The following is a 113891-nucleotide window of genomic DNA, read 5'->3' as shown; positions in this document are numbered from 1 at the left end:
GCAGACGACGGCTTGCATCACTTGCCACACCGACGGTGCGACGAGGGGTCATGCGTTCCAGAACAGCTGGGTCCCGCAGGTATTCCCTGAGGGTCGCCAGACGATCATCGACGCAGCGCAGTAACAATCGGACCAAGGGGTGGGCCTTCGGGCCCACCCCGACGACCGAAAAGAAGAAAGACATTAAGGCCGGGAGAGTGATCTCCCGGCCTTTTTCTTTGTCCCCTGCATGCAGTCGCTCGCCTTGCCACGGCGCGTGGGACTATGATGCGGCCCGACTGAGGATCGCTCGAGCCCGCTATGAGCCACGCCCGCTCCACCACCGTCGTCGGCGCCAACACCCTCGCTTCGCGCGTGCTGGGTTTCGCCCGGGACGTGGTGTTCGCGCGCCTGTTCGGGGCGGGGGCGGGCATGGACGTGTTCGTCGTCGCCTTCCAGATCCCCAATTTCTTGCGCCGCCTGTTCGCCGAGGGCGCCTTCTCGCAGGCCTTCGTGCCGGTGCTCAGCGAGTACAAGGCGCAACGCAGCCATGCGGAGGTCAAGGAACTGGCCGACCGGGTCACGGGCACGCTAGGCGTCGCGCTGTTTTTCATCACCCTGGTCGGCGTCATCGCCAGCCCGCTGTTCATTATGCTTTTCGCGCCCGGCTACCTGCAGGAGCCGGAAAAGCTGGCGCTCGGCAGCGAGATGCTGCGGCTGACCTTTCCCTACCTGTTCTTCATTTCGCTGACGGCGCTGGCGGGGGGCATCCTGAATACTTACGGCCGCTTCGGCGTGCCGGCTTTCACCCCCGTGTTCCTCAACCTGGTGCTGATCGCGGCGGCGCTCTGGCTGGCGCCGATGTTCGAGCGGCCCATCGTCGGCGTGGCGGTGGGCGTGCTGATTGCGGGCGTGGTGCAGCTGGCGTTCCAGCTGCCTTTCCTGCGGGCCCTGAAACTGCTGCCCCGGCCCCGGTGGGGCTGGAAGCATCCCGGCGTGCGCCAGATCGGCCGGCTCATGCTGCCTGCGATCCTCGGTTCCTCGGTGGCGCAGATCAACCTCATCGTCGATCGCGTCATTGCCTCGTTCCTGGTGACCGGGAGCATCAGCTGGCTGTATTACTCGGACCGCCTGTTGGAGTTTCCCCTCGGCATTTTCGCCATCGCGCTGGCGACCGTGATCCTGCCGGGCCTGTCGCGCCGACATGCCGAGAAGTCCATGGCCGAGTTCTCGGCCACCCTCGACTGGGCGCTCAAGCTCGTCGTGGTCATCGCCCTGCCGGCCGCGGTGGGATTGTTCATGCTGGCCGGGCCGATGCTGGCGACGCTGTTCCAGTACGGCGAGTTCACCCCCTTCGACGTGCGCATGGCCAGCCTGAGCCTGATGGCCTACGCGCTGGCGCTGATCGGCTTCACCCTGGTGAAGGTGCTTTCGCCGGGTTATTTCAGCCGCCAGGACATCAAGACCCCGGTGCGCATCAGCATCCGCGCCATGCTGCTCAACATCGTCCTCAACATGCTCATCGTGGTGCCGATGTACGTGTACCAGGTGCCCGGCGCCCACGCTGGCCTCGCCGCCGCCACCGGACTGTCGGCCGTTTACAACGCCACCGCCCTGTACCGCGGGCTGCGCCGGGCGGAGGTCTATGCCCCCGGTTCGGGGTGGGCGCCGCTGTTGGCGCGGGTGCTGTTCGCCAACCTGGTCATGGGCCTGGGGTTGTGGGTCCTGGCCGGCCCGCTGGACGCCTGGCTGGACGCGGCCTGGCACGAGCGTGGCCTGCGCCTGGCGGGCGTCATTTTCCTCGGGCTGGGGGCCTACCTGGCGGCCCTGCTGCTGGCCGGTCTGCGCCCGCGCCACCTGCGCAGCGCGACGGGCGCGCCTTCGCCGCCGCATTCCGTATAATCCGGTGTCTTTGGGCCCGCCTCGCGTGCCGACACCGGAAACCGCCTTGGAACTGATACGCGGCAAACACAACCTGCGTCCGGAGCACCGGGGCTCGGCCGTCACCATCGGCAACTTCGACGGCCTGCACCTGGGGCACCGGGCGGTGCTCGGCGGCCTCATCGAGGCCGCGCGCGCGCGCGCGCTACCCACGGTGGTGATGAGCTTCGAGCCGACGCCGCGGGAATACTTCATGGGCGCCGCGGCGCCGCCGCGCCTGGCGCGCTTCCGCGAGAAGTACCTGGCGCTCACGGCGCAGGGCGTGGACCGGCTGTTCTGCGCGCGCTTCGACGCCGCCATGGCTGCGCTGTCCCCCGAGGACTTCATCCGCGAGTACCTTGTGGCAGGCCTCGGTACGCGCTACCTGGTGATCGGCGACGATTTCCGTTTCGGTCGCAATCGCGCCGGCGACTTCGGCACCCTGCGGGCCGCGGGCGAGCGTTACGGTTTCGAGGTCGCGGACACGCCCACGCGCACGGTCGACGGCATGCGTGTCAGCAGCACCGCGGTGCGCCAAGCCCTCGCCGCGGGCGATCTCGGGCTCGCGACGCGGCTGCTCGGACGGCATTATGGGATGAGCGGGCGGGTGATCGAGGGCCGCAAGCAGGGTCGCCACCTGGGCTTTCCCACCGCGAACCTGCGTCCGGGGCGGCGCGTGTTGCCGGTGACCGGGGTGTTTGCGGTGCTGGTGCGTGGCCTGGGGCAGCACCCCTGGCCGGCGGTGGCCAACCTGGGTATCCGCCCGACGGTGGACGGCACCGAGCCCCTGCTCGAGGTGCACCTGTTCGATTTCAGCGGCGACCTGTACGGGCGCCGCATCACGGTGGATTTCGTGGCGCGGCTGCGGGACGAGCAGCGCTTCGAGGACCTGGACGCACTGGCGGCACAGATGCGGCGCGACGCAGACCAGGCGCGACGCATCCTGGCGGACTCGGGGCATGAGCCCGGTTCATCAGCGCGCGGGCCATTAACAGAGGAACGACACGGTGGCTGATTACAAGGACACGCTGAACCTGCCGCAGACGGACTTCCCGATGCGCGCGGGGCTGGCGCAGCGCGAGCCCGGCATGCTGGCGGACTGGGAGGCGCGCGACCTCTACGGCAAGATCCGCGCCGCGGCGCAGGGGCGCCCGGCCTTCCTGCTGCCGGACGGCCCGCCCTACGCCAACGGCGACATTCATCTCGGCCATTGCGTCAACAAGGTGCTGAAGGACATCGTCATCCGCTCCCGCACCCTGGACGGCTACGACGCGCCCTACATCCCGGGCTGGGACTGCCACGGCCTGCCCATCGAGCTGGTGGTGGAACGCGAGCACGGCCCGGTGGGCAAGACACTGCAGCCGCGCGAGTTTCGCGACGCCTGCCGCAAGTTCGCCCGCGCGCAGGTGGACGGCCAGCGCAAGGACTTCCGCCGCCTCGGCATCCTCGGCGACTGGGAGCGGCCGTATCTCACCATGGACCCCGGCTACGAGGCGGAGCAGCTGCGCGCCTTCGCGCGCATCTTCGCCAACGGGCACGTGTACAAGGGCTTCAAGCCCGTGCACTGGTGCCTGGATTGCGGCTCGGCCCTGGCCGAGGCCGAAGTCGAGTACGCCGACAAGAAGTCGCCCGCCATCGACGCGCGCTTCCGGGTGCTGGACGAGGCGGCGCTGCTGGCGGCCTTCGGCGGCGATGCCGCGAGCAACACAGAGGGGCCGGTGTCGATCCCCATCTGGACCACGACACCCTGGACCCTGCCGGCGAACCAGGCCGTGGCGCTGCATCCGGAGCTCGAGTACGCGCTGGTCAGCTTCACGGGCGCGGCCGGCCCCGAGCGCATCGTGGTGGCACGCGACCTGCTGGCCCAGGCGACGCGTCGCTGGGGCGTGGAGCATTTCGAGGAGCTTGCGGTGTGCCGCGGCGCCGCGCTGGAGGGCTTGCTGCTGCAGCATCCCTTCCTCGAGCGCGAGGTGCCGGTGATCCTCGGCGAGCATGTCACCATCGAGGCCGGCACCGGCGCGGTGCACACGGCGCCCGGGCACGGCCACGAGGACTTCGTTGTCGGCCAGCGCTACGAACTGGCGGTGGAGAACCCGGTCGGCGACGATGGCCGCTTCAAGCCGGGCACGGAATTTGTCGCCGGCAAGAACGTGTTCGAAGCCAACCCGTTGATCGTGGCGCTGCTCGAAGAACGCGGCGCGCTGCTGCACCACGAGTCCATGCAGCACAGCTATCCGCACTGCTGGCGCCACAAGACGCCGCTCATCTTCCGTGCCACGCCGCAGTGGTTCGTGAGCATGGATCGCGAGGGCCTGCGCAGGAATGCGCTCGAAGCCATCGGCGGCGTGCAGTGGATGCCGGGCTGGGGCGAGAACCGCATCCGTGCCATGGTCGAGGGGCGCCCGGACTGGTGCATCTCGCGCCAGCGCAGCTGGGGCGTGCCCATCGCGCTGTTCGTCGATCGCGAGACCGGCGAGCCGCATCCGGAGTCGGTGCGGTTGCTGGGCGAGGTGGCGGACCGGGTCGAGCGCGAGGGCATCGATGCCTGGTGGGAGCTCGATCCGGCCGAGCTGCTCGGCGATGAGGCGGCGCGCTACCAGAAGGTGCGCGACATCATGGACGTGTGGGTCGACTCGGGCCTGATGCACCACTGCCTCAGCGCCACGCGCGAGGAGGTGGGCTTCCCCGCCGAGCTCTACCTCGAGGGCTCCGACCAGCACCGCGGCTGGTTCCAGAGCTCGCTGCTGACCTCGGTGGCGATGCACGGCGTCGCGCCCTACCGCGCGGTCCTGACCCACGGCTTCACCGTGGACGAGAAGGGCCGCAAGATGTCCAAGAGCCTGGGCAACGTGGTGGCGCCGCAGAAGGTGCTGAACAGCCTGGGCGCCGACATCCTGCGGCTGTGGGTGGCGGCGACGGACTACCGCGGCGAGATCAGCGTCTCCGAAGAAATTCTCAAGCGCATGTCGGATTCTTATCGCCGCATGCGCAACACCGCGCGCTTCCTGCTCGGCAACCTGGCCGGCTTCGACCCGGCGACGCAGCAGGTGGCCGCGGACGAAATGATCGCGCTGGACCGCTGGGCCGTCGCGCGCGCAGCGGCCCTGCAGCAGGAGGTGCTGAAGGCCTACCGCGACTACGAGTTCCACCACATCTACCAGAAGGTGCACAACTTCTGCGTGCTCGACATGGGCGGTTTCTATCTCGACGTGCTCAAGGACCGCCTCTACACCACGCCGCGCGACAGCCATGCGCGGCGCTCGGCGCAGACGGCGATGTACCACGTCATCGAGGCGATGGTGCGCTGGCTGGCCCCGGTGCTGGCGTTCACCTCGGAGGAGATCTGGGCCAGCCTGCCCGGCGCGCGGCCCGAGTCGGTGCTGCTCGCCACCTGGCACGAGCTGCCGTCGGTGCCGATGCGTGACGACGACCCGGACTGGGAGCTGGTGCACGAGGTGCGCGACGCCGTCGCGCGCGAACTGGAGGTGTTGCGCAACGCCGCCAAGATCGGCGGCTCGCTGGACGCCGAGCTGGTGCTGTATGCGGAGGCGGAGCTCGCCGAGACACTGCGGCGTCCGGGCGATGAATTGCGCTTCCTGTTCCTGACCTCGGAGGCACGGGTGGAGGCGCTGGAATCCCGCCCCGCCGAAGCGGTGGCGCTGGAGGGCTTCGACGGCCGGCTGTACGCGCTCGCGGCGCCGACCGCGCATGCCAAGTGCGCGCGTTGCTGGCATCGGCGCGAGGACGTCGGCGTGGAGCCGGCGCACCCTGAGATCTGTGGGCGCTGCGCCACCAACGTGGCGGGCGCGGGCGAGCAGAGGCGCTGGGCATGAACGAGGCGCAGCTCAAGGCAGGGCAGGGCGCTGGTGCGCTGCGGTGGCTGTGGCTTTCGGTCGTGATCGTCGCGGCGGACCAGGTCACGAAGTGGCTGGTGACACAGAACCTCGCGCTCTACGAGCGCATTGAGCTGCTGCCGGTCCTCGGTCTCACCCACCTGCACAACACCGGCGCCGCGTTCAGCTTCCTCGCCGACGCGGGCGGGTGGCAACGCTGGTTCTTCATCGCCATCGCCGTGCTGGTGACGGTGCTGGTCTGCTTCTGGCTGAGCCGCATGCCGGCGCGCGGCCAGGGCTGGCTCGCCGCTGCCCTGGCGCTGGTGGTCGGTGGCGCGGTCGGCAACGTCATTGATCGCGTCGCGCACGGCTACGTCATCGATTTCATCAGCGTGCACTGGGAGCGGTCGTTTTTTCCTGCATTCAACGTCGCCGATTCCGCCATCACGGTCGGTGCCGCGATTCTCATCATCGACAGCTTTTACGAGAGCCGCCGGAAACAAAAAGTGATCTAGGCGGTCAACATTTTCTTTCACCGGAGATCCGGCATGAGATTCCTGATACCTCTCGTCCTCGCTTTCACCATCGCAGCGCCCGCACAGGCTGCCGAGGACACGCGCCTGCTGCGCTTCCCCGACGTCTGGGGCGGGCAGGTGGCTTTCGTCTACGGCGGCGACATCTACACCGTGTCCACGGCCGGTGGGGTGGCGCAGCGCCTGACCTCGGACGAGGGACAAGAGCTGTATCCCAAGTTCTCGCCGGACGGCGAGTGGATCGCGTTCTCCGCCGAGTACACCGGCACCCGTCAGGTGTGGGTGATGCCGGCGGCCGGCGGCACGCCCCGCCAGCTCACCTTTTACACCGACGTCGGCCCGATGCCGCCGCGCGGCGGCACGGATTACCGCATCCTCGACTGGACGCCGGACGGGCAGCACGTGCTGGTGCGCGCCAACCGTACGCCCCATGGCGAGCGCGACGGCGTGCCCATTCTGGTGCCCTTCGCCGGCGGCATGGAACAGCCGCTGGGCCCGCCGGAGACGGGCGGCGGCATGCTCTCCGCCGACGGCAACACCTATGTCTACACGCCCATCGACCGCGAGTTCCGCACCTGGAAGCGGCATCGCGGCGGGCGCGCGCAGGACGTCTGGACCTACGACCTGGTGAACGATACCTCGCGCCGGCTCACCGACTTCGTCGGCACCGACCACCAGCCGCTGTGGGTCGACGGCCGCATCTACTTCGTCTCCGACCGCGACTTCACCCTCAACCTGTTTGCCATGGACATGGACGGCGGTAACGTCACCAAGGTCACGACCTTCGACGAGTTCGACGTGCTGTGGCCGAGCTCCGACCGCAGTCGCATCGTGTTCGAGAACGGCGGCTACATCTGGCTGCACGACCCGGCCACGGCGCAGACCACCCGCATCCCCATCCAGGTCACCGGCGACCGGCCCCATGCGCTGCCGGCCTTCAAGAACGTCAGCGACAACATCGAGAGCTTCGACATCGCCCCGCAGGGCGAGCGCGCCGTGTTCGGTGCGCGCGGCGAGATCTTCACCGTGCCGGCCCAGCATGGCGAGATCCGTAACATTTCCCGCACGCCCGCGGCGCGCGAGATCAGCGTGGCCTGGTCCCCGGACGGCCGCTGGATCTCCTACCTGTCCGACGCCACCGGGGAGTACGAACTGTACGTGCGACCGCAGGATGGCGGCGGCGAGCCGAAGCAGGTCACGAAGGACGGCCAGGTGTGGCGCTTCCCGCCCGTGTGGGCGCCGGATTCCAAGAAGCTGGCCTTTGCCGACAGCGACAACCGCCTCAGCATCGTCGAGGTGGAGAGCGGCCGGGTGCGCGTGGTCGACACGACCCGTTTCACCAACAACGCCTTCCGCAACCTGACCCAGTACACCTGGTCGCCGGACAGCGCCTGGCTGGCCTATACGAAGGTGAACGAGAGCTTCAACAGCTCCATCTGGGTCTATTCGCTGGCCTCGGGCGAGGCCACGCAGCTCACCACGGATGCCACCAACGAGCAGAGCCCGGCCTTCGATCCCAAGGGCCGCTACCTGTACTTCACTTCGACGCGCGACTGGAACCTGGTGTTCTCCAGCTACGAGTTCAACTATCTCTACAACAACGCCACGCGCCTCTATGCCGCCACGCTGGCGGCCGACGGCCCGGCGCTGAACCGGCCGCGCAGCGACGAGGTCACCCCGGTCGCGGCGGACAAGGAAGAGAGCAAGGACGAGGACAAGGACAAGAAGGGCAAGCCGGAGCCGGTTCGGTTCGACCTCGCCGGGTTCAACGAGCGCGTCACGGTGCTCGACGCGCCGGCCGCGAATTACGTCGGCCTCACTGCCAACGAGGGCGGCCTGTTCTTTATTTCCGCCCAGCAGGGCAATGGCAACGAGCTGCGTTACTACGACCTGGAGAAGCGCGAAGCGCAGAAGGTCCTCGACGGCGTCACCGGCTACGCGCTCTCGGCCGACGGCAAGAAGCTGCTCTGGCGGCAGCGCGACAAGTTCGGCATTGCGGACGCCAAGCCCGAGGTGGACGCGGGCAAGACGGCCCTGAAGCTGGAGGGCATGGAGATGCTCGTCGACCCGCGGGTCGAGTGGCAGCAGATGTACGTCGACGGCTGGCGCATCCTGCGCGACTGGTTCTGGGATCCCGGCCATCACGGCCAGGACTGGGAGGCCATCCGCGACCGTTACGCGCCGCTCGTCGACCACGTGGCGCACCGCGCCGATCTCGACTACATCTTCGGCGAGCTGGGCGGCGAGCTGAACGCCGGGCACATCTACGTCAACAGCAGCCCCGGCACGCCGGGCGCCGAGCGCAAGCCCGGCGGCCTGCTGGGGGCGCACATCGAGCCGCACGAGTCGGGCTATTTCCGCATCGCTCGGATCTTCCCCGGCGAGAACTGGCACGACTACTACCGTTCGCCGCTCACCGAGGCCGGCGTCAACGCCAGCGCAGGCGATTTCATCCTCGCCGTCGACGGCGTCAGCACGCAGGGCGTGGACAACTTCTACCGCCTGTTGCAGAACAAGGGTGACCGCGTGGTCGAGCTCACGCTCAACGACCGGGCGAGCGAGCGCGGCGCGCGCGTGGAGAAGGTGAAGACCGTGACCAGCGAGACGCCGCTGCGTTACCTCGAGTGGGTGACGCGCAATCGCGAGCGCGTGCACGAGCTGTCGGGCGGGCGCGTCGGCTACATCCACGTGCCCAACACGGCCGTGGAGGGCAACCGGGAGCTGTTCAAGGGCATGCTCGCCGAGGCCCGGCGCGATGCGCTGATCATCGACGACCGCTACAACGGCGGCGGCTTCATCCCGGACCGTATGATCGAGATGCTGGCGCGCACGCCGCTGAACTACTGGGTGTGGCGCGGCTTCGAACCGCAGCCGCGGCCGCTCTTGAGCCACGACGGGCCCAAGGCCATGCTCATCAACGGCCTCGCCAGCTCCGGCGGCGACGCCCTGCCGTATTACTTCCGCAAGCTGGAACTCGGGCCGCTGATCGGTACCCGCACCTGGGGCGGTCTGATCGGCATCAGCGGCAATCCGGGCCTGGCGGACGGCGGCAGCATCATCCCGGCGACCTTCCGCTTCCTCGACACCGAGGGCAACTGGGCGGTGGAGGACGAAGGCGTGGCGCCCGACATCGAGGTCATCGACCGCCCGGAGGCGATCGCCGCCGGGCGCGACCCGAGCCTGGAGAAGGCGGTCGAGGTGATGCTCGAGGCGCTGGAGGCGAACCCGCCGCGGCGCATCGAGACGCCCCCGGCGCCGACCGATTTCAGGTTCCGCTGATGAAGATCCTGCTTGCCAACCCCCGCGGCTTTTGCGCCGGCGTCGATCGCGCCATCGACATCGTCGAGCGCGCCCTGAAACTGTTCGGCGCGCCCATCTACGTGCGCCATGAAGTGGTGCACAACCGCTACGTGGTGGACCGGCTGCGCAACCTCGGCGCCGTGTTCGTGGACGAGCTGGACGAGGTGCCGGACGGCGCCACGGTCATCTTCAGCGCCCACGGCGTATCCAAGGCCGTGCAGGCCGAGGCGGCGCGGCGCGGGCTCGAGGTGTTCGACGCCACCTGCCCGCTGGTCACCAAGGTGCACATGGAGGTGTCGCGCTACGGCCGCGAGGGCCGCGAGGTGATCCTCATCGGCCACGCCGGCCACCCCGAGGTGGAAGGCACCATGGGCCAGTACGACCGCAGCCGCGGCGGGGACATCTACCTGGTGGAGAATCCGGAGGATGTAGACCGGCTCGAGGTGCGCGAGCCCGAAAAGCTCGCCTTCGTCACCCAGACCACGCTGTCCGTGGACGACACCGCGCGCGTGATCGAGGCGCTGAAGCGCCGCTTCCCGACCCTCACCAGCCCGCGCAAGGAAGACATCTGCTACGCCACGCAGAACCGGCAGGACGCGGTGAAGGACCTGGTGCAACACTGCGACGCCATCGTGGTGGTCGGGTCGCAGACCAGTTCGAACTCCAGCCGCCTGAAGGAGATCGCGCTCAAGTCAGGTATTCCGGGCTACATGGTCGACGGCGCGGACGACCTGCGCCAGGCCTGGTTCGAGGGCTGCGCCGCCGTCGGCGTCACGGCCGGCGCGTCGGCGCCGGAGATCCTGGTGCAGCAAGTGGTGGCACGCCTCAAGGAATGGGGCGGGGAAGTGCCCGAGGAGATCAAGGGCCGCGAGGAGCACGTGGTGTTCTCGTTGCCGAAGGTGCTCCGTTCCGCCTGAGACCGCGCCGCCGATCGCCTTTGCAGCGAGGTTCAGGGCCAGCAGGTCTCCGGCGCGGCCGGGGCCGAACCGCGCACGCCCAGCGCGTCGATGGTGAACAGGCGGCACGCCGCGTCCCCGGCCTGCGGTGATCCCGCGGCCGGCCGGGCGCTGGCGACGAAGGCGCTCTCGTCCGCGCGTTCGATGCGCAGCCGATACCAGCCCCGCTCGCTGGCGGCGAGGCCGAGTCCCACCGGCGGCGCCGGCCCGGCCTGGTCCGCATAACGCCCGTACACCATGCGATAGCGCTCCTGCGCGGCGGCGACCGCGTACAGCGCCTGGACCGCGTCGCTGCGCTGGGCGCGCAGCATCACGCCGCGCCAGGAAGGAATCGCCACTGCGGCCAGCAACGCGGCGATGGCGATGCAGGCGAGCAGCTCGACCAGCGTGAAGCCTTTGCTCACGGCGCCGGCTCCAGCTGCCGCCACCAGGTGGGTGCCGGCGTGCCGGGCAGTGCGCCCGTGACGGAGAAGCCTTGCGACAGCACCACCCGTGCCGCCGAGGCCCGGCCGATGCTGCGCGCCTCGAACACCCACTCGGTCGCGCCGCCGGTCGGGTCGACGCGGGCGCCGACGAGCTCGACCTGCGCCGTCCAGGATGCGCCCCCTGCCAGCGCCCCGTGTCCTTCCCACGTGGCCGTGGCCGACCAGCCCTGCGCGCGCAGGGCGGCGGCGAGCCCTGCCTCCGCAGCCGTACGCGCGCGTAACCCGGACAGCGCATGTTGCGCCATGGCCATCTCCAGCGCGGCCGAGCGCGCCAGCCCGCCGGCGAGCAGCACGCCGGCCGCGAGGAAGGCGAGCATGGCCACCAGGGCGCTGCCGCCGGCGCGAAGGAGGCGCCGGCGGTCAGTGCGGCGGCTCCTGCTGCGGGTCACGGCAGCGGCCCGTTGCGCAGGGGAACGGTGCGCGTCAGCACCAGCCCCGGCGCGTCGTGGCTGCGCAGGGTGAGGCGCACGGCCACTACCGGCGCGGTTGCCGTCTCGGGCGCCACGAAGGCGTCGGCCTGGCCGTGGCCGGGGTCGCCCGGCAGGTCGGCGTCCACGCCGAGCTCGATCTCCAGCGCCGCGATGCCGGGCATGATCTCCTCGTCGACCAGCCGTGGTCCGCGCTGCAGCGTCTTGCGGCGCAGCGCCGGACGGGACACATCGCCGATGGCGCGCGGGCTGACGTAATAGGCGCGCGCCACCAGGTCGCGTCCTTCGTACCCCGGTGGCAGCGCATCCGCGTCCGCGACCAGCCGCCCGCCCCAGAAGTCGGCCTGGACCTGCAGGCGTCCCGCTTCCGGCGCTGCAGTCCCTGTCTCGACGCGGCGCAGAACCAGCATGCCGCCGCGCGGGGGCGCGCCGGCATAAGGCGCGCACTCGAGCGGCCACCCCGAGGACCAGGCCTGCAGGGGCCGGTCGAGGTCGATGCTCCAGTCGGGTCCGCAGTCGCCGCTCACGGTCACCTCCAGCGGTATGGCGTCGCCGCGGCGCCCCTCGATCGTGGCCGCGTCCGGGACCAGCCCCCAGTAACCGGCATGCGCCAGCTCGTATTCGAGCAGGGCCAGCGCGATGCGCAGCGCATCCTGGGCATCGGCTGCGGCCGCGGAATCGAGCGAGAGTCGCAGCACCCGGGCGTGCAGGGTGGTCATGGACAGCGTGAGCAGCAGCGCCAGCGTCATGGCCACCAGCACCTCGACCAGGCTGAACCCCCGTGCGCAACGGCCTTTCATGGCACGATCTCCAGCTCGAGCTCGCGTGCCGCGCCGCCCGTCTCGATCCACTCCAGCCGCAACAGCAAGGATCCGGTGCTACCGGGTGCCAGTGTTGCGCCCGCCGCCGGCAGCGTCTCGCCCAGCACCTGGCGCCACCGCGCGAGCTCCAGGGCCGCGAGTTGTGCCGGGCTGCAACCGGGCTCGCATAGCGCGACGGCCGGCAGGCTGGTCCAGTCGACGCCCGGCAGCACCGCGATGCGCCCGGCGAGATCCGCGGCCAGCACCGCCGCCTGCTGCGCCCGCCTGGCCTCCAATGTCGTCGCGAAGCCCTCCAGCGCCAGGCCGAGGCTGCCCGTCACGGCCACCCCGAACACCGCGAGCGCGACCAGCGCCTCCGTCATGGCGAAACCGCGCGCCTTCATGGCGGGCACTCCAGCGAGCCGGACCCGTGTTCCAGCCGCGGGCGCCCGGTGGGCGAGATCACGATCGCTCGCGACGCGCTCGCGCCGCGCGGGTCGCACCATGCCAGCGTGCCGTTGGTGCTGCGCCGGTCCCGGGTCTCGAAGGTGAACGCATCGCGGTTGGCCAGCAGCGCGACCCGCGCATGGCGTACCCCGGGGCCGGTCCTCAGCGGCATGTCCGGCGCCGCGGCACCCGCCACCGTCCAGCCACGGCCCCATGCCTCGCGCCGCGGCAGGCAGGCGCCGCCGGCCCCGGCGGGGCAGAGCACGACCGCGCTGCCGCGACGCACGGCCTCGCTGCGTGCGTACCAGGCGGCACGCAACAGGCCCTCCATCGTCGCCGCCCGGGTGGCGTTGAGCCTCAGGCTCTCCAGGGCCGGCGTCGCCAGCGCGGCGAGCACGGCCAGCAGCGCGAGCGCCACCAGCAGTTCCATCAGCGTCAGTCCTTGCGCCTTTCTCACGGTCTCCCTCCGTGTCTCAAGGCTGCCGCTTTCGGCGCCCCCGGGGGAGGGGCGGAAACTGCGGCTTTCGCGCCGATATCCGCCCCGCTAAAGTGAGCGCAGCCACGGGAGAAGAAATTGAACAAGCGCAGCGACATCATCGTCATCGGCGCCGGCGCGGTCGGCATGCTGAGCGCGCGCAGGCTGGCACAGGCGGGGCACAAGGTCGTGCTGCTGGAGCGCGACCGAGCCGGCCGCGGCACGTCCCGCGCCGGCGGCGGCATCATGTCCCCGCTGGTGCCCTGGGAGGCGCCGGCGGCGGTGATGGACCTCGCCGCGCGCTCCTTGCCGATGCTGCCCCGGCTCGCCGAGCAGCTCATCCACTGGACCGGCATCGATCCCGAGTACCGCGCCACCGGGATGATCTACCTCGACTGCCCCGATCCCGAGGCGGCGCTGGCCTTCGCCCGCCGCACCGGACAACGCGCCGAAGTGCTGGATGCGGACCGGCTGGCGCGCGTGGCGCCCGCAGCCGCGCGGGGCGAGGGCCCCGCCGCCTGGCTGCCGGACATCGGCCAGATCCGTAATCCGCGCTTTCTTGATGCGCTGGTCGCCGACCTCGAGCGTGTCGGCGTCGAGCTCCTCGACCGCGCCGGCGAAGTGAAGCTGCAACCGGCCGGCAATGGCGTGACGGTCGAGGCCGGCCGCCACGGTCGCCTCGAGGCGGCCGAGGTGGTCATCGCGGCCGGTGCCTGGAGCGGGTCGCTGGTGGCGCCGCTGGGCCTGGAGTTGCCGCTGCGGCCGGTGCGCGGTCAGATCCTCTGGTACATGCTGCCGCGCCCGGTGCTCGGCCAGATGCTGATGCGGGCAGGCCGCTACGTGATCCCGCGCCAGGACGGCGTGGTACTCGTCGGCAGCACGCTGGAGGACGCCGGCTTCGACAACGCCACCACCGCGGAGGCGGCGCGCGAGCTGCAGGAGGCGGCGGCGGGGATGATGCCGCTGCTGGGCACGCTCGCGGTGCAGGGGCAGTGGGCCGGGCTGCGGCCCGGGTCGCCGGAGGGGGTGCCGATGATCGGGCGGGTGCCGGGTGTCGACGGGCTTTGGCTCAACACCGGGCACTTCCGCAACGGCGTCAACCTGGCGCCGGGGTCGGCCGAGCTGCTCGAAGCGTTGCTGGGCGGGGCGGAGCCGCCGCTGGACCCCGGTCCCTACGACCCGGCGCGGCATGTGGCACGCAAGGGCTGAGCTGAATATAATGCGGCTCATGCACGAGGTTCGGATGCCTATGAACACGCAGGAAAAAATCGCGTCCCGGCTGGCCCGGCACGGCGCCAAGCCCACCACGCAGCGACTCAAGCTGGCCGAGCTGGTGCTGTCGCGGCCGCAGCACGTGTCCGCGGAGCAGCTCCTGAAACGCGCGCGCTCGAGCGGCATTCGCGTCTCCAAGGCGACCGTGTACAACACCCTGAACCTGTTCGTGGAGTGCGGCCTGTTGCGCGAGCTGGTGGTCGACCGCGATCGCGTCTACTACGACTCCACGGTCCACGAGCACCATCACTTCTACAACGTCGACACGGGCGAGATGATCGATATCCCCGTGGAGTCCGTGTCTTTTGCCGGCGTGCCCAACGCGCCCGAGGGCATGGAGCGCGAGGGCGTGGACGTCATCATCCGGGTGCGCAGCCGCGCCTGAGCCGGCCCTGCGGCATTGCCGCTACGGCGGCCATCTCCTATACTTCGCCGCCTCGCGAAGGTCCCAGTGCCGGGGTAGCTCAGTCGGCAGAGCAGCTGATTCGTAATCAGCAGGTCGGTGGTTCGAATCCACTCTCCGGCACCATTCCATGGTCTTCCGTCCGGGCGCTACTTGCCCTTCTTGGCACGCTTCTCGGCGCGCTTTTCCTCCGGTGTCTTGGCCGGTTTCTTCTTCGTTTCCTTCTTCCGATCCATACCCTTGCTCATGGCCCTGCTCCTGTCGCGGAATCGAGCGCCGACTGGGTGACACCGGCCGTGCGCCCAAGCGGCCGGTACCCGATTCTAGAACCGCTTCACGGCAGCCACCAGTACCTCGGGGGTCGATGCCGTCGCTTTGTGGTACCTTCCGGCGTTCGTTTGGCTGCCGTCCCGGAACCCATGCTTCGTGTCGCTTTCTTATACGCGCTGGCCTGCCTTTCGCTCCTGCTCTCGGGCTGCTCTGACCCGGGGTCGGCGGGTCGTGAAGCGGCCGGGCAGACGAAGATCGGCGGCGAGTCCGGTCGCGAGCTGGCGGCACGCCAGGTGCTGCGCCGGGGCAACGGCGCCGAGCCGCAGTCGCTCGACCCGCACAAGAGCGAGGGCGTGCCCGAGTCCAACCTGCAGCGGGACCTGTTCGAAGGCCTGACCAACGACGACCCGGAGCTTGGCATCGTGCCGGGCGCGGCCCGCGCCTGGGAGATCAGCGCGGACGGCACGGTGTACGTTTTTCACATGCGGGAGAACGGCCGCTGGTCCAACGGCGACCCGGTCACGGCGCAGGATTTCGCGTACGGCCTGCGGCGCTCGGTGGATCCGGCGACGCTGTCGAACTACAGCATCATGCTGCGGCCGATCCTCAACGCCGAGAAGGTGATCGCCGGCGAGCTGCCGCCCGAGGCGCTGGGGGTGCGCGCCATCGACGACCTCACGCTGGAGATCCGCCTCGAGGCGCCGACGCCGTATTTCCTCGGCGTGCTGAATCATTCCTCCGCATACCCGGTGCACCGTCCGACCGTGGAGCGCTACGGCGGCCGCTGGGCGCGCCCCGGGCGGCTGGTCTCGAACGGCGCGTATCGTCTCAAGGACTGGGTGATGCAGTCGCACATCGTCATGGAGCGCAATCCTTACTACTGGGACAACGACAACACGACCATCGACGAAGTCTGGTTCTACCCCATCGAGAACCAGTCCACCGAGCTGCAACGCTATCGCGCCGACGCCCTCGACATGACCTACGACCTGCCTTTCCGGCAGCTCGGCTGGATCCGCGAGAACCTGCCCGACGAGCTGGTGATCAGCGAGTATCTCGGCGTGTACTACTACGGCCTCAATGTCACCCAGCCCCCTTTCAAGGACAACGTCGAGCTGCGCCGCGCGCTGAATCTCGCCGTGGATCGCGAGATCCTGACGCGGCAGGTGACCACGGCGGGCGAGATCCCGGCCTACGGTTATGTTCCACGGGCGGCGAACTACGAGCAGGTGGTGCCGGAATGGGCGGCCTGGACACAGGAGGAACGCGTGGCCGAGGCGCGGCGCCTGTACGAGGCGGCCGGCTACTCGCGCGACAACCCGCTCAAGGTGCAGATCCTCTACAACACCCATGAAAATCATCGCACCATCGCCGTGGCCATCGCCTCGATGTGGAAAGAGGCGCTGGGCATCGAAGTGGAGCTGGTGAACGAGGAGTGGAAGGTCTACCTGGAGACGCGGCGCACCAAGCAGACGACGCAGGTGTTCCGCGCCGGCTGGATTGCCGATTACAACGATGCCTACAACTTCCTCGAGATCCTGCATTCCCAGAGCGGGCTCAACGACCCGGGCTGGAACAACCCGCAATACGACGCGCTGCTCGAGGAAGCCGCGCGCGAGAACGACCTGGAGCGGCGCGCCGAGCTCATGCACCAGGCGGAGCAGCTGGTGATGGAGGACGTGCCGGTGATCCCGGTATATTTCTACGTCACCAAGCGGCTGGTGAAGCCGTGGGTCGGCAACTACCGGCCGCACGTGCAGGACTTCATCCAGACCAAGGACCTGGAGATCCTGAAGCACTGATGCAGAAGCGAAGCTACCGCAACATGCAGGCACTGCACGGAGGCCGCACCGCGTGATCCGCTACGCGCTGACGCGCTTTCTCGGCGCCATCCCCACGCTGCTGATCCTCGTGACGCTGGCCTTCTTCATGATCCGCGCGGCGCCGGGCGGGCCCTTCGATGCGGAGAAGGCGCTGCCGCCGGAGATCGAGGCCAACCTGCGCGCGGCCTACCACCTCGACGAGCCGCTGGTACAGCAGTTCGGCCGTTATGTGCTCAACCTCGCGCAGGGCGATTTCGGGCCTTCGTTCCAGTACAAGGACTACAGTGTCACCGAGCTCATCGCTGCCGGGTTCCCGGTGTCGCTCCGGCTCGGCGGCTCGGCCATGATCCTGGCGCTGCTGGTCGGCGTGACGGCAGGCACCATCGCGGCCCTGCGCCAGAACTCGCGCACCGACCATGCCGTCATGGCGGTCTCGATGACCGGCATCTCCATCCCCAACTTCGTCATGGCGCCTTTGCTGATCCTGCTGTTCGCCGTCACGCTCGGCTGGCTGCCCGCCGGCGGCATCGGCGACGGCAGCCTGCGCTATCTGGTGCTGCCGGTGATTTCTCTGGCCCTGCCGCAGATCGCCTATATCGCGCGCCTGACCCGCGGCAGCATGATCGAGGTGCTGCGCAGCAACTTCATCCGCACCGCGCGCGCCCAGGGACTGCCCGAGCGCACCGTCATCCTGCGCCACGCGCTCAAGCCGGTGCTGTTGCCGGTGGTGTCCTACCTCGGGCCGGCCACCGCGGCGGTGATCACCGGGTCGGTGGTGATCGAGCAGATCTTCGGCGTGCCCGGGCTGGGACGGTATTTCGTGCAGGGCGCGCTGAATCGAGACTACACGCTGGTGATGGGCGTGGTGGTGTTCTACGGCGCGCTGATCATCCTGTTCAACCTGCTGGTCGACCTGGTCTACGCCTGGCTCGACCCGAAGGTGAAGTACGCATGAGCGCCGTGCCGCCGCCCGCCGCCACGGCCGCCGCGCCGGTCCCGATCAAGGGCCGCAGCCTGTGGGTGGACGCGTGGAACGTGCTGCGCCGGAACCGCGCCGCGGTGGTGGCCGGCGCGCTGGTCCTGGCCATGGCGCTGCTGGTGATCGTCGGCCCCTGGCTCTCGCCCTGGGACTACGCCCAGACCGACTGGGACAACGTCTCCATCGGCCCCGACTGGGAGAGCCGGCATTTCTTCGGCACCGACGCGCTGGGGCGCGACCTGTTCGTGCGCACGCTCTACGGCGGCCGGATCTCGCTGCTGATCGGCGTGGTGGCGACACTGGTGAGCCTGCTCATCGGCATCAGCTGGGGCGCCACCGCGGGCTATCTCGGCGGCCGCGTCGACCACGTCATGATGCGCATCGTCGACATCCTCTACGCCATGCCCTTCATGTTCTTCGTCATCCTGCTGATGGTGTTCTTCGGCCGCAACATCCTGCTCATCTTCGTCGCCATCGGCGCCATCAACTGGCTCGACATGGCGCGCATCGTGCGCGGCCAGACGCTGTCGCTGAAGCACAAGGAGTTCATCGAGGCGGCCGAGGCGCAGGGCGTCTCCACCTTCAACATCATCCGCCGCCACATCGTGCCCAACCTGCTCGGCGTGGTGGTGGTGTACGTCACGCTCACCATCCCGCAGGTGATCCTGGTGGAAAGCTTCCTCAGCTTCCTCGGTCTCGGCGTGCAGGAACCGATGACGTCCTGGGGCGCGCTGGTCAACGAGGGCGCGCAGGAGATGGGCACGGCGCCGTGGATGCTGGTGTTCCCCGCGACCTTCCTCGCCCTCACCCTGTTCTGCTTCAATTTCGTCGGCGACGGCCTGCGCGACGCCCTCGACCCCAAGGACCGCTGATGGCGCTGCTCGAGGTCGAAAAGCTCAACGTCCGCTTCCACACGCCCGACGGCGAGGTGCACGCGGTGCGCGACCTCGGCTTCAGCCTGGACCCGGGCGAGACGCTGGGCATCGTCGGCGAGTCCGGTTCCGGCAAGAGCCAGTCCATGATGAGCCTGATCGGCCTGCTGGCCTCCAACGGCCGCGCCGAGGGCTCGGCGCGCTTCGACGGCACCGAGCTTATCGGCATGCCGCTGGCGGCGCTGCGCCGTATCCGCGGCCGGCGCATCGGCATGATCTTCCAGGACCCGATGACCTCGCTGAACCCCTACATGACGGTGTTCCAGCAGATGGCGCAGGTGTTGCAGCACCACGAGGGCATCGGCCACAAGGCGGCGCGCGCGCGCTGTATCGAGCTGCTCGACGCCGTGCACATCCCGGAAGCGAACAAGCGCGTGGACATGTACCCGCACGAGTTCTCCGGCGGCATGCGCCAGCGCGTGATGATCGCCTCGGCGATGCTGTGCCGGCCCGACCTGCTCATCGCCGACGAGCCCACCACGGCGCTCGACGTCACGGTGCAGGCGCAGATCCTGGAGCTGATGCGCGAGGTGCGGCGCGACTTCGGCACCGCCATCATCCTCATCACGCACGACCTCGGCGTGGTGGCAGGATTGTGCGACCGGGTGCTGGTGATGCACCAGGGCGAGGAGAAGGAGTCCGGCCACGTGGACGACATCTTCTACCGGCCGCAGCATCCGTATACGCGCGCGCTGCTGGCCGCGGTGCCGCGGCTCGACCGCGCCGAGATCCAGCGTCTTGCCGCGGTGGCGCCGGAGCAGGGCGAGGAACAGCCCGCCGCCGCCCCGGACGCCGAGCGCCTGCGTCGCGAGCCCGACCGCGCGGCGCAGCCGCTGCTGCAGGCCGATGAACTCAAGGTGCACTTCAAGCTGGCGCCGGAGACGCTGCTGGGCCGCACGCGCACCCTCAAGGCGGTGGACGGCGTCAGCCTGGCGCTGCATCCGGGCGAGACGCTCGGCGTGGTGGGCGAGTCGGGCTGCGGCAAGTCGACCCTGGCGCGCGCGGTGCTACGACTGGTACAGCCGACCGCGGGTCGGGTGACGTTGCTGGGCGAGGACATCACGCCGCTGGACAAGAAGGCCATGCGGCCACACCGGCGCGACATGCAGGTGATCTTCCAGGACCCGCTGGCCTCGCTGAACCCGCGCATGACCGTGGGCGACATCGTTGCCGAGCCGCTGCAGACGCATTTCCCGCGCATGGGCCGCGCGGAAGTGCGGCGCAAGGTGGACGCGATGCTGGAGCGGGTGGGGCTCGGGCCGGAGCACGTCAACCGCTACCCGCACGAGTTCTCGGGCGGGCAGTGCCAGCGCATCGGCATCGCGCGCGCCCTGGTGCTGGAGCCGAAGCTGGTCGTCTGCGATGAGCCGGTGAGCGCACTCGACGTCTCCATCCAGGCGCAGATCGTGAACCTGCTCATGGACCTGCAGGCCGAGATGAACCTGTCGCTGGTCTTCATCGCGCACGACCTCGCCGTGGTGCGCCACATCAGCCACCGCATCATGGTCATGTACCTCGGCCGCGTGGCGGAGATCGCCGACCGCGTCGCCCTCTACGAGCGGCCGCTGCACCCCTACACGCGCGCTCTCATCGCCGCCGTGCCGATCCCGGACCCGGAAAAGGAGCGCAACAAGGCGTTCGCGCCCCTCGAGGGCGACCTGCCGTCGCCGGTGAACCCGCCCTCGGGCTGCGCCTTCCGCACGCGCTGTCCCATCGCCGTGCCGCGCTGTGCTGCCGAGGTGCCGCCGCTGCGCCAGGTCGGCGACCACCTCGTGGCCTGCCACGAGGCGGAGCGGGCCATGGCCGACGCGAACCGCCAGGCGGGATGATGCGTCTGCCCCGCCTGCGTCGCGCGGTCGTCCTGTTTTTTCTTCTCTATGCCGCGGCCGCCACCTGGCCGGTCGCGCTGCTGGTGGCCGAGGGCGGCCCGCTGGTGCTCGGCCTGCCGCGTCCCATGGCCTGGGCCATCCTGTGGATCCTGCTCGGCTTTGCGGCGCTGCTGCTGCTCGATCATCTCGAGAGCCGCGGGGAAGGGGACTGATGGAGCGCTGGCACGGGGTCTCCCTGGTGGTGCTGGCTTACCTTGCCCTGACGCTGTTCATCGGCCTGCGTGCCGGGCGCAAGACGACGCACACGGTAACCGGCTTCGTCGCCGGCGACCGGGACTTCGGGCTGCTGGTGATGTATTTCGTCACCGGCGCGACCGTGTTCTCCGCTTTCGCCTTCCTCGGCGGACCGGGCTGGGCCTACTCCCGCGGCGCGGCGGCGTTCTACATCCTGTCCTACGGCGTGCTGGGCATCGCGCCCTGGTACTTCATCGGCCCGCGCGTGGCGCGCATCGGGCGCAGACTGGGCTACGTGACGCAGGCGCAATTCCTGGCCGGGCGCTTTCCTTCGCGCTTCCTCTCGCTGCTCATCGCCGTGCTCAGCGTGGTGGCGCTGGTGCCCTACGTCACGTTGCAGATCCGCGGCGCCGGCATCGTCATCGAGGTGGTCACGGACGGCCACGTGCCGCTGTGGGCCGGCGCCGCCGTGGCCTACGGCATCGTGCTGCTGTACGTGCTGGTCAGCGGCGTGCGCGGGGTCGGCTGGACCAACACCTTCCAGGGCATCTTCATGGTGGTGATGGCCTGGACCCTGGGCCTGTACCTGCCTTACGCGCTGTATGGCGGCGTCGGGCCGATGTTCGAGCAAATTCTCAGCGAGCGCCCGGAACTTCTTGAATTACCAGGCCTCATGAGCAGTGGCGCACCCTGGAGCTGGGGCGGCTACAGCAGCGCCATACTGGTCAGCGCCATCGGCCTCACGCTGTGGCCGCACCTGTTCATGAAAGCCTTCACGGCGCGCGACGAGCGCACCCTCAAGCGCACCATCGTGCTGTTCCCGACCTTCCAGCTATTCCTGGTGCCGGTGCTCCTGATCGGCTTCGCCGGGGTGCTGTACATGCCCGGCCTGGAGCGTCCCGATTTCATCCTGCCGCAGCTGGTGCTCGAGGTGCAGCTGCCGCTGCTGGTGGTGGGGCTGTTCTGCGCCGGCGCGCTCTCGGCCTCGATGTCGACCGGGGACGCGGTGCTGCACGCCACGGCGTCGGTGGCCGTAGAGGACGGCGTGCGGCCTTTCGTGGCGCTCAGCGACGCCACGCAGCGCCTGCTCATCCGCATCGGGGTGCTGCTGGCCGGCGCCGTGGCCTATTTCTTCGCCGTCACCGAGGGCACTTCGCTGGTCGTGCTGCTGCTGACGTCCTACGGCGTCATCGCCCAGCTGGCGCCGCCGGTGCTCGCGGCGCTGTACTGGCGCCGCGCGACCACGGCCGGCGTGCTCGCGGGCCTGGTCGCGGGCAGCCTGGCGACGCTGGTGTTCTTCTTCAACCCGGGCTTGCGTCCCTGGGACCTGCACGAGGGCATCCTCGGGCTGGTGGTGCACCTGCCGGTGCTGCTGGCGGTCTCGCTGCTGACCCGGCCGCAGCCGCGCAGCCACGTCGACGCCTTCGTCTTCCCCTGAGCCTCAGGGTCGCGGGCCGTCGCCGTCTCCACGCTCGCCCGGCTCGAAGCCGCGGCGATCCATGCGGCCCCAGCCGCGCCGGCGCAACAGGATGTCCAGCAGCGCCTTGACCTTGACGAAGGTGAGGAACTGGCGGAAGCCGAAGTTCTCCAGGAAGCCGTAAGCCAGCAGCCGCAGCAGGTCGCGAAAGCGCGGGTAGCGCCGGAAGGCGATTTCCTCGAGCAGCAGGGCGCCGACCGAGAGCAGGGCGCCGACCGCGAAGGCCACAATGAGGAACAGGATGACGAAACTGCGATCGAGGATGCCCAGCCACCAGGCGAGCGAGATCGAGATGTAGCCCAGCACCTCGACCACCGGGCCGAGCAGCTCGAAGACCACGAACCAGGGCATGGCCACCGTGCCGAGCGTGCCGTAGCGGCGCCGCATGAACATGCCGCGGTACATCCACAGCGTCTGCATCAGCCCGCGGTGCCAGCGCGAGCGCTGGCGGATCAGCACGCTCCAGGTCTCGGGCACCTCGGTCCAGCACACCGGGTCGGGGATGAAAATGATGCGGTAGCGCCGCCCGGCTTCGGCCATGGCCTTGTGCAGGCGCACCACCAGCTCGGCGTCCTCGGTGTCGGTCTCCTTGGAATAGCCGCCGATCTCGAGGATCTCCTGCTTGCGGTACAGGCCGAAGGCGCCGGAGATGATCATCAGCGCCTGGATGGCGCTCCAGCCGGCGCGCCCGGCCAGGAAGGCGCGCAGGTACTCCACCACCTGCATCACGGCGATGCGGCTCTGCGGCAACCCGACCTGGACCACGCGCCCGTCCACCACCTTGCAGCCGTTGGCCACGCGCACGATGCCGCCCGCAGCGACGGTTTCCTGCGGCGACTCGATGAACGGTTTCACCAGCCGCAGCAGCGCGTTCTCCTCGATGAGCGAGTCCGCGTCGATGGAACAGAACAGCGGGTAGCGGCTGATGTTCAGCCCGGCGTTGAGGGCGTCGGACTTGCCGCCCTGGGCCTTGTCCACCACGACCAGGTTGGCGTGGCTGAGGGAGCGGTACACGCCGCGGATCTCTTCCGTGGGCAGCACCACGCGCACCGGCTCGGTCGAGCGGCGCAGGTCGAAGCGTTGCACCAGCACGTCCAGCGTCTCGTCCGTCGAGCCGTCGTTGATGACCACGATCTCGTAGCCGCCGTAGTTCAGCCGCAGCAGGGAATGGATGCTTTCGACGATGTTGCGCGCCTCGTTGTGCGCCGGCACCAGCAACGAGATGGGCGGGGTCAGGTCGGAGGCCCGGATCTTCTCGTAGTCGGGGAAGAAGCTGCGCTTCACGAAGCGCCACAACGCCCGCAGCGAGAGCAGGAAGATTGCCAGGTAGCCGGCGTTGATGAGGACGAAGTAGACCAGGATGAAGTGGTTGTACCCGGTGACCACTTCGGCCAGGAAGGCGGACATGCCGGGACTCATGACACCGCCTCCATTTCGTGCAGCGTGGCGCGCGCCTGGTCGCGCGCGAAGCGGTCGGGGTCGTCCTGCATGCGGCGCAGCGCCTCGGCCCCGGCCGGGCCCAGGGCGCGCAGGGCCGCCGCACTGTTGGCCCGCACCCACCATTCACGGTCGCGCAGCGCGTCGCACAGCAACGGCACCGCGGCCTCGACCTGCAGGCTGCCGAGCGACTTGGCGGCCATGGCGCGGACCGGCCAGGCCGGATCCTCCAGCGCCTGCAGCAGCTGCCCGGCGGCGGCACGGTGACCGATGCGGCCGAGCGCCGCCACGGCGCGTGCGCGGATGTCGATGTCCTCGTCCTGCAGCAGTGCAGTGAAGAACTCGCCGGAGTCGGCGCGGCCGACGCGCGCGATGAGATCGATGGCAGCCAGCCGCGCCCCGCGCCCCATGCCGGGGAAGGCCTGGCGCAGCTCGGCGCCCACTTCCGGCCCCATGCCCGAGAGCAGGTCGGTGATGCGGATGGTCGACCAGCGGTTCTGGTCGGTGAGCGCGCCGATCAGCGCTTCACGCGCGCGCCGGCCGCCGAGCTGTCCCAGCGCCGCCGCGGCGCGCATGCGCACGTCGAGCGCCTCGTCCTGCAGCGCCCCGAGCAGCGGGTCGATGGCGCGCTCGGACCGCACGATGCCGAGGAGCTCGGCGGCATTTTCCCGTTTCCACGCACTGCGGTGCTGCAATTCGCGCAGCCACTGCTCGACGTAACCATGTGCTTCCAGCCACTCGATCATGCGCGCGCGCGTGACAGCGTCGGCCCGCGGCAGCTCCTGCAGGCACAGGTCGACGAAGATGCCCCGGTCCGGCCACCGGCGGAGTCGCTGCAGCAGCGCCGGCGGCGTTTCCGTTGCGCCGCGCAGCCAGGGCTGCAGCGCGTGCTCCAGCCTGGCGCGGCGCCGGCGCTCGATCCCCTGCACCCAGGCCACCACCAGGCGCCGCGCGAGAATGTACAGCATCAGCGCAGCGAGCACGCCGACGAGAACCATGATCGCGATGGCGACCGCGGTGCGCATCAGGGCGTGCCACTCCCGAAGCGGCGGCGCAGCTGGATGCCGATGCGGAAGTAACTCCACTCGGCGCCGCCCTGCGAGGCGTAAGAGCCGCCGTCGGCGAAGCCCTCGACGCGGAGATACGGCGTAGCTTGCCAGCCGAGCCGGGCGGTGAGCAGGTAATAGCGGTCGTTGGAGGTGCTCAGTCCCTGGCTGTCGAAAGACTGCAGGCCGAATTCCGCGCTGACGTCGTAGTCGAGCCCGGCCGGACCGGCCACCGGACCGAAGGCGCGCGCCACCACGCCCCAGGCACGAAAGTCGGAGGGGTCGAAGTAGCCGTTGTCGAGGTCCTTGTCCCAGTCCTGCAGGCGCAGGTTCAGGCCGGCCTCGAGGGTATGCGCCCCGCGGGCCAGGCGTTGCCGCAGGCCGAGATCCGCGCTCAGGCGCTGGTTGTCATCCGACAGGCGCCATGACGACAAGGTCCCCGACAGGCGCCAGCGCGGCCCCAGCGGCCCGTTGGCGGCGAAGGTCAGCGACTCGATGACGATGCGGTTGTCGATCAGCGGCACGGAGTAGCGGAACGGCTCGCGGCGGGCGTCCAGCGTGCCGCGCCAGGTCTCGGGCAGGGCGAAGTTCCAGCGCAACCCCCAGTCGGTGACGTTGGCGCTGTCGAAGCCCTGGCTCTCGAGCCGGTCGACGCCGAGCATGGCCTGCAGCGAGTGGCCGCGCGCCGGGCTGTAGCCGACCGTGCCCTGCAGCGAGCGCAGGCTGCCGTTGCGGTCCAGGGTCTCCACGTCATAGTCGGTGTAGGACAGCTGCACGGTGGGGCCGCTGCGCAGGGTCGTGCCGGCCTCGATGCGCGCGGTGGTGAACAGGTTGTCGTCGCTGTCGTCGAGCCGGTCCCAGCTCGCGGCCATCCACGGCGCCGTGGCATCGCGCGTCGCGCGCAGCAGTTGCTGCACCTCGGGCGAATCCGGGTGGCGCTCCGCCAGTGCCTCCGCGGTACGTCGCGCTTCGGCTGCCGCGCCCTGCCAGAGGTCCAGGTAGGCCAGCCCGGTTCGTGCCGCAGTGGGGTCGGTTGCGGCGCCGGCAGCGCGGCGGTAGGCGTGGCGCGCACGCTCCAGGTCGCCGCTCCAGGCCAGCGTCTGGGCGATGCCGAGCAGGGCCTCCGGGTGGTCGGGTGCACGCTCCAGCACGCGTTCGTATTCCCGCCGTGCCGCCGCGTATTCGCCGGACCATGACAACACCTTGCCCAGCCCGACGCGCGCCTCCAGGTCATCCGGCCGCTCCGCCAGCAGCGCGCGGAAAGCCGCCGCCGATTCCTCGTAGCGCTTTGCCCAGGACAGCACCTTGGCGCGCTCACGCCGCGCGAGTTCATGTTGGGGGTCGGCGGCGAGTACCTCTGCGTACATGGCCAGCGCTTCGTCGAAGCGCTGTTCCCAGGACAGGCGTTGTGCCTCGCGCGCGAGTTCGTCGAGGCGTGCCGCGTTCTCGCTCGCGTGCAGCGGCTGGAATGCGGCCGCCAGGCTCAACACCAGGGCGGCCGCCAGGCAGGGCGCGGCCCGGGGGCTCTTGCGTCTCATGGCGTCTCCTCGGGGTCGGGGCGCGCGGGTCGCGGGCCACCCGGCAGCTGTCGCAATGCTTCCGCCACCTGCGGCAAGCCGTGCTTCGGTTCGAGCACGTAACCAGGCTCGGTCCAGCCTGGCGGCGGCAGCAACGGGGCGACCTCGGCGGCCGCCGGCAGGCGGCTGTGCAGCCCGGGCGCCGTGGGGTCCCAGGCGCAGGCATACAGGCGCAGCCCCTCGGTTTCCTGCGTCGCGAGAGCGCCACCGACCACCGGCTGGTGCAGGACCTTGCCCGTGGCAGGGTCGGCGAAGTTGAGCAACGCCCAGGGCAGGCGCAGCTCGATGCTGCCCGAGTCCGGGTCGACCACTACGTCGCTGCGGGTGTCGAACAGCGGCGAGGCCGGGTCGAGCGAGCCGAAACGCAACCGGCCCAGGGCCACCTGTCGCGCCGGGACCTTCTTGCCGTCGCGGGTATAGCGTTCGCGGTTGGTGGTGAGTTTCGGGGTCTCGAAGCGTCCTGTCCCTGCCAGCGGCGAAAGCATGGTGGCGGCGGCGCCGCTCTCGGCCGGGTGGCGGGGGAGGTACGGCGGCGTCACCTGCAGCACGCTGTCATCGGGGCCCTGCAGCCGGACCAGGAACTCCACGCCGGTCGCGGTGCTGCAGTCCATGGGCGCGGGCAGCGTACGCTCGCCGCGCTGCGGGTCATAAGTGTCGATGCCCAGCGCCAGCTCGAGCCGGGACCAGTCGGGCGCGCCAGTGCCGTCCGTTTCCAGCAGCACGTAGAGGTAGCCGGCGTCCAGCGTCGCCTTCAGCCCGCGCAGCTGGTGCCAGCCGCCATCCTGCGGGTCCGGCGTGCGCTGCTGCAGTGGCGCGATGTCGCGCCAGTCGGCGGCGCGACCGGTCATGGTGACCGGCGCCGCCGGGCGTGCCGCCCACAGGCCGTAGGACTGCTCCGGGCTTTGGGCGTTGAACCAGAACGCGCGCTGGTCTTCGGGCAGCTCGAAGGGGCTGGTCGACCACGTGCCCTTGAACCATTCGTCCATGAACGCGAACACCAGGCCGCCGGCCATGTCGGCGTCGTGAATGCTGCGGGCGAGGCGCGCCACCTGGCGCATGGCCTCGGGCTCGTGCTGGCCGCCGTGATGGAGGCCCTCGGGCTGCAGGTGCGCGATGCCGCGGCTGGTGGACATGCCGAACTCCGCCACCAGCACCGGCTGGTCGCCGTGGTAGTCCTTGAGCGCGCGCAGGTAGCCAAGGTAGCGGTTCACGCCCGCGGCGTCGGTCGCTGCGGCGAAGGCCGGCTCCAGGTTCATGAAGTAGGGAAAGTTCGGATAGACGTGGTAGGAGGCGAAGACGCCCGGGCCGAAGTCTCGCGTGCCGGACAGCAGTGTGGCGTCGACGCTGATGGCGTCGTCGTCCCACGCCGGCGCCGAGCGCTGCGGCAGCGGCACGCCTTCCAGCTCCAGCCGCCACTGGTCTTCCTCCGCCCGGTTCGCCTCGCTGCGGTGGTGCAGGGGATCGAGCGTGGGCCAGTTGGCGAAGGTCAGCGGCCGCCCCACGCCGTGGCGCCGCGCCTCGTAGGCTGCGGCGAAATCCAGGCTGCGCCCGATCCAGCATTCCATGGCGCGTCCGCCCGCGACCGCGACGAAGCGTCCGGCGTGATCGCAGGGCCCCGGGTTCATGGCGTCGTAGGCCACGACCGCGAAGGGCTCCCATTCGCGCCCGATGATCCACGCCAGCGTATAAGCCGACACGTCCGCGTCGTAGACGCCTTGGGCGTGCCCGCGGGCGCGCGACAGCACCAGGTCGCCGTGCACGGCGTCGATCACGCGCGAAATCTCGGCATGGAAGCCCTCCAGGTAAGCCGGGTCGTCGAAGTCGTCACCCGGCGGCAGCTCGGTCCAGACGCCCTGGAGCAGCCACAAGCGGCCTTCCTCGTCGCCGGCGTTGTGACGCGCCAAGGCCCGATAGAACGCGGGCGGCTGCAGGGTGTAGACGCGCACCGCGTTGGCGCCGAGCGCCGCGATCTCCTGCAGCCACGACTGCCAGGTGGCCTCGTCCTGCGGCGCTTCGGAAGGATAGCGCCCGGGCGACGCGGGCCCGATGTTGACGCCCTTGACGTACAGGGGGCGCCATTGCCCGTCCGCGCCGCGCACCTCGAGGTAGTCGGCGCCGGCGCGGGCGAAGTAGTGCGGCCGTTCGCTGCCCCGGTCCGGTTGCAGGCGCAGTTCCCCGCCGCGTCCCGCCTTGCGCAGTGCGGTGGCGCGAATGAACAACCAGTCGGCGTCACCGGGGCGCTGTGCCAGGATGCGTTCCGCGGTGAGCGCCAGCGTCCCGGCTGCCGGGTCGCCCGGCGGCAGGCGCTCGGCCGCGAGCGCGAGGCCCTCGGCCGGCTCCGCCGCCCCCGGGTCCCGCGCCAGCGCGGCGCTGAACCAGCCCACGGCCGCTCCCGGGGCGTCCCGGCGCAGCGCGATGAAGCCTAGACCCAGCGCTGCGTCCGCGGAGTGCCGTACGCGCCGGGTCGCCTCGGTGAAGGCAGCCTCGGCGGCGTCGAACTGCTCCGCGCGGTACTCGCACCAGCCCAGCCCGACCCACTCGTCGTGGGCGACCAGCTGGCGCTCGATGGCGAGCCGGATCGCGCGCAAGGCGACGAACAGGCCCGCGCTCGAAGGCACGTCGGACCACTCCGCACCGACCAGCGGGCGCAGGTCCGCGGTGATCGCCGTGCAGTCCTGGCCCGGCTCCGCGGCGCAGCCCTGCAGCAGCCAAGCCGCGGCGATCACGGCGGCCACGGCACGGCCTGCGGACGGGCGCGTCCGGGTCACTCCGGGGCGCGCCGAGGCGTCCGAATGGGGGCTGGATGGCAAATCTGAATCCCGCGATAACTCAATTGGTTGCGCATTATGTATAACGCACTGCGTGAATTGAATGGCCCGTGTCACATTTCTGCGGGGAAGTTTGTACACGGCGCCCTGTGCAGGAGTGACTCGCGCGCCGCGCAAGTGGGCTATCCTTGCCGCCCGGCCGGCGCCGGCGAGGAGGGAAGTGATGCAGCTGCTGGAATTGCGGGTTCCGCCCGTGGCGCTGTTCCTGGTCGCGGCCGCGGTCATGGGCGGCCTGGCTGTGTTCACGGGCACCGACCGGATCACTTTTCCGGGCCAGTTGCTTGCTGCCAGCGTGCTGCTGCTGGCGGCGGGACTGGTCGGCCTCGCCAGCGTGCGCGTCTTCGCGCGTCACGAGACTACGGTGAACCCCTTGCGGCCGGAGCGCGCCAGCCGGCTGGTGGCCGCCGGCATCTACCGCTACAGCCGCAACCCCATGTACCTGTCGTTGCTGCTGGCCCTGGCGGCCTGGGCGACCTGGCTGGGTTCCATCGCGGCGGCAGTCGTGCTGCCGGTCTTCGCCGGGGCCATGACCCGCTGGCAGATCCGGCCGGAGGAGCGCGCGCTGGCGGCCCTGTTCGGCGACGAGTTCGAGGCCTACCGCCGCCGCGTGCGCCGCTGGCTCTGAGCTCGGGTCAGCTCAGCTGAGCACGGCGCCCTTCGAGGCGCAGCTGACGAGGCGGGCGTACTTCTCCAGCACCGTGCCGCGTTTCTCTCCCTGGCGCGGGCGCCAGTCCTCGAGCCGCCGCGCGAGCCCGGCCGGCCCGACGCGCAGGGTGATGGTGTGCCGGGAGGCGTCGATCTCGATCTCGTCGCCGTCCTCCACCGCCGCCAACGGGCCCCCGGCCGCCGCCTCCGGCGCCACGTGCCCGACCACGAAGCCGTGACTGCCGCCCGAGAAGCGGCCGTCGGTGATGAGCGCGACGGAGTCGCCGAGGCCGCGGCCCATGATGGCCGAGGTCGGCGACAGCATCTCCGGCATCCCCGGCGCGCCCTTCGGCCCCAGGTAGCGGATCACCACCACGTCCCCGGCCGCTATGCGGCCGGCAAGGATGGCGTCGAGCGCCTGCTGTTCGCCGTCGAACACGCGTGCCGCGCCGACGAAGCGCTCGCCTTCCTTGCCGGTGATCTTGGCCACGGCGCCGTCCGGGGCCAGGTTGCCGCGCAGGATGACCAGGTGGCTGTCGGCCTTGATGGGGGCGTCCAGGCCGCGCACGACCTCCTGCCCGGCGGGGTAGGGGGCGACGTCCGCCAGGTCCGCCGCCAGCGTGCGGCCGCTGACCGTGAGACAGTCGCCGTGCAGCAACCCGGCGTCCAGCAGCATCTTCATCAGCGGGCGGATGCCGCCGATGGCGATCAGCTCGGACATGAGGTACTTGCCGCTGGGCTTGAGGTCCGCCAGCACCGGCACGCGCGCGCCGATGCGGGTGAAGTCCTCGAGCTCCAACGGCACGCCGATCGCGTCCGCGATGGCCAGCAGGTGCAGCACCGCGTTGGTCGAGCCGCCGAGCGCGATGGTCACGGCGATGGCGTTCTCGAAGGCCTCCCGGGTGAGGATGTCCGAGGGCTTGATGTCGCGCGCCAGCAGCTCCAGGACGGCGGCGCCCGCACGCCGGCAGTCCTCGGCCTTGGCGGCGCCGACGGCTTCCTGGGCCGAGCTGTTCGGCAGGCTCAGCCCCAGCGCCTCGATGGCCGAGGCCATGGTGTTGGCGGTGTACATGCCGCCGCAGGAGCCGGGGCCGGGGATGGCGGTGCGCTCGACCTGCTTCAGTTCCGCCGCGGAGACGGTGCCGCGCGCGTGCCCGCCGACGGCCTCGAACACCGAGACGATGTCGGTGTGGTTGGCGCCGGGGCGGATGGTGCCGCCGTAGACGAAGACCGAGGGGCGGTCCAGGCGCGCCATCGCCATGACGCAGCCCGGCATGTTCTTGTCGCAGCCGCCGATGGCCACGAAGCCGTCGAAGCCTTCGCCCGCGACCACGGTCTCGATGGAGTCGGCGATGACTTCGCGCGACACCAGCGAGTAGCGCATGCCCGGCGAGCCCATGGAGATGCCGTCGGAGACGGTGATGGTGTTGAAGATCACGGCCTTGCCGCCGGCGGCGTCGGCCCCGGAGGCAGCCTCCCGCGCCAGCTGGTCGATGTGCATGTTGCACGGCGTGAGCTGCGCCCAGGTGGAGGCGATGCCGACCTGGGGCTTGCTGAAGTCCGCGTCGCTGAAGCCGACCGCGCGCAACATGGCGCGGCTGGGGGCGCGAGTGACACCGTCGACGACGGGGCTGGAGTACTTGCGGGAGCGCTGGTCAGTCATGTCGAAAATCGCCTTGGCTGATGGAAGGTTTCACCCGGCCGCTGAAAAAAAGTGTTGACACGGCGGAAAGCATCGTGCTTAGAATCCGCTCAACCTGATTGCAGCGCAACAAGCGTTACCCAAACAATGAGCCACGGCAAGTCACAGCGCAGGAACCACACGAGGCAGCGGCCCATCGCCGTCGCCCGCGTGCCCGAGCGCCTGCCGATGCACGCAGTCAGCGCCCTCCTTGGCCTCCTTATCGTGATTCTCGTACTTGGGAAGAGCGGGGTCGTGGTGTAGGTAGGCGAAAAAGCAGCGAGCAACCAAACCATAGAACCCCGCAACCGGAAACGGCTGCGGGGTTCTCGCATTCTGGGCCTGAAAAATCTTGGACTTGAGGAAAGGTGTTGAGCATGAAGATCTACGTCGAATCGGATGTTGACCAGGGCAAGGCCGGCGTGAGCCGTATCGCCGTCATCGGCTACGGCAGCCAGGGCCGGGCGCATGCGCTCAACCTGCGCGACAGCGGCTTCGACGTCACGGTCGGGTTGCGCCCGGGCGGGCCGAGCTGGAAGCAGGCGGAGCGGGACGGCATGAAGGTTGCGCCGCCGGCAGAGGCGGCTGCGGGGGCCGACATCGTCGCCATCCTGGTGCCGGACATGGCCGCGCCGGGCGTGTGGCGCGCCATCGAGTCCGCCATCAAGCCCGGCGCGGCGATCCTGTTCGCGCACGGCTTCAACATCCACTACGGCTCCATCCAGGCCCCGGAATCCATCGACGTGGTCCTGGTGGCCCCCAAGGGCCCCGGCGCGCTGGTGCGGCGGCAGTACGAGGAGGGACGCGGCGTGCCCTGCCTGATGGCCGTGGCGCAGGACGCGACGGGCCGGGCCAGGGCGCGCGCCCTGGCCTACGCCCACGGCATCGGCGGCACGCGCGGCGGCGTGCTGGAGACGACCTTCGCCGAGGAGACCGAGACCGACCTGTTCGGCGAGCAGGCCGTGCTGTGCGGCGGCGTCACCGAGCTGGTCACGCAGGGCTTCGAGACGCTGGTGGAAGCCGGCTACCAGCCCGAAGTGGCCTACTTCGAGTGCATGCACGAGCTGAAACTCATCGTCGACCTGCTGCACGAGGGCGGGCTGGCGAAGATGCACCAGTTCGTCAGCGACACCGCCAAGTACGGCGACCTGACGCGCGGGCCGCGTGTCGTCGATGCGAGCACGCGTGAGCGCATGCGCGAGGTGCTGAAGGAAATCCAGGACGGCACCTTCGCACGCGAGTGGCAGGCCGAGTCCGAGGCGGGCATGCCGCGCTACAAGGCGATGATGGCGGCCGACATGGCCCACCCCATCGAGAAGGTGGGGCGCGAGCTGCGCGCCCGCATGTCGTGGCTGCGCTCAGACAAGCAGGACGCGGCATGAGCGCCAAGGGAGCCGAGCTGGTGGTCCGCGCCCTGGAACAGCAGGGCGTCGAGATCATCTTCGGCTACCCGGGCGGCGCCATCATGCCCGTCTACGACGCATTGCTGAACTCGTCCATCAAGCACATCCTGGCGCGCCACGAGCAGGGCGCGGCGCTGGCCGCCGACGCCTACGCGCGGGTCACCGGCCGCCCGGCGGTGTGCATGGCGACCTCCGGCCCGGGCGCGACCAACCTGGTGACCGGCATTGCCAACGCCTTCATGGATTCCGTGCCATTGGTGATCATCACCGGCCAGGTGCCCACCACCGTGATGGGCACCGACGCATTCCAGGAGGTCGACGTCTTCGGCATCACCATGCCGATCGTGAAGCACAGCTTCATCGTGCGGCGCGCCGAGGATATCCCCAAGACTATTGCGCTGGCCTTCCAGATCGCGAGCGAAGGACGGCCGGGGCCGGTGCTGGTCGACCTGCCCAAGGACGTGACGAATGCAGTGCCCGCCATCACGCCGATCTACGAGACGCGGCGCCAGAAGCGGCAGTCGCCCGACCCCGAGCAGGTCGAGATGGCGCGTGAACTGATCCTGGCTGCGCAGCGGCCGGTGCTGTACGGCGGCGGCGGCATCCCCATCGCCGGCGCCGTGGACGCCTTCCGCGCCTACGCGCAGGCCAGCGGCATCCCGGTGGTGACCACGCTGAAGGGCATCGGCTCGGTCTCGACGCGGGACGAGAATTTCCTCGGCATGCTGGGCATGCACGGCAACCGTGCCGCGAATCGCGCCATCCAGGAGTCCGACCTGCTGATCTGTGTCGGTGCGCGTTTCGACGACCGCGCCACGGGCAAGCTGGACGGTTTTGCGCCCAAGGCCAGCGTGATCCACATGGACGCCGATCCGAGCGAGATCGGCAAGCTGCGCTTCGCCGACGCCGGGCTGCTTGGCGACCTGGCGGAGTCCCTGGGCGCCATGCCGACCGGGCTGTCGATCGAGCCGTGGCGCCAGTGGTGCGCCGAGCGCAAGGTCGAGCACGCCTGGCGCTACGACGCCCCCGGCGACTACATCTACGTGCCGCACATGCTGCGCCGGCTGACCGAAGAAGCGCCCGACGTGACCATCGCCTGCGACGTCGGCCAGCACCAGATGTGGGTCGCGCAGCATTGCCATTTCGACCGCCCGGAACAGCACCTGACCAGCGCCGGGCTGGGCACGATGGGCTACGGCATCCCGGCCGGCATCGGCGCCTGCCTGGCGCGGCCGGGCGCGCGCGTGGTCACGGTCTCCGGCGACGGCTCGATCATGATGAACATCCAGGAGCTGGCGACCATCAGGCGCTACGGGCTGGACCTGAAGATCCTGCTGGTCGACAACTCCTCGCTGGGCATGGTGCGCCAGTGGCAGCAGCTGTTCCACCAGGAGCGCTACAGCGAGGTCGACCTGTCCGACAACCCGGATTTCGTCGAGGTGGCGCGGTCGTTCGGCATCCCGGGCTTCCGCATCACGCGGCGCGACGAGGTCGAGGGCGCGATCCGGAGGCTGCTGGAGACCGAGGGCCCGCTGCTGGCCCACGTGTGTATCGATCCGAAGAGCAATGTCTGGCCGCTGGTGCCGCCGGGCCAGAGTAATGACGTGATGATGGAGGAGTTGAGCGCATGAACCACACGCTGCGGATGAACATATACAAGGTCGAGGGCGCCCTGATCCGCCTGCTCGGCCTCATCGAGCGGCGCGGATTCGCCGTGACCTCCATGAACGCCCATGCGGACGAGAGCGCGCAGCACGTGGAAGTGACGGTGAACGTCCACTCCAGCGGCCGCTCCGTCGAGACGCTGACGCGACAGATCCAGAAGCTGTACGACGTGCGCAGCGTGGCCTGCCTGACCGCCGCGGAGACGCCGGCCGTAGTAGGGGAGAGCGTGGCATGTTGAGCGACGGTTCCCTGGCCCTGGATCCGCGGGTGCCAAAAACCCCGCGCGGCGCAGCGCCCCCTGCGGCCGCGGCCACTCCGCTGGTCACGCTGGCGCAGGTGGAAGCCGCGATGGCGGTGGTGGGCGCGCAACTGCCGCCGACACCGCTGTTGCATCACCCGATGCTGGATGCCGACGTCGGCTGCGAGGTGCACGTCAAGCTGGAGAACGCCCAGGACGTGGGCTCGTTCAAGATCCGCGGCGCGCTCAACCTTTTGCACGGCATGTCCGCGGAGGACCGCGCGCGCGGCCTGGTGACAGCCACCCGCGGCAACCACGGCCATGCGGTGGCCTATGCGGCGCGCATGCACGGCGTCTGCTGCACCGTGTTCGTGCCGCGCGACAACAGTCGCGAAAAGAACGACGCCATGACGGCGCTGGGCGCCCGCGTGATCGAGATCGGCCACGACTTCGACGCCGCCATGATCGCAGCCGAGGAGCACGCGGAACGTACCGGTGCGCGCCTGGTGCACACCGCCCGCGATCCCGACATGGTGGCGGGCGCCGGGACCATCGCCATGGAGATGCTGGCGCAGGCGCGGCAGCCTTTCGACGCGGTGTTCGTCCCGGTCGGCGCGGGCGGCATTGCCGCCGGGATGGCGACGGTGATCAAGGCGCGCAGCCCGGCGACCCGGGTGATCGGCGTGTGCGCCGAGAATGCGCCGGCCATGCATCACGCCTGGCATACCGGCGAGCGCCATCCCTTCGCTGCCGTCGATACCCTGGCGGACGGACTGGCCGTGCGCGTGCCGGTGCAGGCCACGCTGGAAGTGATGCGGCGCCATCTCGACGACGTGCTGCTGGTGTCGGAGCGCGAGATCCAGGCTGCCATCGCGACTTACGCGCGCAACGTGCACCAGATGGCCGAGGGCGCCGGCGCCGCGGCGCTGGCCGGCGCGCAGCGCTATGCGCGCGAGCACGGTTGTGCGCGCATCGGCGTCGTGCTGACCGGCGGGAACATCGACACGGCCACGCTGTTGCGGGCCCTGCAGGACGAACGGCCGATGCACCAGCCCAAGGCCATGCCTTACTTCCCGATCGGGGAGCTGTCCTATGGCTATTGAGCCCGATCGCCTGGTCATTTTCGACACCACGCTGCGCGACGGCGAGCAGGCGCCGGGCTGCAGCATGACCGACCGCGAGAAAATCCGCGTCGCGCACGCCCTCGCCGAGCTGGGTGTCGACGTCATCGAGGCGGGATTCCCCGCCGCCTCGGACGGCGATTTCGAGTCCGTGCGCCTGATTGCACGCGAGATCCGGGGGCCGGTCATCTGTGGCCTGGCGCGCTGTGGCGGCAACGACATCGAGCGTGCGTGGCAGGCCTTGTGCGAGGCGGAGCGGCCGCGCCTGCACGTGTTCATCGCCACCAGCCCGATCCACCGCGAGCACAAGCTGAACATGAGCCGCGACGAGGTCATCCGGCGCGCAGTGGAGGGCGTGCGGGTAGCGCGCGCGCTGTGTGCGGATGTGGAGTTTTCCGCCGAGGACGCGGCGCGCACCGAGCTGGACTACCTGGCGGAAGTGGTGCAGGCGGTGATCGAGGCCGGCGCCACCACGGTCAACATCCCGGACACCGTCGGCTATGCGGTGCCGGCCGAGTTTGCGGAGCGCATCGCCTACCTGCGCCAGCACGTGCCCGGCATCGAGCGTGCCGTGCTCAGCGTGCATTGCCACGACGACCTCGGCATGGCGGTGGCCAACAGCCTGGCCGCGGTGCAGGCGGGCGCACGGCAGGTGGAGTGCACCATCAACGGCATCGGCGAGCGCGCCGGCAACTGCGCGCTGGAAGAAGTGGTGATGGCGGTACGCACGCGCGCGGACCGCATGCAGGTGCACACCGGCGTGGACACGCGGCGCCTTGCGCCCACCAGCCGCCTGGTGGCTGCAGTCACCGGCGTCGCCGTGCCGCGCAACAAGGCGGTGGTGGGCGAGAACGCCTTTGCCCACGAGGCCGGCATCCACCAGCACGGCATGCTGCGCAACCAGCAGACCTACGAGATCATGCGGCCCGAGGATGTCGGCCTGGGCGGCAGTCGCCTGGTGCTGGGCAAGCACAGCGGCCGGCACGCCTTCCGCAGCCGGGTCGAAGAGCTGGGTCTGGCACTGGACGAGGCCGAGCTGGACCGCGCCTTCATCGCCTTCAAGACGCTGGCCGACCGCAAGAAAGAGATCTTCGACGCCGACATCGAGGCGCTGGTGTTGCGCTCCGACGAGGTCGGCGCCGGGCCCTGGCAGCTGGTCAAGCTGCGCATCGCCTCAGGCGACGGCCCGCGGGCCACGGCCGAGGCCGAGCTGGCGCATGCCGACGGCACTCGCCGCCGTGAATGCGCCGAGGGCGACGGCCCGGTCGAGGCCGCGTTCAGCGCCATCGAGCGTGCCACCGGTGTGACGGTGGAGCTGAAGAGCTTCGACGTGCGCAACGTCACGGTGGGCGAGGACGCCCAGGGCGAGGCCGTGGTCTCGGTCGCCCACGGCGGCCGCAGCTGGCAGGGCAAGGGTTTCGACACCGACATCATCCAGGCGAGCGCGCTCGCGTTCCTGCAGGCAGTCAACCGCATCTCGGCCCGGCGGGACGCGGAGCAGGCTGCCTGAGCAGGCACACGACAGAGTTTTTTTACCAGGCACGAGTCAACGGAGTATTCAAGTGGCGCCCCAGTTTCCACGCTATATCTGGCAGAACGGCAGGATCGTCCCCGGCGAGAGCGCCACGGTGCACGTGCTTTCGCACGCCCTGCACTACGGCTCTTCGGTGTTCGAGGGCATTCGTGTCTATCGCACGCCGGAAGGCTCCCGCTCATTCCGCCTGCGCGAGCACGTGCAGCGCCTGTTCAACTCGGCGAAGATCTATCACCTGCGCATGCCGTTCACGCCGCAGGAGATCGAGGCCGCGTGTAACCAGGCGGTACTGGCCAACGAGCTCAACGCCGGCGCCTACGTGCGCCCGGTGGTGTTCCGCGGCTATGCCGGCCTCGGCCTGACCGCGCCGGCCGACTCGCCGGTGGAGGTGGCCATCGCCGCCATCCAGTGGGGCGCCTACCTCGGCGATGAAGGCATGAAGAACGGCGTCGACGTCTGCGTCTCGTCCTGGAACCGGGTGGCGCCGAACACCATTCCGTCCGGCGCCAAGGCCGCGGGCGGCTACCTGTCGAGCCAGCTCATCAGCATGGAGGCGAAGCGCCACGGCTATGCCGAGGGCATCGGCCTCACCACCGACGGCATGATCGGCGAGGGCGCGGGCGAGAACATCTTCATCGTCAAGGACGGCAAGATCTACACGCCGCCGGCTGCCTGCTCGATCCTCGCCGGCATCACCCGCGACACCGTCATCACCCTGGCGCACGCCGCGGGCCTGGAGGTGCATGAACAGCCGATGCCGCGCGAGATGCTGTATTTCGCCGACGAGATCTTCTTCACCGGCACCGCGGCCGAGGTGACCCCGGTGCGCTCCGTGGATCGCATCGCCATCGGCAGCGGCACACGGGGGCCGGTCACCGAGCTCATGCAGCAGCGCTTCTTCGGGCTGTTCAACGGGGAGACGCGTGACGAGTGGGGCTGGCTGCAGCCGCTGGAGTCGCCGGAGTCGGCCTTCACGCCGGTCGCCTCGGTGGCGGTATGAGTGCGCCGCGCACCTTGTTCCGCAAGGTCTGGGACCGGCATGTCGTCGTCCCCGAGACCGCGGAGACGCCTGCGGTGCTGTACATCGACCTGCACCTGGTGCACGAGGTGACCTCGCCGCAGGCCTTCGCGGCCCTGCGCGAGCGCGGCCTCAAGGTGCGCCGTCCCGAGCGCACGCTGGCCACGGTGGACCACTCCATTCCGACCGATGACGGCAGCTGGGCCGAGGGCCTGGGCGACATGGATGCCGCGGCGCGCTACCAGGTGCGCATGCTGGGCGATAACTGCGGCCGCGCCGGCGTGCGGCTGTTCGGCGTCAACAGCACGCGCCGCGGTATCGTGCACGTCATCGGCCCGGAGCAGGGCGCCACCCAGCCGGGCATGACCATCGTCTGCGGCGACAGCCACACCACGACGCACGGCGCTTTCGGCGCGCTGGCCTTCGGCATCGGCACTACCGAGGTCGGCCACGTGCTGGCGACGCAGTGCCTGCTGCAACGCATGCCGAAGACACTGCTGGTGGAGTTGCAGGGGCGTCTGGGCCCGGGGGTCACTGCGAAGGACGTGATCCTGGCCGTGATCGGCCGCATCGGCGTCGACGGGGGCACCGGCCACGTGATCGAGTTCCGCGGCGCGGCGGTGGACGCGATGTCGATGGACGAGCGCATGACCCTGTGCAACATGGCCATCGAGGCCGGCGCCCGCGCCGGCATGGTGGCGCCGGACGAGACCACCTTCGCGTATCTCGAGGGCCGGCCCATGGCGCCCCGCGGCGCCGACTGGGACCGCGCCGTGGCGGACTGGCGGCAGCTGCGCTCGGATCCGGGCGCCGAGTACGACCGCAGCGTCATCGTCGACGTCTCGGCGCTGGAGCCGCAGGTCACCTGGGGCACCGACCCGGGCATGGTCATGCCGGTCAGCGGCCGCATCCCGGAGCGGGTCAGCAGCGGGCAGCGCAAGGCGCTGGACTACATGGGCTTGAAGCCGGGCGCAGCCATCGCGGGCCAGCCGATCCAGCTCGTATTCATTGGCAGCTGCACCAACTCGCGCCTCAGCGACTTGCGTGCGGCCGCGGCGCTGCTGCGCGGCCGGCGGGTGGCGCCCGGCGTGCGCGCGCTGGTCGTGCCGGGCAGCCAGCAGACGCGCCGTGACGCCGAGGCCGAGGGGCTCGACCGCGTGTTTCGTGATGCCGGTGCCGAGTGGCACCAGTCCGGCTGCTCGCTATGCATCGCCATGAACGGCGACCGCGCCGCCGCCGGCCAGTACGTGGTCAGCACCAGCAACCGCAACTTCGAGGGCCGGCAGGGACAGGGCGCGCGCACGCTGCTGGCCAGCCCGCTCACGGCGGCCGCATCCGCCATCACCGGCAAGGTGGCCGACCCGCGGCCGTTGCTGGAGGAAGGGAGGCGCATCGCATGACCGAGCCCTTCTCCGTGCTCACCGCGCGCACCGCTGTCCTGCCCGTGGATAACGTCGATACCGACCAGATCATCCCGGCACGTTTTCTCACCACCACCCAGCGCACCGGCCTCGGCCGGCACCTGTTCGCGGACTGGCGGCGCGATGCAGCCAATCGGCCGCGCGAGGACTTCGTGCTCAACCGCCCAGAGTCGGAGGGCGCGCGGGTCCTGGTGGCGGGGCGCAACTTCGGCTGCGGCTCTTCGCGCGAGCATGCGCCCTGGGCGCTGCTCGACTACGGCTTTCGCGCGGTGATCAGTACCGAGATCGCCGACATCTTCCGCAGCAACGCCCTGCGCAACGGACTGCTGCCGGTGGTGCTGGATGCGGAATCGCATGCCTGGCTGCTGGCGCACCCCGGCGCCGAAATCACCATCGACCTGCGCAACTGCACGGTGCGGCTGGAGGCAGGGCGCGAGGCCGGCTTCGAGGTCGAGGCTTTCGCGCGCCACTGCATGCTCAACGGCGTCGATCCGCTGGGCTGGTTGCTGAGCCAGGAACCGGCGATACAGGCCTACGAGGGCCGCCGCGCATGTCCCGCCTGATCGCGCTGCTGCCCGGCGACGGTATCGGTCCGGAAGTCGTCGCTGCGGCGCGGGTGGTGCTGGACGCCGTGGCAGAAACCTTCGGCCACGATTTCGAGTTCCGCGACGGCCTCGTCGGCGGCTGTGCCATCGAGGCCACCGGTGAGGCGCTGCCGGCGGCGACGCTTGAACTGTGCCTGGCGAGCGAGGGTGTGTTGCTCGGCGCGGTCGGCGGGCCGCAGTGGTCCGATCCCGCGGCCCCGGTGCGGCCGGAGCAAGGGCTGCTGGCGTTGCGTCGCGCGCTCGGCGTCTACGCCAACCTGCGCCCCGTCGCCACCCATCCGGCGCTGTACGGCGCCTCGCCGTTGAAGGAACACCTGCTCGAGGGCGTCGACATACTGTTCGTGCGCGAACTCACGGGGGGCATTTATTTCGGTGCCAAGCAGCGCGACGCCGACGGTGCCTCGGACGTGTGCAGCTACAGCCGCGAGGAAATCGAGCGCGTGCTGCGGCTGGGCTTCGAGCTGGCCCGGAAACGCAACGGCCGCCTGACTTCAGTGGACAAGGCCAACGTGCTGGAGACTTCCCGGCTGTGGCGCGAAATCGCCACGCGCATGGGGCGCGACGAGTTTCCCGACGTGCGCCTGGAGCATGCCCTGGTCGACGCCGCGGCGATGCAGCTGATCCAGGATCCGCGGCGCTTCGACGTGGTGGTGACCGAGAACATGTTCGGCGACATCCTCACCGACGAGGCGTCCGTGATCACCGGCTCGATCGGCATGCTGCCGTCCGCCTCGCTGGCGCAGTCCGGGCCGGGACTTTACGAGCCTATCCACGGCTCTGCCCCCGACATCGCCGGACAGGGCATTGCCAATCCCTGCGGCACGATTCTCAGCGCGGCCATGCTGCTGCGCCACTCGCTCGGGCTGGAGGACGAGGCAAGCGCAGTGGAGCAGGCGGTGCAGGACACCGTGGTGCGTGGCATCGGCACCCCCGACGTCGCCGGGCGCGAACGCGCCGTCACCACACAGCAGGTCGCGGCGGCCGTCGCCGCTGCGCTCGGGACGAGATCACCGGCGCGGGCTATTGCCTGAGCGCCACGAACGGTTACAGTAGAGACGCATACTCATCCAGACCGGCGGAGGGACAGGCCCTTTGATGCCGGGGCAACCTGCGGGACTCACCATCCCGCAACGGTGCCAACTCCTGCGGGGAGCGAAGCGGCCGATGCCGTGCGCTTGCCGGGAGATGAGTTGCCGGGCAGCCCCGCCTTTGCCGGCGGACTCGTGGGCCCGGTGACCCCGCCCGACGCCTCCGCAGGGTTCGCGATGAGCCGAACCCGCTCCCACGGGAGCCTAGACGGAGGAGAGTCATGAGCAACAGAGCCCCGGCCACCCGTGCCGCCCGGTCCGGACTCGGCAGCGACACCCAGCACGGCGCCGTCGTGCCGCCACTGCACCTGAGTTCGAACTTCACTTTTGCCGGCTACGGCGACAAGCGTCGTTACGATTACACGCGTTCCGGCAACCCGACGCGCGACGCCCTCGGCGAGGCGCTGGCCGAGCTCGAGGGCGGTGCCGGCACCGTCGTGACCTGCTCGGGCATGGCGGCGATCACGCTGGTGTGCCAGCTGCTCGAGCCCGCCGACCTGCTGCTGGCGCCGCACGACTGTTACGGCGGCACACACCGGCTGCTGTCCTCGCTGGCCGCGCGCGGCCAGTTCCGCCTGTCGTTCATTGACCAGTCCGACGCGCGGGCGCTGGCGGCCGCCTTCGCCGCGCGGCCGCGCATGATCCTGGTCGAGACGCCGAGCAATCCCTTGCTCCGGATCACCGACCTGGATGCGGTGGGGCGCTTGTGCCGCACGACCGGCACGCTGTTCGTCGCTGACAACACCTTCCTTTCGCCCGGCTGGCAGCGGCCCATGGCGCACGGCGCAGATATCGTGTTGCACTCGACCACCAAGTACCTCAACGGCCACAGCGACGTGGTGGGCGGCGCGGTAGTGGCCGGCAGCACGGAGTTGCACGAGCGTCTCGACTGGTGGGCCAATTGCCTCGGCCTCACCGGCGCGCCGTTCGACAGCTACATGACCCTGCGCGGCATCCGTACGCTGCACGCCCGGCTGCGCAGCCACGGTGAGAACGCGGCCGCGCTGGCCGAGCTGCTGTGCCGCCATCCAGCCGTGAGCCGGGTGCATTATCCCGGCCTGCCAGGACACCCGGGTCATGACATCGCCTGCCGCCAGCAGTCCGGTTTCGGCGGCATGCTCAGCTTCGAGCTCGCGGGCGGCGAGCCGGCGGTGCGGGCGTTCCTGGATGGTCTCGAGTTGTTCTTTCTCGCCGAGTCGCTGGGTGGCGTGGAGAGCCTGGTAGCCCACCCGGCGTCCATGACCCATGCCGCCATGGACCCGGAGGCGCGTCGCGTCGCCGGGATCAGCGACGCCCTGCTGCGCCTTTCCGTTGGCATCGAGGACACCGCGGACCTCGTGGCCGACCTCGAGGCTGCACTGGAGCGTGCCCAGGCGGCGGCGAGGCCGCTCGCGGCGGTGGCCGCGGGGTAGCGGGGGCCATATCAAAGTGATATCATCCTGACATCATTTATTCACCGAGGTAGAGAGCCGTGGTCGAGGAAAGAGACTATCGCCCCTTGTCGGGCTGGCTGCCGCTGGCCGTCGTCATCGTCCTGCTGGTCGGCGGCCCCTGGTATTTCTTCTATTCCATCCAGGCCGGCGCCTCCGGCTGGCCCATCGCGGGCAGTATCGTGGCGCTGGCGGTGGGCCTGGTCATGATCTTCGGTTTCATGGCGATCGCGCCCAACGATTCCCGCGTGTTGCTGCTGTTCGGCGAGTACAAGGGCTCGGTGCGCGCGTCGGGTTTCTTCTGGGTCAACCCGTTCTTCAGCAAGAAGAAACTGTCGCTGCGCGTGCGCAACTTCGAGACCGGCTCGCTTTCCACCCCGGAGAAAAAAGATGCGGCGGGCAAGGTCGTGCAGGAGCGCACCCGCACCCACGGCCGGCCGTCGAAGGTGAACGATCGCGACGGCAACCCGATCGACATTTCCGCCGTCGTGGTCTGGCGCGTGGTTAACACCGTCGAAGCGCTGTTCGAGGTCGACGACTACGAGGACTTCGTCGCCGTGCAGAGCGAAGCGGCGCTGCGCAGCATGGCGAGTCGCTATCCCTACGACAGCGAGGATCACGAGATCTCGTTGCGTGGCGACACCAGCAAGATCTCGGGGCAGTTGCGCGACGACATCCAGGAGCGGCTCGACAAGGCGGGCGTCGAGGTCATAGAGGCGCGCATCAGCCACCTGGCGTACGCATCGGAGATCGCGGCGGCCATGCTGCAGCGCCAGCAGGCGCAGGCCGTGGTTGCGGCGCGCACGAAGATCGTCGAGGGCGCGGTTGGCATGGTGCAGATGGCGCTCGACCATCTCGCGCGCGACCAGGTGGTCGAACTCGATGACGAGCGGCGCGCGGCCATGGTCTCGAACCTGCTGGTGGTGCTTTGCAGCGACCGGCACACCCAGCCGGTCGTGAACACCGGCACGCTCTACAGCTAGCCCGCGTACCCGGGAGCCTGGCCTTTGGCCAAACGCGACGCCTTCCTGCTGCGCATCGATCCGGAAATTCTTGCCGCCCTGAGACGCTGGGCGGACGATGACCTGCGCAGCCTGAATGCCCAGATCGACTACCTGCTGCGGCAGCGCCTGCGCGAGGCCGGCCGGATGCCCGCGCGGGGCACCGGCGGGCGGCGCCGCGAGGAGGCGAGGGGTGGCAATGCTCCGGGCGAGGATTCCGGCCCGGACTGAGCATGCGGCCAGGGCTTCACATGATGCGCTGCAGCGGTCATGCTGTCCGGCAAGATGACGCGGGATCCAGCGGACATTGCGCCCAGCCGCATCGCGGCAGCCAGGCGGGTCGTGATCAAGATCGGCTCGGCCCTGCTCGTGGACCGTGCGAGCAATCGTCTCGACGCACCCTGGTTCGAGAGCCTTGTCGAAGACATCGCCCGCCTGCGGCGGCGGGGCCAGGAAGTGCTGGTGGTGTCCTCCGGCGCCATCGCGCTGGGACGGCGTCACCTCGGCCTGCGCAGCGGCGCCCTGCGCCTGGAGGAGAGCCAGGCGGCCGCCGCCGCCGGCCAGGTGCAACTCGCCCATGCCTGGCAGGAGGCCCTCGGCCGCGAGCAGATTCCCGCGGCACAGGTCCTGTTGACGCTGGGTGACACCGAGCAGCGCCGCCGCTACCTGAATGCCCGCGGCACGCTCGAGACCCTGCTGGCGCTGGGCGCCGTGCCCGTCATCAACGAGAACGACACCGTGGCGACGGAGGAAATCCGTTACGGCGACAACGATCGCCTGGCGGCGCGGGTGGCGCAGATGATCAGTGCGGATTGCCTGGTGCTGCTCTCGGACACCACCGGGCTGCACACCGCCGACCCGGCGTGCGACCCCACCGCCCGGCTGGTTCCCGAGGTGCATGCGGTGACGCCGGAGATCGAGGCCATGGCCGGCGCCTCGGCCACGGATGTCGGTTCTGGCGGGATGATCACCAAGGTCATGGCGGGGCGCATCGCGCTCGCCGCCGGCTGCCACATGGTGATCGCCTCGGGCCGCGTCAGGCATCCGCTCGCCGCTCTCGAGGCGGGCGCGGAGTGCACCTGGTTCGTCGCCTCGTCCAGCCCGGCGCGGGTGCGCAAGCAATGGATCGCCGGGGCGCTCCAGCCCAGCGGCGAGCTGGTGGTCGACGCCGGCGCGGCTGCCGCCCTCACCCAGGGCAAGAGCCTGTTGCCGGCCGGCGTGGTGGCAGTGAAGGGGCGCTTCGAACGCGGCGACCTCGTGCTGGTGCGCGATACCGGCGGCCGGGTCCTGGCGCGCGGGCTTTCGGCCTACGATTCGGCGGAGGCGGCGCGCATCATCGGGTTGCGCAGCAGCATGATCGAGCAGGTGCTGGGCTATCGTGGGCGGGAGGAGCTGATTCACCGCAACGACCTGGCAATGGTGGAGACCCATGGTTGACTTGATGGGGCAGGAAGGACCCGAGGCCGTGCAGCGCCTCATGGCAGAGCTGGGCCACCAGGCTCGCAAGGCGGCGGCTGCGCTGGCCCGGGCCACGCCCGCGGCGCGCGATACGGCGCTGGAGGCGGCGGCAGCCCTGCTGCGGGAGCGCGCCGGCCTGATCCTCCAGGCGAATGCGGACGACGTCGCCGCGGCAGAGGAGAGGGGCCTGTCCGCGGCCATGCTGGACCGGCTGCGGCTCGACCAGGGCCGGATCGAGGCCATGGCGACAGGCATTGAGGCCATCCGTGCGCTGCCCGACCCGCTCGGCCGCGTGCTCGCCGAGTGGTCGCGCCCGAACGGGCTGCTGATCCGGCGCGTGAGCGTGCCGCTCGGCGTGATCGGCATCATCTACGAGAGCCGTCCCAACGTGACCGCAGACGCCGGCGCCCTGTGCCTGAAGTCGGGCAACGCCGTGATCCTGCGCGGAGGTTCGGAGAGCTTCGCTACCAGCATGCAGATTCACGCCTGCCTGGCCGAGGCGCTGCGCATGGCGGGGTTGCCCGCAGAGGCCGTGCAGATGGTGCCGACGCGCGACCGGGCCGCGGTCGGCGAACTGCTCGGCGGCCTCGGCGGCTGCGTCGACGTGGTCGTGCCGCGTGGCGGCCGCAGCCTGATCGAGCGCGTGCAGCGCGACGCCCGCGTGCCGGTCATCGGCCACCTCGAGGGCATCTGCCACGTCTACGTGGACGGCGCCGCGGACCTCGCGATGGCGCGTGAGGTGGTGCTCAACTCCAAGATGCGCCGCACCGGGATCTGCGGTGCGGCCGAGACGCTGCTGGTCGATCGCGCCTGTGCCGACAGCCACCTGCAGCCGCTGGTACGCGCGCTGCTGGACGCCGGGTGCGAGGTGCGCGGCGACGCGGCCGCCTGTGCCGTCGACCGGCGCGTGCGCGAGGCCGTCGCCACGGACTGGGGCAGGGAATTCCTCGACGCCATCATCGCGGTGCGCGTCGTCGACGGCGCGGCTGCAGCCATCACCCACATTGCGCGCTTCGGCTCGGGGCACACCGAGTCCATCGTCACGGCGGACGAGGCCGTCGCAAGGCGCTTCCTCGACGAGGTCGACAGCGCCATCGTGCTGCACAACGCTTCGACCCAGTTCGCGGATGGCGGCGAGTTCGGCATGGGGGCCGAGATCGGCATTTCCACCGGGCGGATACATGCCCGCGGCCCGGTCGGCGTGGAGCAGCTCACCAGCTACAAGTACCAGGTCCTGGGAAGCGGGCAGACCCGGCCCTGAGCATGGAGTCCCGTCCCTGTGTTAGGGTGGTCGCTTGCATTGCACAAACTACCGGAGGCACGCTTTGCGCAACATGCACGCAGCCGCTGTCGCGGCTTTGAGTTTTCTTTTCATTGGAGCGTCGCTTGAGGCGCAGGAGGAAGTGCCCGTGATCAAGGACGGGAGCACCGTAAGCATCGAATACACCCTCAAGCTGGATGACGGCTCCACTGCGGACACCAACGTCGGGGGCGAGCCCCTGACTTACGTCCAAGGCGAGCAGCAGATCCTGCCCGCCCTGGAGGCGCAGCTCGCCGGCATGAAGGCCGACGAGACGCGCGAGGTCACCCTCAGTGCCGAGGAAGGTTACGGCCCGGTGCGCGAGGAAGGCTTCCAGGAAGTGCCGCTGGAAATGATCCCCGAGGATGCCCGCGAGCCGGGCTCCCGGCTGGTGGGCCAGAACCAGCAGGGCCAGCCGATCCATGCGCAGGTCAAGGAAGTGCGCGAGGAAACCGCCGTGCTCGACCTGAACCATCCCCTGGCGGGCCAGAAACTGCACTTCGACGTCAAGGTACTCGAAATCAAGTAAGCGCCTGCGGGCTTGCGGGCGCCGTCCCGGCGGGGCGGCGCCCGTATTTATTTGCGGCGGCGGCGCGCCAAGCGGCGGCGCGGGCCGTACAATTGTGCGCACGCGGCTGTGAGCCAGGGGAGATAGAGTGATGACACGCTGGAAAGAGGTCGCCGAGGCGATCCGCGAGTTGCAGGAGGAAGGCCAGCTCGATGTCTTCATCGGCGACCACTCGGTCAGCTTCGAGGTGAATGTCGATGACCAGGGCGTGTACCTCACGGTCTGCCCGCACTGCGTCGGCGAAGCGGTCAACCTGGCGCTGGGTGGCGAGGAGCAGAGCGCGCCCCCCGACTGCGAACTGCACTGAGCGCCGCCCGGCCCTCAGATCCGGTACGGCAGCGCTTCCCGGATCGTCGCCGGGTCGGCGTCCGTGAGGTTCTTTTGCAATTCCGTCGTCAGGCGACCGCGGGTGGCCGGCGTCAGTCCCTGGCGCAGGTGTCCGAGGAAACGCGGGTCGGCGACCAGCACCAGCCGGTCGAAAGCATCCTCCTTGCGGGCCGCATCGAGCCGCGAGGCGACCGTCTTGGCGAAACGGATGTTCTCCTGTTCGGTGGGGCTGACCGGCTGGCCCATGCCGTGCCGGCCGGAGCCGAAGCTGTCGAAACTGCGCCCGGGCCGGTCCGTGGCGAGGTCCCGGTCATGCAGCCGTCCCTCCGGATGTACGAGGTCCTCGAGCTCCTCGAGCGGCGCGCTGTGCTTGTGCTGAGTGAAGATCCTGCACCGGGTGCTGGATGCCACGACTACCCAGACATCGCTCATCTTGCTCTCTCCCTCAGATGTCATCACGCTGCGGCCAGGCGGGGGATGTCCAACCAGGCCGCTCCTGACTTGAGCGTAGTTCCGGCGCAGTGCTATTTCCACCGCGACGCCCGCTGCACCAGGTAATGCAAAACGGTAGCGCAACTGTGACGTCGTTCCTGCCGCAGGGGGCGCGCGTCTTGTATTTTCTACCTGTACTGTCCAGAATGCCGCGTAGTAAAGAAATCGGACGGAACAAAGACTTAGCGATAGTTATTAAGGCCTTTTATTTGGATCCTGCATGAGCGAAGCCCCATCGCCCGAGTCGGTGTCCCGGATCAGCGCTGATCTGGGCGGCACCCTTCGCAGGAACCGGGCCACGCCATCCCGAGTCGGCTTGAATCCCGCCATCACCAAGGTGGCGGTCGACCTCCTCAACATCGAGCCTGAGTCCGCGGAACAGACCCTGAGCGAGTCGCTCGAGGTCATCCGCGACGCCATCGGGGCGGACTCCGTCTGCTTCGCCCTGTTGACCGAGGACGGCACTGCCTTCGAACAGGTCAGCCATGCTTCCACCGTCATGTCCGGCTGCTGCCCCGAACGCCTCTCCGGCGCGCAGCTGGCCGACGTCGAGTGGCTGCGCGGCAAGCTCGGTCATATGCGCCTAGTGGAGATTCGCGACGCCGGACGGCTGTCACCCAAGCTCGAGGGCGAGGCGGCGCTGATGCGCCAGGTGGCGGCCGGCGCGGCGCTGTTTGCCGGCCTGGACATCCAGGGACGCCTCGGCGGCGTGCTGGGGGTACTGTCGGCGCGCCCCGTCGAGAAATGGCACGTCGACGTCTACCTGCTGCTGAAGCTGCTGGGCGCCAGCCTGTCCGCAGCCCTGACCCGGCTCAAGCTCGGACGGGAGCTGGACGACATCCAGGAACGCGAGGAGCTGACGCGCCACGCGGCCAACGACGGCGTGTGGGATTTCGACGTCGAGAGCAACACCATCCGCTTCTCGCCGCGCTGGAAAGTGATGATGGGCTACGGCGAGGACGAGCCCGACGAAGACATGCCCGACTGGCGCCAGCTGGTGCATCCCGAGGACATGGTGCGGGTGCAGGGCAAGATCCGCGACCACCTCGAGGGCAAGTCGGAACTGTTCGAGAGCGTGCACCGCATGCGGCATCGTTCCGGCGACTGGCGCTGGGTGATGAGCCGGGCCAAGGCGATGGTGGACGAGGAGGGCCGCATGCTGCGCCTGGTGGGCGTGGAGCTCGACATCACCGACCAGAAGCTCTACGAGGAAGCGCTGTTCCGCGAGAAACAGAACGCCCAGATCACGCTGCAGTCCATCGGCGACGGCGTGATCACCACCGACTCCGACTGCCGCATCGAGTATCTCAACCCGGTGGCGCAAGAGCTCACAGGCTGGACCCTGGACGACGCCGCCGGCCGCGCGGTGGACGAGATCTTCCGCAGTTTCCACGAGGAGACCTGCGAGCCGATGGAGAACCCGCTCTCCGTCGCCATCCGCCGCGACCGGCTGTACAAGTCCATGCGCCCGATGCTGCTCATCCGGCGCGACGGCAACGAGCTCTACGTCGAGAGTTCCGCCGCGCCGATCCGCAACGATGTCAGCCAGGTGATCGGCGGCGTGCTGGTGTTCCACGACGTCAGCGAGGCGCGCGAGCTGAATCGGCGTCTCTCGTACCACGCCAGCCACGACATGCTCACGGGCCTGGTGAACCGCCGCGAGTTCGAGGCGCGGCTGGAGCGGGCGCTGAAGATGGGCCGGGCGCGCGAAGCCCAGTACGCGCTGTGCTACATGGACCTCGACCAGTTCAAGATCATCAACGACTCCTGCGGCCACATGGCGGGCGACGCCCTGCTCGGCCAGCTCGGCGCGCTGTTGAAGTCCAAGATCCGCTGGCGCGACACGCTGGCCCGCCTCGGCGGCGACGAGTTCGGCATCCTGCTGGAGAACTGCACGCTGGAGGAGGCCATCGAGACCGCCGAGGCCTTGCTGAAGGCGGTGCAGGAGTTCCGCTTCGTCTGGGAAGACCGCAGCTTCCGCCTCGGCGCCAGCATCGGCGTAGTGCCGATTGCGCCGGAGACGGCCAGCGTCGCCGAGCTGCTGACCGCTGCGGACAGCGCCTGCGCCGCCGCCAAGGAAGCCGGGCGCAACCGCGTGCAGACCTGGCAGGAAAACGACATCGACCTGATGCGCCGGCGGCGCGAGATGCAGTGGGCGGCGCGCATCAACAACGCGCTGGAAGAGTCGCGCTTCGAGCTGTTCCGCCAGCCCATCATGCCGCTGCAGAACGACGACCAGGGCGCGCATTACGAGCTGCTGCTGCGCATGCGTGACGAGCAGGGCCAGATCATTGCGCCGGACGTGTTCATCAACGCCGCCGAGCGCTACGGCCTCACCCCGAACATCGACCGCTGGGTCATCAGCAACGCCCTGCGCTGGCTGGTCTCCGAGGCCGACGAGCGCGAGCGCCTCGCGATGTGCTCCATCAACCTGTCCGGCCAGAGCCTGTGCGACGACAAGTTCCTGCCGTTCGTCATCGAGCAGTTCGAGCACAGCGGCCTCGACGCCACCAAGATCTGCTTCGAGATCACCGAGACGGCGGCCATCGCCAGCTATTCGCAGGCCAATCGCGTCATCAACTCGCTCAAGGAGCTGGGCTGCAAGTTCGCACTCGACGACTTCGGCACCGGCTTGTCTTCCTTCGGCTACCTGAAGCATTTCCCGGTCGATTTCCTCAAGATCGACGGCAGCTTCGTGAAAGAGATCCTGCACGACCCGATCGATCGCGAGATGGTGCGTTCCATCAACGAGATCGGTCACCTCACCGGCAAGAAGACCATCGCCGAGTTCGTCGAGAACAAGGAACTCATCACCATGCTGCGCGGCATGGGCGTGGACTATGCGCAGGGCTACGGCGTGGGCGAGCCGCGCCGCATCATGGATCCGGAGTTCGCCGTGCGCAACGCCCGCTAGCGCGTCCACGCTGCTAGACTCGCGCCATCTTTTCCAGCGGAGTCGTCATCATGACGCTGCTCGTCGTCGGCCTGTTGTTGTTCCTCGGCGGCCACATGTTCCGGCTCGTCGCGCCCGGAATGCGCGAGACCATGATCACCCGGCTCGGGCCATGGGGTTGGAAGGCGCTCTACTCGATACCCGCGCTGGCCGGTTTCGTGCTCATGGTGATCGGCTACGACGCCGCACGCTGGAACAGCCCCGTGCTGTGGAACTCGCCGCCCTGGACCCGCATGGTGGCGACGCTGGCCATGGCGCCGGTGCTGGTGATCTTCGTCTCGGCCTACCTGCCGGGAAAGATCCGGGACGGCCTGCGGCATCCCATGCTGCTGGCGACTATCACCTGGGCGGTCGTGCACCTGATGTCGAACGGGCGCGTCGCTGACCTGGTGCTGTTCGGCAGCATCCTCGCCTGGGCGGTGGTGGTGACGATCGCGGCCTGGCGGCGGCCCTGGAAGCCGTCAGCCGGCCCCAACGGGCCGGTGTTCGACCTCGTGGCCGTGCTGGTCGGCGTGGCCGCCTGGATGATCCTCATCCGCGGCGGCCACGTCTGGCTGGTGGGCATGCCGGTCGGCTAGACCGGCTTGCCCGTGGCGGCGGCCGTCAGGCCGCCTGCTGCCCGGCCTTGCGCGAACGGCCCGGGAAGTCGTCCACGGCGATGGCCTCGGTGGTGATGGCCATGGCCTCGCGTACCGTTTCGGCCTCGAGTTCGTTGATCACGCCGTCGGCCAGCCCCTTCGCCAGCACCTTCTCCATGTTGCTGGTGTTGACCACCGTGCCGAGCTTGCGCTCGATGGGCTCGAAGGCGATGACCTTTTCCAGCGCCAGTTCCATCAGGCCCAGCGGATCGTCCTCGCTGCGCTCGAAGTACATGCCGGCGGTGAGGCGGTCGCGCGTCTCGGAGGGGCTGAGCATCAGCTTCGCCACCTCGTGGCCGAGGTGGTCGGAGGCCGGGCGGCAACGGCGGCCCAGCGGCAGGACGAAGGGCCGCAGGAAGCCCCCGACGCCCGGCACCGGGAAGTTGCGCAAGATCCCGTCGAGACGCTCCTCGATGATGGCGAGGGAGTCGTCCAGCGCCCAGCGCACGATGGGCAGGTCGGCGGCCGGGCGGCCGTCGTCCTCGAAGCGCTTGAGCACGGCCGAGGCCATGTAGAGGTGGCTGAGGATGTCGGCGAAGCGGCCGGACAGCTTCTCGCGGCGCTTCAGGTCGCCGCCCAGGGTGAGCATGGCGACGTCCGCCAGCAGCGCGAACGAGGCGCTCATGCGCGTGAGCTTGCGGGCGTAGACCGCGGTGGGACCGAGGTCCGGCGCCTTGACGAAGCGCGCGCCCGTGAGCGCGAGCACGAAGGAGCGCACCAGGTTGCTGATGGTGAAACCGGCGTGGCCGAAGAACGCCTCGTCGAAGGCCTTCAGCCCGGCGCTCTCGTCCGTGTCTGCTGCGGCGAGCATCTCCTTCAGCACGTAGGGATGGCAGCGGATGGCGCCCTGGCCGAAGATGATCATGCTGCGCGTGAGAATGTTGGCGCCTTCCACCGTGATCGCCACCGGCACGGTCTGGTAGGTCTGGGCGAGGTAGTTCTTCGGGCCCAGGCAGACCGCGCGGCCGGCGTGCACGTCCATGGCGTCGTTGATGGCCTGGCGCATGCCCTCGGTATTGTTGTACTTGAGGATGGCCGACAGCACGGAAGGCTTGCCGCCGAGCGCGAGGGCAGTGGCGGTCAGGATGCGCGCGGCGTCCATGCGGTAGGTGACGCCGGCGATGCGCGCCAACGGCTCTTCGATGCCTTCGAAGCGGCCGATGGGAATCTTGAACTGGCGCCGCACGCGCGCATAGGCGCCGGTCATGCGTGCAGCCATCTTGCTGCCCGCGGTGCCGAGCGCCGGGAGGGAAATGGCGCGGCCCACGGACAGGCAGTCCATGAGCATCTTCCAGCCGTTGCCGACCTGGGCCTGGCCGCCGATGACCCACTCCATGGGCACGAACACGTCGGTGCCGTAGTTGGGTCCGTTCTGGAATGCGCCGGCCGGGTTGTGGCGCCGTCCGATCTCCACGCCCGGCGTGTCGGTCGGGATGAGGGCGCAGGTGATGCCCAGCTCCTTCTTGCCGCCCAGCAGGCCGTCCGGGTCGCGCGCCTTGAAGGCCAGGCCGAGAATGGTGGCGATGGGGCCGAGCGTGATGTAGCGCTTGGACCAGTTGACGCGGAAGCCCAGGACTTCCTTGCCCTTGTACTCGCCCTTGCACACGATGCCGTCGTCCGGCATCGAGCCCGCGTCGGAGCCGGCCCACGGCCCGGTGAGCGCGAAGGCGGGAATCTCCAGGCCCTTGGCGAGGCGCGGCAGGAAGTGCTGCTTCTGCTCGGGCGTGCCGTAATGCATGAGCAGCTCGCCCGGGCCGAGCGAGTTCGGCACCATCACCGTGACGGCCGCGGCCACGCTGCGGCTGGCGATCTTCATCACGATCTCCGACTGGGCGCGCGCGGAGAAATCGAGCCCGCCGAATTCTTTCGGAATGATCATGGCGAAGAAGCGATGCTTGCCGAGGAACTCCCACACCTCGGGCGGCAGGTCGTCCAGTTCGCGGTTGATCTTCCAGTCGTCCAGCATGCGGCAAAGTTCTTCGACGGGGCCGTCGAGGAAGGCCTGTTCCTCTTCGCTCAGCTCCGCGCGCGGCGTGCGCAGCAGGGCGTTCCAGTTCGGGTTGCCGGTGAAGAGCTCGGCGTCCCACCACACGGTGCCGGCGTCGATGGCGTCTTTCTCCGTCTGCGACATCGGCGGCAGCACGGACTTGAACCACTTCAGCAGCGGCCGGCTGAGCACGGTGCGGCGCAGCGGTTTCAGGTTCAGCAGTCCGGCGACCAGCGCGAACAAGACCCACGGCAGCGGGGACAGTCCGCCGCCCGCCAGCTGCACGGCCAGCAGCAGGACGGCGAGCGCGCCGGTCCAGACCGGCAGGCTGCTGCGCCGGTAGGCGAGCACGCCGATGACGACGAGGGTGAGCAGAATGGTGGTGAGTACTGTCATGGTGTCCTCCGCCCTGTTCGAGGTTGCGCGCAGCGCAAAGTCGCGCCGCATATGCCGCGCCGCATCATCCGCTTATAACCCACGCAAATACGGCCCTGCAAGCAACCAGGCCTTCGTTTCAAACAGTCGTTGGGATTCTGTTTTTGCGCCGCAAAAGAGGGCGGCGGCCACGGGCGGTGAGGCGCGGGGGGCCTTTGTGCCGGGCGACTCCACGCTTCCGGCCGGCGCGCATCGGGCGGGCGTGTTTTGTGCGCTGCAACAGGACTGCAGGCCCCAGCGTCAGCGGCGCAGCTTGAAGCGCATGGAAAGGTCGGTTGCGCGCACGTTTTTCGTCAACTCCCCGGCGGAGACAAAATCGACCCCGGTGGCGGCGATGGCGCCCACGGTGTCCAGCGACACGTTGCCGGAGGCCTCGAGGCGGACTGCGCAATCCGGGCGCCCGCGTACGCAGGCCACGGCTGCGCGCAGGGATTCCAGGTCGAAGTTGTCCAGCAGCACGATGTCCGGGGCGCCGGCGAGCGCCTGTTCCAGCTCGGCCAGGGACTCCACCTCGATCTCCACCGTCAGCCCGGGATGGGCGGCGCGCGCGGCCCGCAGGGCCTCGAGCAACCCGCCGGCGGCGATGATGTGGTTTTCCTTGATGAGCACGGCGTCGTAGAGACCGTGGCGGTGGTTGCTCGCGCCGCCGCAGGTCACGGCGTATTTCTGCGCCGAGCGCAGGCCGGGCAGGGTCTTGCGGGTATCCAGCACGCGGCAGCCGGTACCGGCCACGGCCTCGGCGTAACGCCGCGCCAGCGTGGCGGTGCCCGACAGCGTCTGCAGGAAGTTCAGCGCCGTGCGTTCGCCGCTGAGCAGCGGCCGCGCCGGGCCGGAGAGGCGGCACAGCTCGGTCCCGGCGACCACGAAGTCGCCGTCGGCAGCCTGCCAGTGGATGGAAACCGCCGGGTCGAGCTGGGCGAACACCTCCTCGAACCACGCCCTGCCGCAGAGCACGGCGTCTTCACGGGTGAGCACGGTGGCGTCCGCGACCGTTTCCGGCGGCACAAGGTCGGCGGTGACGTCGCCGGGGCCGAGGTCCTCGGCGACGGCGCGGCGGACGACATCAGTCAGGTCCGGGGGAGGCGTGGCGGGAGACATTGGCGTTCCTCTCTGGCGGCAGCGCGAGTATAGCGGCCCCGTCCCGGACCGGCCGCGGCGCGGCGGGCCCGGGGGGTGGTCTGTTATACTTCGGCTTATACGTATGGGGTCTGACCCCCGTAATTCATTGAGCAAGAAAAGTTTCTGAGGAGCACGCAATGGCGCACACCCTGCCCGACCTTCCCTATGCGATGGACGCCCTGGAGCCCCACATCTCCCGCGAGACGCTGGAGTACCACTACGGCAAGCATCACAACACCTACGTGGAGAAGCTCAACGGCCTGATCGGTGGCACTGAGTGGGCCGATGCCACGCTGGAAGACATCGTCCGCGGCAGCTCTGGCGGCGTGTTCAACAATGCCGCGCAGGTGTGGAACCACACTTTCTACTGGCACTGCCTGTCGCCCAACGGCGGCGGCGCGCCGAGCGGAGAGCTGGCGAAGGCCATCGACGCTGCCTTCGGTTCCTTCGACAAGTTCAAGGAACAGTTCTCCGACAAGGCCGTGACCCTGTTCGGTTCCGGCTGGGCCTGGCTGGTGAAGAAGCCCGACGGCTCGCTTGCGATCGTCCAGACCGGCAATGCCGAGACGCCGCTCACCGGCGACAGCAAGCCGCTCATGACCTGCGACGTCTGGGAACACGCCTACTACATCGATTACCGCAACGCGCGGCCCAAGTACCTGGAGGCCTTCTGGCAGCTGGTCAACTGGGACTTCGTCGCGTCGAACCTGGACTGAACACGACACAAAGAATCAAACGAGGAGACACCTGTCGATGGAAGCCATCAACGAGCGGATCAAGCAGACCCTCGAGTCGCACCCGGTGCTGCTGTTCATGAAAGGCAGCCCCGACTTTCCCCAGTGCGGTTTCTCGGCGCAGGCCGTGGCCGCGCTGCGTGCCTGCGGCACGGACTTCACCCACTTCAACATCTTCGAGGACCCGGAGATCCGCGAGGGCTTGAAGTCGTATTCGAACTGGCCGACCTATCCCCAGCTCTACGTCAACGGCGAGCTGATCGGCGGTTGCGACATCGTGGTGGAGATGTACCACTCCGGCGAGCTGAAGAAGCTGCTGGACGAGGTTGCCGCGAAGGCCTGATCCGGGCCGGCGCAAGCTCGAGGGGGACGTCGCAACGCGCGGCGTCCCCTTTTTCGTTGCGGCAGGTTTGCCGGCGCGCGTTTACTGCCGCGCTTCGTAGATCGACTGGAACTGGTTGACGATGCGGCAGAACACCTCGGCGGTGATACGTGCGTCGTAGCCGGCCGAGTGCGCAGCGCTGCTGTCCCATTCCAGGCCGGCGGCCTCGACGATGCGCGACAGCACCGTCTGGCCGTAGGCGACGCCGCCGAGGGTGGCGGTGTCGAAACTGGAGAAGGGATGGAAGGGATTGCGCTTGATGCCGCAGCGCTCCACCGCGGCATTGAGAAAGTTGAGGTCGAAGAAGGCGTTGTGGCCGACCAGGATGGCACGCGTGCAGTCATGCCGCCGCACGGCGGCGCGCACTTCCCGGAACACGCGTTGCAGGGCGTCGCGTTCCGGCAGCGCCGGGCGCAGCGGGTGCCACGGGTCGATACCGTTGACTTCCAGCGAGGCGGCTTCCATGTTCGCGCCCTCGAAGGGCTGGACGTGGTAACGCCAGCTCTCGCCCGGTGCGAAGCAGCCTTCCGCATCCGGCTCGATCAATACCGCGGCGATTTCCAGCAGGGCGTCGGTGCGGGCGTTGAACCCGCCCGTCTCGACGTCCACCACCACCGGCAGGAAGCCGCGGAAGCGCCGCGCCATGAGGCCGCTGACGTTGGTGCCGGCCCCGGACGGGGTGGCGCTCACGCAGCCACCAGCTGCCAGCGCACGGTCTCGCCGGCGCGGAAGGGCACCAGCGTATCGGCGCCCGCGGCGTACTCTGCCGGCGGCATCCAGTCACGGCGCTCCAGGGTGATGGTGGTGTCGTTCAGCGGCAGGCCGTAGAAGCGCGCCCCGTGCTCGCTGGCGAAAGCCTCCAGCCGGTCCAGCGCGCCCGCCTGCTCGAAGGCCTCGGCGTAGATCTCGATGCCCACGGGGGCGGAGTAGATGCCGGCGCAGCCGCAGGAAGACTCCTTGCTGCCGCGCGTGTGCGGCGCGCTGTCGGTGCCGAGGAAAAAGCGCGCGCTGCCGCTGGTCGCCGCCGCGAGGACGGCCTCGCGGTGACGCTCGGCCTTGAGCACCGGCAGGCAGTAATGGTGCGGCCGCAGCCCGCCGGCGAACAGCGCGTTGCGGTTGAGCAGCATGTGCTGCGGCGTCACGGTGGCGGCGATGCCGTCGCGCGCACCGCGCACGAACTCCACCGCGTCGGCCGTGGTGACATGCTCGAACACCACCTTGAGCTGCGGGAATCGCTCGACCGCCGGCGCCAGCACGCGCTCGATGAAGACGCGCTCGCGATCGAACACGTCGATGCCCGGTGCAGTGACCTCGCCGTGCACCTGCAACACCATGCCGGCTTCTTCCATTGCCGCCAGCACTGCGTCGCAGTGCCGCAGGTGGGTGACGCCGGAGTCGGAGTTGGTGGTCGCCCCGGCCGGGTACAGCTTGACCCCGAACACGGCGCCGCTGGCGGCGGCGCGATGAATCTCCTCGGCCAGCGTGTTGTCGGTGAGGTACAGGGTCATCAGCGGTTCGAAGTCGCTGCCGGCAGGCAGGGCTGCCAGGATGCGCTCGCGGTACGCGAGCGCGGCGGCCGTGGTGGTCACGGGCGGCGCGAGATTCGGCATGACGATGGCGCGGGCGAAACGGGCCGCGGTGTGCGGCAACACGGCGGCGAGCATGTCACCGTCGCGCAGGTGCAGGTGCCAGTCGTCGGGGCGGCGCAGCGTCAGTTTCATGGGGCCTGTTCTCCGGCGGCCTTGACCAGTTCGTGGTCGAGCAGCATGGCGAGCGTGAGGCGCACGCCGAAACCCGTCTGCGGCGTCGGCACGTGGGCCAGCCCGCCCTTGTTGTGCCCGGCGGCGAGGTCGACGTGCAGCCAGGGCAGTTCGTCCGGGATGAAGCGTTGCAGGAACCGGGCCGCCAGGATGTGGTCGCCGTCGTTGTCCAGCGAGCATTGCAGCACGTCGGCCACGCGGCTCTCCAGCGGCTCGTCGAAGTCCTCGTCCAGCGGGAACGACCAGACGCGCTCGCCGCAGGCGCGACCGGCGGTCATGGCCCGTTCCAGCACGGCGGGGCGATTGCCGAACACGCCGCTGTAGCGGTGCGTCAGCGCGGCGACGCAGGCGCCGGTGAGGGTGGCGTAATCGATCATCAGCGCCGGCTTCTCGCGCGCCGCCAGGGCGAGAGTGTCGGCCAGGATCATGCGCCCCTCGGCGTCGGTGTGGATGACCTCGATGGTCACGCCGTTGACGGCCGTGACCACGTCGCGCGAGGTGTAGGCCGTGGACCCGATGCGGTTCTCCGTGATGGCCAGCCAGCAGTCCACCGGCTGCTCGAAGCCGACGCGGCTGAGCGCGAGGAGCGTGCCGAGCGCCACCGAGCTGCCCTGCATGTCCTCCTGCATGTCGAGCATGCTGCGGAAGGGCTTCAGGTTGGTGCCGCCGGTGTCGAAACAGATGCCCTTGCCGACCAGCGCCAGCGGTTGCATTCCCGCATGGGCGCCGCGCGGCCGGTAGCGCAGGCGCACGATGCCCGCGTCTCGGTGCGCATTGCCCTGCGCCACGGCGAGGAAGGCGCCCGCGCCGAGCTTTGCCAAGTCCTTCTCGCCGAGGAAGCTCATCTCCCAGCCTTCCGCGTCGGCGAGTTCCTTGATCAGGCCGCGGTAAGCGGCCGCGTGCAGCATGTTGGGCGGCAAGGCGGCCAGCCAGCGTGCCAGGTGGTTGCCTTCGGCCTCGGCGCGGATGCGCGCCAGGTCGAGCCCGGGCGCATCGTCGAGCACGGTGATGGTGGACAGGCGTGACTGCGACGCGTCGTCCTTGCTGCGGAAGCGCGGCATCTCGCCCTCGGCCGCGAGGAGGCCGGAGAGCCCGGCTTCCAGCCACGCTGCGGCGATGCCTGCATCGGCCCCGGCGGTGCAGATTCCGGCCTTCGCGGGGCGGTGCTTGCGGATTTCCGCGGCGGCCTTGCGCGCCAGGGTCAGCCAGCTGAACGGCGTGCCCTTAGGGTCGGCCATGGCGACCGTGACCGGGCAGGGCGCATCGAGATGCAGGGTGAACACTGAGCCGGCCTTGGTCTGCTTGCGACGCCGCGCGGCCGCGGCCAGCGCTTCTCCCCCGGGGACCATGTCCCAGGTGCTGCGCGAGGGGCTCGCCGGCATTACGACCAGCAGGTGGTCCAGGTGCGGCAGCGCGCGCGGGTCACGCCGCTTGACGATGCGGGGCAGGGCGCCTTCCGGCAGCAGGCTCGACATGGGTGATCCTTGACCTCATCGGGGCGAGACAGGAAGATACCGACACGACAAAAAAACGACGGTCTCGACGTGTCCCGGCCCTGTTTTTTGCGGGGCGTCATCGTAGCAGCAAGACCGCGAATATTCACCCGAGCGACCCTTGGAGGCACCGGTCGCTCCCGCCCCGAGGGAGCCCGCGAACATGTCCTACGATCCCAACTTCCAGGACCGGGACCCGGACGAGACCCGGGAATGGCTGGATTCCATCGATTCCGTGCTGCGGGTGCACGGCGGCGAGCGCGCCCACTGGCTGGTCGAGCGCATGATCGACCACGTGCGCCGCGCCGGGCATTACCTGCCGTTCAGCCCGAACACGGCGTACCTGAACACCATCTCGACGGCGCGTGAGCCATCCTACCCAGGCGACCGCGCCATCGAGCAACGCATCGAGGCCTGGCTGCGCTGGAACGCCATGGCCATGGTGGTGCACGCCAACCGCGAGTCCTCGGAGTACGGCGGCCATATCGCCAGCTATGCCTCCTCGCTGACGCTGTACGAGGTCGGCTTCCAGCACTTCTGGCGCGGCGCCACGGAAGAGAACCGCGGTGACATGATCTTCATCCAGGGCCATTCCGCGCCCGGCATCTACGCGCGCTCCTTCCTCGAGGGGCGCCTGCAGAAAGACGACCTGCTCAAGTTCCGCCAGGAAGTCAGCGGCGGGCTGTCGTCCTATCCGCATCCCTGGCTGATGCCCGACTACTGGCAGTTTCCCACGGTGTCCATGGGCCTCGGCCCGATGCAGGCCATTTTCCAGGCCAAGTTCATCAAGTACCTCGAGCACCGCGGGCTGGTTGAGCCGTCGGATCGCAAGGTGTGGGCCTTCCTCGGCGACGGCGAGATGGATGAGCCCGAATCCATGGGCGAGATAGGGCTGCCGGTGCGCGAACGCCTCGACAACCTGGTGTTCGTCATCAACTGCAACCTGCAGCGGCTCGACGGCCCGGTGCGCGGCAACGGCAAGATCATCCAGGAGCTCGAGGCGACCTTCCAGGGCGCGGGCTGGAAAGTCATCAAGGTCATCTGGGGCCACGGCTGGGACGCGCTGCTGGCGCGCGACGACAAGGGCCTGCTGCGCAAGCGCATGGAAGAGTGCGTCGACGGCGACTACCAGAACTTCAAGTCCAAGGACGGCGCCTTCGTGCGCGAGCATTTCTTCGGCAAGTACCCCGAGCTGAAGGCCATGGTCGCCAACATGTCGGACGCCGAGATCTGGGGCCTGAACCGCGGCGGCCACAGCCGCGGCAAGGTCTACGCCGCCTACAAGGAAGCCGTGGAGACCGAGGGCCGCCCGGTGGTGATCCTCGCCAAGACGGTGAAGGGTTACGGCATGGGCGCGGCCGGCGAGGGCCGCATGATCGCCCACCAGCAGAAGAAGCTCGGGCTGGACGACCTCAAGGCCTTCCGCGACCGTTTCGACATCCCGATCTCGGACGCCGAGATCGACGAGATTCCTTTCCGGCGGCCGGACGACGACAGCCCGGAGATCGAGTACCTGAAGGCGCGCCGCGAGGCGCTGGGCGGTTACCTGCCGCGGCGTATCGCGAAGGCGCCGCCGCTGGACATCCCGGCCTGCGAGGAGATATTCAAGGGCCAGCTCGAGGGCACCGGCGACCGGGAAATCTCTACGACCATGGCCATGGTGCGCATGCTGACGGCGCTGTGTCGCGACAAGTCGATCGGCAAGCACATCGTGCCGATCGTGCCGGACGAGGCGCGCACCTTCGGCATGGAGGGCATGTTCCGCCAGTTCGGCATCTGGTCGCGCGAAGGACAGCTGTACACCCCGCAGGATGCCGACACGCTGAGCTACTACAAGGAAGACAAGAGCGGCCAGATCCTGCAGCTCGGCATCAACGAGGCCGGCTCCCTGTGCGCCTGGACCGCGGCCGGCACGGCCTACGCCAACCACGGCGTGAACATGGTGCCGTTCTATCTCTTCTACTCGATGTTCGGCTTCCAGCGCGTGGGCGACTTCATCTGGGCGGCCGGCGACTCGCAAGCGCGCGGCTTCCTCATCGGCGGTACCGCCGGGCGCACCACCCTCGCGGGCGAGGGCCTGCAGCACCAGGACGGCCACAGCCACCTGCTGTCGTCCACGGTGCCGAACTGCCGCTCCTACGACCCGGCCTACGCCTACGAGCTGGCGGTGATCGTGCACGACGGGCTGGAGCGCATGTTCCAGCGCAACGAGCGGGTTTTCTATTACATCACCTGCATGAACGAGAACTACGCTCACCCGGCGCTGCCCGAGGGTGCGGCCGATGGGATCCTCAAGGGCATGTACGAGCTGCATAACGCGGGGCAGGCCGGCAAGGGCGACAAGCGCCCGCGGGTGCAGCTGATGGGCTCCGGCACCATCCTGCGCGAGGTGCTGGCCGCGGCCGACATGCTGCGCGAGGAGCACGGCGTGGACGCCGACGTGTGGAGCGTCACCAGCTTCAACGAGCTGCGCCGCGAGGCGCTGTCGGTGACGCGGCGCAACCGCCTGCACCCGACCCAGAAGCCCGAGCAGTCTTTCGTCGAGCAGTGTTTCGACGGGCGCAAGGGGCCGTTCATCGCCGCCACCGACTACATGACCGCCGTGCCGGACCAGGTGCGCGAATGGGTGCCGGGCCGCTACGTCACGCTCGGCACCGACGGCTACGGCCGCAGCGACGCACGTGCGCCGTTGCGCAATCATTTCGAGGTCGATCGGCGCTACGTCACTGCCGCCGCGCTCGCCGCGCTGGCGGCCGACGGCGTGATCGAGGCGAAGGCGGCGCACAAGGCCATCAGCGCCTACGACATCGATCCCGACAAGCCCGACCCGGTGGAGCTCTGAGCATGGCCGGCCGCAACGAGGTGCGAGTCCCGGACATCGGCGACTTCGAAGGCGTCGAGATCATCGAGGTGCACGTGCAGCAGGGCGCCACGGTCGCCGCCGAGGATCCGCTCATCACGCTGGAAACCGACAAGGCCTCCATGGACGTGCCGGCGCCGTCCGCGGGCAAGGTCGCCGAGGTCAAGGTCGCCAAGGGCGATCGCGTGTCGGAAGGCGACGTCATCGTGGTGCTGGAAGGCGCGGACGACGGCGGCGACGCCGAGGACGAAGAGAAGAACTCCGAGGAGCTCCAGAAAGACGAAGAGCCACGGCAGGAAGAGAAACCGCAGAAAGACCAGGAGTCCCGGCAGGCCGAGCAGCCCGACAAGGAAGAAAAGGGCGGGAAGCCGGAAAAGCAGGGCCGCACCGCCTACGCGCCGGCGCAGCTGGGCCCGCAGGCCGGCGCCGAAGTGCATGCCGGTCCCTCGGTGCGCAAGTTCGCACGCGAAATGGGTGTGGACCTGGCGCGCGTCAACGGCAGCGGGGTTAAGGGCCGTATCACGCACGACGATGTGAAGGCCTGGGTGAAGCAGGCGCTGCAGGGCGGCGCTGGCGGCGGTACGGGATTGCCGGCCGTGCCCGAGGTCGATTTCTCGAAATTCGGCCCGACCGAGCTCAAGCCGTTGTCGCGCGTTCAGCGCATCTCCGGCCCACGCCTGCATGCCTCCTGGGTCAACCTGCCGCACGTCACGCAGTTCGACGAGGCCGACATCACCGAGACCGAGCGCACGCGCAAGGAGCTTAAATCCGACGCCGAGAAGGAAGGTGTGAAGCTGACGCCGCTGGCCTTCATCCTGCGTGCCTGCGTCAAGGCGCTGCGCGAGTTCCCGCAATTCAACGCTTCGCTGCACGCCGACGGGCAGCAGCTGGTGATGAAGCACTACTACAACGTCGGCTTCGCGGTGGACACGCCGGGCGGGCTGGTGGTGCCGGTGATCAAGGACCTGGAGAAGAAGAGCCTGTTCCAGGTGGCGCGCGAGCTGGGCGAGCTGTCGGAGAAGGCGCGCGACGGCAAGCTCGCCGCCGCCGACATGCAGGGCGGCAACTTTACCGTCTCCAGCCTCGGGAGCATCGGCGGCACCTTCTTCACGCCCATCATCAACGCGCCCGACGTGGCGATCCTCGGCGTGTCGCGTCACAAGATGCAGCCGGTGTGGCAGGACGGCGAGTTCGTGCCGAAGCTGATGCTGCCACTGTCGCTGTCCTACGACCACCGCGTCATCGATGGCGCCGCCGCGGTGCGCTTCACCCGTTACCTGGCCGAGCTGCTGGCCGACACCGACCGGCTGCTGGCATGAGCGCGAACAAGGAAATCCGCGTCCCCGACATCGGCGACTTCAAGGACGTCGAGATCATCGAGGTGCTGGTCGCCGCGGGCGACAGCGTCGCGTTGGACGAGGGCCTCGTCACGCTCGAGACCGACAAGGCCTCGATGGACGTGCCGGCGACGCATGCGGGCAAGATCGTCGAGCTGAAGGTGGGGAAGGGTGATCGCGTCTCCGAGGGCGACTTGATCGCCGTGGTGGCCGTCGAGGAGGAAGACAAAGAAGACGGCGAAGACGCAGGCGACGAGCCCGAGGCGAAGAGCGAGAAGGTCGACGACGAAGGCGCGAAGGATACACCGGCGGAGGACCGCGGCGCCGAACAGGGCGCCGCTGCCGCACGGGCCGACGACCAGCCCGACGACGAGAGCGACGACCAGGGCGACTACGACACCGAGCTGCTGGTGCTGGGCGCCGGGCCGGGCGGCTACACCGCGGCATTCCGCGCCGCCGACCTGGGCCGCGACGTGACGCTGATCGAGCGCTGGGACACCCTCGGCGGCGTGTGCCTGAATGTCGGATGCATTCCCTCGAAGGCCTTGCTGCACGCCGCCGCGGTGATCGAGGAAGCGGCGCACATGTCCGAGCACGGCATCGTGTTCGGCACGCCGAAGATCGAGCTCGAGAAGCTGCGCAGCTGGAAGGAGGGCGTGGTCGGCCGTCTCACCAAGGGCCTCGACACCATCGCGAAGCAGCGCAAGGTCAAAGTGCTGCGCGGCACGGCGAAGTTCACCGGCGCGCACACCCTCAAGCTCGACGGCCCCGACGGCGAGCAGGAGCTCAGCTTCCGCCAGTGCATCATCGCCGCCGGCTCCGAGTCGGTGGCGCTGCCCGGCATGCCGGACGATCCCCGTGTGATGGATTCCACCGGCGCGCTGGCGCTGGAAGATCTGCCGAAGACCATGCTCGTCATCGGCGGTGGCATCATCGGCCTCGAGATGGCCTGCGTGTACGACGCGCTTGGCGTGAAGGTCAGCGTGGTGGAACTCACTGACACGCTGATGCCGGGCTGTGATCGCGACCTGGTGCGGCCGCTGGAGAAGCGCATCAAGGCGCGCTATGCCGCAATCATGACCGGCACCAAGGTCACCGAGATCAAGGCGCTCAAGAGCGGCATCAAGGTGAGCTTCGAGGGTAAGAACGCCCCCGACAAGCCGCAGACCTACGACCGCGTGCTGGTCGCGGTGGGGCGCAAGCCGAACGGCGAGGCGATCGATGCGGCGGCTGCGGGCGTCAAGGTCGAGCGCGGCTTCATCCCCGTCGATCGCCAGCAGCGTACGAACGTGCAGCACATCTTCGCCATCGGCGACATCGTCGGCCAGCCCATGCTGGCCCACAAGGCGACGCACGAGGGCAAGGTCGCCGCGGAAGTGGCTTCGGGCGAGAAGAGCGCCTTCGATGCGCGCGTGATCCCGTCGGTCGCCTACACCGATCCCGAGGTCGCATGGGTCGGCCTCACCGAGGGCCAGGCCAAGGTTGAAGGCGTCGCCTACGAGAAGGGCGTGTTCCCCTGGGCCGCCTCAGGCCGCTCGCTGGCCATCGGCCGCGACGAGGGCATCACCAAGCTGCTGTTCGACCCCAAGAGCGGCCGCGTGCTCGGCGCCGGCATCGTCGGCACCAACGCCGGCGACCTCATCTCCGAAGTCGGGCTCGCCATCGAGATGGGCTGCGACGCCGCGGACATCGGCCTCACCGTCCATCCGCATCCGACGCTGTCCGAGACCGTCGCCATGGCGGCCGAGGCGTTCGAGGGGACGCTGACGGATCTTTACCTGCCGAAGAAGCGCGGGAAGTAGGGCCGGCCCCCAGGCCCCCTGGGGCTTGGGAGCACGTCGCGTCTCCGCGGAAACGTTGATGGTGCGTGATTTGCGGACCGTAGATTGCCGGAAAACCAGCTTGCGAATCTCTGTGGCAGACCGATTGCCATGGTGTAGGAATTTATGGCGTTAGGCGTATTGAGTAGTCGTTGTCCGGCGGGTTCGCCGTATGCGGTTGCCGCAGTTATTACACCTGTTTTGGTTATGCCGCCTTCGCCGCCCCAGGCTCATAAATGATCCATATCACCCTGCATTTCATTGTCCCGCTGCTGGTCGCGCTCGCGTTCTTCCGCAGCCGCTGGCGCAACGCGACGTTGATCATGATTGCGACCATGTTCGTGGATGTCGACCACTTGCTGGCTGACCCGATATACGATCCGAACCGGTGCTCCATTGGCTTTCACCCACTGCACACCACCCCCGCGATTGTGATCTACGCCGCTCTGTTCGTTCTTCCGCTATTTGTGGGGCGCGAGAGCGAAAGTAATAGTTTGCGTCCCGCCGCGCGCGTACTGCTCCTGGTTGGTCTCGGCCTGCTGATCCACATGGCGCTCGACTGGATCGACTGCATGAAATGACTCCACGCGGCGATGGGCGCAGGAGGAGCAGGAAGTGATTGAAGGCAAGGAAATCGAGATTCTCATCAAGACCAAGAAGGACCAGGCTCGCCTGAGCATTTTCTCGTGGGTTTCCATGGCGGCAAGGTGCCGCGCAGAGACTTCCTGTTCGTTTTTCCGCGCACTGACTTGCTCATGAACACGACCCCGCCACGCGTCGCCCTGGTCACCTGTACCGCCTATCCCAGTCTCTTCGAAGACGACCTCCTGCTCGCCCGGGCACTCGAAGAGCTCGGCATCAACCCGGTGCCGGCGATCTGGGACGACCCGGCCATCGACTGGACGGCCTTCGACGCGCTGGTAATCCGTACGCCGTGGGACTACTTCGAGCGCGCGGCGGAGTTTCGCGCGTGGCTCGATGCGCGCATCGCCAGCAGGGTGCTGATGTGTAACGCCGGCGACATCCTCGACTGGAACTACGACAAGAACTACCTGCTGGACCTTGAGGCGTGTGGCGTGCCACTGGTGCCGACCATCTTCATCGGCCGCGGCGAGCAGGCCGATGTCGCGGTGGTGGCCCAGTCGCGCGGCTGGGACGAGATCGTGGTGAAGCCGACCGTCTCGGGCGGCGCCTATCGCACGCATCGCTTCCGTGTCGATGACGCGACAGCTTACCAGCAAGAGATCGACGAGACGCTCGCCGACCGGGGGCTGATGGTGCAGCCTTTCCTGCCAGAGATTCTGGACGGCGAGTTGTCGCTGCTGTTCTTCGACGGCATATTCAGCCACGCCGTTCGCAAGCGGCCGAAGCCGGGCGACTACCGGGTGCAATTCCGCTTCGGCGGCACCACCGAGCGCATCGAGGTCGAGCCGGCGCTGGTGGAGCAGGCACGCGCCTGTGCCCTGGCGGCGCCGTCGCTGCCGGTCTATGCGCGCGTCGACGGTGTGGTGAAGGACGGGCAGTTTCTGCTCATGGAGCTCGAGGTCTTCGAGCCGCTGATGTTCCTCGCTCACGACCCGGAGGCGGCGGGGCGTTTCGCCCGCGCGGTGCAGGGCCGGCTGCGTCCCGGTGCGGGCATGGCCTAAGATGTAGTATCGACTCGGTACGGTCATCAACCTCGCGGGCGGACGGACAAGCGCTAATGGACGACAGATGTGTGGCCTGGTGGCGACCGGCCCGACTGACCTGGGCCGCAGTCCTGTGCGTTGCCCTCTTTGCGTTCACCTCGGTTGCGGCCCAACAGCCCGGCCCTGGAGCGGAACAGCCGGTACCGGCCAAAGCACTTGAAGGCAATCCGGAGTCCCCGGGCAAAGTCGAGATCCAACCCGTCGCCAGGGATGACGAGATCAGGCAACGAATAACGGACATTCTCGCGACGACCGGCTGGTTCGGCGCGCCCGAGGTCAGCGTCCAGGACGGCATCGTTTTCCTGCAAGGCACGACACAGAGCGATGACGCCAGGCAATGGGCCGGAGACCTGGCGAAAAACACCGAGGGCGTGGTCGCCGTCGTCAACCAGGTCGAGGTGACCCCGGGCGCGGTTTGGAACTTCGATCCAGCCTTCCAGGTGTTGAACGATTTGGCGCGCAACTTCGTGCGCATGCTGCCGCTGATCGTGGTGGCCGTGGTCGTCACCGCGATTTCCTGGATCCTGGCCCGCTTGACCGTGTATCTCCTGCGTCGCCGGCTGCAAGCGCGCGCTCTCAGCCCGCTGCTGCGCGAAGTCCTCGCCCGGGGCGGCGGCATACTCGTGATGCTTTTCGGCGTCTACCTGGTGCTGCGCATCGCCGGCCTCACGCAGCTCGCGTTCACGGTGGTGGGCGGCACGGGCCTGATCGGCCTGGCGCTGGGCATCGCTTTCCGCGACATCACCGAGAATTTTCTCGCCAGCTTGTTTCTCAGCCTGCAGCAACCGTTTCGGGAGGGCGACCTGGTCGAGGTGGCTGCTGTCACGGGTTACGTCCAGCGACTGACTTCGCGCACCACTGTCCTGCTGACACTCGACGGTAACCAGGTGCAAGTGCCCAATGCGACCGTCTTCAAGAGCACCATCCGCAACTTCACGAGCAATCCCAATCGCCGCGAGGACTTCATCGTCGGGATCGGCTACGAAGATTCCATCTCCCATGCCCAGGACATCGTCCTGAAAGTGCTCGCTGAGCACCCGGTCGTCCTGGCTGAGCCGGAGCCCCTGGTGCTCGTAGAGAACCTTGGATCGTCCACCGTCAACCTGCGGGTTTATTTCTGGCTCGATGGCACCCGGCACAGCTGGGCGAAAGTGAAGTCGTCCGTCATTCGGCTGGTCAAGCGGGCCTTCCAGGACGAGGGAATCTCCCTCCCGGACGAGGCGCGCGAGGTCACCTTCCCTTACGGGGTGCCGGTGCGCATGATCGAAAGCGAGGGGCCTGCCGAGGCGGCAGTCGCAGCCGCGGCGAAGCCGAGCGCCGAGCCCGAAACCGTTGCGACCCGAGCCGAAGCGGGCCTGCAGAGCGAGGCCGGGGACATCAAGGAGCAGGCGCGCAAATCCTGGACGCCCGGGGAGAACCTCCTGACCCCCGCGCCGTCCAAGGATCCCAGTTGAAGTCGCGTTATGGAGCGGCTGCGTGAACAGCCTCGCCGAGGTCAGCGTGTGGGGCCGCATCTAGCCGGGTTGCTGCTCGCAGTGGCCGCGCCTGGGCTGGCGCTTGGCGCCCCCGGCGCGACGCTTGAGTTCGAGTTCACCCGTGGCGCGCTCGCCACTGCGGACTTCGGCGACGCGCGCCTGAGCGGCAGCGAGAACCGTCTTGCGGTCCGCGGCCCGGCGATCCCGGCGGGCGAGGGCCAGTTCCGCTGGGCGCTGGACTACGCCTACCAGCGCTACGAGTATTCCGGACTGCCGACCCGCAACCGCGACCTGCACCGGGTGGAGGTCCCGCTCACCTGGCGCGGCTTGGCGCCGACGGCCTGGGAGGCCGAGTTCAGGCCGGTCGTGGCGACCTCGTCCAACGTCTTCAAGGAGCTCTGGTCGCGCGGCAGTTCGGATGACTTCATGTGGCACGGTCGGGTGCTGCGCCAGCGTGAGCCCCAGGGCGCGCGCTGGGGCTGGCGCGCGGGCATCGCTTACGACGACGCCTTCGGCGCTGAGCAGGCCTACCCGCTATTCGCGCTGCTGCGAGAGCACCACGGCATGCGGATGGAACTCGGCTGGCCGGTGACGCGGGCCATGCTCGAGGTGGGCCGCGGCTTCGCCGTGGGCGGGGAGGTGGCGCCTGCCGGGGCCCGCTGGCACGTGGTCAGCGACGAACGCGACGAAGCCGCCTTCGACTACGAGGTGCGGGCGTGGCGGGCTGGTGCGACGCTGCGCTGGGAATCCTCGGGCGGGCTCTTCCTCACCACGCGAGCCGGGCTCGAGTTCGAGCGCCGCCACCGGCTCGAAGATGACACGGGCGCAACGGTGAACCGTGCGGTTGGAGAGGCGGGATTCTTCGAACTGGCGGCAGGGCATCGCTGGTAATTTCTCCCCGCGCCGGCGGCTCGCGAGTTGCCGTGCCACGGGTCGCAGGATCAGTTCGCCGAACCGATGGATGTCAGCGTGCGGACGGTGCAGCGACTTGAGCGAGAACTGTAGTCTCGACCTGTTCTCGTGTGCGATGAAAAAGCGCCACATCTACACGCTGTTGTTCTCCAGCTTGTGGATCGGCGCCCGAGCGGACCTGCAGCTGCCGGGGGGAGCGCGGCGAAGTGGGGGCGAGCTTGCCCATTGACGCTCTGCCGCCCTGAACCGGGAGTAGTGGTTTTCCCTATTGCAAGACGAAATACGAATCATTAGTATTCGCGCGTCATTCGCAAAGGGGACCCATCCCATGCTCTCGAACAAATCTCTCGCCGCCGGCCTGGCGCTGGTGCTGTGCTCGCCTGCAGTGCTCGCCGATGAAAACAACAAGGAACGCGCCGCGGACCTTGCACCGCTCGAAGTGTCGGGCAGCCAGCGCATGGATCCCCTGCTGCCGGACAACCTGCCGTCCGTCGAGGAGGGCATGGTCTTTGCGGGGAAAAAGACCACGGCAATCGACCTGGAAACGCAGCCGACCTTCGTCGAGCCCAACCTGCGCCTGATGTTCGCGCGCTTGCCGGGCCTGTTCGTGTCGGAGCAGAAAATCCCCAGCATCTTCAACGTGAACTATCGTGGCCTGGGCAATCCGCACGAGTCGGAGTTCGTGGCCTTCTTCCAGAATTCCGTGCCCCTGGCGGCGGATCTCTTCGGTTACCCGACGATCTACTACCTGCCGCCGGCACAGCGCATCGAGCGGGTGGAGTTCGTGCGCGGCGGTTCCGGCCTGCTGTACGGGCCGCAGATCGGTCCGACCATCAACTTCGTGACTTTCCGCGCCGACGCGCAGGCCGAGTTCGGAGCGTCCACCGAGCACGGCTTCGGCACCGACGGCTTCTACAGCACGTTCAACCAGGCGAACTGGGGCGACGGCACCTGGGGACTTTTGGCGAGCTACGATCATCGCCAGGCCGACGGGCCGCGCCTGAATGAGGACTACGACGTCGATGCCGGGTACTTCGGCGTCTCCTACGAAGGCATCGAGGACGTTCGCATCGGCTTCGATCTCGATCTCTACCAGTCGGACTCGGGCGAGGCAGGGCGGCTGACTTCGGCGGAATTCGCGACCAACCGCGACCTGACCAAGACGCCGTTCAACCGGGTGGAAATCGACCGGCTCATGGCCACCCTCAGCTACGACCATAAGCTCAGCGAGGATGCGACGCTGAATGGCCGGCTCTGGCATTCCTACCAGGACCGCTTCAGCCGGCGCTCGTCCGCCTTCATCGATCCCGCCGACGAGCCCGCCACGACCAACATCGACCAGCAGGAATTCAAGACCCTCGGCCTTGACCTGCGCTACGCGCGCGGCTGGGGTGAGGACCATGTCCTGACGGTCGGCACGACGGCCTATCGCACGGACAGCCCGCGTACCCGGCACGTCAGCTCGGACATCCGCTCGAATGCGCAGCTTGCCGAGGACCTGTTGTACGACCAGGACCGGGTGATCACGTACAACGCCGTGTTCCTCGAGAACCTGTTCCGCTTCGGCAACCTGAGCCTGGCGCCGGCGATGCGCTTCGAGCGCGTCAACTACGACCTGTTCGAGAACGTGAAACAGCCCAGCCTGTCGCGCGATCCGATCGACGTGGACAAGACGGAGAACGAGTTCCTGTTCGGCCTCGGCGGCATGTACCGTCTGGGCGACGTCACGGAGCTGTACGCGAACATTTCGGAGTCCTACCGGCCGCAGCGCTTCGACGACCTGGCCAACCCGAGTTCCGAGCTGGCGGCGGAAAACGGGCCTGATATTTCCACCGCCATGAACTACGAGCTCGGCCTGCGCACCAGCCCGGTCACCGGCCTGGTGCTGGACGTCAGCGTGTTCCGCATCGAGTTCGAAGACAAGATCGAGCAGATCCAGGTCAACGTCAGCGACGTGCTGCGGGTCAACAGCGGCGATTCCCGCCACCAGGGCCTGGAGTTCAGCGCCGAGTACGATTTCTTCGCTCTCGGCAACTCACCCAGCCACCTGGTCGGCTTCATCAACGGCTCGCTGCTGGATGCCGAGATCACCCGCAGCGTGACCCCCGACCTGGTGGGCAATACGCCGGCCTTTGCGCCTGAGTACCTGTTCCGGACGGGCCTGATGTACTACAACGACCGCCTGAAGCTCACGCTGACCGCGACCCTGGTGGATGAGCAGTACTGGCAGGATTCCAACCTGCCGCGAGGCACGGGCGACGCCCAGATCGACGCCGTGGTGCCGGCCTACGAGGTCCTGGACCTGACCGGCGAGTACCGCCTGAACAGGTCGTGGACACTGTACGGCGGCATCAACAACCTGCTTGACGAGGACTATTACAGCCGCGTCCGCAGCGACGGCATCGAGCCCGCGGCCGAACGTATGTTCTACGCCGGCTTCCGCTTCGAGATTTAGGCCTTGTAACAGAAGATGCCGCGGGACGGGGCTCCGCTCGTCCCGCGGCATTACTTCAGCGTAGACTCGGGTGCCTGGGTGATTGACTGAAGGCCTCCTGCATTGTCGACAGCGAAATTCCAACAGGCACAGTTGGCTGTCACATCAGGCGTCTTCGCGCTGGTTGTACTTCATCTCGGTTGGGAGTTGATGCGCGGCGGCGTCGTCAGCCACCATTTCCTTGCCCGTGCCGACATGCCGTCGATCTCGAATTGGTGGGGCCTGGTCCTGGTGCCGGCGCTGGCGTGGTTCGTGGCCGGCCGAGTCCTGGGTCGGGGAACCCACAACGAGCTTGGCGACGGCTTGATCCCCGCGAACATCCGCCGCGCGCTGCCGGCATTTTGCGGCGCGCTGGTCTACGGCGGCATCTTTGCCCTGTCGTTCGCTTTCGCCTTCGGTGTCGAGCGTTACCTGGTTCTCGCGCCCTTCGCGATCGGTGTGGTGCTGCCGATCTATCGCGGTGAGTACATCCTTGGGTTCGTGCTCGGGATGATGTTCACTTTCGGCGGCATCCTGCCGATGTTTTTTGCCGCCGTCTTCGCGACGTTCTCTTGGCTGGCCCGCACGCTTTCTCGTTCCGCCATGCGGCTGGCCGGGCGCTTCAAGCGAGGTTGACCGTCTCGGTAGCCGAAAGGCTAGGCATCGGCATGAGGCGCGCGCAGTCGTCGGACGGCAGTCACCACCAGCAGTACCACCGCCCCGGCCGTAATACCCACCACCGCGTTGAACAGCGCCGGCGCCAGGAACCCTGCGCCGCCGAGGACGTTGGCCATGACGTGCGCCCACTGCGCCAGCGGCCCGATGCCGTGCACGATGATGCCGCCGCCGACGAGGAACATGGCGGCGGTACCGGCGATGGACAGGCCCTTCATCAACCACGGCGCCAGGCGAATGATGCCGTGCCCCGCCGCTGTCGCGACCCTCGAGCCTTCCTTGCGCGACAGGTACAGGCCGACGTCGTCCAGCTTCACGATCGCCGCCACCAGGCCGTAGACGCCGACCGTCATCAACAGCGCGATGGTCACCATCACGGCGACGCGCGTGCCGAAGGCGGCGTCGGCGACGATGCCGAGCGAGATCACGATGATCTCGGCCGAGAGAATGAAGTCGGTGCGGATGGCGCCCTTGATCTTCTGTCGCTCCAGCGCCACGAGATCAATGTTTGGATCGGCCAGGGCGCGCACCAGCACTTCACGCTCGGCCTGGTCCTCCGACGGCCGGTGCAGGAACTTGTGCGCCACCTTCTCGAAGCCCTCGTAGCAGAGGAACAGCCCGCCGAGCATCAGCAGCGGCGTCACGGCCCAGGGCGCCACTGCACTGATCGCCAGCGCGGCGGGCACGAGGATCGCCTTGTTCAGCAGCGAGCCCTTGGCCACGGCCCACACCACGGGCAGCTCGCGCGCAGCGCGGATCCCGGTCAGCTGCTGCGCGTTCAGCGCCAGGTCGTCGCCCAGCACGCCGGCAGTTTTCTTGGTCGCGACCTTGCTCAGCACCGCCACGTCGTCGAGGACCGTGGCGATGTCGTCCAGCAGCGCGAGCAGGCTGGCGCCGGCCATGCCTAGGTGCCGGATTCGGCGTCGATGGCGGCGGCGATCTCGTACGCCAGCTGTACCTGCGCGGCGCGGCGTTCCTGTTCACGCGGTCCCGGCCATGCAGCCGAGATCGCGATCACGAGGCGGCGAGCAGGATCGACATGGATGAACTGGCCGAAGATGCCGCGCGCCTGGAAAGTGCCGTCGCCCAGCGGCCACCACTGGTAGCCGTAGCCGCCGGGGACACCGGTGTCGGCCTGGGTGCTGGTCGCCGCGTCCAGCCAGCCATCGGGCAGGATGGACGCGCCGTCGATACGGGCACCGTCGAGGATGAACTGGCCGAAGCGGGCATAGTCGCGCAGCGTTGCCTGCAGGCAGCAGCCGCCCTGCTCGTTGCCGACGTGGTCCACCAGCCAGGTCGCGTCCCGCGCCATGCCGTAGGGCTGCCAGATCTTTTCCGCCAGGTACTCGGCCAGCGGCTTGCCGGTCGCCTTCATCACGAGCAGGCCGGCGAGGTTGGTCTCCGGCGTCTTGTAGCGCCATTGCGTGCCGGGGGCGAACTCGCGCGGCTGGTGGCGCATGAAGCCGACCGAGGCGTCGATGCCGGGCGCCGGCGGCTCGCGGTACAGGCGGCGGATGTCGGAGTCCGGATCGGCGTAGTCCTCGTTGAAGGCCACGCCCGAGGTCATGGTGAGCAGCTGGCGCACGGTCACGCCGTCGTAGGCCGTGCCCTCCAGTTCGTCGATGTAGCGCGTGATCTCCGTGTCCAGGCTCTCGATGTGACCGTCGCGGATGGCGGCTCCGACCAGGGTCGAAGTGATGCTCTTGGCCACCGAGAACGACGTCCAGCGATCGTCGGGCGACTGGCCGAGGCCGTAGCGCTCCAGGCGCACCGTGCCGTCGTGGACCACGATCAGTCCGGCGACGTATTCGTCGGCGATGAAGCCGGCCAGCCGATCGGCCTGCGCACCGCCGGCTTCGAAGGCTGCCAACGGTGCGCCGGCCGGCAGTGGCGCGGGCGTCGCGCCGCGGCTCACGACGCGGGCCGGGAACAGCGCCTCCATGGCGCGAAAGCCGCTCTTCTTCTGCTCCAGGTCCCAGGTGAAGACCTCGGTGCCGCGGGTGTTGACGGGCTCCATGGCGGTGCGCAGCGCGGCATCGTCGGCCGTGGCGGGCAGGGCGAGGAGGGTGGTGGCCGCGAACAGCACGGCGGCGTGGCGGTAGGTATTCATGGGCGGCATTATACTGCCCGCATTACTCGATCGATGGAGCCTGAGCAGGATGCAGTTCAAGACCTTCCAGCCGCCGCACCGGACCCTGATGGGGCCGGGTCCCTCCGACGTCCACCCGCGCGTCCTCGAGGCGCTGGGGCGGCCGACCATCGGGCACCTCGACCCGCAGTTCGTGGCGATGATGGACGAGCTCAAGCAGCTCCTGCAGTACGCCTTCCGTACCACCAACCCGCTGACCATTCCCGTCTCCGGGCCGGGCTCGGCCGGCATGGAGGCGGCCTTCGTCAACCTGGTGGAGCCGGGCGACACCGTGATCGTGTGCATCAACGGCGTGTTCGGCGGGCGCATGAAAGAGAACGTGGAGCGCTGCGGCGCCACCGCCGTCATGGTCGAGGACCCGTGGGGCCACCCCGTGGACGTCGACAAGGTTGAACTGGCGCTGAAGGCGCACCCGGAGGCGAGCGTGCTGGCCTTTGTGCATGCCGAGACCTCGACCGGCGCGCGCTCGGACGCCGAGACGCTGTGCCGCCTGGCGCACGAATACGGCTGCCTGGTGATCATGGATGCCGTGACGTCCCTGGGCGGCATCCCGGTGGAGATCGACGCCTGGGGCGTGGACGCCGTGTACTCGGGCTCGCAGAAGTGCCTGTCCTGTACCCCGGGCCTCTCGCCCGTGAGCTTTTCGCCACGCGCGGTAGAGCGCATCCGCAGCCGCACGCACAAGGTGCAGAGCTGGTTCCTCGACCTCAACCTGGTGATGGGCTACTGGGGCGGTGGCGACGCCACGCCGAAGCGCGCCTACCATCACACCGCGCCGATCAACGCGCTCTACGGCCTGCACGAATCGCTGGTGATGCTGGCGGAGGAGGGCCTGGAGGCGAGCTGGGCGCGCCACCGGCGCATGCACGAGGCCCTTGCTGCTGGCATCGAGGCCATGGGGCTGGAGTTGATCGTCGCGGCGCCCTGGCGGCTGCCGCAGCTCAACGCCGTGCGCGTGCCCGTCGGCGTGGACGAGGCGGCCGTACGCCAGCGGCTGCTGGCCGAGTTCGACTTGGAGATCGGCGGCGGTCTCGGCGCGCTCGCGGGCAAGGCCTGGCGCATCGGCCTGATGGGCTACGCCGCGCGGCCGGACAACGTGCGCCTGTGCCTGCGCGCGCTCGGTACGGCGCTGGCGGGCGTCGAGGGCGTGAACGCCGCAGCGGGCGTGGAGTCCGCGGAAGGCATGCTGGGTCGCGCCGCCGCCTGAGCGGCGGTCGTGGAACATACGGGCGAGCAGGGCGGGCCGATCCGCTAGAATTGGCGCCAGTCACGCCCCAGGATGGACAGCGATGCCCAGGATTCTCCAGCTCTATTCCGGCGTCTACGGCCACACCCGCCGCATCAGCGACCGCATCAAGGCCACGCTCGAGGCGCGCGGCCTGGACGTGGAGCTGCTGCCCGTGGCGGAGGCCGCGGACCCGGCCGCTTACGACGCCGTGCTGATCGGCGCGGCCATCCGCAACGGCAAGCACAACCCGGCGGTGATGGAGTTCATCGCGCGCCACAAGGCTGCGCTGGAGGCGAAGCCCAGCGCCTTCTTCTCGGTCAACCTGGTGGCGCGCAAGCCGCACAAGAACACGCCCGAGACCAACCCCTACACCAAGGCCTTCGTCGCCAAGAGTCCGTGGCAGCCGAAGCTGCTGGGCGTGTTCGGCGGGGATCTCGACTACCAGCGCTACAGCGCCTTCGACCGCAACGTCATCCGCTTCATCATGTGGCTGACCAAGGGGCCGACCGACCCGCAGACCAAGGCCGAATACACCAACTGGGAAGAGGTGGAGCGATTCGCCGAGCGCTTCGCCGACCTGGCGGGCGCGGCGGCGCGCTGAGCCAATGAGCACGGCGGGCGGGCAGGGCAGCCGGCGCCAGCATCTATGGCTCGCGCTGCTGGCGGCCTGGCTGGCGCTGACCAGCCCCTGGGTGCACATGCTGCGCCGCATCCCGCGCAACGCCGGCTGGCTCGACTACGCCCACCTCGGCCTCGGCCTGCTGGCGACCGTGCTGGCGCTGACCTACCTCGTCGCCTGTTTTCGCGGCGGCGGCTGGCGTGTTTATCTCCCCTGGCTCTCGGGGCGCATGGCGCCAGTGACGCGGGAACTGCGCGGCCTGTTCCGCGGCGAGTTGCCGACCGCCGAGGGCGGCGGCCTGTTCGCGCTCATCGAGGGCCTGTTGCTGCTCGCCATGCTCGCGGCCGGGCTCACCGGCGTGGCCTGGCTGGCGCTGGCCGGCACGCCCGAGGCGGTGGCCTGGCGCGGCTACCACATCCTCGCGGCGCAGGGCATGATTGCGCTCTTGGTGCTGCATGTGATCACCGTGTCGTTGCACCTGCTCGATTTCATCAGGGAGTAATTGATGGCGAATAACAACACCGATGCCGGCAGCACGCACGCCTGGCGCTTCTTCCGTTGCGGCGGTTTCGACCAGGTCGCGATCGAGACGGGCGAGGACCTGCGCCACCTGTCCGAGCTCGACCCCAAGCTCTGGACCGCGCTGAGCTGCCCCACCACCGGCCTGGAATTCGACGCCCGCACCCTGGCGCTGCTCGATACCGACGGTGACGGCCAGATTCGCGTGCCCGAGATCGTGGCCGCGGTGGACTGGGCCTGCCGCATGGTGAAGGACCCGCAGGCGCTGTTCGGCGACGGCGCGCTCCCGGTCGAGGCCATCGACGACAGTCATGAAGAGGGCGCCGTCCTCAAGGCCGCGGCGACGCAAATCCTCGGCTACCTGGGCAAATCGGACGTCGGCGCGCTGTCGGTGCCGGACTTCGCCGACATGACGAAGATGTTCTCCCCCGAGCATGTCAACGGCGACGGCGTGGTGCCTGCCGGCGTTGCGGGCGACGAGGGGCTGGCGCAGGTCATCGGGGACATCATCGCTACCCAGGGCGGCGTGCCGGATCGCAGCGGCGAACCGGGCATCACGGCCGAGACCCTGGAAGCATTCTTCACTGAGGCCGAGGCGGTGCTGGCATGGCGCCACCGGGCTGCCGAGTCCGCCGAACTCATCCTGCCGCTGGGCGATGCCACGGCCGGGGCGGCAGAGGCCTTCGAGGCAGTGCGCGCCAAGGTCGATGACTACTTCGCCCGCTGTCGCCTCGCGGCCTTCGACCCGCGTGCCGCAGAGGGCCTGAACGCGCCGGTGGCCGTCTACGGCATGCTCGGGGAGCGCGTGATCGGTGTCGGCGATGCCGAGGTCGCGGCGCTGCCGCTGGCGGAAATCGTTGCCGACAAGCCCCTGCCGCTGGCCGAGGGCATGAACCCGGCGTGGGCGGAACACCTCGCCCAGTTGCACGACGAGGTCGTGCAACCGCTGCTCGGCGCGCGCGAGACGCTGACCCTGGAGGCGTGGCTTGAGCTGTCCGCCAGGTTCGACGCCTACCGCGCCTGGATGGCGGACCGGCCCGCTACGGCCGTGCACGACATCGAGCTGGCGCAGCTCGAGACGATCGTGGCCGACGACACCCGCACGCGCCTTGCTGCGCTGATCGAGCGCGATCTCAGGGCGGAGGCGTCCGCAGCGAACATTGATGCCGTAGAACGGCTGGTGCGTTACCAGCGCGACCTGGTCACGCTGCTGCGTAATTTCGTCACGTTGAGCGAGTTCTACGGCGGCGAAAAGAAGGCCATCTTCCAGGCCGGCACGCTGTACCTCGACCAGCGCAGCTGCGAACTCGTCATGCGTGTCTCCGACATGGCCAAGCACGCCAGCCTGGCGCCGTTCAGCGGCTGCTACCTCGTCTATTGCAGCTGCGTGCGTGCCGGCGCCGGCCCCATCGAGATCGTCGCGGCGCTGACCGGCGGCGAGGTCGACGAGCTCATGGTGCCGGGGCGCAACGGCATGTTCTGCGATCGCGAGGGGGTCGACTGGAAGGCGACCGTGGTGAAGGTCGTCGAGCAACCGGTCAGCATTCGCCAGGCCTTCTGGTCGCCCTACCGGCGCGTCGGCGCGATGATCGAGAACCAGCTGCGCAAGTTCGCCGCCTCGCGCGACAAGGACATGGAAAACAAGGCGGCGGCCAATGTCGCCGGTGCCGCCGTCAAGGCCGAGGGCGGGCAGGCCGCTGCGCCGCCTTTCGACATCGCCAAGTTCGCGGGTATTTTCGCCGCCATCGGCCTCGCCGTGGGCGCCATCGGCACCGCCCTCGCGGCCGCCATTGCCGGCCTGTTCAGCCTGGCATGGTGGCAGCTGCCGCTGGTCCTGGTCGCGATGGTGGCGATCATCTCGGGGCCGTCCATGCTGCTGGCCTGGCTCACGCTCAGGCGGCGCAACCTCGGTCCGCTGCTGGACGCCAATGGCTGGGCGGTGAACGCTCGGGCAAGGATCAACCTGCCTTTCGGCGAGTCCCTGACCGGCCTGGCGGAGCTGCCTGCGGGGTCGAAGCGATCCCTGCATGATCCCTTCGCCGACCGGAAGCGGCCGTGGAAGACCTGGCTGTTACTCGTCGCGCTGGTCGTGCTGCTGCTGGTGTTGTGGCGCCAGGGCGTGTTCGCGGGCCTCTTCGGCGGCTGACGATCAAAGGCGCTTTCAGGGGGCCGGCAACTTGTAGACGCCGAAGGCGTCCTGCGTGAGGCTGCCGAGGTAGAGGCGGCCGCCGGCTTCCGTCACGCTGGTCACCGGGGCGAAGCTGCCCGGGCTGTCGTGCTGCAGGTTATGCAGCACCTCGCCGTCCAGCGACAGGCCGAGCACGAAGGCGTGTGGCGCCGGCTGGGGCTGCAGGAACTGTGGCAGGCGGTAGACGAGTTTCCGCAGCCAGGGTGAACCGGCAAGCGCGTCGAGGGCGGGATTGCGTACCGTGAACAGCGCCAGCCAGTAAGTGTCGCGCCCATTGCTGGAGAGGCCGTCCGGGATGCCGGGCAGGTTGTCGAAGAACACCTCGTGCGTGCCGGCGCGGTCGCCGGCCAGCCAGTAGCGCAACACGTTGTAGCTGCCGGTCTGCGCCACCAGCACCGAGCGCCCGTCCGGCGCCAGCGCCACCCCGTTGGCGAACTGCAGGCCGTCCAGCAGCACCGTGACCCGGCCCGTCGCCGGGTCGTACTTCATCAGGCGCCCATTGCCGCCGTGCTCGAGGATGTCGTCGCGCGCCTTCATGGCGGGGCCGAACTTCCACGAGGCGTCGGTGAAATAGATCGTGCCGTCGGCGGCGATATCCAGGTCGTTGGTGAAGCCGAAGGGCAGTCCGTCGGCCTCGGTGGCGAGCACCTCGATGGTCCCGTCGGACTTGATTCGCAACAGCCCCTGGTAGCCGTCGCAGACGACCAGGCGGCCCTCGCCGTCGAACTCCAGTCCGAGCGGCCGCCCGCCCGTCTGGGCGAACAGCCGGGGTGCGCCCTGGCCGGGGACGAAGCGGACGATACGACCGTCCTCGTAGCCGACGTAGACGGTGCCGTTCGCGGTCACGGCAACGTCCTCGGGCCCGGCGCCGACGCCACGGCCCACGCGCCGCACCTCTGCGAGGCGGTCGTTCGGCGCATATGGTCCCTCGAGCGCCGGCGCGGGTGGTGGTTCCCAGGCCACGGGCTCGATCGGCACGGGTGAGAAGGCCAGCCAGACCAGCGTGGCGATGATCAATGCCACCAGGATCTTCATACGTTGCTCCTTGCCGCCGGCGGCGCCCGGCGCGGCCCGACATTGAACCAGAAGCGCCGGTCACGCAACATGTGCCGCTTGTGCCGTCCTGGGGGTGGAGCATGAAGCGCGTTTTCAAGTGGCTCGGTGGCGGGCTGGCTGTGCTGGTGGCGGCTGGCGCCGTGCTGGTCGGGCACACCATCTGGTTCAAGCCGCTGCAGATCGACTGGTTCTTCGACCGCGTCATGCTCGAGTTCGCCCTCGACGACCCGCAGCTGCTGAGCAGCCTCGGCATGCTCGACGGCATCGGGCTGCGCGGCCACAACGCGAAGCTCAGCGACGGCTCCGAGGAGCGCGAGCTCAGGCTCATGGAGCGTGCCCGGGAAAATCTCGCCACGCTGCGCAGCTACGACCGCGACAGCCTCGAACTCCAGCAGCAGCTCAGCTACGACGCCATGGAACGCTTCCTGGAGATGGCCGTCGAGGGCGAGCGCTGGCGCCACCACGACTACCCGCTGAACCAGATGTTCGGAGTGCAGAACGGCCTGCCGAGCTTCATGGCGACCACCCACCGCGTGCCCGACCGCAAGGGCGCCGAGCACTACATCGCCCGGCTCTCGCAGTTCGGGCGCCGTCTCGACCAGGCGCTGGAGGGCGTGCAGCGCCGCGAGGCCGAGGGCGTCGTGCCGCCGACCTTCGTGGTGGAGAAAGTGCTCGACGAGATGCGCGGCTTCGTCGGCACCGAGCCACGCGAGAACATTCTCTACACCGCGCTGGAAGGGCACCTGGCAACGCTGGTCGAGCGCGCCGAACTTGCGGCCGCGGAGCGGGATTCCCTGCTGGCGCAAGCCGCAGCGCAGATCCGCGACACGGTCTATCCCGCCTACGGCCGCCTGATTGCCTACTACGACGAGGTGCTGCCGCGGACACAGGGCAACCACGGCGTGTGGGCGCTGCCGGACGGCGACGCGTTCTACCAGTACCGCATCCGCATGATGACCACCACCGACCTTGACGCGGCCGAGATCCATGCCTACGGCCTCGCCGAGGTGGCGCGCATCGGCGCGGAGATGGACGCCATCCTGCGCGCGCAGGGCTACACCGAAGGCAGCATCGGTGAGCGGCTGCTGGCGCTGCGGCGGGCGCCCGGGCAGCTGTACGATGATTCCGATGCGGGTCGTGCGCAGATCATCGCCGACTACCAGGCGATCATCGACGAGATCGACACGGGGTTGGGCGGGGTTTTCAACCTGCGGCCGGACACCGGGGTGAAGGTCGAGCGGGTCCCGGAGTTTCGCGAGATCGGCGCCCCGGGCGCCTACTACCAGCGACCCTCGCTCGACGGCGCGCGGCCCGGGGTGTTCTACATCAACCTGCGCGATGTGAACGAGGCGCCGCGCTTCGGCATGCGCACCCTGGCGTACCACGAGGCGATCCCGGGACACCACTTCCAGCTCGCCATCGCCCAGCAGCTCAGCGACCTGCCGATTTTCCGGCGCATGATCCCTTTCATCGCCTACACGGAAGGCTGGGCGCTGTATGCGGAGCAGCTCGCGTGGGAGCTGGGCTTCCAGGAAGACCCGCTGGACAACCTCGGCCGGCTGCAGGCGGAAATGTTTCGCGCCGTCAGGCTGGTGGTGGACACCGGCCTGCATGCCAAGCGCTGGACCCGCGAGGAAGCGATCGACTACATGCGCGAGCACACCGGCATGGGCGAGAAGGAAGTCGTCGCCGAGATCGAGCGCTACCTGGTGATGCCGGGGCAGGCGCTGGCGTACAAGATCGGAATGCGCAAGATCCTGGAGCTGCGCGCGCGAGCGCAGGCGGCGCTGGGGGACGACTTCAAGCTGGCCGAGTTCCACGACATCATGCTGGCCAACGGCGCTTTGCCGCTGGAGTTGCTGGAGGACCAGGTCGACGCCTGGCTCGAGCTCAGGCGGCCAGCTCGCGCAGCGCTGCACTGAGCGCGGCCGGCAGGCGCTCGCGCAGGCGTTCCGGTCGTGCCAGCTGGGCGGCGATGAGCCGGGTGGCGAAGGGGCGCGCGGACTCGACGATGTCGATGTCGGGGTAAATGGCGCGCGCCACGCCCTCGACCGTCACCAGCGCCTTCACCAGCAGGCCGTAGCCCGAGGGGATCGGGATGCGGAAGTCCGCCAGCATCTCGAGGAAGCCGAGCGCGAAACCGCGCACGTCGGCCCGCCCGGGCGCCGACAGGGTCCGCTGCATCAGCTCGACGACCCGTGCCCGCACCGCTGCCTCCTGGTGCTGCGGAATCTCAAGCCCCAGCTCGCGCGAGTAGCGCAGGGCGCGGTCGGCATCGCCGTAGACGGTCGCCACCAGCACCTGCGCGATGGCGATGCGCTGGCTCGGCGTGGTGCGCCCCACGATGCCGAAGTCCAGGTAGCAGATCCGGCCGTCCGGCGTGACGAAGAGGTTGGCCGGGTGCAGGTCGGCGTGGTAGCGGCCGTGCACCAGCACCTGGCGCATGAACACTTCCGCGCCGTGGGCCGCCAGGCCGCGGGCGTCGATGCCCGCGCGTTCGGCCTCGCCGAGGTCGTTCAGGCGCCAGCCCTCGACGAACTCGGTGACGAGGATCCGGCGCGTGGTGAGCGGCCACACCACGCGCGGCACCACGACGCGCGCATCGTCGGAGAAATCCCGGGCGAAGCGGTCCGCCACGCGGCCCTCGTTGCGCAGGTCGAGCTCGCTGGCGAGGGTGTGCTCGAACTCTTCCAGCAGCGCCGCCGGGCGCCAGCGCGCCAGGCGGGAGAGCTTTTCCAGTCGCGCCGCCCAGCGTCGGGCGACTGCAAGGTCGGCCTCGATGGAAGCCTCCACGCCGGGGCGCACCACCTTCACCGCCAGCGGCGTGCCGGCCGGCAGCAGCGCGCCCTGCACCGGGCGATAGTCGCGCGCCAGCTCGGCGCGATGGACCTGCGCGATCGAGGCCGTGGCGACGGGCTCGGCGCGGAACTCCGCGAACAGGTCTTGTACCGGCCGCCCGAGTTCGTGCCTGACGATGGCTTCGATGTCCTCAGCCGGCACTGCCGGCACGCGGTCCTGCAGCTGCTCCATTTCGAACACCGTCTCGGGCGCGAACACATCGGGCCGCACGGAGGCCAGCTGCCCCAGCTTGATGAAGGCCGGGCCGAGCGCTTCGCAGGCGAGCCGGGCGTGGCGGGCGAAGATGGCGCGGCGCGCATGCCCGCGCACGAGACCGAGGCGTGCTTCGACGACGGCCCGCGACAGGCGCCCGAGGGCGACCGCTGCGATGGTCCGGCCGCGCGAGGCCACTGGGTCAGTCCCCCTTCTGCGCCACCAGGGCGTCGATGGAGGCCTGCAGCGACTCGATGCGACCGCGCAGCTCGGCGAGCTCGAACCGCACGGCATCGACCTGCGCTGCCAGCGCCGCATCTTCGCCCCGCGTGGCGTGACCCTGGTCGCCCTGCTGCGCCAGCTCCTGCTTGAGGCGCTCCTTCTCGCTCTCGACGAGGGCGGCGAGGCCGTCGACGAAGGCATCAGGCCCGGCCTCGGCATCGCCCGGAGACTGCGCGCGACCACGCGCAATGGCGGCCTTCCAGCCCTCGTCGGCGCTCTCGTGGAGCAAGGCCCATGCGGCAAGGAATCGCACGAAGTCGGTCATCGGCATGCATCCATGGCGGCCCGTTACGGCTTCAGTATAGCCAGCCATGGGCCCGGCGGCTTGGGCCCCGGAGCCCCGGATGTTAGCTTAGTTGCCGGCCATGCGGCCGGCAGCGGCGCGGGACGGATGCTCGATATCCCGGAGTGGTTCAAGATCGCCTACACGGTGCTGGTGCTGGCGTTCATCGTCATCTACTGGCCGCGGCACGGGCCGGCCAACTTCCTGTGGTTCTCGGATATCGCCTTCATCGGGGCGGTGCCGGCGATGTGGCTGGAGAGCGCCTTGCTCTCGGGGGTGCTGGCCTGCATGGTGCTTCTGCCCGAGGTGCTGTGGAACGTCGACTATGCCTTGCGCCTTGTGCTGCGCCGGCGCATCACCGGCCTGACCGAGTACATGTTCGATCCCTTCATACCGCGCTGGCTGCGCGCCGTGTCGCTGTTCCACGTGCCGCTGCCGCTGGTGCTGGTCTGGCTGGTGGCCGCCTACGGCTACCCGCCTGAATCGCTGCTCTGGTCGGCCGCCTGCGGCGCGCTGGTACTCGGCCTCAGCCGGCTCTTGAGCAGCAAGGAGAAGAACATCAACTGGGTGTTCGGACCGGCCATGGTGCAGCACCGGATGCCGCCGGCCGCTTACCTGCTGTTGCTCTACCTGTGCTTCCTGTTGCTGGTCTTCGTGCCCACGCACCTGCTGCTGCTGCGCTGGTTCCCGGGCTGAGGGTCGAGGGTTCAGGGCTCGGGGTTCAGCGCTCGACGTCGACAGGCGCCGCCTGCCTGCGCCCCTGGGCGCTGCTCTGGAAGCGATGCGTGCCGTAACGCAGCAGCAGCACCGCGACGGCAAGGATCAGCACGGCGCCGGTCGTCACCATGATGCGTGACTCGCTCAGGTCCTCCGCGCTGATGAGCTTCCGGGTCATGACGGTGATGGTGATGTAGAGCAGGAACTCGACCGGCAGCTCGTCGGTGCGGAAGTAGATCCCCACCATGGCGCCGAGTTCGAGATAGATGAACAGCAGCAGGATGTCGTGCAGGCTGGCGTGCCGCGCCGCCACCATGTCGAGCACGAAGTCCGCGGCGGAGAAGACGATCGCCGCGCCGATGATGAACAGCGCGAGCAGCTCGAAAGTCTCCACCAGCTTATCCCCGATGCGCTCGGCGACGTTCTTGGTGTGTGCCTCGGCTTGCTCGGCTTTTTCCAGTTTCCCCATGTCGATTCCCCTGGCCTTGTTTGCGCCGAGACTAGCGCAAAAGAGGCCGGAAGTGGGGCCAGGAGCGGCTCAGGCGACGGCGCGGGGGTCGACCAGCACGGCCGGCGCACGTGACTGCAGCATGGTCGACATGGCGTGCGGACCGGCGTCCGGGTGGTCGCGGTTGTAGTGCGCACCGCGGCTCTCGCCGCGCAGCAGCGCGCTGCGCGTCACCAGCAGCCCGACGCAGGCCAGGTTGCGCAGCTCGAGCAGTTGCGGGGCGGGGCCGTGCGTGCGGAACAGGCCCTCGGCCCGCGACAGCATGACCTCCAGTCGCGCCGCCGCGGCGGCGAGGCCGTTGTCGCTGCGCACGATGCCGACCTCCCGCGCCAGCAGGCGGCGGACACCGGCCCCCAGCTGGCGGGCCTCGTGCGCGACCCTGGCGTCGAGCGCCGGGGTCACGGCATGCAGCGCGGTCCGCCCCTGCGCGTCTTCCAGGGCCGTGCCGCGGGGCACGTCGGCGAGGATCGCGGCCGCAGCCGCTTCGCCGTATACCAGGCCTTCCAGCAGCGAGTTGCTGGCGAGGCGGTTGGCGCCGTGCAGGCCAGTCCAGGCCGTCTCGCCGATGGCATACAGTCCCGCCACGTCGGTCTGCCCGGCGCCGCCAGTGACCACGCCGCCACAGGTGTAGTGCGCGGCCGGCGAGACGGGGATGGGCTCGCGCGTGATGTCGAGGCCGAGCGCAAGACAGTGCTGGTAGGTGTTGGGGAAGTGACTGCGGATGAAGTCCGGCCCCTTGTGGCTGATGTCCAGCAGGACGAACTCCAGCTTGTGCGCAGCCATCTCGGCGTGGATCGCCCGCGCGACGATGTCGCGCGGCGCCAGCTCGCCGCGCGCGTCGTAACGGTGCATGAAGCGCTCGCCGTCGGGGAGCATCAGGCGGCCGCCTTCGCCGCGCACGGCCTCGGTCACCAGCCAGCCCTCGGCGGCCGGATGGCGCAGCGCCGTGGGATGAAACTGCACCATCTCCATGTCGGCCACGCGGCAGCCGGCGCGCCAGGCCAGCGCGATGCCGTCGCCCACCGGCCGCGAGCGGTTGGTAGACACCGGGTAGATCCCCGAGGCCCCGCCGGTGGCCAGCACGACGTGGTCTGCATGCAACGTCCTGAGCAGCCCGTGCTGCATCTCGAGCGCACGCACGCCGCGGCAGCTGCGCCCGCTGGTGCCCGCCGGGTCGTCCTCGACCAGCAGTTCCACCGCCGCGTGTGCGCCGAGCAGCGTGATGCGCGGGTGCGCGCGCAGGCGACGGGTCAGCGCCAGCATCACTGCGCGCCCCGTGGTGTCGGCTGCATGCACCACGCGCCGCCGGCTGTGCGCGCCTTCCTGCGTGAGGTCGAGGGCATCGCCGTCGCGGTCGAAAGCGACGCCCTGCGCCAGCAGCCATTCGATGGCGGCCGGCGCGCGCTCCACCACGCCGCGCACCGTGGCTTCGCGGCACAGCTCGCCGCCGGCGTCCAGCGTGTCGGCCATGTGCAGGGCAGGGGAGTCGTCCGGACCGATGGCGGCGGCGATACCGCCCATGGCCTGGTTGCTGGCGGAATCCTCCAGCGGGTGGCGTGCCAGCACGGTGACGTGGCGCCCGGCGTCAGCGAGGCGCAGCGCGACCGAGGCCCCGGCGACGCCGGCGCCGATGACGATCACGTCGCTGACGGTGCGCGCGCTCATGCTCATGCCACCTCGAGCATGGCCTCGACGGCCTTGCGGGCGCGGCGCGAGACTTCGGGGTCGATGACGATCTCGTGGGTGCGGGTCTGCAGGGAACGCAGGATCTTCGGCAGCGTGATGCGCTTCATGTGCGGGCACAGGTTGCAGGGCCGCACGAAGTCCACCTCGGGATGCTCGACGGCCACGTTGTCGCTCATGGAGCACTCGGTGATCATCACCACGCGCTCGGGGCGATGATCGCCGACCCAGTCGATCATGCCCTTGGTCGAGCCGACGAAGTCGGCTTCGTCGAGCACGTCGGGCGGGCACTCCGGATGGGCGATGATACTGATGCGGTCGAACTGCTTGCGATAGTCGCGCAGCTCGGCGCCGGTAAAGCGCTCGTGCACCTCGCATGCGCCTTCCCAGAGGATCAGCTCGACGTCGGTCTGGCTGGCCACGTAGCGGCCCAGGTACTGGTCCGGCAGGAAGATGACGCGGTCCACGCCCAGCGACTCGACGATGCGCACCGCGTTGCCGGAGGTGCAGCAAATGTCAGACTCGGCCTTCACGTCGGCGCTGGTGTTGACGTAGGTCACTACCGGCACGCCGGGGTGCTGGGCCTTCAGTCGACGTACGTCTTCCCCGGTGATGGAGTCCGCGAGGGAGCAGCCGGCCCGGAGGTCGGGGATCAGCACGGTCTTGTCGGGGCAGAGGATCTTCGAGGTCTCCGCCATGAAGTGCACGCCGCACTGCACGATGACGTCGGCATCGGTCTTGGCCGCTTCGCGCGCCAGCCCCAGCGAGTCGCCCGTGTAGTCGGCCACGCCGTGGAAGATCTCGGGCGTCTGGTAGTTGTGCACCAGGAGCACGGCGTTCATGCGGCGCTTGAGCTCGTTGATGGCGGCGATGTACGGCGCATGCACGCCCCACTCCGCTTCCGGGATCACGTGCCGGAGGCGGTCGTAAATCGGCTGCACCTGGCGCGCAACCTCGGGCGTGTAGCTGAGCTCTATCGTCATTTATTTATACTCAAAAAGAGTAAAACTGGTCTGTAAAAAAAGCCCGATACGCAAGGGCGAGACTTATGCTACGCCTGAGCATATCGATTGTCCAGTGTTTACAACACCTTTGGGGGGTCAGACCCCGTTAGGGGCATCAGCGGCCGCGCGGGCTGAGTGCGCCGACGCCCGGGGCACGGCGCTCGCGCAGGACCTCGCGGCGGAAACGGAACAACTCGGCCGGGCGGCCGCCGGTGCGGGTGTCGATGCGCCCGGTCTTCTCAACCAGGCCGCCACGCTCCACCAGCCGACGGAAGTTCTGTGTGTGCAGGCGCAGGCCGGCCAGCGCCTCCACGACGCGTTGCAGCTGGGCGAGGGTGAACTGGTCCTCGATCAGTTCGAACACCAGCGGACGGTAGCGCAGCTTGCCGCGCAGCCGCGCCAGGCCGGTCGCCAGGATGCGCCGATGGTCGTGGGCCATGGGCTTGCCGAACAGCCGGGCAGAGGCGGGTGGCTCCCGACCCTTGTCCACCCACGACTCGTATGTCAGCCCAGCGCCGTAGAGCAATTCGTAACGCTCCAGGACGCGGTAGCCGTCCCAGCCGGCGCCGCCGAGGCCGAAGCAGATTTCGGTGCGTTCGGCGCGGCGTTCCCGTTCGGCCCCGGATCGGGCCTGGCGCGCCCAGGCATCGAGTGCTTGCCCGATGTCGTCCAGCACGGACGGACGCTCGTTTCTCCAGTCCTCCCAGGGCAGGAACCCATAGCAACCCACCCAGTGTCCGCCGGCGGCCTCCGCCGGCAGGTCCTGGGTCAGCGCCAGGTAGGCGACGGACAGCATGCGCGGCCCGCCCGCCCGTTCGCGCGGGTCGCGGCCCTCATCGCCGAAGGTGTAGAGCTGCTCGACGTAGCCGAGCTCCCGACCGGTCTGGTGGCGCACCCAACCGCGCAGGCCGAGCTCCAGCGTGCGGTCACTCTCCGGGTCGAGCGCACCCGACGGCAACATCGGCAGCTCGGACGCGTCGGTCACGGTGAGGACGCGTGGCTCGTCCTCCCGCACCGAGACGATCACTGCATTCAGTCCGACGGTAATGTCGCGGCTCATGTGTCGCGCTCAATCTCGCTCGAGTTCTTCGCCGCAGGTGCGGCAATAGCGCGCGTCCGTCTCGTGGCCCCTCTGGCCGCAGGACTTGCACGTGGCCTTGCTGCGCTCACGGCGGGTGGCTTGGGTGTACTCGGAGAAATAGATGCCCATCGGCACCGCGATGATGCCGTAGCCGAGAATCATCGTGATCGTCGCGATGAACTTGCCCAGCGGTGTCAGCGGCGTGATGTCGCCGTAACCCACGGTGGTCAGCGTCACGATGCCCCAGTACATGCTCATGGGGATACTGGTGAACCCGGCCTCGGGCCCTTCGATGAAATGCATCAGGGTGGCGAATATCACCACCAGCGTGACCACTGCATAGATGAAGATCAGGGTCTTGCGCCAGCTGCTCTTGAGCACTTCAAGCAGGATGTTGGCGTCGGTGACGTAGTTGGCCATGTGCATGACGCGGAACAGGCGCAGGATGCGCAGGATCCGAAGCACCAGCATCGGGCCCGCACCGGTGAACAGCAGGCCGAGGTAGGTCGGGAGGATCGACAGCAGGTCGACGATGCCGAAGAAGCTGGTGGCGTAGTGCGCCGGTCTGCGCACGCAGTAGAGCCGGAGCACGTACTCGGCGGTGAACGCGATGGTGAAAACCCACTCTATGAGATAGAGCGTGCGTCCATGCCGGGAATTCACGCCTTCCACGGTAGTCAGCATCACCACCGTGACGCTCACCAGGATGGCGGCGATCAGCAGGACGTCGAACGCCATGCCGGCGGGCGTGTCCGAGCGGAAAATTACGCTGAACAGCTTCTGCCGCAGTGGTCCCGCGCCGGCCTGGTGCGTGGCGCGAGTCATTGCCCCGTTTCCCTGCCGGTCGGGTCAGGGCAGGGCGCCACGCCGATGATCACGTCGCGCTCGCGCAGCCCGGAGAGAATTTCCAGTCCCGCGCTGATGACGGCCTCCGGCCCGGGGCGCCCCAGTTCGGCGGCGATCTGCAGCAGGCAGTCGCGACCGCTGCGACGTGCGTCGGGTGGCACGTCGAGCAGCTCGAGCAGGCGTGCGGTGACCATGTTGATCTCGATGAAGCCGACTTCGTCGCGGCGATCGCGATACACCAGCAGCCTGGTCGGCTCGGCGGGCGGCTCGGCGGGCTGGTAATCGGGCGAGATCCTGTGCACCGGCCAAGTGTAGGCCAGCGACGACGCCAGCGGCGACAGCACCGGGCAGCCCTTGAGCAGGTCTCCCGCAGGGTCCAGCGCACCATCGTCTATTTCGCGCTCGTCGATGCCCAGGGCGAGCTCCACCCACTCGTAGTGCGCGAGCTCGAGCATGAAGGGCGGGTCCCCTGCCGCGGCTGAACGCTCGTGTTGCAGGTAGGCCAGGAACTCCTGCGGCAGCTCGAGGAACAGCGGCGTCTGCGCACGGTGATGGCGCAGCCAGTCCCGCACCATGGCGCTCCAGGCGTCTTCGCCGAGGATCCGCTTCAGCACGGGGAAGCTGCGGCCGAGGAGGTCGCGCAGGTTGTTGTAGAACAGCTCGCGGTAGATCTTCATGCGCCGGTCTTCGATGCCCGCCGGTGCCGGCGCGTTGTCCGGGTCGCGTATGTGGGCCGCGAACTCGAATTGCAGCCGCTGCAGCTTCTCGCGCTCAGACATGTTGCGCCGGCTCGTGCCTGGCCTGCAGGCTGCGAATGATCTCGAGCTCGCGCCGCAGCACGGGCATGGGCGGGATGTTGAAGTCGCGCTCCAGCAGCGTGGGGATCACGCCGAAGCGCCGGTAGGTCTCGTCGAGCAGAGCCCACACCGGATCCGACACCGGGGCGCCGTGCGTGTCTACGCGCAGGTCCTCCGCCTCGACGTAGTGGCCGGCGACATGCAGGTAGACCACCCGCTCGCCCGGGATCGCGGCGAGAAATTCCTCCGGCTCGTAGCCGTGGTTGATGGCGTTGACGTAGACGTTGTTGACGTCCAGCAGCAGCCCGCAATCAGCCTCTTCCAGCACGGCCTTGAGAAACTGGATCTCCTTCATCTCCCTGCCAGGCGCGGCATAGTAGGAGACGTTTTCCACCGCGATGGGGCGCTCGAGAATCTCGCTCGCCTGGCGGATGCGTCCAGCGACGTGCCGCACCGCTTCCGCGGTGAAGGGGATGGGCATGAGATCGTAGAGCTGGCCGTCGTCCCCGGTGTAGGACAGGTGCTCGGTGTAATAACGGATTCCGTGCAGGTCCATGAACTGCCGCGCCCGCGCAAGGAAATCCACGTCCAGCGGCGCCTGCCCGCCGAGGGAAAGCGACAGGCCGTGCATGACGAAGGGGAAACGATCCGCGAACCAGCAGAACTTGCGCCCCAGCGTCCCGCCGACGCCGATCCAGTTCTCGGGCGCCACTTCCATGAAGTCGACGTCCCAGGGCGGTTCGGCCATGAGTTCGTCCATCATGCTGCGCCTGAGGCCCAGGCCGACGCCGCTTACGGGGTGGTTGTCCATCGTTACTGCCTGTCTGTCCTTTGTCATTCCCTGCGCGTCGTTTCAGCGCTGCGCGCGCTCGAGCGCCTGCAGCGCCTCCATGTAGGAGACCTCGTCGGGCAGGGAATTATTTCGTTGTGCCTGCCACAGCGCCTCTGCGAGGCACTCCGCCATGAGGTGCTCAGCCTCGTGGCGCCCGACGCGGGCAGCCAGCGCTCGGTGCAGCGCGGCGATGCCGGCAGGCCGGTCGGTGCCCACCTGCTCGCGCAGTGCCAGGTGCAGTCCCATGTGCAGGAATGGGTTGCCCTGGCCCGACTCAGGCGTCCAGTCGCGGTCCAGCACGGCATCCGGGTCCTCGAGCAGGGCGTGGTACTCGGGATGCAGCTCGATGACGTCGGCGACCTGTATTTCCAGCGGCTCGGCGGGCAGGCGCTCGCGCCGCTTGCGCCAGGCTTGCAGGTAGAAAGCCCGCAGGCCCTCGCGGTCATTCGGCAGCAGCACGACGGCTTGCCTTGCGGCGCAGGGGCGGGCGCAACGGGCGGGGCGGCGGATCGCCCGACGTCTTCTGCTTGTAGTCGCACAGGTCCGCGATGATGCAGCTCGGGCAATCGGGCTTGCGCGCCTTGCATACATAGCGGCCGTGCAGGATGAGCCAGTGATGGGCGTCGCGCTTGAACTCGGCCGGCGTGACGCGCTCCAGTCGCTCCTCCACCGCGCGCACGGTCTTGCCCGGCGCCAGGCCGGTGCGGTTGGCGACGCGGAAGATGTGCGTGTCCACTGCGATGGTCGGTTCGCCGAACGCGGTGTTCAGTACCACGTTGGCAGTCTTGCGCCCCACCCCGGGGAGCGCCTCCAGTGCGGCGCGATCGTGCGGCACTTCGCCGCCGTGCTGCTCCAGCAGGATCCGGCACAGCGCGATGATGTTCTTCGCCTTGGCGTTGTAGAGCCCGATGGTGCTGATGTGGCGTTTCAGTCTCGCTTCGCCGAGGGCGAGGATGGCCGCGGGCGTGTTGGCGACCGGGAACAGGCGCGCCGTCGCCTTGTTGACCCCCTTGTCCGTGGCCTGGGCGGACAGTACCACCGCCACCAGCAGCTCGAAGGGCGTGCGGTACGTGAGCTCGGTGGTGGGTTGCGGGTTGGCGTCCCTTAACCTGCGATACAGCTCGTAGCGCTTTTCGTTGTTCATCCGTGCCGCGGCCTCAGGCCGCCTCGCCATGCGCCGTGACCGGCAAGCCTGCAGTCGCTTCACGCCGGCGCTGCACGCCCGCATCGACCAGGTTCTTCGCCGCCACCAGCAGGCCCAGGCCGATGAAGGCGCCGGGCGGCAGGAGCGCCAGCAGGAAGCCGCCGTCTGCGAGCTGCAGCTCGATGCCGCGTGCCGCCTCGCCGAACATCATGTGCGCGCCGGAGAACAGCGTGCCCTGGCCGATGAGCTCGCGCGCGGCCCCGAGCGTGACCAGCACGCCGGTGAAACCCAGGCCCATGGCGATGCCGTCCAGGGCGGCCAGGCCGGGCTTTTCGCGCGAGGCGAAGGCCTCGGCGCGACCGATGATGGCGCAGTTCGTGACGATCAACGGGATGAAGATGCCCAGCACCCGGAACAGCTCGTGGAACCAGGCGTTCATGGCCAGTTCCACGGCCGTGACGAAGGAAGCGATGACCAGCACGAACACCGGGATACGGATCTCCGGGCGCACCACGTTGCGAATCAGGGAGACGGTCAGGTTGGACGCCAGCAGCACCAGGGTGGTGGCAATGCCCAGGCCCAGGCCGTTGACGAAACTCGTGCTCACCGCGAGCAGCGGGCACAGGCCGAGCAGCTGCACCAGTCCCGCGTTGTTGGTCCACAGGCCGGTACGGATGACTTCGGCGGCGCGTGAGCTCATGGCTGTTCCTCCACTGCCGTGGTTGGCGCCGGCAGCCCGTCGGCGCCGGCGGGCGCGGCAAACAGGGCGTCGCGGTGCTGGCGGAAGTATATCAGCGCGTCCCGCACGGCCGAGACCACGGCGCGGGGCGTGATGGTGGCGCCGGTGAACTGGTCGAACGCGCCGCCGTCGCGCTGCACGGCCCAGTCCTCCGGCAGCGGATTGCGCAACGACAGTCCCTTGAAGCCGAGGATCCAGTCGCTGCGCTCCACCTCCACCTTGTCGCCGAGGCCGGGAGTCTCCCGGTGCGCGACGACGCGCACCCCGGACAGCCGCCCGTCGGCGCGTATCCCCACCAGCAGTCGAATGGGCCCGCTGTAGCCGGCCGGCGCCGTCGGCGTGAGCACGGCGGCGACGGGCGTCTCGCCGTCCCGCGCCCGGTAGACCGTCACCGGGCGCTCGGTACCGAGTAGGTCGGGGTCGCGCACCGTGATCGCGTCCTCGTGCACGGCGTTGTCGTACTCGCCTGCGGGCAGGACCTCGGCGAGGGTGCGCAGCAGGAAGGCGCGCTCGTTCGCCGCGATGCGCTCCGCGGTCGACTCCCAGGTCAGCGCCACCAGCAGTGCACCCAGCACCGCGAAGCCGGACAGCACGCCGGCGGCGCGCCACATGTTGCGCACCACTTCAGCCCGCATGACCGTAGGTGCGCGGCCGGGTGAAGTGATCGATGGCCGGCACCGCCATGTTCATCAGCAGCACGGCGAAAGCGACCCCGTCCGGGTAGCCGCCCCAGCTGCGGATGACGAATATCAGCAGGCCGATGCAGAAACCGTAGACCAGCCTGCCGCGCGGGCTGGTGGCGGCGGACACCGGGTCGGTGGCGATGAAAAAGGCGCACAGCAGGGTGGCGCCGCTGAAGAGATGAAAAGTCGGGGGCGGGTAAGCGGCGGGCGCCAGCAGCCAGGCGAGCGTCGCCGGCAGGCAGACGCCGAGCATCACGGCCACCGGGATCTGCCAGCGGATGACGCGGCGCCAAAGGAGGAACAGGCCGCCGAGCCCGATCCATGCCGCGGTCCATTCCCAGCCCCGGGCGCCGAACACGCCGTACAGCGCTCCGGTGCGCACCTGCTCGACGGCGACGCCGAGCTGCAACTGCGTGCGCAGGTCGTCGAGCGGCGTGGCGCCGGTCAGGGCATCCCAGCTGGTGCCGGTCGGCAGCGCGCCGGTCAGGGTGAACACCAGTGTCTGCCAGCCATCCAGCGCCGGCGGCATAGTGCCGGCAAGCTCGACCAGCGGCGGCAGCCAGCGCGTCATCTGCTCGGGGAACGAGATCAGCAGCACCACGTAGCCGGCCATGGCGGGGTTGAAGGGGTTGTAGCCAAGGCCGCCGTAAAGCTGCTTGGCAAACAGGATGGCGAATGCCGCCCCGGTTGCAGTGATCCACCACGGCGTCAGCGGAGGGAGGCAGAATGCCAGCAGCACGGCCGTGACCACGGCGCTCAGGTCGGCCAGCTGCGGCGCGAGCGCGCGCCCGCGCAGGGCGAGCACGGCTGCCTCGCAGGCGAGGGCGGTCGCAGTCGCCACCGCCATGTTGTAAAGAATCCCGGGACCGAAGAACCAGGTCCAGGCGGCGGTCGCCGGCACGAGGGCCAGCAGCACTTCGCCCATGATCCGGGTGACGTTGCGCGCGGGGCGGAGGTGGGGCGGCCGCGAGGGGTCGAACTTCATGCGCCCGGTCCCGGGGAGCCGTCACTGTCCGAGCCCCGCCGCGCCTGGACGCGCTCCAGCGCGGCGTCGATCATGGCCTTGCGCGCCTGCTCGTCGCCGCGTGCCTGGTCGGCGGCGCGCGTTTTTTCCTCGAGGCGCTTCTTGCGCGCCTCCTGCTCCGCCTCGAGGCGCTCGCGCCTGGCCTCGAAGCGCTCGCGCGCGATATCTGAACGGGCGCGGTCGCGCTGCCGCGCCCACAACTCCGTCTTGGCGTAGCGAAAGTACTGCGTGAGCGGAATCTGGCTGGGACAGGCCAGGTCGCAGCAACCGCATTCGATGCAATCGAACAGGTGGTACTCGTCGAGCGGCTCGAGATCGTCGCTGCGCACGTGCCAGTAGAGCTGTTGCGGCAACAGCTGCGCCGGGCAGACCTCGGCGCACTCGCCGCAGCGGATGCACGGCATCACCGGCGCCCGCGGGCGGATCTCCTCGCGCGATGCCACCACGATACAGTTCGTCGCCTTGATCACCGGCAGGCTGTCGTCGGCCAGCGGAAAGCCCATCATGGCGCCCCCCATGAGCAGGTGGGCGGCCTGGCCGGTGTACCCGCCGCAGGCTGCTACCAGCGCCGCCACGGGCGTGCCGAGGCGCGCTTCCAGGTTGCGCGGCGCGGCGACGCCGTCGCCGGTGACGGTCACGATGCGCGAGATCAGCGGCTCGCCCTGCGTGACTGCGCGCGCCACGGCGGCGGCGGTGCCGACGTTGTGGCACAGGTAGCCGATGTCCGGCGGCACGCCGCGCGCCGGCACCTCCTCGCCGGTGAGAACCTTGATCAGCTGGCGCTCGCCGCCTTCGGGGTAGACCGCCGGCACCGAGACGACCTCGATGCGGGCGTCGCCCGCAGCGCGCACGGCCGCCTCGAGCGCCGCCTGGGCCGCGGGCTTGTCATCCTCGATCGCCACCACGCAGCGGGCGATGTCCAGCGCCTGCAACAGCACCTGCGCACCGGTCAGCACCTCCGCGGCGCGTTCGCGCAGCAGCAGCTCGTCGCAGCAGATGTAGGGCTCGCACTCGGCGCCGTTGAGGATGAGCAGTTTCAGCCCCGAGCCCGCACCGAGTTTCACGGCCGTGGGAAAGGCGGCGCCGCCGAGTCCGACCACGCCGGCGGCCCTGACCCGGGCGCGCAGTTCCGGCCCGGTGAGCGCGGTGAAATCGGTGATCGGCTCGTAGCCCGTCCAGGACTCGTCCAGGCCGTCGGTCTCGATAACGATGCAGGGCGCCGACAGGCCGCTTGGGTGCGGGACCGGATGGGCGGCGATCTCGACCACGGTGCCGGAGCTCGAGGCGTGCACTTTGGCGCCGACGTAGCCGTTGGGACGCGCGATCGGCTGGCCCTTCAGCACGCGCTCGCCCGGGTTCACCACGGGTTCCGCCGGCTGGCCGACGTGTTGCGACAGCGGCAGCACAAGACGCGACGGCACCGGCACGATGCCGATGGGCGCCGCGGTGGCACGCGCAGTGCGTGCGTCCAGCTTGAGACCGCCGTGAAAATGCCAGAGCCGCGTCGGGTTCACCGCCGTTCCGCCGCCGTCGGCTCTGCTGGGCGCGGCCACTTCCAGGTCTTCAGCGTCACCGGCTCCTCGACCATGGCGATGCAGTCCACGGGGCAGGGTGCGACGCAGAGCTCGCAGCCGGTGCATTCGCTGGCGATCACCGTATGCATCTGCTTGCCTGCCCCGACGATGGCGTCCACAGGGCAGGCCTGGATGCACAGGGTGCAGCCGATGCACAGCGGCTCATCGATGATGGCGACCGTGCGCGGCTTGATCTCCCCGCTCTCGGGATCGAGCGGCTTCGGATCGCGTTCCAGCAGGTCCGCCAGCGCGCGGATGGTGGCCTCTCCACCCGGCGGACAACGGTTGATGTCCGCCTCACCGGCCGCGATGGCTTCGGCATAGGGACGACAGCCGGCGAAGCTGCACTGGCCGCACTGGGTCTGGGGCAGCAGGGCGTCGATGCGGTCGACCACCGGGTCGCCCTCGGTGCGGAAGCGCACGGCAGCGAAGCCGAGCGCGAGCCCGAAGAGGAGTGCGATGCCCGCGATGACGGCGACGGCGGCGATCATCTCAGCCGCGCACCAGGCCGGCGAAACCCATGAAGGCCAGCGACATCAGCCCGGCCGTGACCAGCGCGATGGAGGCGCCACGGAAAGGCAGCGGGACGTCCGCCGCCGCGACACGTTCGCGCACGCCGGCGAACAGCACCAGTACCAGCGAGAAGCCCACCGCGGCGCCGAAGCCGTACACGAAGGATTCGAGGAAGCCGTGGCTTTCCTGCACGTTGAGCAGGGCGACCCCGAGGACCGCGCAGTTGGTGGTGATCAGCGGCAGGTAGATGCCCAGCACCTGGTAGAGCAGCGGGCTGGTTTTCTTCACCACCATCTCGGTGAACTGCACCACGCCGGCGATCACCAGGATGAATGCGATGGTGCGCAGGTACTCGAGACCCAGTGGCGCGAGGAGGAACTCCTGCACCAGGTAGCTGCAGACGGACGACAGCGTGAGCACGAAGGTGGTGGCCAGCGCCATGCCCGCGGCGGTCTCGAGCTTGCGCGACACGCCCATGAACGGGCACAGGCCGAGGAACTTCACCAGCACGAAGTTGTTCACCAGCACGGTGGCCACGAGTATGAGCGCCAGTTCTTGCATCGCCGTCGGGTCCGGATCCGTCAACGTTTCAGGTGACCCGCATGCCGGGCTCGGCCCCGCTGTCGGGCGCGAGCAGGAAAATGCCGTCGCCGCCGGAGGCCGCCAGCACCATCCCCTCGGACAGGCCGAAACGCATTTTCCTCGGCTTCAGGTTGGCCACCACCACCGTCAGCCGTCCCGGGAGGTCTTCGGCGCGATACGCGGAGCGGATGCCGGAAAACACCTGGCGCTGGCTGTGGCCCAGGTCCAGGGTGAGCTTGAGCAGCTTGTCCGCGCCGTCCACGTAGTCGGCTGCGACGATGCGCGCCACGCGCAGGTCCACCTTGAGGAACTCGTCGATGCCGATTTCCTCCGGCCCTTCTTCGGGCGCCGGCGCCGCCGCCGCCCGCTGCGGCGCCGGCTTCTTCTCCAGGCTGTCGCGCGAGGCGTCGAGCAGGGCCTGCACCGCCTTCGGGTCCACCCGCTGCATGAGCGGTTCGAAGGGGCCGATCTCGTGGTCGAGCAGCGGCTGCCCGGCATCCGCCCAGGTCATGGGCGGGCAGCGCAGGAAGGCCTCCGACGCCGCCGCCAGGCGGGGCAGCACGGGCTTCAGGTAGGTCACGAGGGTGCGGAAACCGTTCAGGCCCTGGGTGCAGGCCGCCTGCACCTCGCGCTCGCGCCGGGCTTCCTTCGCCACGACCCAGGGCTTCTCGCGGTCGATGTACTGGTTCACGCGATCCGCCAGCGCCATGACCTGGCGCATGGCCTGGCCGTAGCGACGCTGCTCGAAGTACTCCGCGATGTCCGGCCCGGCCGCCGCCAGCGACGCCTGCAGCTCGGGCTCGGGCAGCTCGGCCGCGAGTCGCCCGCCGGCGACGCGGTGGATGAAGCCGGCGCAGCGGCTGGCGATGTTCACCAGCTTGCCGACCAGGTCGGAGTTGACCCGCTGCACGAAGTCGTCGAGGTTGAGGTCGATGTCCTCCGGCCCGGCGCCGAGCTTGGTGGCGTAGTAGTAGCGCAGCGCCTCCGGGTCGAGATGCTCCAGCCAGGTGCTGGCGCGGATGAAAGTGCCGCGCGACTTGGACATCTTCTCGCCGTTCACGGTCAGGAAGCCGTGGGCGAAGACCGCCGTCGGCATCCGGAAGCCGGAGCCGTGCAGCACCGCCGGCCAGAAGAGCGAGTGGAAATACACGATGTCCTTGCCGATGAAGTGATACAGCTCTTTGTCGCTGCCCGGGCGCCACCAGGCGTCGAAGTCCAGGTCACTGCGCCGGTCGCACAGGTGGCGGAAACTGGCGATGTAGCCGATGGGGGCGTCCAGCCAGACGTAGAAGTACTTGCCCGGCCGTCCCAGGATCTCGAAGCCGAAGTAGGGTGCGTCGCGGCTGATGTCCCAGTCCTGCAGCCCGGCCTCGAACCATTCCTCCAGCTTGTTGCGCATGCTGTCGTGCAGGCGCCCTTCAGCCATCCATGACTTGAGCAGGGCCTCGAAGTTCCCCAGCTTGAAGAACAGGTGCGCGGATTCCCGCTCCACGGGCCGCGTGCCGGACAACACCGAGACCGGGTCGAGCAGCTCGGCGGGACGGTAAGTGGCACCGCAGACTTCGCAGCTGTCGCCGTACTGGTCGGCGGCGCCGCAGCGCGGGCAGGTGCCGCGCACGAAACGGTCCGGCAGGAACATCTGCTCCTGCTCGTCGTAGGACTGGCGGATGGTGCGGCTCTCGATATGGCCCCGGGCCTCGAGCGCGGCAAAGATTTCTTCCACCAGCGCGCGGTTCTCGTCCGAGTGCGTGGTGTGGTAGTTGTCGAAGCTGACGTGGAAGCCGGCGAAGTCCTCGACCTGCCCGGCGTGGACCTGCCGGATCAGGGCTTCCGGCGTGATGCCGTCCTGGCGGGCCTTGAGCATGATCGGCGTGCCATGGGCGTCGCTGGCGCACACGTAAACGCAGCGATGCCCGCGCATGCGCTGGAAGCGCACCCAGATGTCGGTCTGGATGTACTCGACCATGTGGCCGAGATGCAGCGGGCCGTTGGCGTAGGGCAGGGCGCTGGTGACGAGGATTTCGCGGCTGTCGCTCATGGTGGCTTCCCGCCGATGATAAGCGGGAAATTATGCCATATCCGGGGCTCAGCCCCCGGGACGGACCGGCGGCGGCTCGGACTCCTCCGCGCGCTTGCGGAAGCGCTCCTTGGAGATGGCCTTGTCGTACGCCTCGCGGGCGGTGATGAAGCGCCGGTCGAGGAGCTCCTGCAACGCCGCGTCCATGGTGCGCATGCCGACCGCGGAGCCCGATTGCATGGCAGTCTCGAGCTGGTCCAGCTTGCCCTGGCGCAGCAGGTTGGCCACGGCGGGCGTGTTGATGAGGATTTCCAGGGCCGCCACCCGGCCTTCGCCGGCCTTGAGCCGGCACAGCTGCTGCGAAATGACGCCGCGCAGCGAGGTGGACATCATGGTGCGCACGTGCGGCTGCTTGTCGGGCGGGAAGGCGTGCACGATGCGGTCGACGGTGGCTGCGGCGCCGTTGGTGTGCAGCGTGCCCATGACCAGGATGCCCATCTCCGCCGCGGTGATCGCCGTGGCCATGGTGTCCAGGTCGCGCAACTCGCCCACCAGCACCACGTCCGGGTCCTCGCGCAAGGCCGAATGCAGCGCCTCGGAGAAGCTGGGGGTGTGGTTGCCGACCTCGCGCTGGCTGATGAGGCAGCCGATCCGCTTGTGCAGGAACTCGATCGGGTCCTCGATGGTGATGATGTGGCCCTTTCGCGCCCGGTTGATCTCGTTGATCATCGCCGCCAGCGTGGTCGACTTGCCCGAGCCGGTCTTGCCGGTGACGAGGATCATGCCCTGGCGGTGCTGGCACAGGCTGCGCACCACTTCCGGCAGCTTGAGCGACTCCAGGGTCACAGCCTCCGAGGGGATGGCGCGAATCACCGCGCCCATGCCGCCGAGGTGCCGGAACACGTTGACGCGGAAGCGCGACAGACCCTCGAGCGAGTAGGCAAAGTCGGCCTGGTCCTCGCGATCGAAAGTGGCTGCCGCCAACGTGGTGGCGATGGCCTGCAGATTGCCGGTCAGCTCCTGTTCGTCGAGCGGCCTGGGCTCCAGCACCTGCAGGTCGCCGTGCAGGCGGAAGCGCGGCGGGTAGTTGGCGATGAGGTGCAGGTCCGAGCCGCCGCGCTCGACGGTCATGCGCAGCAGGCGATCGACAAGGTCGCTGCGGCGGCCGCTGATGGTGGTGGCGCCGTTGCTCATTCGGCCAGGTCCAGCTTCGGCAGGATGCCGGTGTCGGTGACGAAGCGCGCGAACTGCTTCTTGTCGGTGGTGAAGCGGTAGGCGTCGTCGGGATCGATTTCGCGGCGCTGGATGGCTTCCAGCAGCGCCTGGTCCATTAGCTGCATGCCCAGCTCCTTGCCGGTCTGCAGCTGCGAAGGGATGAGGTGTGTCTGGTCGCTCATGATCAGCCGGGCGATGGCCTTGTTGCGGATCATGATCTCGTGGATGGCCTTGCGGTTGCGGCCGTCGGCGGTCTTCACCAGGACCTGGGTGATCACCGCCACCAGGCTCTGGGACAGGAAGCTCTTGGTCTGTTCGCGCTGGTTCGCCGGCAGCGCGTCGATGATGCGGTCGATGGTCTTGACCGCGCCGGTGGTGTGCAGCGTGCCGAGCACCAGGTGCCCGGTCTCCGCCGCCGTCATCGCCATGCTGATGGTCTCGGCGTCACGCATCTCGCCCACCAGGATGACGTCGGGATCCTCGCGCAGCGACGCACGCACGCCGTCCGCAAAACTCCGCATGTGGGTGTTCAGCTCGCGCTGGATGACCTGGGAGCTCTTGCACTTGTGCACGAACTCGATCGGGTCCTCGAGGCTGATGATGTTCATCTTGCGGGTCGAGTTGAGGAAATCGATCATCGCCGCCAGCGTGGTGGACTTGCCTGTGCCCGTGGCCCCGGTGACCAGCACCATGCCCTGGTGGTAGTCGCACAGCTTGCGGATGATGGGCGGCAGGCCGAGGGACTCGAGCGTGGGCACTTCGGCGGGGATGTAGCGGAACACGGCCCCGGGCCCGGAGTCCTTGCGAAACAGGTTGACGCGGAAGCGTCCGCCCTCGCCGCTGACGTAGGAGAAGTCGAGGTCGTGCCCCTGGCGGAAGACGTCTTTCTGCGCCGGGGTAAGGATCTCCGTGACGTAGCTTTCCAGCTCCGACGCCGACAGGTCGCGGAACTTGATCGGCAGCAGGTCACCGCGCAGGCGCAGCATCGGCGGCACGCCCACCGCCAGGTGGATGTCGGAGCAGCCCTGCGCCATGGCCAGCTGCAGGAAGGCGTCGATTCTCGCCAGGGCCTAGCTCTCCATGCCGAAGAAGGGCGCGAGCGCGGTGCGCACTTCGTCCATGCTGCCGAGGCGCTTGGATTTGTCCACGGCCATGCAGCGGGCGATGATGTCCGAGAGTTCCCCGGGGATGTTCGGGTTCAGCTCGCGGGCCTGCTTGGCCTTGCCCTGAACGTGCTGGTACATCACCGACATGTGGTCTCCACGGGTGTAGGGCGCAAAGCCGGTAAGCATCTCGTAGAGGATGACGCCGAGACTGTAGATATCCGCCTTCTCGTCGACCTTCTTGCCCAGGATCTGCTCCGGGGCCATGTACTTCGGCGAGCCTATCACATAGCCCGTGCGGGTGAGCTGCGTGTCGCCGGTGGCGCGTGCCGCGGCGACGCCGAAGTCCACGATCTTCAGCAGGCCGCTGTCGTCGATGAGCACGTTGGCCGGCTTGAGATCGCGATGGACCACGCCCGCCTGGTGCGCCACGAACATGCCGGTGGCAATGTCCGTGCCGTAGCGCAGCGCCGTGTCGAGAGGCAGCGGCTTCTCCTCCTTGAGTTCCTCCGCCAGGGCGTGCGAATCGAAGTACTCCATCGAGATGGCGTACAAACCGCCCAGCGCGAGGAAGTCGTAAATGCGGATCACGTTGCGATGGGTGATCTTGCGCGAGTAACGCAACTCGTGGATGAAGCGCTTCATCATCTCCTCGTCCTGGGCCACGCCCGGGTTGAGGAACTTCAGCACCAGCTCTTCTTCCACCACCTGGTCCTCCACCAGGAGCACGGTGCCGAAGGCGCCCTTGCCGATCTGCTTGAGGAACTTGTAGCGGCCGTCGATGAGATCGCCGGCCTCGAGCTTGGTGATGTCCAGCGTCTGGCCGTACTGTGCCGCCGCCTTGAGCAGTTCGCGCCAGTCCTTGCCTTCGCCCAGCGCGCCCTCGCCGCCGCCCCCGGCGCCCGGAGCGCCGGACAGGGTGCCCGTGGAGGTGCCGGTGCGCTCGTGCAGGCGCTGCACCGCGGAGGCGGCCGCCTCACTCACGCTCGGGTCGCGCGAGCCGCTCTCGCGCGCCAGGCGCGCTATGACCGTGTCGGCCTCGGCGGGATCGGCGGCCTCGGCCAGCGCCTTCATGGCCTCGATGCGCACTTCCTTGTCCTTGTGGTCGAGCAACGGCTTCAGGTGCGGCACGGCGGCCGCGCCGGCGACCCTGGCGAGCGCCCGGATCGCCGCGGGCATGGAGCGGGGCTCCGCGCCCAGCATCTCCACCAGCGCGGGGATGGCACGCTCGTCGCCGATCGCCCCGAGCGCATCGGCGGCCCGCTCACGCACCCACCAGTCCTCGTCCCGCGTCGCCGCGATGAGGTGCTGCACGGCGCGCTCGTCTTTCGTGGTGTTGAGGATCTCCACGGCGGCGCGCCGCACGGACTCGTCCTTGTCGTTGATCAGGCGCAGCACGGCGTCGATGACGCGTGGGCCGCCGATGCGGGCGAGGGCGTCGGTGGCGCGCGCACGCACCCACCAGTCATCGTCGCCGAGCGCGCTCAGCAGGTCCTTGATGGAATCCTGGTCACCGATCTCGTTGAGGACCTCCACCGCCGCGCGGCGCGCGAAATCGGACTCATCCTTGAGCACTTCCACGAGATGCTTGAGCGTCTTCGGGTGGCGCTTGGCGATGATCAGCTCGACGGCGCGGTTCTGCACCCCGAGGTCGGGGTCGCGCAGCAGCGCGCACAGCAGGCCGATATTCGGCTCGCCGCTCATTTTCTCCAGCGCCGTGAGCGCGGCCTGGCGGATGAGCTTGTTGTCGCTCTGCAGCTCGCGCTCGAGGGCGTCCTGGACGTCGAGCCGGTCGAAGCGGGACAGGATCTCGATGATGTGCGCCTTGGCGCCCACGTCCTTGCCGGTGAGGCGGCTCATGAGCTCCGGCACCACGCTCTCGTCGGCGGCCCCGGCAACCAGCTTGAACAGGGCGGCCTTTTCCGTGGCCTCGGCCTGGTAGGCCCGGTTGAGCAGGGCCCGCACCTCGAGCCGGTCCTGTTGCGCGCCCAGGATCTCCAGCAAGGCCGGGCGCGGCGCGTTCTCGTCCGTCAGGTGTTCCAGCAGCTTGTTCGGGTTGTAATCGCGACTGTTGCTGAGCGCCCACACCAGGCCCTGCAAGGCCTTGGCGTTGCTCGACACCATCAGCTCGACGGCATCAGGCAGGGTCTTGGCAGAGACCAGGATGCCGAGCACGCGTGACAGGGCCTGGGCCCGGGTCGCATCCGCCGTTTCCAGCTCTGCGACGGTCTTGCGCAGTGCCGGCGCGCCGATCTTGCGCAACCGGGCGACCGCCTTGCGTCCCGACTGGCTGTCGAGGTCTTGCGGTGTGCGTATGCGCGCCAGCAGGCGCTCGGCGAACAGGCCGCCGAACGGGTTCACGAGGCGCCCCTCGCGGCGGCCGGCACCGGCGCGCCGGGGGCGCGGTCGAGCTGCGCAGGCAGGGTCTGTGCTTTGGGCCTGAGGTCGATCAAGCAGTCTTTCCGGCTTCCACCAGCGGCATTCTAAGTCCCCGGGACCGCCGCGCGGAGCCTCGGCTCCACGGCATGCCCGGGGGGCTGCGAACCCCGTACAGTACACCGGGGACCGGCAACCGTCCAAGCCATGCTGCCCGCTCCCGCGCTGTCGGCTACAATGCGCGCCTCTCAACGGCAAGCAGGCAATCTGCGGGGATGCAAATGACCCAGGAAACCATCGAACGCGCGCGCGCGCTGCTGGCGGAGCGCGTTGATCCGGTTATCGAGCAGGACCTGGTCTCGGCCGGCGCCGTGACCGACCTCAGCCTGGCGGACGGCGAGCTGCGCGTGCGCCTGCGCCTCGGCTTTCCCGCGGATCGCTACGCCCGGGAGCTGGAACAGGAGTTCGGCGCGCTGATGGGCGGCTTGCCCGGGGTGTCGCGGGTGAAGGTCGAGGCCGAGTGGGGCGTGGAGACGCGGTCCGTGCAGCCGGGCCTGTCGCCCCTGCCCGGGATCCGCAACATCATCGCCGTGTCCTCCGGCAAGGGCGGGGTGGGCAAGTCCACCACCACGGTGAACCTGGCGCTGGCCCTGGCGGCGGAAGGCGCCAAGGTCGGCATCCTCGACGCGGACATCTACGGCCCGAGCCAGCCCCGCATGCTGGGGCTGTCCGGCCGGCGCCCCACCAGCGAGGACGGCAAGCGGATCCGCCCGCTCGATGCCTTCGGCGTGAAGTGCATGTCGATCGGCTTCCTCATCGACGAGGACCAGCCGATGATCTGGCGCGGGCCGATGGTGACCCAGGCCCTGCAGCAGCTGCTCGGCGACACCGACTGGGGCGACATCGACTACCTCATGGTGGACATGCCGCCGGGCACCGGCGACATCCAGCTGACGCTGTCGCAGCGCGTGCCGGTCAGCGGCGCGGTCATCGTCACGACACCGCAGGACATCGCCCTGCTCGATGCGCGCAAGGGGCTGCGCATGTACGAGAAGGTGAAGGTGCCGGTGCTCGGCATCGTGGAGAACATGAGCCTGCACGTGTGCTCAAACTGCGGCCACCAGGAGCCGATCTTCGGCACCGGCGGCGGCGAGCGCATGGCGGAGCAGTACGGCGTGCCGCTGCTGGGCAACCTGCCGCTGGACATCCACATCCGCGAGGAGGCCGACGCGGGCCAGCCCTCGGTGGTGGCGGACCCCGAAGGCCCCGCGGCGCGCGCCTATCTCGACATCGCGCGGCGCATGTGCGCCCGGCTGGCGGCGGGCGGCGCGCTTCCCGGCGCCAAGTTCCCCACCATCAGCTTCGAGGACGACTGATGAGCATCAAGTCCGACCGCTGGATCCGCCGCATGGCGGAGTCGCACGGCATGATCGAGCCTTTCGAGCCGGGCCAGGTGCGGGCGGTGGACGGCCGCAAGGTCGTCAGCTTCGGCACCTCCAGCTACGGCTATGACGTGCGCTGCGCGCCGGATTTCAAGATTTTCACCAACATCAACTCGGCGGTGGTCGACCCGAAGGCGTTCGACGCCTCCAGCTTCGTCGACGTCAGCGCCGACGTGTGCATCATCCCGCCCAATTCCTTCGCCCTGGCGCGCACGGTGGAGTACTTCCGCATCCCGCGCAGCGTCCTGACCATCTGCCTGGGAAAGAGCACGTACGCGCGCTGCGGCATCATCGTCAACGTGACGCCGCTGGAGCCGGAGTGGGAAGGGCACGTCACGCTGGAGTTCTCCAACACCACGCCGCTGCCGGCCAAGATCTATGCCAACGAGGGCGTGGCGCAGATGCTGTTCCTGGAGTCGGACGAGGTGTGCGAGACGTCCTACGCGGACCGCGGCGGCAAGTACCAGGGCCAGCGCGGGGTCACCCTGCCCAAGGCCTGAGGCGCCCCGCGCTCAGACCACCACCGGCCGGTGCAGCGGGCGGTCGTACAGCCAGGGCCGGCCTGCGCGCCACTGCAGCCAGCCCTCCGCCGCCCAGCGCACCACGCGCGGGTAAACATCGTGCTCCCGGGCCTGCACGCGCCGGGCCAGGCCCTCCGGGTCGTCACCCGGCAGTACCGGCAGGCGCGCCTGCAGGACCACCGGGCCGCCGTCGAGCTCTTCCGTGACGAAATGGATGCTGGTGCCGTGCATGCGGTCACCGGCCTCCAGGGCGCGGCGGTGGGTGTGCAGGCCGCGGTGCCGCGGCAGCAGCGAAGGATGGATGTTGAGCATGCGCCCTTCCCAGGCCCGCACCAGTTCTGGCGCCAGCACGCGCATGAAGCCCGCGAGCACGACGAGTTCCGCACCGGAATCCGCCAGCAGCGCGCCCAGTGCTTCATTCCAGGCGGCGCGATCGGCGCTGGCGCCGGGCGCCACCGCCTCGGCCCGTACGCCCGCGCGGCGCGCGCGTGCCAAGCCCTGGGCCTCTGGCCGATCCGAGGCCACGAGCCGGAAGTCCACCGGCAGGCGTCCCGCGGCGCGGGCGTCGAGCAGGGCCTGCAGGTTGCTGCCGTAGCCGGAAACGAGCACGGCGACGGGCAGCGCGGGGCGTGGCATCAGGCCAGCACCACCTTGCGCTCACCGGCCTCGATCCGCCCTGCGAGCCAGGCCTGCTCGCCGTGCGCCGCCAGCACTTCGATGGCGCGCTGCGCCTGTGCGGCCGGCAGCACCACGGCCATGCCGAGACCGCAGTTGAAGGTGCGGTAAAGCTCGGCGTCGGCGATCCCGCCCTCGGCCTGCAGCCAGTCGAACACCGCCGGACGTCGCCAGCTGCGTGTGTCGATCGTGGCGGTGGTGTTCTCGGGCAGCACCCGCGGCAGGTTCTCCGGCAGGCCGCCGCCGGTGATGTGCGCCATGGCATGCACCTCCACCTCGCCCAGCAGGGCCAGCAGCGGCTTGACGTAAATACGCGTCGGCGCCAGCAGTTGATCGAACAGGGAACGGCCCTCGAGGAGGGTGTCCGGGCCTGCACCGCTGCGCGCCAGGACCTTGCGGGCGAGCGAGTAGCCGTTCGAGTGCAGCCCGGAGGAGGCGATGCCGACGACGGCGTCGCCGGGGGCGACGCGGGCACCGTCGATGATGCGGTCATGCTCCACCACGCCGACGCAGAAGCCGGCCAGGTCGTATTCGCCGCCCTCGTAGAACCCGGGCAGCTCCGCCGTCTCGCCGCCGAGCAACGCCGCGCCCGCCTGGCGGCAGCCCGCGGCGATGCCCGCGATCACGCTGGCGGCGACGTCGACGTCGAGGCGCCCGGTGGCGTAGTAATCGAGGAAGAACAGCGGTTCCGCACCCTGCACGATGACGTCGTTTACGCACATCGCCACGAGGTCGATGCCGACCGTGTCGTGCCTGCCGGTCTCGATGGCCAGTTTCAGTTTCGTGCCCACGCCGTCCGTGCCCGCCACCAGTACCGGGCGCTGGTAACCGGCCGGAACCTCGAACAGCCCGCCGAAGCCGCCGATCCCGGACAGCACGCCGGGCCGATGGGTGGCCCGCACGGCGGGCTTGATGCGCTCGACCAGGGCGTTGCCCGCGTCTATGTCGACGCCGGCGTCCTTGTACGTCAGCGGAGTGTGATCGCTCATGGGAATGACATCCAGTTGCGGCCCCGGCCGGGGCGGTGGCGTGTTATTTTATCCGACGCTTCGACGCGAGGCAGGATACTCCGAAAGTGCGCCGCTTCATCCGTTTTCTTTCTCACGCGCCTGCGCTCGCGGGCGCAGCCCTGCTGCTGGCCGCCGGTCCCCTGCCGGCCGATCGCGTGGACGGCCTGTACGACGCCGAGGGCGTCTTCGAGGATGACCGCAGCGAGGCCTTCGCCGCTGCGCTCGGCCAGGTCCTGGTGCGCGTCACGGGGCGTCGCGACATCGCCGGCCGGGCCGAGGCCCGCGCCGTGCTGGACAACGCGGCAAGCTATGCGCAGCAGTTCCGTCAGCCGGCCCCCGGCAAGCTGTGGGTGGCATTCGATGGTGCGGCGCTGGAGCGCGCGCTTGGCGAAGCCGGGCTGCCGGTATGGGGTCAGGACCGGCCCGCCACCCTGCTGTGGGTGGCGGTCGACGCAGGCGGCGGGCGGCGTTTCGTGCTGTCTTCCGGCGCCGAATCCGAGGTCGAAACCCGCCTGCGCGACACGCTCCTCGCTGCCGCCGCGCGGCGGGGCATCCCGGTGATGTTCCCGCTCATGGATGCAGAGGACCGGGCGCGGGCCTCGTTCGCAGAGGTGTGGGGCGGGTTCGAGGATTCGATCCTGGCGGCGTCGGCGAGATACGGCGCTGACGCCGTGCTGGTGGGGCGCGTGGACGCGAGCGATCCCGGGTTCGCGCGCTGGACGCTGCTGGACGAGAGCGGGTCGCAGCGCTGGAGCGGCGGGCTCGAGGAGAGCGTCGACCGTGTCGCGGACTTGTTCGCCGCGCGGTTCGCCGTCGTGTCCTCGGGCGAGTCCGCCACCGTGCGCCTGGCAGTGGGCGGGATCGAGACCACGGCAGACTACGCCCGCGTGCTCCGTTTTCTCGAGCGTCTCACGGCAGTCGAGTCATGTTCGGTGGAGCGCGTGGAGGGGGAGGAGGTGCTGTTCAGGCTCACCCTGCGCGGCGACTCCGCGGCCCTGGAGGAGGCCATCGGGCTCGGGCGCGTCCTCTCTCGCGAGTCCCCTGTGCCGGGCGAGCCGGGCCTGCGCTACCGCGTGTCCCGATGAGGGCCCGCGACATCCCGAACCTGCTGTGCGTGCTGCGCATCCTGCTGACGCTGCCGGTGGGATGGGGCGTGGTCACCGGCCGCTACGAGCTGGCGCTGGTGTTGTTCTTCATCGCCGGCCTCACCGACGGCGTGGACGGTTTTCTCGCCAAGCGCTTCCATTGGCAGAGCCGCCTTGGCGGCATGCTCGATCCCGCGGCCGACAAGCTGCTGCTGGTGACCGGTTTCGTCACGCTCTGGCTGGCCGGGTACGTGCCGGACTGGCTGCTGGCGGCAGTGGTGGCCCGCGACCTGGTGATCGTGGCCGGCGCCGGACTGTATCACTGGCTCATCGGCGCCTTCGAGGCGGAGCCCACCGCCATCAGCAAGTTCAATTCCATGCTCCAGCTCAGCTACGTGATCCTGACCCTGGCGAAGCTGGCATTCGGCGTCCCGGCGCCGGCGATCATCGCCGCGCTGGGCTGGTGCGTGCTGGCGACCACGGTCACCAGCGGAGTCGATTACGTCGTGCGCTGGGGTGCGCGGGCGCGCGCTGCGGGCCGCTGATGCGCCAGCTTCCCCTGCCGGTGCGACTGCGGGACTTCGCGGTTTTCGACACCTTCGAGCCGGGACCGAACGGCGCGGTGGTGGCATGGCTGGCGGATCCCGGCCGGCCCGGGCCCGCGGCCTGGCTTTGGGGGCCGGAAGGGTGCGGCAAGAGCCACTTGCTGCAGGCCGCCTGCGCGGCGCGCCCCGGCGCAGCTTACCTGCCCGCGGCCGAGCTGCTGCCGGCCGGCCCCGACGCCCTGGCGGGATGGGAGGAGCGCGGCCTCGTCTGCATTGATGACGTCGATCGCCTGCTGGGCCGGCGCGACTGGGAACTGGCGCTGTTCGGCCTCTTCAACGCCTTGTGGGAGCGGCGGGGATGCCTGGTGGTGAGCGCTGCAGCGGCGCCGGCCACGCTCGCTTTCGAGTTGCCCGACCTGGCCTCTCGCCTGGCCTGGGGCGGAGTGTTCCATCTCCTGCCGCTGGACGACGAGGCTCGCGTCGCCGCGTTGCGCCGGCGGGCTGCGCATCGCGGCCTGGAGCTGCCGCAGGACGTGGCGCGCTACCTGATGAAGCGACTGCCGCGCGACATGCGCGCTTTGTGCGACTGGCTCGACCGCCTGGACACGGCCTCGCTGGCTGCGGGCCGGCGGCTGACCACGCCCTTCGTGCGCGAGGTCATCGCGAGCGAGCGTCGGGAGCCCCGCGCCTGATCCACCCCACCGCGGCGCCGAAGGCGAGCGTCGCCGAGAAGGCGCCGGCGCTGACCCAGCCGCGCGCGTCCGGATTGCCCACGGCGCCGACCAGGAACAGTGCGCCGTAGAAGGGCAGCAGCAGGCTCAACCAACGCGCTGTGCGCAGCCGCGCCAGCGCCAGGCCGCGCAGCCCGAGCAGCAGCGGCGCCAGCACCAGCAGCAGGATCGCCGTACCGGGCCAGCCGCTGGCGGCGGCCTGGGGCAACAGCCAGCCGGCCACACACACCACCGTGCCGGCCAGTGCGAGCAGGGCGACGGCCCTGGCGGTCGCCATGCGGTTCAACGCAGGCCGTCCCGGTGTCCGGCCAGCGCGATTGCCGCGACCGCGAGGCGGCGGCCGAGGGCGCGGGCCAGCGCCTGCTCGTGTTCATCGAGGCGGTTGCCGGCTGCGCTGGACGCCACGTGGGAGGGCCCGTAAGGCGTGCCGCCACTGCGGGTGTCGCTGAGCGGCTGCAGCGTGTACGGGAGCCCGAGCACCAGCGCGCCGTGGTGCAACAGGGGCACCATCATGGTGAGCAGCGTGCTTTCCTGGCCGCCGTGCTGCGTCGACGTCGAGGTGAACACGCCCGCGGGCTTGCCTGACAGCGCGCCCTCCAGCCACAGCTCACTGGTGCCGTCGAGGAAGTATTTCATTGGCGCCGCCATGTTGCCGAAGCGGGTCGGGCTGCCCATGGCCAGGGCGTCGCACTCCCTGAGGTCGGCCAGCGTGGCGTAAGGCGCGCCTTCCTCGGGTACCGGCGGGCTGGCCGCCCGGGTTTCCGGCGCCACCGGCGGCACGGTACGCAGTATGGCCTCGGCTCCGCTCACGCTCGCCACGCCGCGGGCGACCTGGCGCGCCAAGGCCGCCGTGCTGCCATGGCGGGAATAGAACAGCACCAGGACCCGCGTCACGGCAGGATCTCGAGCACGGCTTCCGGTGGCCGCCCGATGCGCGCCTTGCGCCCGCAGACGACGATGGGCCGTTCGAGCAGCCGCGGGTGGCTGGCGAGAGCGTCCAGCATCGCGTCCTCGCTGGTGCCGGGGCGGTCGAGCCCGAGGGCCTTGAACTCTTCTTCCTTGCGGCGCACCAGCGCACTCGCGGGCATGCCCAGCTTGCGCAGCAGCGACTGCAGGGTGGCGCGGTCCGGCGGGGACTTCAGGTATTCCACGATGCGCGGCTTGATGCCGCGCTCTTCAAGCAGCTCGAGTGTTTGCCGCGACTTTGAACAACGAGGATTATGATAGATCGTCACTGCCATGATTTGACTCCAGTTTTTTGCCCCTGGCACGTTCTGCCACAGCTTGACTCGCCAAAGCGGTGACTGCTAGTTTCTGCGCACGGCCAGTTGCTTGAGAGTGGCTTCACCTATGATCAACGCCCCCGGCGCAAGGAGCATGGCGGCGCGCCTGACGGCCGTGGCCGCGTTGCTGCTGCTGGCTGCATGCGCCGGCGCGCCGGTCCAGGAAATGAGCGACGCCCGCCAGGCCATCCAGGCGGCAGAGGAGGCCGGCGCCCGCGAGCATGCGCCCGGGGCCCTCAGCGACGCTCAACGGCTGCTCAGCAGCGCCGAACAGAAGCTGCAGATCAGAGCTTACTCGGGCGCGCGCCACGATGCGCGCGAGGCGCGCCGCCGCGCCGCCGAGGCCTTGCGCGCTTCCCAGGTCAACGAGAACTGAGGCGCGGGTGCTGGTCGCCCGGCGCTGCATCGTCACCGGTCTTGTCCAGGGCGTGTTCTTCCGTGCCAGCACCGCGCGGCGCGCCGGCGAACTGGGCGTGCGCGGGTATGCCTGCAACCTCCCCGACGGCACGGTGGAAGTCCTGGCCGTGGGGGCCGAGGACGCAGTGGAGGCCTTGTGCGCGTGGTTGCACCAGGGGCCGCCCGCGGCCCGGGTGGATGCCGTCAGCGTAGCGCCGGTCGCGTTGCCGCAGCCGTTGCCCGCCGGCTTCGCCACCGCGTGAGCCCGTGCCCCCGGGACGGCCGGGGTCAGTAGCGATACCACTTCGTGCTCAGCCGGTCGAAGACCCGGTCCGGATACCAGCGCTGGCCGCGGCTGCCGTTGTAGCGCGCCAGCGCCGCGCGCCGGTCGCCTTTTTCCTTCTCGAGGTAATAGGCCAGGATGCGGCAGCCGTAGAGCAGGTTGGTCTCGATATCGTGCAGGTTGTCGTCGGGACGCCCGATCTCTTCGCGCCAGAAGGGCATGACCTGCATCAGCCCGAGCGCGCCGGCGTAGGAAATCGCGTAGCGGTCGAAATTGCTCTCCACGTCGATCACGGCCATGACCAGCTCCGGCGGCAGCTCGAACATCTCGGCATGGCGGTGCACCAGCCTGAGAATGAGCATGCGCTCGTCCTCGTCGGGCACCTGGCGCGCCAGGCGCGCCGACATGTCGGTGAGCCAGACCTCGGCGTCGAAACGGTCGGCGAAGCTGTCGGCCATCTCCACCGCGCTGCGCAGGGCATCGCGCAGCTCCGGGTCGACCGGCGCCTCGGCGCGGTCCGCGCACACGGGCGCGCTGACGAGCAGGAGCAGCGCCGTGAGCAGCCGCCTCATGGCGTGTGCCGGGCGATTCCCTGGCGCACGCGCTCGACGAGGGCCTCGACGGCACCCTGCACGGGCAGCGCCTCGTTCTCTTCGCTGCGGCGCGCGCGGTATTCGAGCGTGCCTTCGTTGAGGCCGCGCTCGCCGACCACGACGCGGTGCGGGATGCCGAGCAGTTCCATGTCCGCGAACTTCACGCCCGGGCGCACGTCGCGGTCGTCCAGCAGGACCTCCACGCCGGCGGCCAGCAGCGCATCGTAGAGCGGTTCCACCGCCGCGCGCACGGCCTCGCTCTTGTGCAGGTTCATCGGCACAAGCGCAACCTGGAAGGGGGCGATGGTCTCCGGCCAGACGATGCCACGCTCGTCGAAGTGCTGCTCGATCGCGGCCGCCACCAGCCGGGTGACGCCGATACCGTAGCAGCCCATGCACATCGCCTGCTCGCGGCCGTCGGCGTCCAGCACCAATGCGCCCATGGACTCGCTGTACTTGCGGCCCAGCTGGAACACGTGGCCGACCTCGATGCCGCGTGCGATCTCCAGCGTGCC

General features: G+C 69.1%; 104 protein-coding genes, 1 tRNA gene, 1 pseudogene and 1 riboswitch (2 of these 107 running past the window's edge). Of the genes and pseudogenes, 59 read left to right on the top strand and 47 right to left on the bottom strand.

Features of this window, described 5'->3' with window-relative positions; translation table 11 throughout:
- The 7 genes from G8346_RS08000 to ispH all read left to right on the top strand — a co-directional run.
- Positions 1–124, top strand: partial view of a hypothetical protein gene (locus G8346_RS08000; protein ID WP_166049999.1) — the final stretch only. 2105 nt of this gene lie to the left of the window's left edge; the window shows 124 of its 2229 coding nt (coding positions 2106–2229); its start codon lies beyond the left edge, outside the window; the stop codon is at positions 122–124.
- 176 nt (positions 125–300) lie between these two features.
- Positions 301–1881, top strand: coding sequence for a murein biosynthesis integral membrane protein MurJ (murJ, locus tag G8346_RS07995; RefSeq protein ID WP_166049997.1), 1581 nt, complete (start codon positions 301–303; stop codon positions 1879–1881).
- 46 nt (positions 1882–1927) lie between these two features.
- Positions 1928–2914, top strand: coding sequence for a bifunctional riboflavin kinase/FAD synthetase (locus G8346_RS07990; protein ID WP_166049994.1), 987 nt, complete (start codon positions 1928–1930; stop codon positions 2912–2914).
- Entirely contained in the window at positions 2907–5732 is a 2826-nt protein-coding gene (ileS, locus tag G8346_RS07985; RefSeq protein WP_166049993.1) for an isoleucine--tRNA ligase, read from the top strand. The genes G8346_RS07990 and ileS overlap by 8 nt, the downstream gene beginning before the upstream one ends.
- Positions 5729–6247: a signal peptidase II gene (lspA, locus tag G8346_RS07980; RefSeq protein ID WP_166049991.1), complete on the top strand. Its 519-nt coding sequence runs from the start codon at positions 5729–5731 to the stop codon at positions 6245–6247. Before ileS ends, lspA begins: the two co-directional genes overlap by 4 nt.
- A 33-nt stretch (positions 6248–6280) precedes the next feature.
- On the top strand, positions 6281–9544 hold the full coding sequence (locus G8346_RS07975) for a S41 family peptidase (RefSeq protein WP_166049988.1): 3264 nt from the start codon (positions 6281–6283) through the stop codon (positions 9542–9544).
- Positions 9544–10482: a 4-hydroxy-3-methylbut-2-enyl diphosphate reductase gene (gene ispH / locus G8346_RS07970; RefSeq protein ID WP_166049986.1), complete on the top strand. Its 939-nt coding sequence runs from the start codon at positions 9544–9546 to the stop codon at positions 10480–10482. The genes G8346_RS07975 and ispH overlap by 1 nt, the downstream gene beginning before the upstream one ends.
- A gap of 32 nt (positions 10483–10514) precedes the next feature.
- Here ispH and G8346_RS07965 read toward each other — a convergent pair whose 3' ends face one another.
- Genes G8346_RS07965 through G8346_RS07945 form a run of 5 tightly spaced genes read right to left on the bottom strand, consistent with a single transcriptional unit; the run spans position 10515 to position 13138 of the window.
- On the bottom strand, positions 10515–10925 hold the full coding sequence (locus G8346_RS07965; RefSeq protein WP_166049984.1) for a type IV pilin protein: 411 nt from the start codon (positions 10923–10925) through the stop codon (positions 10515–10517).
- Entirely contained in the window at positions 10922–11395 is a 474-nt protein-coding gene (locus G8346_RS07960; protein ID WP_166049982.1) for a hypothetical protein, read from the bottom strand. Before G8346_RS07960 ends, G8346_RS07965 begins: the two co-directional genes overlap by 4 nt.
- Positions 11392–12234 carry a prepilin-type N-terminal cleavage/methylation domain-containing protein gene (locus G8346_RS07955; RefSeq protein WP_166049980.1) on the bottom strand — a complete coding sequence of 281 codons (843 nt, stop codon included), beginning with the start codon at positions 12232–12234 and terminating at the stop codon, positions 11392–11394. The genes G8346_RS07960 and G8346_RS07955 overlap by 4 nt, the downstream gene beginning before the upstream one ends.
- A complete protein-coding gene (locus G8346_RS07950; RefSeq protein ID WP_166049978.1) occupies positions 12231–12638 on the bottom strand; it encodes a hypothetical protein in 408 nt (135 codons plus the stop codon). Before G8346_RS07950 ends, G8346_RS07955 begins: the two co-directional genes overlap by 4 nt.
- Positions 12635–13138, bottom strand: a complete 504-nt coding sequence (locus tag G8346_RS07945; RefSeq protein WP_166049976.1) for a GspH/FimT family pseudopilin — start codon at positions 13136–13138, stop codon at positions 12635–12637. Before G8346_RS07945 ends, G8346_RS07950 begins: the two co-directional genes overlap by 4 nt.
- A 117-nt stretch (positions 13139–13255) precedes the next feature.
- Here G8346_RS07945 and thiO point away from each other — a divergent pair, with 117 nt between their 5' ends.
- The 9 genes from thiO to G8346_RS07900 all read left to right on the top strand — a co-directional run bounded on the left by thiO (position 13256) and on the right by G8346_RS07900 (position 22336).
- The gene (gene thiO, locus G8346_RS07940) at positions 13256–14365 is read left to right on the top strand and encodes a glycine oxidase ThiO (protein ID WP_166049974.1); all 1110 of its coding nucleotides are present in this window, start codon (positions 13256–13258) and stop codon (positions 14363–14365) included.
- Between the two features lie 34 nt (positions 14366–14399).
- Positions 14400–14813, top strand: coding sequence for a Fur family transcriptional regulator (locus G8346_RS07935; RefSeq protein WP_166049971.1), 414 nt, complete (start codon positions 14400–14402; stop codon positions 14811–14813).
- Between the two features lie 68 nt (positions 14814–14881).
- Positions 14882–14957, top strand: a tRNA-Thr gene (locus G8346_RS07930).
- A 293-nt stretch (positions 14958–15250) separates the two neighbouring features.
- Positions 15251–16903 carry a peptide ABC transporter substrate-binding protein gene (locus G8346_RS07925; RefSeq protein ID WP_166049969.1) on the top strand — a complete coding sequence of 551 codons (1653 nt, stop codon included), beginning with the start codon at positions 15251–15253 and terminating at the stop codon, positions 16901–16903.
- A 52-nt stretch (positions 16904–16955) separates the two neighbouring features.
- Positions 16956–17879: an oligopeptide ABC transporter permease OppB gene (gene oppB, locus G8346_RS07920; RefSeq protein ID WP_166049967.1), complete on the top strand. Its 924-nt coding sequence runs from the start codon at positions 16956–16958 to the stop codon at positions 17877–17879.
- The gene (locus G8346_RS07915; protein WP_166049965.1) at positions 17876–18775 is read left to right on the top strand and encodes an ABC transporter permease subunit; all 900 of its coding nucleotides are present in this window, start codon (positions 17876–17878) and stop codon (positions 18773–18775) included. The genes oppB and G8346_RS07915 overlap by 4 nt, the downstream gene beginning before the upstream one ends.
- Positions 18775–20664, top strand: a complete 1890-nt coding sequence (locus G8346_RS15015) for an ABC transporter ATP-binding protein (protein WP_166049963.1) — start codon at positions 18775–18777, stop codon at positions 20662–20664. Before G8346_RS07915 ends, G8346_RS15015 begins: the two co-directional genes overlap by 1 nt.
- Positions 20664–20876, top strand: coding sequence for a hypothetical protein (locus G8346_RS07905; protein WP_166049961.1), 213 nt, complete (start codon positions 20664–20666; stop codon positions 20874–20876). Before G8346_RS15015 ends, G8346_RS07905 begins: the two co-directional genes overlap by 1 nt.
- A complete protein-coding gene (locus G8346_RS07900; protein ID WP_166049959.1) occupies positions 20876–22336 on the top strand; it encodes a sodium:solute symporter in 1461 nt (486 codons plus the stop codon). Before G8346_RS07905 ends, G8346_RS07900 begins: the two co-directional genes overlap by 1 nt.
- A gap of 3 nt (positions 22337–22339) precedes the next feature.
- Here G8346_RS07900 and G8346_RS07895 read toward each other — a convergent pair whose 3' ends face one another.
- From G8346_RS07895 to G8346_RS07880, 4 genes are read right to left on the bottom strand one after another with little or no spacing between them, the layout of a single operon-like run.
- Positions 22340–23794: a glycosyltransferase gene (locus tag G8346_RS07895; protein WP_166049957.1), complete on the bottom strand. Its 1455-nt coding sequence runs from the start codon at positions 23792–23794 to the stop codon at positions 22340–22342.
- Positions 23791–24837, bottom strand: a complete 1047-nt coding sequence (locus G8346_RS07890; RefSeq protein WP_166049955.1) for a HEAT repeat domain-containing protein — start codon at positions 24835–24837, stop codon at positions 23791–23793. The genes G8346_RS07895 and G8346_RS07890 overlap by 4 nt, the downstream gene beginning before the upstream one ends.
- Complete coding sequence (locus G8346_RS07885; RefSeq protein WP_166049953.1) at positions 24837–26396, bottom strand: M48 family metallopeptidase; 1560 nt, start codon at positions 26394–26396, stop codon at positions 24837–24839. Before G8346_RS07885 ends, G8346_RS07890 begins: the two co-directional genes overlap by 1 nt.
- A complete protein-coding gene (locus tag G8346_RS07880) occupies positions 26393–29170 on the bottom strand; it encodes a hypothetical protein (protein WP_166049951.1) in 2778 nt (925 codons plus the stop codon). Before G8346_RS07880 ends, G8346_RS07885 begins: the two co-directional genes overlap by 4 nt.
- A 256-nt stretch (positions 29171–29426) precedes the next feature.
- On the opposite strand from G8346_RS07880, the gene G8346_RS07875 reads away from it, so the two are divergent.
- Complete coding sequence (locus G8346_RS07875; protein ID WP_166049948.1) at positions 29427–29888, top strand: isoprenylcysteine carboxylmethyltransferase family protein; 462 nt, start codon at positions 29427–29429, stop codon at positions 29886–29888.
- 12 nt (positions 29889–29900) lie between these two features.
- Here the strand turns inward: G8346_RS07875 and ilvD are convergent, their stop codons facing one another.
- Positions 29901–31571 carry a dihydroxy-acid dehydratase gene (gene ilvD / locus G8346_RS07870; RefSeq protein WP_166049946.1) on the bottom strand — a complete coding sequence of 557 codons (1671 nt, stop codon included), beginning with the start codon at positions 31569–31571 and terminating at the stop codon, positions 29901–29903.
- 395 nt (positions 31572–31966) lie between these two features.
- On the opposite strand from ilvD, the gene ilvC reads away from it, so the two are divergent.
- The 16 genes from ilvC to G8346_RS07790 all read left to right on the top strand — a co-directional run bounded on the left by ilvC (position 31967) and on the right by G8346_RS07790 (position 47746).
- A complete protein-coding gene (gene ilvC, locus G8346_RS07865) occupies positions 31967–32971 on the top strand; it encodes a ketol-acid reductoisomerase (RefSeq protein WP_166049944.1) in 1005 nt (334 codons plus the stop codon).
- Complete coding sequence (gene ilvG / locus G8346_RS07860; RefSeq protein WP_166049942.1) at positions 32968–34623, top strand: acetolactate synthase 2 catalytic subunit; 1656 nt, start codon at positions 32968–32970, stop codon at positions 34621–34623. The genes ilvC and ilvG overlap by 4 nt, the downstream gene beginning before the upstream one ends.
- Positions 34620–34895 (top strand): ACT domain-containing protein, encoded by a 276-nt coding sequence (locus G8346_RS07855; protein WP_166049940.1) that lies wholly within the window; start codon positions 34620–34622, stop codon positions 34893–34895. The genes ilvG and G8346_RS07855 overlap by 4 nt, the downstream gene beginning before the upstream one ends.
- Complete coding sequence (locus tag G8346_RS07850) at positions 34889–35998, top strand: threonine/serine dehydratase (protein WP_166049938.1); 1110 nt, start codon at positions 34889–34891, stop codon at positions 35996–35998. Before G8346_RS07855 ends, G8346_RS07850 begins: the two co-directional genes overlap by 7 nt.
- Positions 35988–37526 (top strand): 2-isopropylmalate synthase, encoded by a 1539-nt coding sequence (locus G8346_RS07845; RefSeq protein ID WP_166049936.1) that lies wholly within the window; start codon positions 35988–35990, stop codon positions 37524–37526. Before G8346_RS07850 ends, G8346_RS07845 begins: the two co-directional genes overlap by 11 nt.
- 52 nt (positions 37527–37578) lie before the next feature.
- Positions 37579–38550: a branched-chain amino acid transaminase gene (locus G8346_RS07840; RefSeq protein ID WP_166049934.1), complete on the top strand. Its 972-nt coding sequence runs from the start codon at positions 37579–37581 to the stop codon at positions 38548–38550.
- Positions 38547–39968 carry a 3-isopropylmalate dehydratase large subunit gene (leuC, locus tag G8346_RS07835; protein WP_166049932.1) on the top strand — a complete coding sequence of 474 codons (1422 nt, stop codon included), beginning with the start codon at positions 38547–38549 and terminating at the stop codon, positions 39966–39968. The genes G8346_RS07840 and leuC overlap by 4 nt, the downstream gene beginning before the upstream one ends.
- Positions 39965–40552, top strand: coding sequence for a 3-isopropylmalate dehydratase small subunit (gene leuD / locus G8346_RS07830; protein ID WP_166049931.1), 588 nt, complete (start codon positions 39965–39967; stop codon positions 40550–40552). Before leuC ends, leuD begins: the two co-directional genes overlap by 4 nt.
- Positions 40540–41625, top strand: a complete 1086-nt coding sequence (gene leuB / locus G8346_RS07825; protein ID WP_166049929.1) for a 3-isopropylmalate dehydrogenase — start codon at positions 40540–40542, stop codon at positions 41623–41625. The genes leuD and leuB overlap by 13 nt, the downstream gene beginning before the upstream one ends.
- A 29-nt stretch (positions 41626–41654) precedes the next feature.
- Positions 41655–41786: riboswitch (SAM riboswitch) on the top strand.
- A gap of 117 nt (positions 41787–41903) precedes the next feature.
- Positions 41904–43094, top strand: coding sequence for a cystathionine gamma-synthase (metB, locus tag G8346_RS07820; RefSeq protein ID WP_166049926.1), 1191 nt, complete (start codon positions 41904–41906; stop codon positions 43092–43094).
- 59 nt (positions 43095–43153) lie between these two features.
- A complete protein-coding gene (locus G8346_RS07815; RefSeq protein WP_166049924.1) occupies positions 43154–44095 on the top strand; it encodes an SPFH domain-containing protein in 942 nt (313 codons plus the stop codon).
- Positions 44096–44119: 24 nt separating this feature from the next.
- On the top strand, positions 44120–44344 hold the full coding sequence (locus G8346_RS07810; RefSeq protein ID WP_166049921.1) for a hypothetical protein: 225 nt from the start codon (positions 44120–44122) through the stop codon (positions 44342–44344).
- 39 nt (positions 44345–44383) lie between these two features.
- Positions 44384–45550 carry a glutamate 5-kinase gene (gene proB, locus G8346_RS07805; RefSeq protein WP_240901368.1) on the top strand — a complete coding sequence of 389 codons (1167 nt, stop codon included), beginning with the start codon at positions 44384–44386 and terminating at the stop codon, positions 45548–45550.
- Complete coding sequence (locus G8346_RS07800; protein WP_166049919.1) at positions 45543–46832, top strand: glutamate-5-semialdehyde dehydrogenase; 1290 nt, start codon at positions 45543–45545, stop codon at positions 46830–46832. The genes proB and G8346_RS07800 overlap by 8 nt, the downstream gene beginning before the upstream one ends.
- 148 nt (positions 46833–46980) lie before the next feature.
- Complete coding sequence (locus G8346_RS07795; RefSeq protein ID WP_166049917.1) at positions 46981–47400, top strand: peptidylprolyl isomerase; 420 nt, start codon at positions 46981–46983, stop codon at positions 47398–47400.
- Positions 47401–47530: 130 nt separating this feature from the next.
- Positions 47531–47746, top strand: coding sequence for a hypothetical protein (locus G8346_RS07790; RefSeq protein WP_166049915.1), 216 nt, complete (start codon positions 47531–47533; stop codon positions 47744–47746).
- A gap of 14 nt (positions 47747–47760) precedes the next feature.
- On the opposite strand, the gene G8346_RS07785 is transcribed toward G8346_RS07790, so the two are convergent.
- On the bottom strand, positions 47761–48198 hold the full coding sequence (locus G8346_RS07785; RefSeq protein ID WP_166049913.1) for a host attachment protein: 438 nt from the start codon (positions 48196–48198) through the stop codon (positions 47761–47763).
- 376 nt (positions 48199–48574) lie between these two features.
- Between G8346_RS07785 and G8346_RS07780 the strand changes: the two genes are divergently transcribed.
- Together G8346_RS07780 and G8346_RS07775 are read left to right on the top strand one after the other, a co-directional pair.
- Entirely contained in the window at positions 48575–51172 is a 2598-nt protein-coding gene (locus tag G8346_RS07780; protein ID WP_166049911.1) for an EAL domain-containing protein, read from the top strand.
- Between the two features lie 50 nt (positions 51173–51222).
- Entirely contained in the window at positions 51223–51789 is a 567-nt protein-coding gene (locus G8346_RS07775) for an NnrU family protein (RefSeq protein ID WP_166049909.1), read from the top strand.
- A 25-nt stretch (positions 51790–51814) separates the two neighbouring features.
- On the opposite strand, the gene G8346_RS07770 is transcribed toward G8346_RS07775, so the two are convergent.
- Both G8346_RS07770 and nadC read right to left on the bottom strand, forming a co-directional pair.
- Positions 51815–54232: an acyl-CoA dehydrogenase gene (locus G8346_RS07770; RefSeq protein WP_166049907.1), complete on the bottom strand. Its 2418-nt coding sequence runs from the start codon at positions 54230–54232 to the stop codon at positions 51815–51817.
- A gap of 279 nt (positions 54233–54511) precedes the next feature.
- Positions 54512–55369, bottom strand: coding sequence for a carboxylating nicotinate-nucleotide diphosphorylase (nadC, locus tag G8346_RS07765; RefSeq protein ID WP_166049904.1), 858 nt, complete (start codon positions 55367–55369; stop codon positions 54512–54514).
- A 158-nt stretch (positions 55370–55527) separates the two neighbouring features.
- On the opposite strand from nadC, the gene G8346_RS07760 reads away from it, so the two are divergent.
- Complete coding sequence (locus tag G8346_RS07760) at positions 55528–56106, top strand: superoxide dismutase (protein WP_166049902.1); 579 nt, start codon at positions 55528–55530, stop codon at positions 56104–56106.
- Between the two features lie 37 nt (positions 56107–56143).
- The gene (gene grxD, locus G8346_RS07755; RefSeq protein ID WP_166049899.1) at positions 56144–56467 is read left to right on the top strand and encodes a Grx4 family monothiol glutaredoxin; all 324 of its coding nucleotides are present in this window, start codon (positions 56144–56146) and stop codon (positions 56465–56467) included.
- Between the two features lie 81 nt (positions 56468–56548).
- Here grxD and rnt read toward each other — a convergent pair whose 3' ends face one another.
- Genes rnt through G8346_RS07740 form a run of 3 tightly spaced genes read right to left on the bottom strand, consistent with a single transcriptional unit; the run spans position 56549 to position 59741 of the window.
- Positions 56549–57151, bottom strand: coding sequence for a ribonuclease T (gene rnt / locus G8346_RS07750; protein ID WP_166050619.1), 603 nt, complete (start codon positions 57149–57151; stop codon positions 56549–56551).
- A gap of 41 nt (positions 57152–57192) precedes the next feature.
- On the bottom strand, positions 57193–58227 hold the full coding sequence (gene pyrC / locus G8346_RS07745; protein WP_166049897.1) for a dihydroorotase: 1035 nt from the start codon (positions 58225–58227) through the stop codon (positions 57193–57195).
- The gene (locus G8346_RS07740; protein ID WP_166049895.1) at positions 58224–59741 is read right to left on the bottom strand and encodes a leucyl aminopeptidase family protein; all 1518 of its coding nucleotides are present in this window, start codon (positions 59739–59741) and stop codon (positions 58224–58226) included. The genes pyrC and G8346_RS07740 overlap by 4 nt, the downstream gene beginning before the upstream one ends.
- Positions 59742–59922: 181 nt before the next feature.
- Between G8346_RS07740 and aceE the strand changes: the two genes are divergently transcribed.
- The 9 genes from aceE (at position 59923) to G8346_RS07695 (ending at position 72960) form a co-directional block, all read left to right on the top strand.
- Positions 59923–62601, top strand: a complete 2679-nt coding sequence (gene aceE, locus G8346_RS07735) for a pyruvate dehydrogenase (acetyl-transferring), homodimeric type (RefSeq protein ID WP_166049893.1) — start codon at positions 59923–59925, stop codon at positions 62599–62601.
- Positions 62602–62603: 2 nt separating this feature from the next.
- Entirely contained in the window at positions 62604–63938 is a 1335-nt protein-coding gene (locus tag G8346_RS07730; protein WP_166049891.1) for a dihydrolipoyllysine-residue acetyltransferase, read from the top strand.
- Positions 63935–65758, top strand: a complete 1824-nt coding sequence (gene lpdA, locus G8346_RS07725; RefSeq protein ID WP_166049887.1) for a dihydrolipoyl dehydrogenase — start codon at positions 63935–63937, stop codon at positions 65756–65758. The genes G8346_RS07730 and lpdA overlap by 4 nt, the downstream gene beginning before the upstream one ends.
- Before the next feature lie 254 nt (positions 65759–66012).
- A complete protein-coding gene (locus G8346_RS07720; protein ID WP_166049886.1) occupies positions 66013–66357 on the top strand; it encodes a DUF6122 family protein in 345 nt (114 codons plus the stop codon).
- A 174-nt stretch (positions 66358–66531) separates the two neighbouring features.
- Complete coding sequence (locus G8346_RS07715; protein ID WP_166049884.1) at positions 66532–67422, top strand: RimK family alpha-L-glutamate ligase; 891 nt, start codon at positions 66532–66534, stop codon at positions 67420–67422.
- Between the two features lie 56 nt (positions 67423–67478).
- Positions 67479–68918: a mechanosensitive ion channel family protein gene (locus tag G8346_RS07710; protein WP_166049882.1), complete on the top strand. Its 1440-nt coding sequence runs from the start codon at positions 67479–67481 to the stop codon at positions 68916–68918.
- Positions 68919–68966: 48 nt separating this feature from the next.
- Complete coding sequence (locus tag G8346_RS07705) at positions 68967–69830, top strand: hypothetical protein (protein WP_166049880.1); 864 nt, start codon at positions 68967–68969, stop codon at positions 69828–69830.
- Between the two features lie 349 nt (positions 69831–70179).
- Positions 70180–72306, top strand: a complete 2127-nt coding sequence (locus G8346_RS07700) for a TonB-dependent receptor (protein ID WP_166049878.1) — start codon at positions 70180–70182, stop codon at positions 72304–72306.
- A 102-nt stretch (positions 72307–72408) separates the two neighbouring features.
- Entirely contained in the window at positions 72409–72960 is a 552-nt protein-coding gene (locus G8346_RS07695; protein ID WP_166049876.1) for a hypothetical protein, read from the top strand.
- 20 nt (positions 72961–72980) lie between these two features.
- Here the strand turns inward: G8346_RS07695 and G8346_RS07690 are convergent, their stop codons facing one another.
- On the bottom strand, positions 72981–73901 hold the full coding sequence (locus G8346_RS07690) for a DUF808 domain-containing protein (RefSeq protein WP_166049874.1): 921 nt from the start codon (positions 73899–73901) through the stop codon (positions 72981–72983).
- 2 nt (positions 73902–73903) lie between these two features.
- On the bottom strand, positions 73904–75109 hold the full coding sequence (locus G8346_RS07685) for a serine hydrolase (RefSeq protein WP_206202641.1): 1206 nt from the start codon (positions 75107–75109) through the stop codon (positions 73904–73906).
- A 49-nt stretch (positions 75110–75158) separates the two neighbouring features.
- On the opposite strand from G8346_RS07685, the gene G8346_RS07680 reads away from it, so the two are divergent.
- The 4 genes from G8346_RS07680 (at position 75159) to G8346_RS07665 (ending at position 79660) form a co-directional block, all read left to right on the top strand.
- Positions 75159–76355 (top strand): alanine--glyoxylate aminotransferase family protein, encoded by a 1197-nt coding sequence (locus G8346_RS07680; protein ID WP_166049872.1) that lies wholly within the window; start codon positions 75159–75161, stop codon positions 76353–76355.
- Between the two features lie 82 nt (positions 76356–76437).
- Positions 76438–76977 (top strand): menaquinone-dependent protoporphyrinogen IX dehydrogenase, encoded by a 540-nt coding sequence (gene hemG, locus G8346_RS07675; RefSeq protein WP_166049870.1) that lies wholly within the window; start codon positions 76438–76440, stop codon positions 76975–76977.
- A gap of 4 nt (positions 76978–76981) precedes the next feature.
- The gene (locus G8346_RS07670; RefSeq protein ID WP_166049868.1) at positions 76982–77497 is read left to right on the top strand and encodes a cytochrome b/b6 domain-containing protein; all 516 of its coding nucleotides are present in this window, start codon (positions 76982–76984) and stop codon (positions 77495–77497) included.
- A gap of 3 nt (positions 77498–77500) precedes the next feature.
- The gene (locus G8346_RS07665) at positions 77501–79660 is read left to right on the top strand and encodes a hypothetical protein (protein ID WP_166049866.1); all 2160 of its coding nucleotides are present in this window, start codon (positions 77501–77503) and stop codon (positions 79658–79660) included.
- 15 nt (positions 79661–79675) lie between these two features.
- Here the strand turns inward: G8346_RS07665 and G8346_RS07660 are convergent, their stop codons facing one another.
- On the bottom strand, positions 79676–80737 hold the full coding sequence (locus G8346_RS07660) for an SMP-30/gluconolactonase/LRE family protein (protein WP_166049864.1): 1062 nt from the start codon (positions 80735–80737) through the stop codon (positions 79676–79678).
- A gap of 101 nt (positions 80738–80838) precedes the next feature.
- Here G8346_RS07660 and G8346_RS07655 point away from each other — a divergent pair, with 101 nt between their 5' ends.
- A complete protein-coding gene (locus G8346_RS07655) occupies positions 80839–82680 on the top strand; it encodes a DUF885 family protein (RefSeq protein ID WP_166049862.1) in 1842 nt (613 codons plus the stop codon).
- Here the strand turns inward: G8346_RS07655 and G8346_RS07650 are convergent.
- Positions 82649–84007, bottom strand: coding sequence for an AarF/UbiB family protein (locus G8346_RS07650; protein ID WP_166049860.1), 1359 nt, complete (start codon positions 84005–84007; stop codon positions 82649–82651). The two genes, G8346_RS07655 and G8346_RS07650, sit on opposite strands and share 32 nt — an antisense overlap.
- Before the next feature lie 4 nt (positions 84008–84011).
- The gene (locus tag G8346_RS07645) at positions 84012–84356 is read right to left on the bottom strand and encodes a DUF2968 domain-containing protein (protein WP_166049859.1); all 345 of its coding nucleotides are present in this window, start codon (positions 84354–84356) and stop codon (positions 84012–84014) included.
- Between the two features lie 126 nt (positions 84357–84482).
- Here G8346_RS07645 and G8346_RS07640 point away from each other — a divergent pair, with 126 nt between their 5' ends.
- Positions 84483–85070 carry a membrane-associated protein gene (locus tag G8346_RS07640; protein WP_166049857.1) on the top strand — a complete coding sequence of 196 codons (588 nt, stop codon included), beginning with the start codon at positions 84483–84485 and terminating at the stop codon, positions 85068–85070.
- A 25-nt stretch (positions 85071–85095) separates the two neighbouring features.
- Here G8346_RS07640 and G8346_RS07635 read toward each other — a convergent pair whose 3' ends face one another.
- From G8346_RS07635 to G8346_RS07545, 19 genes and pseudogenes are all read right to left on the bottom strand, one after another.
- Entirely contained in the window at positions 85096–85560 is a 465-nt protein-coding gene (locus G8346_RS07635) for a phosphate-starvation-inducible protein PsiE (protein ID WP_166049855.1), read from the bottom strand.
- Positions 85561–85629: 69 nt separating this feature from the next.
- On the bottom strand, positions 85630–87264 hold the full coding sequence (gene nadB / locus G8346_RS07630; RefSeq protein WP_166049853.1) for an L-aspartate oxidase: 1635 nt from the start codon (positions 87262–87264) through the stop codon (positions 85630–85632).
- Positions 87265–87266: 2 nt separating this feature from the next.
- On the bottom strand, positions 87267–88265 hold the full coding sequence (gene nadA, locus G8346_RS07625; protein WP_166049851.1) for a quinolinate synthase NadA: 999 nt from the start codon (positions 88263–88265) through the stop codon (positions 87267–87269).
- 136 nt (positions 88266–88401) lie between these two features.
- A complete protein-coding gene (locus G8346_RS07620) occupies positions 88402–89346 on the bottom strand; it encodes a hypothetical protein (protein ID WP_166049849.1) in 945 nt (314 codons plus the stop codon).
- Between the two features lie 9 nt (positions 89347–89355).
- Positions 89356–90192 (bottom strand): ion transporter, encoded by an 837-nt coding sequence (locus G8346_RS07615; RefSeq protein ID WP_166049847.1) that lies wholly within the window; start codon positions 90190–90192, stop codon positions 89356–89358.
- Positions 90189–90992 carry a DUF2063 domain-containing protein gene (locus G8346_RS07610; RefSeq protein WP_166049845.1) on the bottom strand — a complete coding sequence of 268 codons (804 nt, stop codon included), beginning with the start codon at positions 90990–90992 and terminating at the stop codon, positions 90189–90191. Before G8346_RS07610 ends, G8346_RS07615 begins: the two co-directional genes overlap by 4 nt.
- Entirely contained in the window at positions 90985–91848 is an 864-nt protein-coding gene (locus G8346_RS07605) for a DUF692 domain-containing protein (RefSeq protein WP_240901367.1), read from the bottom strand. The genes G8346_RS07610 and G8346_RS07605 overlap by 8 nt, the downstream gene beginning before the upstream one ends.
- Positions 91849–91863: 15 nt before the next feature.
- The gene (locus G8346_RS07600; protein ID WP_370520585.1) at positions 91864–92298 is read right to left on the bottom strand and encodes a DUF1841 family protein; all 435 of its coding nucleotides are present in this window, start codon (positions 92296–92298) and stop codon (positions 91864–91866) included.
- Complete coding sequence (gene nth / locus G8346_RS07595) at positions 92285–92986, bottom strand: endonuclease III (protein WP_166049841.1); 702 nt, start codon at positions 92984–92986, stop codon at positions 92285–92287. Before nth ends, G8346_RS07600 begins: the two co-directional genes overlap by 14 nt.
- A 13-nt stretch (positions 92987–92999) precedes the next feature.
- Complete coding sequence (locus G8346_RS07590) at positions 93000–93686, bottom strand: electron transport complex subunit E (RefSeq protein ID WP_166049838.1); 687 nt, start codon at positions 93684–93686, stop codon at positions 93000–93002.
- Positions 93683–94360, bottom strand: coding sequence for an electron transport complex subunit RsxG (gene rsxG, locus G8346_RS07585; protein ID WP_240901366.1), 678 nt, complete (start codon positions 94358–94360; stop codon positions 93683–93685). The genes G8346_RS07590 and rsxG overlap by 4 nt, the downstream gene beginning before the upstream one ends.
- A complete protein-coding gene (rsxD, locus tag G8346_RS07580; RefSeq protein WP_166049836.1) occupies positions 94350–95393 on the bottom strand; it encodes an electron transport complex subunit RsxD in 1044 nt (347 codons plus the stop codon). Before rsxD ends, rsxG begins: the two co-directional genes overlap by 11 nt.
- Complete coding sequence (gene rsxC, locus G8346_RS07575) at positions 95390–96946, bottom strand: electron transport complex subunit RsxC (protein ID WP_370520564.1); 1557 nt, start codon at positions 96944–96946, stop codon at positions 95390–95392. Before rsxC ends, rsxD begins: the two co-directional genes overlap by 4 nt.
- Complete coding sequence (rsxB, locus tag G8346_RS07570; protein WP_166049832.1) at positions 96943–97497, bottom strand: electron transport complex subunit RsxB; 555 nt, start codon at positions 97495–97497, stop codon at positions 96943–96945. The genes rsxC and rsxB overlap by 4 nt, the downstream gene beginning before the upstream one ends.
- A 1-nt stretch (position 97498) precedes the next feature.
- A complete protein-coding gene (gene rsxA, locus G8346_RS07565) occupies positions 97499–98080 on the bottom strand; it encodes an electron transport complex subunit RsxA (RefSeq protein ID WP_166049830.1) in 582 nt (193 codons plus the stop codon).
- A gap of 28 nt (positions 98081–98108) precedes the next feature.
- Positions 98109–100148 (bottom strand): annotated as a pseudogene (gene metG / locus G8346_RS07560) (methionine--tRNA ligase); the annotation flags it as partial.
- A gap of 39 nt (positions 100149–100187) precedes the next feature.
- Positions 100188–101312 (bottom strand): type IV pilus twitching motility protein PilT, encoded by a 1125-nt coding sequence (locus G8346_RS07555; protein WP_166049826.1) that lies wholly within the window; start codon positions 101310–101312, stop codon positions 100188–100190.
- Positions 101309–102379: a type IV pilus twitching motility protein PilT gene (locus tag G8346_RS07550; RefSeq protein ID WP_255453985.1), complete on the bottom strand. Its 1071-nt coding sequence runs from the start codon at positions 102377–102379 to the stop codon at positions 101309–101311. The genes G8346_RS07555 and G8346_RS07550 overlap by 4 nt, the downstream gene beginning before the upstream one ends.
- Before the next feature lie 24 nt (positions 102380–102403).
- On the bottom strand, positions 102404–104797 hold the full coding sequence (locus G8346_RS07545; protein WP_166049824.1) for a sister chromatid cohesion protein PDS5: 2394 nt from the start codon (positions 104795–104797) through the stop codon (positions 102404–102406).
- A gap of 290 nt (positions 104798–105087) precedes the next feature.
- On the opposite strand from G8346_RS07545, the gene apbC reads away from it, so the two are divergent.
- Entirely contained in the window at positions 105088–106188 is a 1101-nt protein-coding gene (gene apbC / locus G8346_RS07540; protein WP_370520563.1) for an iron-sulfur cluster carrier protein ApbC, read from the top strand.
- Positions 106188–106754 carry a dCTP deaminase gene (gene dcd, locus G8346_RS07535; protein WP_166049820.1) on the top strand — a complete coding sequence of 189 codons (567 nt, stop codon included), beginning with the start codon at positions 106188–106190 and terminating at the stop codon, positions 106752–106754. The genes apbC and dcd overlap by 1 nt, the downstream gene beginning before the upstream one ends.
- A gap of 12 nt (positions 106755–106766) precedes the next feature.
- On the opposite strand, the gene purN is transcribed toward dcd, so the two are convergent.
- Positions 106767–107411: a phosphoribosylglycinamide formyltransferase gene (purN, locus tag G8346_RS07530; RefSeq protein WP_166049818.1), complete on the bottom strand. Its 645-nt coding sequence runs from the start codon at positions 107409–107411 to the stop codon at positions 106767–106769.
- Complete coding sequence (gene purM / locus G8346_RS07525; RefSeq protein ID WP_166049816.1) at positions 107411–108439, bottom strand: phosphoribosylformylglycinamidine cyclo-ligase; 1029 nt, start codon at positions 108437–108439, stop codon at positions 107411–107413. The genes purN and purM overlap by 1 nt, the downstream gene beginning before the upstream one ends.
- An 86-nt stretch (positions 108440–108525) precedes the next feature.
- Here purM and G8346_RS07520 point away from each other — a divergent pair, with 86 nt between their 5' ends.
- Genes G8346_RS07520 through hda form a run of 3 tightly spaced genes read left to right on the top strand, consistent with a single transcriptional unit; the run spans position 108526 to position 110782 of the window.
- Positions 108526–109545: a DUF2066 domain-containing protein gene (locus G8346_RS07520; protein ID WP_166049814.1), complete on the top strand. Its 1020-nt coding sequence runs from the start codon at positions 108526–108528 to the stop codon at positions 109543–109545.
- Positions 109542–110090: a CDP-alcohol phosphatidyltransferase family protein gene (locus tag G8346_RS07515; protein WP_166049813.1), complete on the top strand. Its 549-nt coding sequence runs from the start codon at positions 109542–109544 to the stop codon at positions 110088–110090. The genes G8346_RS07520 and G8346_RS07515 overlap by 4 nt, the downstream gene beginning before the upstream one ends.
- Complete coding sequence (gene hda / locus G8346_RS07510; RefSeq protein WP_166049811.1) at positions 110090–110782, top strand: DnaA regulatory inactivator Hda; 693 nt, start codon at positions 110090–110092, stop codon at positions 110780–110782. The genes G8346_RS07515 and hda overlap by 1 nt, the downstream gene beginning before the upstream one ends.
- Here the strand turns inward: hda and G8346_RS07505 are convergent.
- From G8346_RS07505 to arsC, 3 genes are read right to left on the bottom strand one after another with little or no spacing between them, the layout of a single operon-like run.
- Positions 110748–111098, bottom strand: coding sequence for a DUF2069 domain-containing protein (locus G8346_RS07505; RefSeq protein ID WP_240901387.1), 351 nt, complete (start codon positions 111096–111098; stop codon positions 110748–110750). The genes hda and G8346_RS07505 overlap by 35 nt on opposite strands.
- Before the next feature lie 5 nt (positions 111099–111103).
- Positions 111104–111715 carry an NAD(P)H:quinone oxidoreductase gene (gene wrbA, locus G8346_RS07500; RefSeq protein ID WP_166049807.1) on the bottom strand — a complete coding sequence of 204 codons (612 nt, stop codon included), beginning with the start codon at positions 111713–111715 and terminating at the stop codon, positions 111104–111106.
- Complete coding sequence (gene arsC / locus G8346_RS07495; protein ID WP_206202640.1) at positions 111712–112062, bottom strand: arsenate reductase (glutaredoxin); 351 nt, start codon at positions 112060–112062, stop codon at positions 111712–111714. The genes wrbA and arsC overlap by 4 nt, the downstream gene beginning before the upstream one ends.
- Positions 112063–112198: 136 nt before the next feature.
- Here arsC and G8346_RS07490 point away from each other — a divergent pair, with 136 nt between their 5' ends.
- Together G8346_RS07490 and G8346_RS07485 are read left to right on the top strand one after the other, a co-directional pair.
- Positions 112199–112480 carry a DUF4398 domain-containing protein gene (locus G8346_RS07490; protein ID WP_166049805.1) on the top strand — a complete coding sequence of 94 codons (282 nt, stop codon included), beginning with the start codon at positions 112199–112201 and terminating at the stop codon, positions 112478–112480.
- A complete protein-coding gene (locus G8346_RS07485) occupies positions 112416–112763 on the top strand; it encodes an acylphosphatase (protein WP_166049802.1) in 348 nt (115 codons plus the stop codon). Before G8346_RS07490 ends, G8346_RS07485 begins: the two co-directional genes overlap by 65 nt.
- 25 nt (positions 112764–112788) lie before the next feature.
- On the opposite strand, the gene G8346_RS07480 is transcribed toward G8346_RS07485, so the two are convergent.
- Positions 112789–113355, bottom strand: coding sequence for a lytic transglycosylase domain-containing protein (locus tag G8346_RS07480; protein WP_166049801.1), 567 nt, complete (start codon positions 113353–113355; stop codon positions 112789–112791).
- A protein-coding gene (locus G8346_RS07475) for a proline--tRNA ligase (RefSeq protein ID WP_166049799.1) crosses the window boundary here: on the bottom strand, positions 113352–113891 show its end. The gene runs 1191 nt beyond the window's last position; the window shows 540 of its 1731 coding nt (coding positions 1192–1731); the start codon falls outside the window, past its right edge; the stop codon is at positions 113352–113354. The genes G8346_RS07480 and G8346_RS07475 overlap by 4 nt, the downstream gene beginning before the upstream one ends.

Origin of the sequence: Thioalkalivibrio sp. XN279, assembly GCF_011089885.1 — a bacterium.
Classification (GTDB): Bacteria; Pseudomonadota; Gammaproteobacteria; order Steroidobacterales; family XN24; genus XN24.
Note: the sequence above shows the minus strand (reverse complement) of the source record. Positions and strands in the feature narration are given on the sequence as shown.

Excerpts from the sequence above, each read along its gene's own strand:
- murJ (WP_166049997.1), top strand. The coding sequence starts at position 301 with ATGAGCCACGCCCGCTCCACCACCGTCGTCGGCGCCAACACCCTCGCT.
- lspA (WP_166049991.1), top strand. The coding sequence starts at position 5,729 with ATGAACGAGGCGCAGCTCAAGGCAGGGCAGGGCGCTGGTGCGCTGCGG.
- G8346_RS07975 (WP_166049988.1), top strand. The coding sequence starts at position 6,281 with ATGAGATTCCTGATACCTCTCGTCCTCGCTTTCACCATCGCAGCGCCC.
- ispH (WP_166049986.1), top strand. The coding sequence starts at position 9,544 with ATGAAGATCCTGCTTGCCAACCCCCGCGGCTTTTGCGCCGGCGTCGAT.
- G8346_RS07955 (WP_166049980.1), bottom strand. The coding sequence starts at position 12,234 with ATGAAAGGCCGTTGCGCACGGGGGTTCAGCCTGGTCGAGGTGCTGGTG.
- G8346_RS07950 (WP_166049978.1), bottom strand. The coding sequence starts at position 12,638 with ATGAAGGCGCGCGGTTTCGCCATGACGGAGGCGCTGGTCGCGCTCGCG.
- G8346_RS07935 (WP_166049971.1), top strand. The coding sequence starts at position 14,400 with ATGCCTATGAACACGCAGGAAAAAATCGCGTCCCGGCTGGCCCGGCAC.
- G8346_RS07925 (WP_166049969.1), top strand. The coding sequence starts at position 15,251 with ATGCTTCGTGTCGCTTTCTTATACGCGCTGGCCTGCCTTTCGCTCCTG.
- G8346_RS07915 (WP_166049965.1), top strand. The coding sequence starts at position 17,876 with ATGAGCGCCGTGCCGCCGCCCGCCGCCACGGCCGCCGCGCCGGTCCCG.
- G8346_RS15015 (WP_166049963.1), top strand. The coding sequence starts at position 18,775 with ATGGCGCTGCTCGAGGTCGAAAAGCTCAACGTCCGCTTCCACACGCCC.
- G8346_RS07905 (WP_166049961.1), top strand. The coding sequence starts at position 20,664 with ATGCGTCTGCCCCGCCTGCGTCGCGCGGTCGTCCTGTTTTTTCTTCTC.
- G8346_RS07900 (WP_166049959.1), top strand. The coding sequence starts at position 20,876 with ATGGAGCGCTGGCACGGGGTCTCCCTGGTGGTGCTGGCTTACCTTGCC.
- G8346_RS07895 (WP_166049957.1), bottom strand. The coding sequence starts at position 23,794 with ATGAGTCCCGGCATGTCCGCCTTCCTGGCCGAAGTGGTCACCGGGTAC.
- G8346_RS07890 (WP_166049955.1), bottom strand. The coding sequence starts at position 24,837 with ATGCGCACCGCGGTCGCCATCGCGATCATGGTTCTCGTCGGCGTGCTC.
- G8346_RS07885 (WP_166049953.1), bottom strand. The coding sequence starts at position 26,396 with ATGAGACGCAAGAGCCCCCGGGCCGCGCCCTGCCTGGCGGCCGCCCTG.
- G8346_RS07875 (WP_166049948.1), top strand. The coding sequence starts at position 29,427 with ATGCAGCTGCTGGAATTGCGGGTTCCGCCCGTGGCGCTGTTCCTGGTC.
- ilvD (WP_166049946.1), bottom strand. The coding sequence starts at position 31,571 with ATGACTGACCAGCGCTCCCGCAAGTACTCCAGCCCCGTCGTCGACGGT.
- ilvC (WP_166049944.1), top strand. The coding sequence starts at position 31,967 with ATGAAGATCTACGTCGAATCGGATGTTGACCAGGGCAAGGCCGGCGTG.
- ilvG (WP_166049942.1), top strand. The coding sequence starts at position 32,968 with ATGAGCGCCAAGGGAGCCGAGCTGGTGGTCCGCGCCCTGGAACAGCAG.
- G8346_RS07855 (WP_166049940.1), top strand. The coding sequence starts at position 34,620 with ATGAACCACACGCTGCGGATGAACATATACAAGGTCGAGGGCGCCCTG.
- G8346_RS07850 (WP_166049938.1), top strand. The coding sequence starts at position 34,889 with ATGTTGAGCGACGGTTCCCTGGCCCTGGATCCGCGGGTGCCAAAAACC.
- G8346_RS07845 (WP_166049936.1), top strand. The coding sequence starts at position 35,988 with ATGGCTATTGAGCCCGATCGCCTGGTCATTTTCGACACCACGCTGCGC.
- leuC (WP_166049932.1), top strand. The coding sequence starts at position 38,547 with ATGAGTGCGCCGCGCACCTTGTTCCGCAAGGTCTGGGACCGGCATGTC.
- leuD (WP_166049931.1), top strand. The coding sequence starts at position 39,965 with ATGACCGAGCCCTTCTCCGTGCTCACCGCGCGCACCGCTGTCCTGCCC.
- leuB (WP_166049929.1), top strand. The coding sequence starts at position 40,540 with ATGTCCCGCCTGATCGCGCTGCTGCCCGGCGACGGTATCGGTCCGGAA.
- metB (WP_166049926.1), top strand. The coding sequence starts at position 41,904 with ATGAGCAACAGAGCCCCGGCCACCCGTGCCGCCCGGTCCGGACTCGGC.
- proB (WP_240901368.1), top strand. The coding sequence starts at position 44,384 with ATGCTGTCCGGCAAGATGACGCGGGATCCAGCGGACATTGCGCCCAGC.
- G8346_RS07800 (WP_166049919.1), top strand. The coding sequence starts at position 45,543 with ATGGTTGACTTGATGGGGCAGGAAGGACCCGAGGCCGTGCAGCGCCTC.
- G8346_RS07790 (WP_166049915.1), top strand. The coding sequence starts at position 47,531 with ATGACACGCTGGAAAGAGGTCGCCGAGGCGATCCGCGAGTTGCAGGAG.
- G8346_RS07785 (WP_166049913.1), bottom strand. The coding sequence starts at position 48,198 with ATGAGCGATGTCTGGGTAGTCGTGGCATCCAGCACCCGGTGCAGGATC.
- G8346_RS07775 (WP_166049909.1), top strand. The coding sequence starts at position 51,223 with ATGACGCTGCTCGTCGTCGGCCTGTTGTTGTTCCTCGGCGGCCACATG.
- G8346_RS07770 (WP_166049907.1), bottom strand. The coding sequence starts at position 54,232 with ATGACAGTACTCACCACCATTCTGCTCACCCTCGTCGTCATCGGCGTG.
- nadC (WP_166049904.1), bottom strand. The coding sequence starts at position 55,369 with ATGTCTCCCGCCACGCCTCCCCCGGACCTGACTGATGTCGTCCGCCGC.
- G8346_RS07760 (WP_166049902.1), top strand. The coding sequence starts at position 55,528 with ATGGCGCACACCCTGCCCGACCTTCCCTATGCGATGGACGCCCTGGAG.
- grxD (WP_166049899.1), top strand. The coding sequence starts at position 56,144 with ATGGAAGCCATCAACGAGCGGATCAAGCAGACCCTCGAGTCGCACCCG.
- rnt (WP_166050619.1), bottom strand. The coding sequence starts at position 57,151 with ATGGCGCGGCGCTTCCGCGGCTTCCTGCCGGTGGTGGTGGACGTCGAG.
- pyrC (WP_166049897.1), bottom strand. The coding sequence starts at position 58,227 with ATGAAACTGACGCTGCGCCGCCCCGACGACTGGCACCTGCACCTGCGC.
- G8346_RS07740 (WP_166049895.1), bottom strand. The coding sequence starts at position 59,741 with ATGTCGAGCCTGCTGCCGGAAGGCGCCCTGCCCCGCATCGTCAAGCGG.
- aceE (WP_166049893.1), top strand. The coding sequence starts at position 59,923 with ATGTCCTACGATCCCAACTTCCAGGACCGGGACCCGGACGAGACCCGG.
- G8346_RS07730 (WP_166049891.1), top strand. The coding sequence starts at position 62,604 with ATGGCCGGCCGCAACGAGGTGCGAGTCCCGGACATCGGCGACTTCGAA.
- lpdA (WP_166049887.1), top strand. The coding sequence starts at position 63,935 with ATGAGCGCGAACAAGGAAATCCGCGTCCCCGACATCGGCGACTTCAAG.
- G8346_RS07720 (WP_166049886.1), top strand. The coding sequence starts at position 66,013 with ATGATCCATATCACCCTGCATTTCATTGTCCCGCTGCTGGTCGCGCTC.
- G8346_RS07715 (WP_166049884.1), top strand. The coding sequence starts at position 66,532 with ATGAACACGACCCCGCCACGCGTCGCCCTGGTCACCTGTACCGCCTAT.
- G8346_RS07710 (WP_166049882.1), top strand. The coding sequence starts at position 67,479 with ATGGACGACAGATGTGTGGCCTGGTGGCGACCGGCCCGACTGACCTGG.
- G8346_RS07700 (WP_166049878.1), top strand. The coding sequence starts at position 70,180 with ATGCTCTCGAACAAATCTCTCGCCGCCGGCCTGGCGCTGGTGCTGTGC.
- G8346_RS07690 (WP_166049874.1), bottom strand. The coding sequence starts at position 73,901 with ATGGCCGGCGCCAGCCTGCTCGCGCTGCTGGACGACATCGCCACGGTC.
- G8346_RS07685 (WP_206202641.1), bottom strand. The coding sequence starts at position 75,109 with ATGAATACCTACCGCCACGCCGCCGTGCTGTTCGCGGCCACCACCCTC.
- G8346_RS07680 (WP_166049872.1), top strand. The coding sequence starts at position 75,159 with ATGCAGTTCAAGACCTTCCAGCCGCCGCACCGGACCCTGATGGGGCCG.
- hemG (WP_166049870.1), top strand. The coding sequence starts at position 76,438 with ATGCCCAGGATTCTCCAGCTCTATTCCGGCGTCTACGGCCACACCCGC.
- G8346_RS07670 (WP_166049868.1), top strand. The coding sequence starts at position 76,982 with ATGAGCACGGCGGGCGGGCAGGGCAGCCGGCGCCAGCATCTATGGCTC.
- G8346_RS07665 (WP_166049866.1), top strand. The coding sequence starts at position 77,501 with ATGGCGAATAACAACACCGATGCCGGCAGCACGCACGCCTGGCGCTTC.
- G8346_RS07660 (WP_166049864.1), bottom strand. The coding sequence starts at position 80,737 with ATGAAGATCCTGGTGGCATTGATCATCGCCACGCTGGTCTGGCTGGCC.
- G8346_RS07655 (WP_166049862.1), top strand. The coding sequence starts at position 80,839 with ATGAAGCGCGTTTTCAAGTGGCTCGGTGGCGGGCTGGCTGTGCTGGTG.
- G8346_RS07645 (WP_166049859.1), bottom strand. The coding sequence starts at position 84,356 with ATGACCGACTTCGTGCGATTCCTTGCCGCATGGGCCTTGCTCCACGAG.
- G8346_RS07640 (WP_166049857.1), top strand. The coding sequence starts at position 84,483 with ATGCTCGATATCCCGGAGTGGTTCAAGATCGCCTACACGGTGCTGGTG.
- G8346_RS07635 (WP_166049855.1), bottom strand. The coding sequence starts at position 85,560 with ATGGGGAAACTGGAAAAAGCCGAGCAAGCCGAGGCACACACCAAGAAC.
- nadB (WP_166049853.1), bottom strand. The coding sequence starts at position 87,264 with ATGAGCGCGCGCACCGTCAGCGACGTGATCGTCATCGGCGCCGGCGTC.
- nadA (WP_166049851.1), bottom strand. The coding sequence starts at position 88,265 with ATGACGATAGAGCTCAGCTACACGCCCGAGGTTGCGCGCCAGGTGCAG.
- G8346_RS07620 (WP_166049849.1), bottom strand. The coding sequence starts at position 89,346 with ATGAGCCGCGACATTACCGTCGGACTGAATGCAGTGATCGTCTCGGTG.
- G8346_RS07615 (WP_166049847.1), bottom strand. The coding sequence starts at position 90,192 with ATGACTCGCGCCACGCACCAGGCCGGCGCGGGACCACTGCGGCAGAAG.
- G8346_RS07610 (WP_166049845.1), bottom strand. The coding sequence starts at position 90,992 with ATGTCTGAGCGCGAGAAGCTGCAGCGGCTGCAATTCGAGTTCGCGGCC.
- G8346_RS07605 (WP_240901367.1), bottom strand. The coding sequence starts at position 91,848 with ATGACAAAGGACAGACAGGCAGTAACGATGGACAACCACCCCGTAAGC.
- nth (WP_166049841.1), bottom strand. The coding sequence starts at position 92,986 with ATGAACAACGAAAAGCGCTACGAGCTGTATCGCAGGTTAAGGGACGCC.
- G8346_RS07590 (WP_166049838.1), bottom strand. The coding sequence starts at position 93,686 with ATGAGCTCACGCGCCGCCGAAGTCATCCGTACCGGCCTGTGGACCAAC.
- rsxG (WP_240901366.1), bottom strand. The coding sequence starts at position 94,360 with ATGCGGGCTGAAGTGGTGCGCAACATGTGGCGCGCCGCCGGCGTGCTG.
- rsxD (WP_166049836.1), bottom strand. The coding sequence starts at position 95,393 with ATGAAGTTCGACCCCTCGCGGCCGCCCCACCTCCGCCCCGCGCGCAAC.
- rsxB (WP_166049832.1), bottom strand. The coding sequence starts at position 97,497 with ATGATCGCCGCCGTCGCCGTCATCGCGGGCATCGCACTCCTCTTCGGG.
- rsxA (WP_166049830.1), bottom strand. The coding sequence starts at position 98,080 with ATGCAAGAACTGGCGCTCATACTCGTGGCCACCGTGCTGGTGAACAAC.
- G8346_RS07555 (WP_166049826.1), bottom strand. The coding sequence starts at position 101,312 with ATGAGCAACGGCGCCACCACCATCAGCGGCCGCCGCAGCGACCTTGTC.
- apbC (WP_370520563.1), top strand. The coding sequence starts at position 105,088 with ATGCAAATGACCCAGGAAACCATCGAACGCGCGCGCGCGCTGCTGGCG.
- dcd (WP_166049820.1), top strand. The coding sequence starts at position 106,188 with ATGAGCATCAAGTCCGACCGCTGGATCCGCCGCATGGCGGAGTCGCAC.
- purN (WP_166049818.1), bottom strand. The coding sequence starts at position 107,411 with ATGCCACGCCCCGCGCTGCCCGTCGCCGTGCTCGTTTCCGGCTACGGC.
- purM (WP_166049816.1), bottom strand. The coding sequence starts at position 108,439 with ATGAGCGATCACACTCCGCTGACGTACAAGGACGCCGGCGTCGACATA.
- G8346_RS07515 (WP_166049813.1), top strand. The coding sequence starts at position 109,542 with ATGAGGGCCCGCGACATCCCGAACCTGCTGTGCGTGCTGCGCATCCTG.
- hda (WP_166049811.1), top strand. The coding sequence starts at position 110,090 with ATGCGCCAGCTTCCCCTGCCGGTGCGACTGCGGGACTTCGCGGTTTTC.
- G8346_RS07505 (WP_240901387.1), bottom strand. The coding sequence starts at position 111,098 with ATGGCGACCGCCAGGGCCGTCGCCCTGCTCGCACTGGCCGGCACGGTG.
- arsC (WP_206202640.1), bottom strand. The coding sequence starts at position 112,062 with ATGGCAGTGACGATCTATCATAATCCTCGTTGTTCAAAGTCGCGGCAA.
- G8346_RS07490 (WP_166049805.1), top strand. The coding sequence starts at position 112,199 with ATGGCGGCGCGCCTGACGGCCGTGGCCGCGTTGCTGCTGCTGGCTGCA.
- G8346_RS07485 (WP_166049802.1), top strand. The coding sequence starts at position 112,416 with ATGCGCGCGAGGCGCGCCGCCGCGCCGCCGAGGCCTTGCGCGCTTCCC.
- G8346_RS07480 (WP_166049801.1), bottom strand. The coding sequence starts at position 113,355 with ATGAGGCGGCTGCTCACGGCGCTGCTCCTGCTCGTCAGCGCGCCCGTG.